General features: G+C 49.7%; 80 protein-coding genes and 1 pseudogene (1 of these 81 cut by a window edge). 53 read left to right on the plus strand and 28 right to left on the minus strand.

Annotated features, from left to right (window positions below; all coding sequences use genetic code 11):
- The 8 genes from ABGI61_RS12255 to ccoN form a co-directional block, all read right to left on the minus strand.
- Positions 1–435: the 5' portion of a sulfite exporter TauE/SafE family protein gene (locus ABGI61_RS12255; protein ID WP_347601470.1), read on the minus strand. It extends 249 nt beyond the left edge of the window; the window shows 435 of its 684 coding nt (coding positions 1–435); its start codon is at positions 433–435; the stop codon falls past the left edge of the window.
- Positions 432–614, minus strand: coding sequence for a cbb3-type cytochrome oxidase assembly protein CcoS (gene ccoS / locus ABGI61_RS12260; protein ID WP_347601472.1), 183 nt, complete (start codon positions 612–614; stop codon positions 432–434). The genes ABGI61_RS12255 and ccoS overlap by 4 nt, the downstream gene beginning before the upstream one ends.
- Positions 611–2,989 (minus strand): heavy metal translocating P-type ATPase, encoded by a 2,379-nt coding sequence (locus ABGI61_RS12265; RefSeq protein ID WP_347601474.1) that lies wholly within the window; start codon positions 2,987–2,989, stop codon positions 611–613. The genes ccoS and ABGI61_RS12265 overlap by 4 nt, the downstream gene beginning before the upstream one ends.
- Positions 2,990–2,997: 8 nt before the next feature.
- The gene (locus ABGI61_RS12270; protein WP_347601476.1) at positions 2,998–3,486 is read right to left on the minus strand and encodes a FixH family protein; all 489 of its coding nucleotides are present in this window, start codon (positions 3,484–3,486) and stop codon (positions 2,998–3,000) included.
- Positions 3,487–3,577: 91 nt separating this feature from the next.
- Complete coding sequence (gene ccoP / locus ABGI61_RS12275; protein WP_347601478.1) at positions 3,578–4,561, minus strand: cytochrome-c oxidase, cbb3-type subunit III; 984 nt, start codon at positions 4,559–4,561, stop codon at positions 3,578–3,580.
- Positions 4,554–4,733, minus strand: coding sequence for a cbb3-type cytochrome oxidase subunit 3 (locus ABGI61_RS12280; RefSeq protein ID WP_347601480.1), 180 nt, complete (start codon positions 4,731–4,733; stop codon positions 4,554–4,556). The genes ccoP and ABGI61_RS12280 overlap by 8 nt, the downstream gene beginning before the upstream one ends.
- A gap of 5 nt (positions 4,734–4,738) precedes the next feature.
- Complete coding sequence (gene ccoO / locus ABGI61_RS12285) at positions 4,739–5,350, minus strand: cytochrome-c oxidase, cbb3-type subunit II (protein WP_347601482.1); 612 nt, start codon at positions 5,348–5,350, stop codon at positions 4,739–4,741.
- Between the two features lie 10 nt (positions 5,351–5,360).
- Complete coding sequence (gene ccoN, locus ABGI61_RS12290; protein ID WP_347601484.1) at positions 5,361–6,788, minus strand: cytochrome-c oxidase, cbb3-type subunit I; 1,428 nt, start codon at positions 6,786–6,788, stop codon at positions 5,361–5,363.
- Between the two features lie 280 nt (positions 6,789–7,068).
- Between ccoN and ABGI61_RS12295 the strand changes: the two genes are divergently transcribed.
- Both ABGI61_RS12295 and ABGI61_RS12300 read left to right on the plus strand, forming a co-directional pair.
- On the plus strand, positions 7,069–7,455 hold the full coding sequence (locus tag ABGI61_RS12295) for a hypothetical protein (RefSeq protein ID WP_347601486.1): 387 nt from the start codon (positions 7,069–7,071) through the stop codon (positions 7,453–7,455).
- Positions 7,456–7,531: 76 nt separating this feature from the next.
- A complete protein-coding gene (locus tag ABGI61_RS12300) occupies positions 7,532–7,726 on the plus strand; it encodes a hypothetical protein (RefSeq protein ID WP_347601488.1) in 195 nt (64 codons plus the stop codon).
- An 8-nt stretch (positions 7,727–7,734) separates the two neighbouring features.
- Here the strand turns inward: ABGI61_RS12300 and ABGI61_RS12305 are convergent, their stop codons facing one another.
- Positions 7,735–8,574 carry a D-hexose-6-phosphate mutarotase gene (locus ABGI61_RS12305; protein WP_347601490.1) on the minus strand — a complete coding sequence of 280 codons (840 nt, stop codon included), beginning with the start codon at positions 8,572–8,574 and terminating at the stop codon, positions 7,735–7,737.
- Between the two features lie 228 nt (positions 8,575–8,802).
- Positions 8,803–9,813: a type I glyceraldehyde-3-phosphate dehydrogenase gene (gene gap / locus ABGI61_RS12310; protein WP_347601492.1), complete on the minus strand. Its 1,011-nt coding sequence runs from the start codon at positions 9,811–9,813 to the stop codon at positions 8,803–8,805.
- Positions 9,814–10,010: 197 nt separating this feature from the next.
- Between gap and malQ the strand changes: the two genes are divergently transcribed.
- The 12 genes from malQ to ABGI61_RS12370 all read left to right on the plus strand — a co-directional run bounded on the left by malQ (position 10,011) and on the right by ABGI61_RS12370 (position 24,303).
- Positions 10,011–12,194 (plus strand): 4-alpha-glucanotransferase, encoded by a 2,184-nt coding sequence (gene malQ, locus ABGI61_RS12315; protein ID WP_347601494.1) that lies wholly within the window; start codon positions 10,011–10,013, stop codon positions 12,192–12,194.
- A 92-nt stretch (positions 12,195–12,286) separates the two neighbouring features.
- The gene (gene glgB / locus ABGI61_RS12320) at positions 12,287–14,470 is read left to right on the plus strand and encodes a 1,4-alpha-glucan branching protein GlgB (protein ID WP_347601496.1); all 2,184 of its coding nucleotides are present in this window, start codon (positions 12,287–12,289) and stop codon (positions 14,468–14,470) included.
- A gap of 60 nt (positions 14,471–14,530) precedes the next feature.
- Positions 14,531–16,624, plus strand: a complete 2,094-nt coding sequence (gene glgX, locus ABGI61_RS12325; RefSeq protein ID WP_347601498.1) for a glycogen debranching protein GlgX — start codon at positions 14,531–14,533, stop codon at positions 16,622–16,624.
- A gap of 94 nt (positions 16,625–16,718) precedes the next feature.
- On the plus strand, positions 16,719–18,248 hold the full coding sequence (gene gnd, locus ABGI61_RS12330; RefSeq protein ID WP_347601500.1) for an NADP-dependent phosphogluconate dehydrogenase: 1,530 nt from the start codon (positions 16,719–16,721) through the stop codon (positions 18,246–18,248).
- The gene (gene purT / locus ABGI61_RS12335; RefSeq protein WP_347601502.1) at positions 18,245–19,435 is read left to right on the plus strand and encodes a formate-dependent phosphoribosylglycinamide formyltransferase; all 1,191 of its coding nucleotides are present in this window, start codon (positions 18,245–18,247) and stop codon (positions 19,433–19,435) included. Before gnd ends, purT begins: the two co-directional genes overlap by 4 nt.
- 120 nt (positions 19,436–19,555) lie before the next feature.
- Positions 19,556–19,945, plus strand: a complete 390-nt coding sequence (locus tag ABGI61_RS12340) for a DoxX-like family protein (RefSeq protein ID WP_347601504.1) — start codon at positions 19,556–19,558, stop codon at positions 19,943–19,945.
- The gene (fos, locus tag ABGI61_RS12345) at positions 19,930–20,334 is read left to right on the plus strand and encodes a fosfomycin resistance glutathione transferase (protein ID WP_347601506.1); all 405 of its coding nucleotides are present in this window, start codon (positions 19,930–19,932) and stop codon (positions 20,332–20,334) included. The genes ABGI61_RS12340 and fos overlap by 16 nt, the downstream gene beginning before the upstream one ends.
- Positions 20,335–20,389: 55 nt before the next feature.
- The gene (locus ABGI61_RS12350) at positions 20,390–21,175 is read left to right on the plus strand and encodes an alpha/beta fold hydrolase (RefSeq protein ID WP_347601508.1); all 786 of its coding nucleotides are present in this window, start codon (positions 20,390–20,392) and stop codon (positions 21,173–21,175) included.
- A 65-nt stretch (positions 21,176–21,240) separates the two neighbouring features.
- Entirely contained in the window at positions 21,241–22,050 is an 810-nt protein-coding gene (locus ABGI61_RS12355; protein ID WP_347601510.1) for an alpha/beta fold hydrolase, read from the plus strand.
- Between the two features lie 9 nt (positions 22,051–22,059).
- Positions 22,060–23,220, plus strand: coding sequence for a serine hydrolase domain-containing protein (locus ABGI61_RS12360; protein WP_347601512.1), 1,161 nt, complete (start codon positions 22,060–22,062; stop codon positions 23,218–23,220).
- A gap of 1 nt (position 23,221) precedes the next feature.
- Entirely contained in the window at positions 23,222–23,626 is a 405-nt protein-coding gene (locus tag ABGI61_RS12365) for a GFA family protein (protein ID WP_347601514.1), read from the plus strand.
- A gap of 149 nt (positions 23,627–23,775) precedes the next feature.
- Complete coding sequence (locus ABGI61_RS12370; RefSeq protein ID WP_347601516.1) at positions 23,776–24,303, plus strand: hypothetical protein; 528 nt, start codon at positions 23,776–23,778, stop codon at positions 24,301–24,303.
- A gap of 11 nt (positions 24,304–24,314) precedes the next feature.
- Here the strand turns inward: ABGI61_RS12370 and ABGI61_RS12375 are convergent, their stop codons facing one another.
- Positions 24,315–26,105 carry an alkaline phosphatase D family protein gene (locus ABGI61_RS12375; protein WP_347601518.1) on the minus strand — a complete coding sequence of 597 codons (1,791 nt, stop codon included), beginning with the start codon at positions 26,103–26,105 and terminating at the stop codon, positions 24,315–24,317.
- A 144-nt stretch (positions 26,106–26,249) separates the two neighbouring features.
- Here ABGI61_RS12375 and msrB point away from each other — a divergent pair, with 144 nt between their 5' ends.
- From msrB to ABGI61_RS12410, 7 genes are all read left to right on the plus strand, one after another.
- Positions 26,250–26,660, plus strand: a complete 411-nt coding sequence (gene msrB / locus ABGI61_RS12380; protein ID WP_347601520.1) for a peptide-methionine (R)-S-oxide reductase MsrB — start codon at positions 26,250–26,252, stop codon at positions 26,658–26,660.
- A gap of 125 nt (positions 26,661–26,785) precedes the next feature.
- Positions 26,786–28,237 carry a glyceraldehyde-3-phosphate dehydrogenase gene (locus ABGI61_RS12385; RefSeq protein WP_347601522.1) on the plus strand — a complete coding sequence of 484 codons (1,452 nt, stop codon included), beginning with the start codon at positions 26,786–26,788 and terminating at the stop codon, positions 28,235–28,237.
- A 142-nt stretch (positions 28,238–28,379) separates the two neighbouring features.
- Positions 28,380–29,507 (plus strand): M14 family metallopeptidase, encoded by a 1,128-nt coding sequence (locus ABGI61_RS12390; RefSeq protein WP_347601524.1) that lies wholly within the window; start codon positions 28,380–28,382, stop codon positions 29,505–29,507.
- 8 nt (positions 29,508–29,515) lie between these two features.
- Complete coding sequence (gene pbp4b, locus ABGI61_RS12395; RefSeq protein ID WP_347601526.1) at positions 29,516–31,177, plus strand: penicillin binding protein PBP4B; 1,662 nt, start codon at positions 29,516–29,518, stop codon at positions 31,175–31,177.
- A 36-nt stretch (positions 31,178–31,213) separates the two neighbouring features.
- A complete protein-coding gene (locus tag ABGI61_RS12400; protein ID WP_347601528.1) occupies positions 31,214–31,540 on the plus strand; it encodes a zinc ribbon domain-containing protein in 327 nt (108 codons plus the stop codon).
- The gene (locus ABGI61_RS12405; RefSeq protein WP_347601530.1) at positions 31,537–31,818 is read left to right on the plus strand and encodes a YeaC family protein; all 282 of its coding nucleotides are present in this window, start codon (positions 31,537–31,539) and stop codon (positions 31,816–31,818) included. The genes ABGI61_RS12400 and ABGI61_RS12405 overlap by 4 nt, the downstream gene beginning before the upstream one ends.
- Complete coding sequence (locus ABGI61_RS12410) at positions 31,808–34,519, plus strand: DUF349 domain-containing protein (RefSeq protein WP_347601532.1); 2,712 nt, start codon at positions 31,808–31,810, stop codon at positions 34,517–34,519. Before ABGI61_RS12405 ends, ABGI61_RS12410 begins: the two co-directional genes overlap by 11 nt.
- A gap of 36 nt (positions 34,520–34,555) precedes the next feature.
- On the opposite strand, the gene ansA is transcribed toward ABGI61_RS12410, so the two are convergent.
- Both ansA and sppA read right to left on the minus strand, forming a co-directional pair.
- Positions 34,556–35,572, minus strand: coding sequence for an asparaginase (gene ansA / locus ABGI61_RS12415; RefSeq protein WP_347601534.1), 1,017 nt, complete (start codon positions 35,570–35,572; stop codon positions 34,556–34,558).
- A gap of 64 nt (positions 35,573–35,636) precedes the next feature.
- Positions 35,637–37,517, minus strand: coding sequence for a signal peptide peptidase SppA (sppA, locus tag ABGI61_RS12420; protein WP_347601536.1), 1,881 nt, complete (start codon positions 37,515–37,517; stop codon positions 35,637–35,639).
- 209 nt (positions 37,518–37,726) lie between these two features.
- Here sppA and ABGI61_RS12425 point away from each other — a divergent pair, with 209 nt between their 5' ends.
- The 9 genes from ABGI61_RS12425 to ABGI61_RS12465 all read left to right on the plus strand — a co-directional run bounded on the left by ABGI61_RS12425 (position 37,727) and on the right by ABGI61_RS12465 (position 46,635).
- The gene (locus ABGI61_RS12425) at positions 37,727–39,745 is read left to right on the plus strand and encodes an oxidoreductase (RefSeq protein WP_347601538.1); all 2,019 of its coding nucleotides are present in this window, start codon (positions 37,727–37,729) and stop codon (positions 39,743–39,745) included.
- A gap of 250 nt (positions 39,746–39,995) precedes the next feature.
- A complete protein-coding gene (glgC, locus tag ABGI61_RS12430) occupies positions 39,996–41,231 on the plus strand; it encodes a glucose-1-phosphate adenylyltransferase (protein ID WP_347601540.1) in 1,236 nt (411 codons plus the stop codon).
- Positions 41,232–41,286: 55 nt separating this feature from the next.
- A complete protein-coding gene (locus tag ABGI61_RS12435; RefSeq protein WP_347601542.1) occupies positions 41,287–42,699 on the plus strand; it encodes a glycogen synthase in 1,413 nt (470 codons plus the stop codon).
- Positions 42,700–42,814: 115 nt separating this feature from the next.
- Positions 42,815–43,372, plus strand: a complete 558-nt coding sequence (locus tag ABGI61_RS12440; RefSeq protein ID WP_008221400.1) for an NAD(P)H nitroreductase — start codon at positions 42,815–42,817, stop codon at positions 43,370–43,372.
- A 271-nt stretch (positions 43,373–43,643) separates the two neighbouring features.
- Positions 43,644–44,270, plus strand: a complete 627-nt coding sequence (locus ABGI61_RS12445) for a hypothetical protein (protein WP_347601544.1) — start codon at positions 43,644–43,646, stop codon at positions 44,268–44,270.
- Between the two features lie 216 nt (positions 44,271–44,486).
- Positions 44,487–45,104, plus strand: a complete 618-nt coding sequence (locus ABGI61_RS12450; protein WP_347601546.1) for a hypothetical protein — start codon at positions 44,487–44,489, stop codon at positions 45,102–45,104.
- A 43-nt stretch (positions 45,105–45,147) separates the two neighbouring features.
- The gene (locus tag ABGI61_RS12455; RefSeq protein WP_347601548.1) at positions 45,148–45,444 is read left to right on the plus strand and encodes a hypothetical protein; all 297 of its coding nucleotides are present in this window, start codon (positions 45,148–45,150) and stop codon (positions 45,442–45,444) included.
- A 64-nt stretch (positions 45,445–45,508) separates the two neighbouring features.
- Positions 45,509–45,787, plus strand: a complete 279-nt coding sequence (locus tag ABGI61_RS12460) for a hypothetical protein (RefSeq protein ID WP_347601550.1) — start codon at positions 45,509–45,511, stop codon at positions 45,785–45,787.
- 302 nt (positions 45,788–46,089) lie between these two features.
- Positions 46,090–46,635: a hypothetical protein gene (locus ABGI61_RS12465; protein ID WP_347601552.1), complete on the plus strand. Its 546-nt coding sequence runs from the start codon at positions 46,090–46,092 to the stop codon at positions 46,633–46,635.
- Positions 46,636–47,006: 371 nt separating this feature from the next.
- Here ABGI61_RS12465 and ABGI61_RS12470 read toward each other — a convergent pair.
- The 3 genes and pseudogenes from ABGI61_RS12470 to ABGI61_RS12480 all read right to left on the minus strand — a co-directional run bounded on the left by ABGI61_RS12470 (position 47,007) and on the right by ABGI61_RS12480 (position 48,843).
- Positions 47,007–48,214, minus strand: a pseudogene (locus ABGI61_RS12470) (IS256 family transposase).
- Between the two features lie 91 nt (positions 48,215–48,305).
- Entirely contained in the window at positions 48,306–48,605 is a 300-nt protein-coding gene (locus ABGI61_RS12475) for a type II toxin-antitoxin system RelE family toxin (protein ID WP_347601554.1), read from the minus strand.
- Entirely contained in the window at positions 48,595–48,843 is a 249-nt protein-coding gene (locus ABGI61_RS12480; protein ID WP_347601556.1) for a type II toxin-antitoxin system Phd/YefM family antitoxin, read from the minus strand. The genes ABGI61_RS12475 and ABGI61_RS12480 overlap by 11 nt, the downstream gene beginning before the upstream one ends.
- A 323-nt stretch (positions 48,844–49,166) precedes the next feature.
- On the opposite strand from ABGI61_RS12480, the gene ABGI61_RS12485 reads away from it, so the two are divergent.
- Positions 49,167–49,436, plus strand: coding sequence for a type II toxin-antitoxin system RelB/DinJ family antitoxin (locus ABGI61_RS12485; protein ID WP_347601557.1), 270 nt, complete (start codon positions 49,167–49,169; stop codon positions 49,434–49,436).
- 1 nt (position 49,437) lies between these two features.
- Complete coding sequence (locus ABGI61_RS12490) at positions 49,438–49,707, plus strand: type II toxin-antitoxin system RelE/ParE family toxin (RefSeq protein WP_347601559.1); 270 nt, start codon at positions 49,438–49,440, stop codon at positions 49,705–49,707.
- A gap of 91 nt (positions 49,708–49,798) precedes the next feature.
- Here ABGI61_RS12490 and asnS read toward each other — a convergent pair whose 3' ends face one another.
- Positions 49,799–51,199, minus strand: a complete 1,401-nt coding sequence (gene asnS / locus ABGI61_RS12495; protein WP_008221402.1) for an asparagine--tRNA ligase — start codon at positions 51,197–51,199, stop codon at positions 49,799–49,801.
- Positions 51,200–51,301: 102 nt separating this feature from the next.
- Between asnS and ABGI61_RS12500 the strand changes: the two genes are divergently transcribed.
- The gene (locus tag ABGI61_RS12500; RefSeq protein ID WP_347601561.1) at positions 51,302–51,676 is read left to right on the plus strand and encodes a hypothetical protein; all 375 of its coding nucleotides are present in this window, start codon (positions 51,302–51,304) and stop codon (positions 51,674–51,676) included.
- Here the strand turns inward: ABGI61_RS12500 and bioA are convergent.
- The gene (bioA, locus tag ABGI61_RS12505) at positions 51,673–52,944 is read right to left on the minus strand and encodes an adenosylmethionine--8-amino-7-oxononanoate transaminase (protein ID WP_347601563.1); all 1,272 of its coding nucleotides are present in this window, start codon (positions 52,942–52,944) and stop codon (positions 51,673–51,675) included. The two genes, ABGI61_RS12500 and bioA, sit on opposite strands and share 4 nt — an antisense overlap.
- A 106-nt stretch (positions 52,945–53,050) precedes the next feature.
- Between bioA and bioB the strand changes: the two genes are divergently transcribed.
- The 4 genes from bioB to bioD are packed head-to-tail and all read left to right on the plus strand — an operon-like array spanning position 53,051 to position 56,719.
- Complete coding sequence (gene bioB, locus ABGI61_RS12510) at positions 53,051–54,091, plus strand: biotin synthase BioB (RefSeq protein WP_347601565.1); 1,041 nt, start codon at positions 53,051–53,053, stop codon at positions 54,089–54,091.
- Positions 54,092–54,094: 3 nt separating this feature from the next.
- Complete coding sequence (locus tag ABGI61_RS12515; protein WP_347601567.1) at positions 54,095–55,246, plus strand: aminotransferase class I/II-fold pyridoxal phosphate-dependent enzyme; 1,152 nt, start codon at positions 54,095–54,097, stop codon at positions 55,244–55,246.
- Positions 55,243–56,043 carry a malonyl-ACP O-methyltransferase BioC gene (bioC, locus tag ABGI61_RS12520; RefSeq protein WP_347601569.1) on the plus strand — a complete coding sequence of 267 codons (801 nt, stop codon included), beginning with the start codon at positions 55,243–55,245 and terminating at the stop codon, positions 56,041–56,043. The genes ABGI61_RS12515 and bioC overlap by 4 nt, the downstream gene beginning before the upstream one ends.
- Positions 56,033–56,719, plus strand: a complete 687-nt coding sequence (gene bioD / locus ABGI61_RS12525; RefSeq protein ID WP_347601571.1) for a dethiobiotin synthase — start codon at positions 56,033–56,035, stop codon at positions 56,717–56,719. The genes bioC and bioD overlap by 11 nt, the downstream gene beginning before the upstream one ends.
- Positions 56,720–56,835: 116 nt before the next feature.
- Here bioD and pepE read toward each other — a convergent pair whose 3' ends face one another.
- The gene (gene pepE / locus ABGI61_RS12530) at positions 56,836–57,537 is read right to left on the minus strand and encodes a dipeptidase PepE (RefSeq protein WP_347601573.1); all 702 of its coding nucleotides are present in this window, start codon (positions 57,535–57,537) and stop codon (positions 56,836–56,838) included.
- A gap of 124 nt (positions 57,538–57,661) precedes the next feature.
- On the opposite strand from pepE, the gene htpX reads away from it, so the two are divergent.
- The 3 genes from htpX to ABGI61_RS12545 all read left to right on the plus strand — a co-directional run bounded on the left by htpX (position 57,662) and on the right by ABGI61_RS12545 (position 60,164).
- Positions 57,662–58,528, plus strand: a complete 867-nt coding sequence (gene htpX / locus ABGI61_RS12535; RefSeq protein ID WP_347601575.1) for a protease HtpX — start codon at positions 57,662–57,664, stop codon at positions 58,526–58,528.
- A gap of 181 nt (positions 58,529–58,709) precedes the next feature.
- Positions 58,710–59,840 (plus strand): pyridoxal-phosphate-dependent aminotransferase family protein, encoded by a 1,131-nt coding sequence (locus ABGI61_RS12540; protein ID WP_347601577.1) that lies wholly within the window; start codon positions 58,710–58,712, stop codon positions 59,838–59,840.
- Positions 59,841–59,915: 75 nt separating this feature from the next.
- On the plus strand, positions 59,916–60,164 hold the full coding sequence (locus ABGI61_RS12545; protein WP_347601579.1) for a TIGR02647 family protein: 249 nt from the start codon (positions 59,916–59,918) through the stop codon (positions 60,162–60,164).
- Here the strand turns inward: ABGI61_RS12545 and ABGI61_RS12550 are convergent.
- The 4 genes from ABGI61_RS12550 to ABGI61_RS12565 form a co-directional block, all read right to left on the minus strand.
- A complete protein-coding gene (locus tag ABGI61_RS12550; RefSeq protein ID WP_347601581.1) occupies positions 60,129–62,078 on the minus strand; it encodes a transglutaminase TgpA family protein in 1,950 nt (649 codons plus the stop codon). The genes ABGI61_RS12545 and ABGI61_RS12550 overlap by 36 nt on opposite strands.
- Positions 62,072–63,034 carry a DUF58 domain-containing protein gene (locus ABGI61_RS12555; protein WP_347601583.1) on the minus strand — a complete coding sequence of 321 codons (963 nt, stop codon included), beginning with the start codon at positions 63,032–63,034 and terminating at the stop codon, positions 62,072–62,074. The genes ABGI61_RS12550 and ABGI61_RS12555 overlap by 7 nt, the downstream gene beginning before the upstream one ends.
- A complete protein-coding gene (locus ABGI61_RS12560) occupies positions 63,022–63,930 on the minus strand; it encodes an AAA family ATPase (RefSeq protein ID WP_347601585.1) in 909 nt (302 codons plus the stop codon). The genes ABGI61_RS12555 and ABGI61_RS12560 overlap by 13 nt, the downstream gene beginning before the upstream one ends.
- Positions 63,931–64,064: 134 nt before the next feature.
- Positions 64,065–66,545 (minus strand): S8 family serine peptidase, encoded by a 2,481-nt coding sequence (locus ABGI61_RS12565; RefSeq protein ID WP_347601586.1) that lies wholly within the window; start codon positions 66,543–66,545, stop codon positions 64,065–64,067.
- A gap of 286 nt (positions 66,546–66,831) precedes the next feature.
- Here ABGI61_RS12565 and ABGI61_RS12570 point away from each other — a divergent pair, with 286 nt between their 5' ends.
- The 5 genes from ABGI61_RS12570 to ABGI61_RS12590 all read left to right on the plus strand — a co-directional run bounded on the left by ABGI61_RS12570 (position 66,832) and on the right by ABGI61_RS12590 (position 70,346).
- Entirely contained in the window at positions 66,832–67,233 is a 402-nt protein-coding gene (locus ABGI61_RS12570; protein ID WP_347601588.1) for a curlin subunit CsgB, read from the plus strand.
- Positions 67,234–67,254: 21 nt separating this feature from the next.
- Positions 67,255–68,733: a hypothetical protein gene (locus tag ABGI61_RS12575; protein WP_347601590.1), complete on the plus strand. Its 1,479-nt coding sequence runs from the start codon at positions 67,255–67,257 to the stop codon at positions 68,731–68,733.
- Positions 68,734–68,803: 70 nt separating this feature from the next.
- Complete coding sequence (locus ABGI61_RS12580) at positions 68,804–69,163, plus strand: curli production assembly/transport protein CsgE (protein ID WP_347601592.1); 360 nt, start codon at positions 68,804–68,806, stop codon at positions 69,161–69,163.
- A 14-nt stretch (positions 69,164–69,177) separates the two neighbouring features.
- Positions 69,178–69,561, plus strand: a complete 384-nt coding sequence (locus tag ABGI61_RS12585; RefSeq protein ID WP_347601594.1) for a curli assembly protein CsgF — start codon at positions 69,178–69,180, stop codon at positions 69,559–69,561.
- A complete protein-coding gene (locus ABGI61_RS12590) occupies positions 69,561–70,346 on the plus strand; it encodes a CsgG/HfaB family protein (RefSeq protein ID WP_347601596.1) in 786 nt (261 codons plus the stop codon). The genes ABGI61_RS12585 and ABGI61_RS12590 overlap by 1 nt, the downstream gene beginning before the upstream one ends.
- Here the strand turns inward: ABGI61_RS12590 and ABGI61_RS12595 are convergent.
- Positions 70,313–70,990 carry a response regulator transcription factor gene (locus ABGI61_RS12595; RefSeq protein ID WP_347601598.1) on the minus strand — a complete coding sequence of 226 codons (678 nt, stop codon included), beginning with the start codon at positions 70,988–70,990 and terminating at the stop codon, positions 70,313–70,315. The two genes, ABGI61_RS12590 and ABGI61_RS12595, sit on opposite strands and share 34 nt — an antisense overlap.
- Positions 70,991–71,123: 133 nt before the next feature.
- Between ABGI61_RS12595 and ABGI61_RS12600 the strand changes: the two genes are divergently transcribed.
- Positions 71,124–71,600, plus strand: coding sequence for a low molecular weight protein-tyrosine-phosphatase (locus tag ABGI61_RS12600; protein ID WP_347601600.1), 477 nt, complete (start codon positions 71,124–71,126; stop codon positions 71,598–71,600).
- A 139-nt stretch (positions 71,601–71,739) separates the two neighbouring features.
- Complete coding sequence (locus ABGI61_RS12605) at positions 71,740–73,089, plus strand: class II 3-deoxy-7-phosphoheptulonate synthase (RefSeq protein WP_440590600.1); 1,350 nt, start codon at positions 71,740–71,742, stop codon at positions 73,087–73,089.
- A 107-nt stretch (positions 73,090–73,196) separates the two neighbouring features.
- Here ABGI61_RS12605 and ppsR read toward each other — a convergent pair whose 3' ends face one another.
- Positions 73,197–74,006: a posphoenolpyruvate synthetase regulatory kinase/phosphorylase PpsR gene (gene ppsR, locus ABGI61_RS12610; protein ID WP_347601602.1), complete on the minus strand. Its 810-nt coding sequence runs from the start codon at positions 74,004–74,006 to the stop codon at positions 73,197–73,199.
- 137 nt (positions 74,007–74,143) lie between these two features.
- Between ppsR and ppsA the strand changes: the two genes are divergently transcribed.
- Complete coding sequence (ppsA, locus tag ABGI61_RS12615) at positions 74,144–76,522, plus strand: phosphoenolpyruvate synthase (RefSeq protein ID WP_347601604.1); 2,379 nt, start codon at positions 74,144–74,146, stop codon at positions 76,520–76,522.
- A 38-nt stretch (positions 76,523–76,560) separates the two neighbouring features.
- Here ppsA and ABGI61_RS12620 read toward each other — a convergent pair whose 3' ends face one another.
- Positions 76,561–77,496 carry a carbohydrate kinase family protein gene (locus ABGI61_RS12620; protein WP_347601606.1) on the minus strand — a complete coding sequence of 312 codons (936 nt, stop codon included), beginning with the start codon at positions 77,494–77,496 and terminating at the stop codon, positions 76,561–76,563.
- Positions 77,497–77,600: 104 nt separating this feature from the next.
- Here ABGI61_RS12620 and ABGI61_RS12625 point away from each other — a divergent pair, with 104 nt between their 5' ends.
- On the plus strand, positions 77,601–78,620 hold the full coding sequence (locus ABGI61_RS12625; RefSeq protein ID WP_347601608.1) for a LacI family DNA-binding transcriptional regulator: 1,020 nt from the start codon (positions 77,601–77,603) through the stop codon (positions 78,618–78,620).
- A 17-nt stretch (positions 78,621–78,637) separates the two neighbouring features.
- Here the strand turns inward: ABGI61_RS12625 and gtfA are convergent, their stop codons facing one another.
- Positions 78,638–80,125, minus strand: coding sequence for a sucrose phosphorylase (gtfA, locus tag ABGI61_RS12630; protein WP_347601609.1), 1,488 nt, complete (start codon positions 80,123–80,125; stop codon positions 78,638–78,640).
- Positions 80,126–80,302: 177 nt separating this feature from the next.
- On the opposite strand from gtfA, the gene ABGI61_RS12635 reads away from it, so the two are divergent.
- Positions 80,303–81,556 (plus strand): MFS transporter, encoded by a 1,254-nt coding sequence (locus ABGI61_RS12635; protein WP_347601611.1) that lies wholly within the window; start codon positions 80,303–80,305, stop codon positions 81,554–81,556.
- 127 nt (positions 81,557–81,683) lie between these two features.
- A complete protein-coding gene (locus ABGI61_RS12640; protein ID WP_347601613.1) occupies positions 81,684–84,128 on the plus strand; it encodes a TonB-dependent receptor domain-containing protein in 2,445 nt (814 codons plus the stop codon).
- Positions 84,129–84,178: 50 nt separating this feature from the next.
- Here the strand turns inward: ABGI61_RS12640 and ABGI61_RS12645 are convergent, their stop codons facing one another.
- Entirely contained in the window at positions 84,179–85,645 is a 1,467-nt protein-coding gene (locus ABGI61_RS12645; RefSeq protein WP_347601615.1) for a protein adenylyltransferase SelO, read from the minus strand.
- A 236-nt stretch (positions 85,646–85,881) separates the two neighbouring features.
- Here ABGI61_RS12645 and ABGI61_RS12650 point away from each other — a divergent pair, with 236 nt between their 5' ends.
- Complete coding sequence (locus tag ABGI61_RS12650; protein WP_347601617.1) at positions 85,882–86,982, plus strand: sugar ABC transporter substrate-binding protein; 1,101 nt, start codon at positions 85,882–85,884, stop codon at positions 86,980–86,982.
- The gene (locus ABGI61_RS12655) at positions 86,979–88,895 is read left to right on the plus strand and encodes an ATP-binding protein (protein WP_347601619.1); all 1,917 of its coding nucleotides are present in this window, start codon (positions 86,979–86,981) and stop codon (positions 88,893–88,895) included. Before ABGI61_RS12650 ends, ABGI61_RS12655 begins: the two co-directional genes overlap by 4 nt.
- Positions 88,896–89,070: the final 175 nt, after the last annotated feature.

Here is an 89,070-nt window from a genome sequence, read left to right on the forward strand (position 1 = left end):
GCCCCAGCAAATACCATAAGCATAAGCTTTGGCGGCAGAGTTAAGCGGTAATAACTGCTTAGCAATGGGTTGAACGCGGCGCCACACCGTTTGGCCGAGCCGCTCCAGTAACAGTAAACCAAACCAGATCCGGCTGATGTAAAGTGCCATCATCAACAGCAGTAAACCGGCCAGTAGGCGTAGCCACAGCAGTGATGCGCCGCTTAATTGCATAGCGCTGACACCAAAATAACCTACCAGGGCACCGAACAGGCTATAGGTAGTTAACCGGCCCAGGCTTAACAACAGCTGCAAAGCCAATTTACGTTTTGCTGAAGCTGCCGGCATGGTCAGTTGCAGCGCACTGGCAATACCACCACACATCACTAAGCAATGGCTGCTGCCAATCAGGCCAATAAGCAGTGCCGACAACAGATCGGCTGTCAGGTTTGTCATAAGGGAGGTTTATCGCTATCGCTATTGCGCTTGGGGGTATTTTGCTCATCAAACAAAATACTGAACCCCTCTTTGTCCAAATCGTCGAACTGCCGTGAACGCACCGCCCAAAAGAAGATGGCAAGGCCAATCAGTACAAACAAAATGGCGATGGGGATCAGCACATAAATTATACTCATTTTTTCAGTAACCTTAGTGAGTTAGATACGACCAGTAAGGAGCTGAACGACATGCCTAGCACCGCAATATAAGGTGAGACGAAACCTGCTACCGCCAGCGGGATAATCAGCAGATTATAGCCAACCGACCAGCGTAAATTTTGTTTAATGACTTGTTTAGCCGTTAGGCTGCCTTGTAATAAGTCGTGTAGCAGCGTGATATTAGGTTGCAGTAATACCACATCAGCCTGATTTTTCGATAAATCACTGCCGCTATCTAATGTTACTGAGACATGCGCCGCATGAAACGCCGGGCTGTCGTTGATACCATCGCCCAACATCATCACTTTATGGCCGCCTTCAACTAGGCGAGTTATTTCAGCCACTTTTTGCTCAGGGCTGCAGCCTTTTATCATCTGATCGAACTGAAGTTGCTGTTGCAGCGCATCGGCCTGGCTTGAACTGTCACCGGTTAACATCATTAACTGATAACCCTGCCGGCGCAGCTTTGTCAGTAGCTCCGGTACTTCCGGGCGTAGCGCGTCTTGCAGGCTTACTGCCGCAATAGGCTGCTCGTCGATGGTCAGATACACCATAGCGTCGCTTTGCAACAAGCCACAAAAAGCAGCACTGCCGACTTTAACCTGTTTATCCTGATAGCGCGCACTGATGCCGCCACCGACGGTAATACTAACTTCCTCAAGCGGCAGTTTCTGCGCAAGGTAACCGCTAAATGCGCGGCTTATCGGGTGCTCGGAATAGGCTTCAAGATTAGCGATCAGGTTCAGTGCCTTTGCTTCGCTCAGGGTATCGGTCAATAACCGGCAATTGCTGACAGAGAAACGCCCCTCGGTTAGAGTGCCGGTTTTATCAAATACGACAATACTAAGTTCAGGCAACAGATCCAGCGCGGCAGAGTTTTTAATTAACACGCCGCGGCGGTTCAAACTGGCCAGGGCACAGGTAACAGCCGTGGGGGCGGCCAGGCTAAGGGCACAAGGGCAGGTGGCCACCAGCACAGATAACGTTACCCAAAAGGCGCGGTCGGCATCGAGCCAGAAATACCATAGCAGAAAGGTCGCAGCAGCGATGAGCAGCAGGCGTTCGACAAAATAGCGCGCCAGTTTATCGGTTTTCTCCAGCACGGCGGGTTTTTGGCTCAGCGTACGTTGCTGCAGCTGAATAATCTGGCCAAGCATGGAATTATCAAGGGCGTTGGTTACTTTAACTTGCAACAGACCATCATGGTTTACTGTGCCAGCCAGCACGTTATCGCCAACAGTTTTGGCAATGGGTCGGTATTCGCCGGTTAACATCGACTCGTCTGTCGAGCTGCTGCCCAATAAAACTTCACCATCCGCTGCCAGGGTTTCACCGGGTTTTACCAGAATCATATCGCCCGGCCGCAAGCGCTTGGCAGACACTGTTTCATGCTGCTGGCCTTTTAGCAAGGTGGCACTTACTGGCATAATTTTAAGCAGATTGCTGGTGGCATCACGCGCTCTGGCACGGGCGCGGTACTCAAAAAACTTACCCAGCTGCAATAAGAAGGTAAACATGCAGACCGATTCAAAATAGACTTCACCGGTATTAAAAGCCGTGGCATAGGCGGAGGCAAAAAAGGTGTAGTAAATAGCCAGGCTGACCGGCACATCCATGTTCATTTGTCGGGCTTTAATGCCACGCCAGGCACTTTTTACAAAGGGCAGGGCCGCATACAGCACCACCGGCAGTGTCAGCAGCATGCTGATCCAGCGCAAGTAACCCTGATGCGATGCCTCTATGCCAGTGTAATCACCAAAATACAACGCGACCGCCAGCATCATCACCTGCATGGTCATAATGCCAGAAACAGCCAGCCGCTTTAAAAAACGGCTTAGTTCTGCTTTATAGTGCTGCTCTTCCTGGTCGGCAACAAAAGGGCTGGCCTGATAACCAATGTCGGCTAGCTTTTGTAAAATACCGCTAAGTGGTTCTTGTCGCGCGTCCCAACTTAAATGACAACGCTGTGTGGTTGAATTGACATTAACCTTGTGTACGCTGGGTAACTGCCGCAATTGTTTTTCGATAAGCCAGGCGCATGCCGCGCAGCTGATACCACTGATCGAGAGTTCGATTTCGGTTAGATCCCCGAGCTTACGGCTGACATCTGATAGCACATCGGCGGCATCAAATTGGCTCAGTTCCGCTTTTAACTGTTCAGGCAGGGCCTTAGCTTTGCTGGCCGGCTCTGTACGAAACCGATAATAATCGTCCAGGTTACTGGAAATGATGGTGTCGGCTACTGCTTGACAACCGGCACAACAAAAAGCGCGCTGCTGGCCGTCAAACATCAGGCTGAAATTAAAACCCGCTGGCACGGGTTCATGACAGTGAAAACAGCGCGTGTCGCTCACATTTGGCCTTAATGGTAACCCAGTTTAATTTCAGCCGTGGCGGGCAGTTCCAGTGTGGCGCGTAGTTTCCAGTCTTTAGAGGCATCAGACACCACCAACTGCCATTTGCCGGTAGGGGTAATCGGCAAGTCGGCGACATACAATAACTCTCCACTGCGCTGGGCATCCAGGGCAAAATCGCGCTCGGCCAGTGTCGGGTGATAAAAATCCAGATGTACAGCACCGTCCAGTACGGTATTTTCCGCAAAACGCACTACGGCACGGTTACCTGCTACTAATACATGAGCATCGAGGTTACGCAGCGCGGCCTCGCGGTATTTCGCCAGCTGCATATTAATAGCGCGGCCGGCTTTATAATAATCGTCCACCACTAAATCAGGTGAGTGCTGCTGCATAACCACTATGGTATGCACAGCCTTTAGCGCTGTGATGACGGGTATGGCGATTAAGATCCAAGGCCATAACTGTTTGTACCAGGGTTTTGTATCTTGCTGCATTAACACCTCAACTAGCGCGGCACACCGGGCCGGTATTATATAGCAATAAGCCCCAAAGAAAGGGGCTTATTTTATCGTTTACTAACGCCTGTTACTGTGCCGTTGTGGTCGGCTCAGGATGGGCTAAACGGTATACGTAGGCTGTCAAAATATGGACTTTGTCTTTACCCAGTGTTTGCTCGAATGCCGGCATCACACCGTAACGGCCCTTAGTTAAGGTTTCTTCAACCGCCGCAGCAGAGCCACCGTATAACCAGACGTTGTCTGTCAGGTTAGGGGCACCAAACGGCAGATTGTGCGCCAGGCTACCTTTGCCGTCAGCACCGTGACAAGCGGCACATAAGGCAAACTTGGCTTTACCCGCTTCGGCTTCGCGCTCGTTAACACTACGACCTGACAGGCTAAGTACATAAGCGGTCATTTCTTTTACGCCTTGCTCACCCAGTGCATCAATCCAACCCGGCATCGCCGCTTTGCGGCCATATAACAGGGTTTCTTTGATTTTATCCGGCGAGCCACCATATAACCAATCGTTATCCGTCAGGTTAGGGAAGCCCTGCTGGCCACGCGCATCTGAGCCATGGCATAGTGCACAGTTTTGTAAAAACAGACGCTGACCAATTTTAATTGCTTCATCATCGTAAGCCAGATCTAACACATCGCGCTGGGCAAACTGCTGGAATACCGGGCCGTACACTTCATCCGCTTTAAACACTTCACGGTCTAGCTGCACATTCAGGCCTTCAGCTTTGGCCTTTTCTACCGCCAGGCGTGACTCTTCCAGCGACTTTATGCCCTGATTCGAGCTGGTCCAGCCCAAAAAGCCCTGCCATTTACCTAAGCCAGGGTAGGCGGCCAGGTAATATACTGACCATACCAGCGTTAGCACGAACAGGTAGGTCCACCAGCGTGGCAAGGGGTTATTGATCTCTTCTATACCGTCCACTTCATGGCCGGTAGTTGAGTCTTCAGGAACACCAACATGGTTCGTCAGGTTCCATTTCAGTAACAGCGCACAACCGATAAGCACCGGCAGCGTTAACACTATGATCCAAGCACTCCAAAAGTTACTCATGACCAGACTCCTGTTTATTTTTTTGTGGTGCCTTTTGTTCGTCGTCGAAGACCAGGTTTGCCGCCTGGTCAAAATCTGCCTTACGTTTTTTGCTGTAAGCCCAGATAACAAAGGCAACAAAGGCGACGAACAAAATCACGGTAAAAATACTGTGTATTGTTGAATATTCCATGAGCATTACTTCAGGTGCGTGCCCAGTGACTGCAAATAAGCAATCAAGGCCTGCATTTCTGTTTTACCCTGTACTGCAGCGGCTGCACCGGCGATATCTTCGTCGGTATAGGGCACGCCATAGCCCTGTAACACAGACATTTTCTTCGCAGTATGTTTGCCGTCTAACAGGTTTTTATCCAACCAGGGGTAAGCCGGCATATTCGATTGTGGCACCACTGAGCGCGGATCCATCAGGTGAGCATAATGCCAGTCATCGCTGTAGCGCTGACCAACACGGGCCAAATCAGGGCCGGTACGTTTTGAGCCCCACAGGAAAGGGTGGTCCCAAACGCTTTCACCGGCAACCGAGTAGTGGCCATAGCGCTCTACTTCGGCCCGGAACGGGCGCACCATCTGGCTATGGCAGCCAACACAGCCTTCGCGGATGTAGATATCACGGCCTTCCAGCTGCAATGCAGTGTAAGGCACCATGCCATCTACCGGCTGCGTGGTTTCGTCCATAAACATCAGCGGGGTAATTTGTACCAGAGTACCGAAACTAATCGCGACGATAGTTAAAACACCCAGAAGACCAACGCTTCTCTCTATTTTGTCATGATGATTTTTATTCGACATGATTTACCTCTTACGCTGCTGCTGGTACAGGTTGTAATGATTCATCTTTAGCACGCACCGTCTTGTACACGTTGTATGCCATCAGCAACATACCGGCGACCACAAAGACACCACCGATAAAGCGCATCAGATAGAACGGCATTGAGGCTTCTAAGCTTTGTACAAAGCTATAGGTTAGGGTGCCGTCGGTGTTTACTGCGCGCCACATCATGCCCTGGGTAATACCTGAGATCCACATAGCTACGATATACAGCACCACGCCGATAGTGTGTAGCCAGAAGTGGGTATTAATCAGCGAAATGCTGTACATGCGACCCTGGTTATATAACACCGGGATCAGGTGGTAGATAGCGCCGATAGAGATCATGGCAACCCAACCTAAAGCACCAGAGTGCACGTGACCAATGGTCCAGTCGGTGTAGTGCGACAGCGCATTAACCGATTTAATTGCCATCATCGGGCCTTCAAAGGTAGACATACCGTAGAACGACAGCGATACAATCAGGAAGCGCAAGATAGGGTCAGTTTTCAGTTTATGCCAGGCACCTGACAGCGTCATAATACCGTTAATCATGCCGCCCCAGCTTGGCACAAACAGCACCACAGACATCACCATACCTAACGACTGAGTCCAGTCAGGCAGCGCAGTGTAGTGCAGGTGGTGTGGGCCAGCCCAGATGTAAAGTGCAATCAGTGCCCAGAAGTGCACGATAGATAAGCGGTATGAATAGACCGGACGACCAGCTTGTTTTGGTACGAAGTAGTACATCATACCCAGGAAACCGGCGGTTAACAGGAAGCCTACTGCGTTATGGCCGTACCACCATTGCACCATAGCATCAACGGCACCGGCGTAAATAGAGTATGACTTAAAGGCGCTTACCGGCACCGCCATACTATTCACAATGTGCAGTGCTGCCACGGTGATAATAAAACCACCTAAGAACCAGTTGGCGACGTAGATATGGCTGGTTTTACGCTTAACGATAGTGCCAAAAAACACTATGGCGTAAGACACCCACACTAAGGTAATTAATATATCAATTGGCCATTCCAGCTCGGCGTATTCTTTTGAGCTGGTTAAACCCATTGGCAGCGTGATGACCGCAGCCACAATGACCGCCTGCCAGCCCCAAAAGGTAAACATGGCCAGTTTTTCTGCAAATAAACGTACCTGACAGGTGCGCTGTACGATGTAGTAACTGGTAGCGAACAAGGCGCTGGTACCAAAAGCGAAAATCACCGCGTTGGTATGTAAAGGACGAAGGCGACTATAAGTTAGCCACGGCGTTTCAAAGTTTAACGCTGGCCAATATAACTGGGCCGCTATTAACACGCCCACCGCCATGCCGATAATCCCCCAAAAAACGGTGGTTAAGGCAAAGAGGCGGACAACGCGATAGTTGTAGTCAACATTTAACGTATTGGTCTGGCTCATGTTGAGTTCCGCTGCAGTTTGTGCTGGTTACTGATACAGGTTGCTTGCACAACCATTCTTGTTATAGGCAGATTTACGCACCCAAAATAGACGGTGTTTTGTCTACCAATTTGGGGCCGCATATTAAGGGTTTTACCCCTGAAAAGATAGGTAAAAGCGCCCGTTTTATGATTTAGAACAAAGTCGTTGCTCACTAAATAACCAAGTGTAGCCGTTGTTTGAAGCTTTTCATTAAAACCGCGTACAATAACCACTTTATTGCACAAAAGGCTGACCCCAATTGCGATTTTACCCGTTGTTATTGCTGCTGTTAACCCTGAGTGCCTGTTCTCCTGATCGCGCGGTGTCAACCAATAGCACCATTGTGTACCAAGATGGACCAATAACAGTGCAACTAAGCCCGGCAGACGCACCGGTCGAAACGCCACTTAAACTAACAGTAGTTGCTGATGATATCAGTGCGGTATCAGGCAGTATCACCGGTGTATCGATGTATATGGGCCGGATCCCACTTCGGTTCAATAAAATAGCTGAGGGCTTTGCAGCCGATTTTTTACTGGGGGCCTGCGCGGACCCCAAAATGTTATGGCAGCTTGAGATCGAGCTCCTTTATCGCGATGGAAAAAAACACACCGTAAAACAGCAGTTTCACTCCAGTTGGCGCTAAAAGGGTAAATTTTTGCTTGAGATCTGCTTAAAAAATGGCCAGTATCAGGCGGCAAAATTAAACCGGAGTAAGCGCCATGACCAGCGAATTTGTCCGTAATATTCACCTGGCCACCGCCCAGCGCATGAAAGAGCAGGGCGTTGATTTATCAGGCATTGTTGAACATTTTGAAAATGTGTTCATGCCAATCGACGAACTGCCCCAACTGCTGGGGCAACTGGGTTACCCGCAGCAGGATTTGAAGCAGTTTTTAAAAGGCACGGAAGGCTGAAACTAACGCTAAATCAGTTTTAGCTGTTGGCAAACAGACAAGGCGCTGGCGTCAGTGGTTAGCCTGGCGGTTTCAACACAGACAAACTGCCGGTAACCCTCAGCTGGCATATCAGACATTTTGCTACTTTTAGCTTGCCAGGGGTTCCACACCACGGTGGCATCATGACCCGCCTGGTTAATGCTAAGTGCGCCCAGTGCACTGTCTAACCGCAGCTGATTGGCGCTTTGCGGGTAAATACGATCGACCTCAGCGTTAATTTTTAGCGCCGTTTCAGCGTCATTAACAAGGCTATTGCTGACCTTGTCCTGATAAACGCCGGGCAGTGGCCGCACTACAGCGGAATCAACAGTACCCACTTTGAAATAGCTGTGCAGTGCCGCTTGCTGTGCTATTTGGCTGTTGCAACTAAGCGATAGGCTTAGGCTGTCGTTCAGCGTAACGCTCAGCATTAGCCGTACCGTGCCGCTATGATGCGGTAAGTCGTTAAGCTCCAGCTGTAAATTGACACTGACACCATTGCTGCTGATCTGCTGCGACACCAGTTGCCATAAACGGTTACGCACTAAACCATGGTTGGGCAGGGCGATATTATCGGGGTTGAAGGCTGCGGTTACCGGCCCAAACCATGGCCAGCAAATAGGCACGCCGCCGCGAATGGCATTGCCGTTATGCCAGCTGGCCTTTGGCGATAGCCACAGCACTTCATGCTCAGGGCTGGGCTGATATGACAATAGCTGGGCGCCATATAATGAAATGACCGCCGTTGCGTTGCCGTGCCGCAGGCTGATGCAGGGTAAATCGGTTAAATGGGCAAAACCGGTGACTAATGTTATTGCTTCAGTCAATCCTAAGCGCTCCAGACAGTTGTTGATGCTAACTATATCAGCTGTGGAGCAGGTGTTCTTTCGTAACAGCGGCATGGATGCCGCGCAGGCTGAGACAGCACAGGGATGTGCTGTTGAAGGCGGTGAAGAAAGAATTTCCTGCTCTGCAGCGTTACTGCCGATGTTAGTTAACAAGTATTGGTTAATAAAAAAGCCAGCATAAAGCTGGCTGTGTGCTGACGCAATGGTTTACGCGTGCTTCATAAACTCCACGGTGTTATCCAGCATGCGGTTGCTAAAGCCCCACTCGTTGTCGTACCAGCTCATTACTTTCACTAAACGGCCATTCACCCGGGTTTCGGTGGCGTCAAAAATTGACGATTTCGGGTTGTGGTTAAAATCGACTGACACCAGCGGTAAGTCATTTACTGCCAACACTTCGGCCATAGCACCGCCGGCACAAGCTTTACGCACTATTTCGTTTACTTCATCAATAGAGGTATTGCGACCGGCAATAAAGGTTAAATCGACCAGTGACACGTTTAAGGTAGGCACCCGAACAGCCAGGCCGTCAAATTTACCCACCAGCTCTGGCACTACTAAACCTACAGCGGCGGCGGCTCCGGTTTTGGTTGGGATCATCGACATTGCAGCAGCCCGGGCGCGGCGCACGTCAGTGTGGTACACATCACTTAAGCGCTGATCGTTAGTGTAAGCGTGAATAGTGGTCATCAGACCTGATTCAATACCCAGGATGTCGTTTAATGGCTTGGCAATAGGCGCCAGACAGTTAGTGGTGCACGAAGCATTAGAAATAATATTCATTTGCGGCGTTAAAATATGGTGGTTTACGCCGTACACTACAGTGGCATCGACATCTTTAGCGGGGGCACTGATAATGACTTTTTTCGCACCGGCTGCAAGGTGAGCGCCGGCCGATTTACGATCGGTAAACAGGCCGGTACACTCCAGTACCACATCAATATTTAATTGCTGCCACGGCAGGTTAGCCGGGTTACGCTCGCTTAAGGTTAAAATTTCATCCTGATTAACGTAAATGGCTTTGTCGTTGTGCTCAACGTTCGCAGCGAAGATGCCATGCGCCGTATCGTATTTCAGTAAATGAGCATTAATTGCGGCATCGCCCAGATCATTAATAGCGACCACTTTAATGTCATACTGTTTACTACTTTCGTACAGCGCTCGCAGCACATTACGGCCGATACGGCCAAAACCGTTAATTGCAACACGAATTGTCATGATAACCCCGTTAAACTTGCTAAAGTGAAAGTGGATGAATTGTTATGTAGTAAAATTACATTAATTTGCCGCTTTTTCAAGTTTTAGTCGGCGGTAAACCGACAAAAATGTAATTTAATGACACAAATTGACAATGACATTAGTATCGAGGCGGCCTAGAATGGGCGTTAGCCTTCTGATCAGACTGAGGATTTACCATGGACGCCAGCTTAAGGGCTGAACTTATCGCATTTTGCGGCATTGAAACCGAATTTAATGATGCCTGGGGTAAGCCCACAACCGTCAGTGAGGCCGATCAAGTACAGTTGTTAGCGGCGCAAGGGTTCGCCATTGATGACGATGATACCGCCCGCAGCCAATTGCTGGCCCGCCAGCTTGATTACTGGCAGCGTATATTGCCTTGTGTATCAGTGCAGCGTGCCGATGAGCCGCAATACCTGACACTGCATGTCACATTAGCGCAGGCCAATACGCTTGTTGCACTTAATTTACAATGCGAAGATGGCAGCAGCGTCAGTGTTGAGCTGACGCCCGTCGAGGGTGAACTGGTGCAAGTCGTGGTGCTGGACGAGGTAGAATATCACCAGTACCAGCATGCACTGCCTCAGCAGTTAACGCCGGGGTATCACCAGGTTGCGCTGGCAGATGGTAGCGTAACGCAACAGCTTATTATTACGCCAGGCCAATGTTATCAGCCGCCGGCGTTTAGCAAGCAAAAACAGTGGGGAATAGCGCTGCAGCTATATGCACTGCGCTCGACGCGTAACTGGGGTATCGGCGATTTTACCGATTTGCAGCACACGCTGACCTATCTGGCTAAGTTAGGCGCCGACTTTGTTGGCTTAAATCCCATTCATGCGCTGTATCCGGCTATGCCAGAAAATGCCAGCCCTTACAGCCCATCATCACGGCGCTTTTTAGATATCCGCTACATTGACGTAACCGCTATGCCAGGCTTTAACCAGTGCGCGCGCAGCCAAAAGCTGGTTCAAGCGCCGGCCTTTGTTACTGCACTTGCTGAGCAGCGCAGCAAAGATTTTGTTGATTACGAAGGCGTGATGCGGCTGAAACTGCCGGTAATGAAAAGCCTGTACCAGTGGTTTACCGAGCAGGCTGATAAAGAAACCAAGCAGCTGCAAAAGGCCTTTAAGCAATTTAAACAGCAAGCCGGCGACAGCTTAATGCAACTGGCGTTGTATGATGCGTTACATGCCTTTTTATATCAGCAGGATAACCAATACTGGGGTTGGCCGGTATGGCCTGAAGAATATCGAGACCCTGAGTCAAAGCAGGTTAAGCAATTTGCCAGGCAGCAAAAAGCCGAGCTGGATTTTTACTGCTACTTGCAGTTTATCGCTCAGCAGCAACTGGCTCAGGCGCAGCAAGTAGCCAAAGACGCCGGCATGTGTTTGGGCCTGTACCGCGATTTAGCGGTGGGTGTCAGCGAAGCTTCTACCGAGATCTGGGCCAACCCCGAACTGTATTGCCGTGAGGCCAGTATAGGTGCGCCGCCTGATCCGCTGGGGCCTGCCGGACAAAACTGGGGCTTGCCGCCGATGTACCCATACCAGCTGTACAAACAAGCCTATCAGCCTTTTATTGAGCTGCTGCGTGCCAATATGCAGCATGCCGGCGCCTTGCGTATCGACCATGTAATGGCACTGTTGCGTCTGTGGTGGGTGCCCAAAACCGCAGCCAATGCTGGTGGTGGCGCCTATGTATATTATCCGATTATGGATTTACTCGGCATTCTGGCACTGGAAAGTCAGCGTCAGCAGGCGGTGATCATTGGGGAAGACTTAGGCACAGTACCCGACGGTATCCGCGAGCTGCTACAGGACTATGGCGTGTACTCTTATCGGGTGTTTTTCTTTGAAACCGCCGCTGATGGTGGTTACATTTCACCGGCGCATTATCCGCGTCAGGCCATGGCAACGCTGACCACTCATGATTTGCCGACATTAATTGGTTTTTGGCACTGTGAGGACTTGCGCCTGGGTAAAGATTTAGGCTTGTATCCGGATGAGCAACAGTTGCAACAATTGTACGCTCAGCGCCATGCCAATAAGCAGCGCATTCTCGACTCGCTGCACGGCCATCAGGTGCTGCCGGCCGATTACAGCCGCAGCACTGAGCATCTGGGCATGGACCGCACGCTAAACTTTGCCCTGCAGCGCCACCTGGCTGCCGGCAATAGCCAGTTATTGTGCCTGCAACTGGAAGATGCGTTGGAAATGACCCAACCGGTGAATGTGCCCGGCACCAGTAACGAATATCCAAACTGGCGGCGTAAGTTAAGCCAGCCGCTGGAGCAGTGGCGTGATAACCCGGAGATTGCCGGACTGTTTAGCCAAATTAGTGAAAAGCGGCGCCAAGCATAAAAAGGCGTTGGCGTATTTCGCCATCGCCAAGCCTGCCTGAGCTGGTAAGGTAAGTTGATAAGGCCTGTGAGCAAAATGAGAAGGGATACAAGATGAACCTAACACTGTTAGAACAGGTACAATGTGCCGAACCCTTTGCCGTTTTAGGTTGGCAAAGAATAAAGCCGGACAGCGCGGTCGGTTTAGTGTTACGGGTGTATTTACCCCAGGCCACTCAGGTAACAGCTATAGCGGCAACAAGCGGTAAACCGCTGGGTGAGCTTACGGCTGTGCCCGGTTGTAGCGGTGTGTTTGAGCTGGTACTGGCAAAAAAGCGCAAAGCGGAAGCTTATTATTTGCTGGTGCAAAGCGGCAGTTATCAATACCAGCTGATTGACCCTTATCAGTTTACTGATGAGGCCTATTATGCCGTGCATTATGTCACTCACCAGCCGGAAAACCTGTATCGCCAGCTTGGTGCTCAGCTTATCCGCCTGCCATTTGGCAAAAGCAGCATTAACGCCACCCGTTTTGCCGTTTATGCCCCTAGTGCCAGCAGTGTCAGCCTAATTGGCGATATGAACAGCTGGGATGGCCGGGTACACCCGATGCAGCGCACACACTGTGGCCATTGGGTACTGGTGGTGCCACAAGTGGCCGCCGGTGTGCGTTATAAATTTGAGATCAAAGATAAAAATGGTCATTTACTGCCACATAAAGCTGATCCGATGGCGTTTTATGCTGAGCAGTATCCTTCGCACGCTTCACTGGTGTATGACCACAACCATTACCAATGGCAGGACAGTGCCTGGCGTAACCGAAAAGCGGCCGATCCGCTGCAAAGCCCAATCAGTATTTACGAGCTGCAGGCCGGCAGCTGGCGACGCAGTGCCGATAACCAGCCACTGAGTTACCGCGAGCTGGCATCAGAGCTTATTCCTTATGTGCTGGATATGGGCTACAGCCATATTGAACTGTTGCCGGTAATGGAGCATCCGTTTGACGGCTCCTGGGGCTATCAGCCGCTGGGCTTATTTGCGCCCACCTCGCGCCTGGGCAACCCGGATGATTTTAAATACTTTGTCGATAAGTGCCATCAGGCGGGCATCGGCGTGATTTTAGATTGGGTGCCGGCGCATTTCCCTGAAGACGGCCATGGCTTAGCCCGCTTTGATGGTAGCCATTTGTATGAATATGAGGATCCGCGCCGAGGCTGGCACCCGGACTGGAACTCCTGCATTTACGACTACGGTAAAGATTATGTGCGCCAATTTCTGGTGGCCAGCGCGCTTTACTGGCTGGAACATTTTCATATCGACGGCCTGCGCGTTGATGCAGTGGCGTCGATGTTGTACTGGGATTATTCGCGTAACGAAGGTGAGTGGATCCCCAATATCGATGGCGGCAACCATAACTACGAAGCCATCAGCTTTTTCCGCTGGTTTAACCGTGAGGTCTATAGCAAATTTCCCAATGCGATGACCATTGCTGAAGAGTCGACGTCATTTCCTATGGTGTCGCGCCCGGTTGATATAGGTGGGCTTGGCTTTGGTTTTAAATGGAATATGGGCTGGATGAACGACAGCTTGCGCTATATGAGTAAAGATCCGGCTTACCGGCGCTACCATCACAACGATTTGACCTTTTCTATGGTGTACGCCTACAACGAAAACTTTATTTTGCCGTTGTCGCACGATGAAGTGGTACATGGCAAAGGCAGCTTGCTGAACAAAATGCCGGGTGACGAATGGCAGCAAGCGGCTAACCTGCGGGCTTATTATGCTTTTATGTTTGCGCATCCGGGTAAAAAGCTGAATTTTATGGGCAACGAGTTTGCCCAGGGCCGCGAGTGGAACCATACCCAAAGCCTGGACTGGCATTTGCTGGATTACGACAAACACCGCGGCATGCAGCAACTGCTGCGCGACTTAAACCAGACGTACCGCCGCTGCCCACCACTGTATCAGCTGGATTATCAGCAAGACGGCTTTCGCTGGCTGGATCATCAGGATGCCGATCACAGCACCTTAAGTTTTCTGCGCCGTGACGCCAGTGGCGATGCGATATACGTGGTGTGTAATTTTACCCCTTTGCCGCGCAGCAATTTTTTACTCGGCGTTGAGCAAAGCGGCGACTATGAGGTTATCCTCAATACCGACAGTGAATATTATTGGGGCAGCAATTACAGCGTTGGCACCGCTCTGAGTAGTATCAGCGGCAGTTATCAAGGCCTGGCACAGCATCTTTGCCTGCAGTTGCCACCGCTGGCCACGCTGTATCTGCGTAAAAAACGCTAACAGCAGTAAGATAAACAGGTCGCAGTAATAAGTTACAAGTAACGTGGGGCATTACACCTTATGGCACAGCACATTCCGCTGTTAAAGCTATCTTATGGCCACAGTGCGCCGCTTGGCGCAAGCTGGGTAGCGGCTGGTGCTGACGACAGCATTAACCAACACAAAGATGAACAGACAGCAGGTCATTGGAATTTCGCCGTTTATGCGCCAGAGGCCACGGCGCTGACATTGTGCTTGTTTCAAAGCGATACGGAGGAGCTACTGGCCGAAATTGCCTTTAGCGCCCGCACCGGCGATATCTGGCATTTAGCCGTAACCGGCATTGCGCCGGGCACCTTGTACGCGTTTAAAGCCGATGGGCCAAAGCAGCCTGACCAGGGCTTGCTGTTTGATAACGAGCGTATTTTGCTTGACCCTTATGTAAAACAGCTTAATCGCAGCATCAGCTTTAACGAGCGCTTATATAGCACAAAAAGCCATTTTATGCTGGCTAAGGGTGTGTTAAGCCAGCATGAATTTGATTGGCAGGGCAGTGTAAAACCGCATATCGCGCGGGAAAAAACTGTTATCTACGAAGCGCATGTCAAAGGCATGACCATGCTCCACCCTGAGGTGCCTGAGCATCTGCGCGGCACTTATCTTGGTTTGTGTCATCCGGCGATTATTCTGCATTTACAGCAGCTGGGCATTACTAGCCTGCAGTTGTTGCCGGTGGCGGCCTTTATGAGCGAGCCCCGGCTGAACAAGCTGCAACTGACTAATTACTGGGGCTATAACCCGGTAAGTTTTTTTGCCCCTGAACCGCGCTATCAATATCAGGATGCCCTGACAGAGTTTAAAACACTGGTGCGTACTTATCATCAGGCCGGTATTGAAGTCATTTTAGATGTGGTGTTTAACCACGCTGCAGAGGGCGGTGATGATGGTCCACTGCTGAGTTTTCGTGGCCTGGCGAACCGCCATTATTACCTGTTTGAGAGCCATGCCGACATTACCGATTTTAGCCAAAGCTGCAATTATACCGGCTGTGGCAATACCTTAAACCTGGCTCAGCCGATGGTGCAAAAGCTGGTGATGGATGCACTGCGTTATTGGGCCACCGAGATGCAGGTTGATGGATTTCGCTTTGATTTAGCCACCACACTGGCGCGTGAACACAAAAGGTTTAACCCTTATGCCGCATTTTTTCAGATCATCGCGCAAGATCCGGTGTTAAGCCAGCTTAAGCTGATTGCCGAGCCATGGGATGTCGGCCCGATGGGCTATCAGTTGGGGCAGTTTCCGCCGCAGTGGTCAGAGCTAAACGATAAGTGCCGCGATACCTTTCGCGCCTTCTGGCGCGGTGATAGAGGCGTATTGCCAGAGTTTACGACGAGGCTGTTAGGTTCGCGTGATATCTTTCAAAAACACCACAAACCGGCCTGCTGCAGCGTGAATTATTTAACCTACCATGACGGCTTTACGCTGCAGGATCTGGTGAGTTATCAGGATAAACACAACTGGTTAAATGGCGAAGAAAACCGTGATGGCCACAGCCATAACTTAAGTTGTAACCACGGGGTAGAGGGCACAACGAAAGATAAAGCCATTATCGCCAGCCGTTATTTGCATAAGCGCAATCTGGTCGCCACCTTGTTGCTAAGCCAGGGCATGATCCACTGGCTGGGCGGCGATGAGTTAAGCCACAGCCAGCGTGGTAATAACAACGCCTATTGTCAGGATAACGACATCAGCTGGCTCGACTGGCATCTGGATAGCGATGAGCAGGACTTTTTCGACTTTGTCTGTCAGATGCTGGCGTTTCGGCGCCAATACAGCTGTTTACAGCAGTTGTCCTTACTGGACGATAATTACCAGCTACATGGCGAAAAACATCAAATCTGTTGGTATTTGCCCGATGGCAGCGAAAAGCAGCAGCACGACTGGCACGACCCCGAGCGTTCAGCCTGTATCTTTCAAATTACCAATAAACACAGCAATGCCAGTTTATTGTGCATTATGAACGCCTCCAGCGACGCCTTGGCGGTGAGTTTACCCAAACGCCCCTGGCAGCCGCTGTTTGATACCAGTGTGAATAAAGGTATAGCGTCTACGTCTAAAGAAAAACAGCAGCAGTACCAGCAAAATGCCAATAGTATCTCGGTCTGGCTGTAGGTTTATCAGCTGTGTTTTTGTATAATGCGCGCCGTTCAGACGTGCCGGCTGGCAGCTTGGCACGTACTTGTGAAAAATAATAAAGGAATGTCAGATGACAGACACAGCTGCACTTTGCGATATCGGCTTTGTTGGCGCCGGTGTAATGGGCAAAAACCTTATTCTGAACCTGGCTGACAACGGCTACCGCGTGGCAGCGTTCGACCTTGATCACCAAAAACTGGAAGCCGTGCTGGCGCAGGATAAAGCCGAGCGTGGTGACAAGCCGGCCCGGGTGATCGCCTGCAGCTCTTACACTGAATTATTGTCGCGCCTGTCAGCGCCGCATTTAATTGTATTATCGGTACCGGCCGGTAAGCCGGTAGATGATGTCTGTCATAAGTTGATTGATGCCGGTATTCAAGCCGACGACATTATTGTCGATACCGGAAACAGCCTGTGGACTGACACTGTAGCACGGGAAAAAGACTACGAAGGCAAGTTTATTTTCTTTTCTACGGCGGTATCGGGCGGTGAAGTCGGCGCCCGTTTTGGTCCCTCGCTAATGCCAAGTGGCGACCCTTATGCCTGGACCCGTATTAAACCCTTATGGCAGGCCATCGCCGCCAAGGTAGATCCCGCTACCGGCAAGCCGATAGAGCGCTTTGAACCGGGTAACCCGGTGACCGAAGGCGAACCTTGTGCGGCCTACATTGGCCCCAGCGGCTCTGGTCACTATGTCAAAATGGTGCACAACGGCATTGAATACGCCGATATGCAGCTAATTTGCGAAGCCTATCAGGTGATGCGTGACATTCTGGGCATGACAGCAGCTGAAATTGCCAGTGTATTTACCGACTGGAATAACGGCAAGCTGCACAGTTACTTAATGGACATCAGTGCCCAGGTATTGGCCACTAAAGACTCTGAAACCGGCTTGCCGCTGGTGGATGTGATTATGGATAAAGCCGGCCAAAAAGGCACCGGTCTGTGGACAGCCGTTAGCAGTTTGCAGTTGGGTAGCCCATCGCCGACCATTGCCGAGGCCGTATATGCCCGTTCTTTATCTGCGCTTAAGCACGAACGGGTAAAAGCCGCTACTGTACTGGCCGGCCCTGCACAAAACCTGATTTCGCCAGAGCAGAAAGCCGAGATTATTCAGGCGCTGCACGATGCGCTGTATTGCGCCAAGATCTGTGTCTACGCTCAGGGTTTTCATTTGATGAAAACCGCCGCCGACGAGCATGGCTGGCAGCTTAATTTTGCTGAGATTGCCAAAATTTGGCGTGCCGGCTGTATTATCCGTGCGGTGTTTTTACAGTCAATTACCGAAGCGTACGAGCGCAACGACGAGCTGGAAAACCTGCTGCTGGACCCGTTCTTTGCCAAACAAATTTCGGTGTACCAGCAAAACTGGCGTAAGGCCGTTGCCAACGCGACCTTAGCCGGCATTCCGGTAGCCGCGCTAAGCTCCGCCCTGAGTTATTACGACTCGTACCGCACCGCGGTGCTTCCCGCCAATTTATTACAGGGCCAACGCGACTTTTTTGGTGCCCATACCTTTGAGCGTACCGATAAAGCTAAAGGCAAAATGTTCCACGTTGACTGGAGCAACCCAGAGCGGCCAATGGTGAAAATAAAATGATTAAAACCACAATAGGCACCCCGGGCGCGGCCAGCACCACCAAAGTGCTGTTACTTGGCGCAGGCGAGCTTGGTAAAGAGCTGTGTATCGAATTAAAACGCTACGGCTGTGAAGTGATAGCAGTAGACCGTTACCCTAATGCACCGGCCATGCAGGTAGCCGACAAGGCCGTGGTTATGTCGATGCTGGATAATGCAGCACTGCGCCAACTGGTAATAAGCGAAAAGCCGGCACTGATTGTGCCCGAGCTGGAAGCTATTGCCACCTCAGTGCTGATTGAACTTGAAGATTGCGGTTTTAACGTGGTGCCAAGTGCCAAAGCCGTTAACCTGACGATGAACCGCGAAGGCATTCGCCGCCTGGCAGCTGAAGAGCTAAAGCTTGCGACCTCGCCTTATGTGTTTGCCAACGATAAAGACAGCTTTGTCGCTGCGGTGCAGCAAATTGGCTATCCCTGTGTGGTAAAACCGATAATGTCCTCCAGCGGCAAAGGCCAGAGCGTGCTGCGCACTGATGCCGACCTTGACGCCGCCTGGTTGTATGCGCAGGAAGGCGGCCGCGCCGGTAAGGGCAGGGTTATTGTCGAGGGCTTTATCGACTTTGACTACGAAATTACTTTACTTACGGTAAATTCGCTGTCCGGTATTCAATATTGTGCGCCTATCGGCCATCGCCAGGAAAAAGGTGATTATCGCGAAAGCTGGCAGCCGCAGCAGATGAGTGAACAAGCTCTGGCCAAGGCGAAACACTATGCCAAAGCAGTAGTTGAGGCCTTGGGTGGTCGCGGGTTATTCGGCGTAGAGCTTTTTATCAAAGGCGATGCGGTGTACTTCTCTGAAGTGTCGCCCAGGCCACACGATACCGGCATGGTCACGCTGATTTCACAGCAACTAAGTGAATTTGCCCTGCATGCGCGCGCTATTCTGGGCTTGCCCATTCCACAAATTAAACAATATGGCCCGGCCGCCTCAGCGGTGTTGTTAGTGCCAGGCCACAGTGCTGATATCCAGTATCATGGCATAGCTGAAGCCTTAGTCGAGCCGGATACCGAACTGCGTATATTCGGCAAACCCGAAGTGCAGGGCGAGCGGCGCATGGGCGTAGCACTGGCACTTAGTGACAGTGTCGAAGCCGCGACAGAAAAAGCGCTTAACGTGATTAGCAAATTAACCGTAATGCTTAATTAGCGGTATTAAAGCAAAACCACCTACGGGTGGTTTTTTAATAACTTAAATTGTAAATAAGTTGTTTGTTTTGACGCTGAATTACACTAGTATCGGCGCGAAAAAACTAATCGGTAAACTGAAATGGAAGGCAGGCGTTTGCAAATAGTACAGCTGGCGCGCTATGTGATAGGACTAACCTGGATTTATCACGGCATTTTCCCCAAGTTGCTGCAAATTGCGCCGCTGGAGCAGGCCATGACCGGCAGCCTGGGCTTCTCCGACGACATTACTTTTTATCTTGTGAAAATAGCTGGTGTGGCCGAGGTGATTTTTGGCTTAGTGTTTATCTGTTATTACCGGCAAAAAACGGTACTGCTGCTGAACATTATTGGCCTAACCGGCTTGTTGCTGTTTGCGGCCATCATGGCACCTTTTGTATTGCTTGAAGCCTTTAACCCAATAACCACCAACGTGCCATTAATTGTATTAGGTTATTACTTGTTAAAGGAGAGTACATGCTGCAAGGACTAAACCATATCACTATCGCGGTAAGCGATTTAGATCGTTCGCTGGCGTTTTACACTGAGTTGCTTGGCATGAAGGCTCATGTGCGTTGGGATGCCGGAGCTTATCTTAGTCTTGGAGATGTGTGGTTTTGCTTGTCGTGTGATGCCCCCAAGCCAAGCCTTGATTACTCTCATCTTGCTTTAGATATTGCCGAACACGATTTTGCCGTATTTGTTACAAAATTGCGCGAAGCAGGTATAGACGAATGGAAGCAGAACCGTAGTGAAGGGCAATCAGTTTATTTTCTTGATCCAGACGGCCATAAACTGGAAGCCCATTGCGGCAGCCTGCAAACGCGCTTAGAAGAATTGAAGCACAAGCCGTATTCAGGCTTAGTATGGTTGTCAGAATGATTTTCCGGAGAGTAGATTGATTTCTAAATTAAAGTTGTACGCGGTTTGCTGCTTTATGTTTTCCACTTTTGTGTCTGCGCAGGGCATTAGCTTTGTCAATGTCGATAATACTAAACTCGAATATGTTGATATCGGCGCGGGAGATTACACCTTAGTGGTGGAGTCAGGCGTAGGGATGGGGCTTGGTTACTGGCAGCCATTGTTAGCAGAGTTGGCAAAGCTCAATGTCAGAACCATTGTTTATTCCAGAGCGGGCAACGGTCAGTCGGACAGTGCAGATGATATCTCGCTTGCAGCGTCTAATCGCCGTCTTTATCAGCTACTAACAATGCTAAAAGCGGACAAGAGCAAACTGATCTTGCTAGGTCATTCTTTTGGTGCTTTTCATGCCCGTACTTTTGCTGCTGGCCACCCTGAGAAGGTTGCCGGTATAGTATTGCTTGATCCGAGTCATGAAGGTTTTCAAAACGCACTTAGTGCGTTAGATAAAGATTGGGCGGCCAAAGATAATGCCCACTTAAACAAGATGCTGCAACAGCAAAGGGAGTGGCAAATTCTGCAACAGCTTTATCAGCAAAATACCCTAGCTGATGGCGATATCACTCAAGTGTTACCGCTTGTGTTGGTAACGTCATCGCAACTAAATGAAAGTGACTGGTGGATTGGCCATAGCCCGCAAGGCAAAAAAGTTTGGCGGCAATTACATGCTTCCTTGATTAATAAAAACCCAAACGCTGTGCATTTCGTTACCGATAAAACCGGCCATAATGTGCCGTTAGACAACAACGCATTAATGCTTAAAGCAATCGATACATTATTGTTCATGCTAAGTGTGGGTTAGATCGTTAATTTTGCGCCGAAATGCCTAAATCAGAATTGTTTTTACATTGTTTTTCAGGAGCTATTTTGAAATTTTCACTCTTTGCCTGTATGGCACTGTGTTTCAGCCTGTCTGCTGCTCCAAGCCAATTTATTAAGGTTAATGAATTCGAACTGGAATATGAAATTGCCGGTAACGGTAAGCATACTGTATTGCTGGAAGCCGGCGGCAGCTCGCCAATGACCGATTGGGATCCGGTGTTTAACCAGATCGCACAGCAGGCGACTGTTATTCGTTACTCCCGTGTTGGCAACGGCAAATCAACGCAGATAAAACGCCATTTTACCTCACGAGATTATGCCGATTATGCCAGTGAACTGCTGGACAAGCTTAATATCACCACGCCGGTAATTTATATTGCGCACTCATACGGTGGTAGTGTGGCGCGGGATTTTGCGGCCGCTTATCCGGATAAAATTAAAGCGCTGCTGATGTTGGATCCATCCTCCGAACATGATGTTGATATATTGCGTGCTATTGACCTTGAGCAAGCTAATAAAGAAATTGCCTCGATAAAGCTTGATGATATGAAAAACGGCATGTCGAATCAGTATCTGGATTTTTGGAGCAAAAGGCCTTTGCCTGACTACCCGCAAGTTAAAGACATGCCGGTAACAGTAATTGCCTCGGTTAGGACCATGGCTAACCCGCCAAACCTGTTTTTTACCGATAAAGGCCGCGAACTTTGGGGCCTGCACTGGCAAAGCTGGACCGGGGCATTTCCGCAAGGGCGGGCGGTGTTAACCGATAAAAGCGGCCATTTTGTCCAATTTGATGAGCCACAGCTGGTTTTGACAGAGCTTAAAAAACTAATCAGCCTGTTAGATAAATATTAAGGGCAAGAGATGAAATTAAATAGCAACCTGCTATCAAGCACACTAAAACGAAATTTAAGCTTGTCGATGTTTGTTATTACGTTTTTTTTATCACATACCGCCACTGCCGAGCCTGAACAACACATTGTTGTGCAAAATCTGCAAGCCTGGCATCAGCGGGCTATTGCCGGTGGTTTTGATGGGCAGGTCTTGGTAATGCAGGCTGGCAAGCCGTTGTTACGCCATGCTTATGGAATGGCAGATTATGAGGCAAATAAGGCTTTTAGCACTGACACCGTGTTTGACATTGGCTCTATTACCAAACAATTTACCGCCGCTGCCATATTAAAGCTGCAAGAGCAGGGCAAGCTGCAACTTGTCGACACACTTGTGCGTTTTTTTCCTGAAGCCCCAGCAGACAAGCAGTCGATTAGTTTACATCAGTTACTTACGCACAGCTCTGGCCTGGTAAACAATTTATCCGGTGGCGATTACAGTAAAGTCAGCCGTAACACTTTTATCAGGCGCTTGTTTGAATCACCACTTGAGGCGTCACCCGGCAGCAGTTTTTCCTATTCCAATGCCGGTTACGCCTTACTGGGGTTAGTTATTGAACGGGCCTCCGGCCAAAGCTATGAGCAGTATGTACAACAGCATTTGTTGCAGCCTGCCGGCTTGCGAGCTACCGGCTATACAGTGCCGGACTGGCAAGCCTTGCCGATAGCGACAGGTTATGAATTAAAACGCGATAGTTTTTGGCTTGGCAAGGCGGATGGTAGTAGCGAGCGCTGGGGCACGCCATTGGAAAAGTCGTGGGATAAAGATGGACCCTGGTGGAACCTACATGCTAATGGCGGCTTTTTATCGACTATCGGCGATCTCACACGTTGGCACCAAGCATTACAAACTGAATCGGTGCTTACGAAAGCGTCAACCGCATTACTGTTTAGACCACATGTCGCTACGACTCGCGCTGGAACCTATTATGGTTATGGCTGGATAACAGAACCTGCAGGGGAACATGGTAAAGTGGTGCGCCATGGTGGCAGTAACGGCATCTTTAGTACGGACTTGCGTTATTACTCTGACAGCCAATTGCTGATTATTTTTATGACCAACAATGATAGCCGGTTTTTTCCGGACTATCGGGACACCTTACTGGCTTCAGTATTCACAATTACAAAGGAATAGTATGTATCAGGGAGCTTGTTTATGCGGCGCTGTTGAAGTTGAAATTCACGGCTCGATTAGCAGTATTATTCATTGTCACTGCTCGTTGTGCCGCAAATCCAGCGGTACAGCATTTGCTACTAATGGCTTTGTACAGCGGGCAGACTTTAAATTGGTGAAAGGCGAGGCCGAGCTAAGCCAATTTGCCTTTAAACCTGGGCGTTTGCGGCATTTTTGCCGGCACTGCGGCTCACCCGTGTATAGCAGTAATGCGCAGGACCCAAGCCGTGTGCGGCTACGTCTGGGTATTTTAACCACGGATATTAGCGAACGGCCTATGTCACACAATTTTTATAGCAGTAAAGCGAATTGGGAAGATCTCGATGTTGCTTTGCCGCGTTATGATAGTTTCGAACCCGGTCGTTAAGTTGTGCTGCACCCTTGTTACTACTATCACCAGATAAAATAGCTGTTATTTAACGCAATTTATTGAATTCATATTTGTAAACAACTATAACTAAACTTGCACTGCGTGTTTATGCTGTTGCTGTAACATAATGATGTCACGGAGAGAGTATGTTGTTTCGAAGGATATGTTTGGTCAGTACCTGTCTGTTTACTACCTTGCTTGTCAGTGCCAGTGTGTTGGCGAAACCTTTGGTAGACTTTTCGGCCGAGCAGAATAAACTCTGCTGGAAGATGATAGAGCAAAAAAACACCGGCCATTGCAAACTGCATTTTAACCGCTTAGATGGTAAAAGCTTTGCTTATCCGTCACGCGATGAAATCTCCCGTGCCTTTAGCCGCTATTTCAGTTCGCGCACTGAGTTTCCCACTTCGTTTCAGCAGATGGAATATGCGCTGCAGTTTTTTAACTACAGCCTGGAGCGCTATCCGGTGCGTGACAGTTTGAACTATATCCGCAGTAATGACGGTACTACGCAGCTCAGTATGACCATTTTAACCTCCGCCACTGGTGGCTACAGTTTTATTCTTGCTGATAGCGACGCGCACTTTCGCCAGGTAGTCGATGCGCTGCAAAACCCTAAGCCACGTCCTGCAACGCATTATTATCGCAATATTGCCAGGCTATTTGCCGAATAGCCTGGCAGGCGTTAGCCTAAACTCAGGCGCGGCGCAGCATTAGGCAGCCATTCTACCAGTGCGGTTTGTTGCCGCTGGGGCAATAGCTGGCCTTGTGCGGCGCTGATATCATCGACAAATAGCCACTGACAATCCAGCTGCTCCCGGCTGATGTTTAACAGCATAAAGCCGCGGTCATACACATTGGCATACTGCAAACCCGGCACCAGTTGCACCAAGGCGGTTTCTGCAGCGACTGCAGCGTCGCGGTCCGGCAGGTTAATATATTGCTCAAGACCCGGCGAGGTGACTGATGCGGTAGCAAGCTCAACTGCTACAGGCGTACCATCAGCTAAATCGATATGATTTGCCCAGGCATTGTGGGTGTCGCCAGCCAGCACCACCAGCTTTTTCCCCAGGTTACTTACGTGTTGCAAAATTTGCTCGCGCTCTGCAGGGTAGCCATCCCAGGCATCCAGGTTGTATGGGATCGCCGGCAGTTGCAATAAAGCAATAACCTCTGGTGTCAGTCGTGCCTGATTTGCCTGTAAATATGCCAGTTGCTCCGCCGTCAAGCTGGCATCGCCAGCCTGTGCGCGGGCAGCCAGCTGTGCCAGGGTAGCAAGCTCGGCGTAGGCGCTGATACTGAGCTGTTGGGTGGCTATTGCTGCAGGTAGCAACATGCGGCCCATTAGTACCTGTTGTCCCAACAACTGCCAACGTGCGTCCGACTGGTTTAGCTTGTCTAGCAACCAGGTTAACTGTTCGCTGCCCAGCAAGGTGCGGCCTTGTTGCATTAAATCGCTGCTAAAAGCCGTACTGTCTAACTGACCGCTGGTTGCGTCTATATAATTTGCGTAATCAAGCTGTTGGTCGCGGCCTATTACACGGGTGTCCAGCATCATTAAATTGACCAGATCACCAAATTCAAACTGGCGATAAATACTCAGCTCGTCATTAGGTGCAACCGGTCTTATTGGCATCCACTCAAAATAGGCTTTGAGGGCAGCTTGTTTACGCTCGCCAAAATCGCCTTCGTCTGCCTGATGATTTTCGGCGCCATCGCGCCAAGTATCATTAGTTATTTCATGGTCATCCCATACGGCAATAAAGGACGCTGTGGCATGTAGTTGTTGTAGCGCCGGGTCGCTGCGGTACTGGGCATAACGTTGGCGGTAGTCAGACAGGTTGATAATTTCTGTCGCAGGTTCAGATAGCCGGCCAAGGGTTGCGGCATTTTCGCTGGCATAGCCATCAGTACCATATTCATAAATGTAGTCGCCCAGATGGATAACCGCATCTAGATCGGCCACCTCGGCAGCCTTGGCATAAACATGAAAATAGCCTGCCGGGTAGTTCGAGCAGGAAAACACTGCCAGTTTTATGCTATTAACGCCGGCGTTGGGCAATGTTTTTGCCCGGCCTGTTGCAGAGACCACATTGCCGGCAAAGAAGCGGTAGTAATACACTGTGCCGGCGTTTAGCTCGCGCACATCAATTTTCACGGTAAAATCACTGGCAGCACTGGTATCAGTATTACCACTGCGAATAATGTTGTTAAAGGCGGCGTCCTCTGCCAGTTGCCATCTTATTGGCACTGAAGGGGCATCAGCCGTTACTCTGGTCCACAATATCAGTGCATCTGCTGCTGGATCACCGCTGGCAACGCCATGTAAAAACTGTACCTGATAGGGCAGTGGCTTTGATTCAGAGTTATCACTACTGCAACCAAGCAGACTGGTAGAAATCACAGCGGTACCGAAGCCAGCAGCAGAAGCTTTTAAAAAGTCTCGGCGGGTGAGCGGGCGATTTAATGAGGTCATTATTATTCTCCTGGTTAGACCAGTGCAGTGAAGCAAAATTAAGTGACAATAATGTGAACCATTAATTAAACATGGTTCAGTCCGTTAATAAAGTTTCACTGAGCGGGTCGCAAGAGATCGCCGTATAATAACTGGAGTAACGTAATGCCACGAAAAGGAGCAACACAAGTGAAACTGACCGAGCAGCAGTGGCGTGAGCGCCTGAGTGACGAGCAGTACCGGGTTACCCGGTTAAAAGGTACCGAATACCCGTTTAGCGGCGAACTGTTGCATAACGAGCAGGCCGGCAGTTACCACTGCATTTGTTGTGGTGAAATGCTGTTTAGCTCAGAGACGAAATTTGATGCTGGCTGTGGCTGGCCCAGTTTTTATCAGGCGCTTGAGGGCAAGGTAAATTACCAGCGCGATACCAGCCATGGCATGATCCGCACCGAAATTCTCTGTGCTAACTGTGATGCCCACTTAGGCCATGTGTTCGAAGATGGCCCGGCGCCGACCGGCCAGCGCTACTGTGTTAATTCCGTTTCGCTAAGCTTCAAAGGTGACGGCGAATAAAAAATCTGTAACTGTTGTCGTAGCCTTTCAACTTCTATTACAATACGCGCCGGCAAAGCAGCAGCGGCGCAGACCGTGCTTTGGCTACCCTATTAATTCATCTTACTGAAGTAAAAGGCCGACACATGACCCTATCGCACGCAGAACAGTATCAAAAGAGCTGGCAGGAACGCCAGGAATATGCCGAAAACATGCAGCCTATTATCGGCCGCCTGTACCGTAATAAAGGCATTGAAGTGGTGGTGTATGGCCGTCCGCTGGTCAATGCGACGACTATCGACATTATAAAAGCGCATAAAAGCGTAGAACGCTTTGAAGGCCAAAAGCTGCGCCTGCGTGAGAGCTTTCCGGTATTAGAAGCCATCAGCAAAATGAATTTGGCACCGGGCCGGGTAGATATTGGTAAGCTGGCCTATGGTTTTATCTACAAAAATGCTGCTAACGGTACCGAGCTGGAGCAGTATTTAGCCCGTGAACTGGCGGAAATTTTGGATCATGAAGATCAGGTTAAACCAGTAGATGTAGTGCTGTACGGTTTTGGTCGTATCGGCCGTTTGTTAGCCCGTTTAATGTTAGAGCGCTCTGGCCCCAGCACTAAGCTGCGCCTGCGCGCTATCGTAGTGCGCGGCGGCAAAAAAGGTGACTTAGAAAAACGCGCCAGCCTGCTGCGCCGCGACTCTATCCATGGCCCCTTTAACGGCAGCATTACCGTAGACGAAGAAAACCAGGGCATTAAAGCGAACGGCACCTTTATTAAAGTGATTTATGCCAATTCGCCAGAGCTGGTAGATTATACCCAGTATGGTATTACTGACGCCCTGGTGGTGGACAACACCGGTATCTGGAAAGACGACAAAGAGCTGAGCATTCACTTTAAGAGTAAAGGTGCGGCCAAAGTATTACTGACTGCCCCGGCAAAAGGTGAAGTGCCAAACATCGTTTACGGTGTTAACCAGCACATGATTTTACCGGAGCACAAGATTGTCTCTGCTGCCAGCTGTACCACCAATGCCATTACGCCGGTATTAAAGGCACTGGAAGACGAGTACGGCATTCGTAACGGCCACGTAGAAACCGTGCACTCTTACACTAACGATCAGAACCTGATTGATAACTTCCACAGTGCTGAGCGCCGTGGCCGTGCAGCGCCGCTGAACATGGTATTAACCTCAACGGGCGCGGCCAGCGCGGTTGCCAAAGCTTTACCGCAGTTAAAAGGTAAGTTAACCGGAAATGCGATCCGTGTACCGACGCCAAATGTGTCTATGGCAATTTTGTCACTGAACTTAAACCGCGAAACCAGCCGTGATGAGCTAAATGCCTTTTTACAGCGCACCTCGCTGTTCTCTGAGCTGCAGGATCAAATCGACTTTACCGCTTCTACCGAAATTGTATCGTCTGACTTAGTTGGCTCACGTTATGCCGGTGTGGTGGACTCACAGGCCACTATCGTCGATGGTGATCGCTGTGTGTTGTACGTGTGGTATGACAACGAGTTCGGTTACAGCACCCAGGTTATCCGGGTAATGAACGACATGGCCGGCATTAAGTACCCAACCCTGCCGGTAGCGCGTTAACCTGTGCCTTTATCGAAAAGCCGCTTAATAGCGGCTTTTTCTTTGTGCTTAACCTGTTAGAATCTAACCCATCTTTTCGCCGCCGCGTTTTTTGTAGCGCTGGCATATTGGCGGCGTTGTTCAACCAAACATGGATTACATTATGAAAATCACCAGCAATTTTGACAGTGGTAATATTGAAGTATTAAGTGCCGACAGCCCGGACAATATCCAGCTGGCTATTCGCAAAGACAATCAGTCAGACTTTTTTCAGTGGTTTCATTTTCGTTTAAGTACTGAGCATGCACAGGAGCATACACTGACCATTACCAACGCTGGCCAGTCTGCCTATCCGGATGGCTGGAAAGACTATCAGGCAGTAGCCTCGTATGACCGGCAAACCTGGTTCCGGGTTGATACTGAGTATGACGGTAAAGCCCTGACTATTAAACACTTCCCTGAAGCGGAATCTGTGTACTTTGCTTATTTTGCGCCGTACAGCTATGAGCGTCATATGGATTTACTGCATCAGGCGCAATGCGATTACAACTGCCAGTTGGTTGAGCTTGGCGAAACCTTAGACGGGCGCGATATGAGCTTGTTAGTCGTAGGCGAGCCGGAAGAGGGTAAAAAGAAAATCTGGATCACCGCACGTCAGCATCCGGGCGAAAGCATGGCTGAATGGCTGGTGGAAGGCTTGCTGGATCGCCTGCTGGATGAAGATGACGGCGTTGCCCGCGCATTGCTGGAAAAAGCGGTATTTTACATTGTGCCGAATATGAACCCGGATGGTTCAGTACGTGGCCATTTACGCACCAATGCCGCTGGCATGAACTTAAACCGTGAATGGTTAAACCCATCAATGGAAAAAAGCCCCGAGGTATATCTGGTACGGCAGAAGATGCTGGAAACCGGCGTTGACTTGTTCCTTGATATGCACGGTGATGAGAACCTGCCGTATAACTTTGTCGCCGGTACTGAAGGTGTACCGTCATACAATGCCCGCATCAAAGGCCTGGAAGACTTGTTTAAACAAACCTTACTCAGTGTAACACCAGAGTTTCAAACTGAGTTTGGTTACGATTTAGATGAGCCGGGTAAAGCCAATATGACTATTGCTACCGCCTGGGTCGGCGAGCAGTTTAATTGTTTAGCCTACACGGTAGAAATGCCGTTTAAAGATAACGCTAACTTGCCAGATGCGGCCTATGGCTGGTCAGATGTACGTTCAATGAAGCTAGGTCAGGATATGCTGCCGGCTATTTTAGCGGTGGTTGATAAGCTGCGGTAAGCTCAACCATGCTTAAGCTTATCCGGCGAATTATTCTGGTGGGGGCGCTTTGCACGCTCGCCGGCTGTGCCGCCCTGAGTCAGTGGCTGGCAGTGTCACCGCTGCCGGTCAGTAGTCTGAGCGAGGCACAGCGCACTGCGCTGGATAACTACAGCAATCTTGGGCAACGCGATCTGCGCTGGCCTAATCTGCAAAGCCAAAGGGCGCTGGTAAATAACCGCACCAGCTTTTTGTCCTATCAAGGGCAGGGCAGTGTGCTGGTTGCGCTTGGCAATACGACGCAATTTAGCCTGACTATCAATGGCCAGTTGGTGCGAGTCCGGCCTGACGCTAGCCTTGGACAGTACCTTGAGCTGGATATCAGTAAGCTGACGAAAAACGGCTTAAACCAACTGGCACTCACAGACATACAGCCTTTAGGCGCCCAGCTTCGGCTGGTGCTGCCGTTCCCACAGCTTAGTCGCACTACGCCAGAGGCGGCAGGCTTTTCCAGCGACGAGCTTGAACAGCTGGATGCGATGATAAATCGTGATGTTGAGAGAGGCTTTCCCGGCGCTGTGCTGTTAATTATTAAAGATGGCAATATCGTTAAACACAGTGCCTATGGTTATGCTAACCGTTACGCGCAAGATGGTAGCGCGCTTGCGCATCCTGAGCCTATGCAAACCGATACGGTGTTCGATCTGGCGTCAAACAGCAAAATGTACGCAACTAACTTTGCGCTAATGCAGTTGGTTAGCCGCGGTCAGCTGGATATCAATGCGCCGGTATCGCAGTATCTGCATGAATACCAAGGCGAGGGCCGTGAGCAGCGCCTGGTTAGTGATTTGCTGTATCACAATGCCGGCTACCCGCCAGAAGTGCATTTTCACCGACCGGATAACCGCCACGGCCCGGCGTTTTACTCTACCGATCGTCAGTTGAGCATGCAGCTGATAGCCACCCAGGTGCCGTTTGAACGCGAGCGCGGCGGCAAGGCGGTATACAGCGATATCGACTATATGCTGCTGGGCCTGATTATTGAGCGCATTACCGGCATGACGCAGGATCAGTATCTGCGCGAAACGCTATACCAGCCAATGGGGCTACGCTACACCGGCTTTAACCCGCTGCGCCACGGTATCCGCGCAGAGCAAATTGCCGCCACCGAGCTTGACGGCAATAGCCGTGCTGGCCGGGTGCTGTTCCCGGCAGATAAGCGGGCAGTGGTGCGCGGTGAGGTACATGATGAAAAAGCCCGTTATGCTTTTGACGGCGTAGCCGGCCATGCCGGACTGTTTTCCACTGCAGAAGAAACGGCAAAGTTGGCACTCTTAGCGCTGCACGGTGGTTATGATTTAACACGGGTGTTTGATGATAAGGTGCTGCAGCAGTTTGTCCGGCCGTCAGTATTTGACCATACCGTCGGACTGGGCTGGCGCACGGCCAGCGGCGGTGATCTTAACTGGCATTTTGGCCCCTATGCCAGCCAGTATGCGTTTGGCCATACCGGCTGGACCGGAACCGCCACCCTAATTGACCCGTATTACAATCTGGTGGTGGTGCTGTTAACCAATAAAAAGCACAGCCCTATCTTTGAGCAGGCCGGCGGCTATTATTTTGCCGGCGATAAATTTGAAACTGGTATGTATGGCAGCATCATGAGTAAAATATATCATGCAATGCAGTAGGCAGCCCAGGGCTGCCCTAAATAAGGCTTAAGTAATATGGCAATCATTTCCTGCCCGTTCTGCGGGCAAAAAATTTCTGATAAAAGCCCCAGTTGCAGTAAGTGCAACGGCGATATTGCCGGTTTAACGCCGCAAAAACGGGAAGCGCTGGCGCGGGATAAAGCACTGGATCAGGCGCAAAGCCTGGTTAATCACTCTATGTTTGCCTTGCTGTTGTTTTTAGCCGGCTTTGGTCTGATGTACTGGTGGGACCCAGAAACCGGCAGCCCGCAGCAGTATATTGCCGGCGGCGCAATCGGCCTTGGTTTTTGCTGGTACATTATCAGCCGGGCCCGCATTATGTTATTGAGAAGGCGTAAATGAACTTTAACGCGTTAGTACAGGCGATGACGCCTGAAACCTATGAAAAGCTGTCGGACGCCGTGGCCACCGGACGTTGGGCTGACGGTAACCCCCTCAGCGAAGCGCAGCGTGAGCAAAGCCTGCAGCTGGTGATGGCGTATCAGGCGCAGGTATTAAAGTCTGAAGAGCTGTTTACCATAGGCGCTGATGGCCAGATGATCCAAAAAACCAAAGCCGAACTGAAAAAGCAGTTCGAGGCAGAGCAGTCTATAGCAAGGTTCGCGCACGATGATCTTTAAACGTTTTTTTAAACCCAAATGGCAACATGCCGACGCCGCAGTGCGACAACAGGCTATTGCCGAGTTAAACCGTGACGAGCAGGCACATAAATCAGTGCTGCACGAGCTGGCTTTTAACGATGGCGCCGAAGCCGTGCGTAAAGCTGCACTGTTAAAGCTGAATGATTTTTCGCTATGGTGGCAGGCCAGTAAGCATGACAGCGCCGAGAGGCTGCAGCAACTGGCGGAGCAAACCCTGGTGCAGCAACTGCTGGATAACCAGGTCGAGCCAAAATTAAAGCAGCAGTTTATTGCCCAGTGCAACCGCAGCAGCATTTTAGAGCAGCTGGCGCAAACTGAAACCGACAGTGAGCTAAAATTCAGTCTGTTACAACGGCTAAATAAGTCTGAGCTGAATATTAAAGCACTGCAGGATGCGGTGCTGTCAACGGCGCAAAAACTGCAACTGTTGGCGCCAATAAACGATGAGAAAACGCTGGAAAAATTAAGCAAACAGCTAACCGGCGAATTGCAGTTAGCGGTTGAGCAAAAGCTGCAGCAGCAGGCAGAGGCAAAACAAAAGCCGCAGCAACTGCGTAAACAGCTAACATTGCTGCTGGCAAAGCTTAATGCACTGCGCGATCGCGCCAAACTGAATGAATTGCCGGCGCAGTTTGACGACTATAAGCTGCAGTGGCAGCAGTTAGATGCTGAGCTAATTTGTTTAGGCGCTGAAGCCGACGAGTACCGTGCTAAATACAGCAAAATTTGTCAGCAAACCGAGCAGTGGTTGGCGCCCAGGCTTGATGAGCTTGCCAAAACGCAGGCGCTTGAGGCGGCAAAAGCTGCCCAGCACCAAGCGCAGCAGCAGCTGAGCGCTGAGCTTGATAGTGTTGAACAGCAGTTACAACAAGCGTTACTGGCGGCGGACATTACCGCTGCGCAGCAGCTGGAAACAGCTCTTGGCGCCATTCAAAGCCGCCTTAACCAGAGTGATGTCAGTGATAAAACCGCTTTACAACGCCGGCTGACACAACTTGGCGGACAACTATCGCAGCTGCCCAAATTGGCCGAGCAGCTTGCGCAGTTAACCCGTATCGTCGCCGACTGGGCAGCGTTACCAACGCCATCCGATTTAGCCGCTTATCAGGCCACTTTGCAGCAATTACAGCAGCTGCAACAAAGCTGGCGCCAGCACAGTAAAGCCTTGGCTATCGCTGTGCCCGACAGCTTGAAACAGGCGCAGGCCGATTTAGCTAAGCATTGGCAGCAGCTACAGAAGCAATTTGAAGGCCAGAGCGAGAAGGCGCTACGCCAGTGCCGCAGTAAACTGGCGCAGTACCGCCGCTTACACGGCGCCGGTAAATTTAATGCGCTATTTGGCTTATTCAAAGGCATTGAGCAGGAGCATCAGCAGTTAAGCACAGCACAGCAGGCGCAGCTTGCGAAAGACTACGAATTTGCCCGCGACACTCAGGCCGAGCTTACCGATTTACAACATTATATTGCCACACCGCGTAAACAAGCACTGCTGGCAGAAATACAGCAGTTGCCCACCAGCATTGCTGATAATGAGGTACATCAGCGCGCCGAGCAGGTAAAGTTGGCCCGCGCCAGCTGGAATAGCTTAGGCCGGGCAGAGCCAGAGTTGGACGCTGAACTAAACGCAGCCTTTGATGCTGCCTGCGAGCAGGCGTTTTCGCCTTGTCGGGCGTATTTTGCCAGGCTGGATGCAGAGCGCGCCAAACATCGTGAACAACGTGAAGCCATTATTGCGCAGGCACAGCAGTTGGCGTCAGTTCAATTGGACAGCAAGGCGCTGCAACAGCAGCTGAGCCAGTTAAAGCAAGCCTGGCAGCAGGCAGGTGCAGTCGATAAACAACAATTTACGCTACTTAACCAGGCCTTTAACCAGGCGCTGAAACCACTTAGCCAGCAGCTGGACAGTCTGTGGCAGCAAGGTGCAGCAGCGCGTCAACAACTGATCGATAAAGCGACAGCCGCTTTAAGCCTGACTGAGCCAAACCAAACGGCCAGGGTGCTTAAAGAGTGCCAGCAGCAATGGAAAACGCTGCCCGCCGCTGGCCGTAAGCAGGATCAGGCGCTGTGGCAGCAGTTTCGGCAGTTGTGTGATGGCTTTTTTAATGCCCGCTCAGCACAGTTTGAACAACAAAAGCAGGCCGAGCAGGATGAGTTGCAGCACTACGAGTCAGCACTGTCTGCTGTGTTAGTATCGCTGGAAAGCGCCGCCAGTGCCGTAGAGTTTGACCAACTGCAACAACAATTACAGCAGATGTCGCCACAGGGTGTTGCCAGCCAGCAGGCGGTCAGGCAAGTGCTGGCAAAATTGCAGTTAAAGCGTCAGCAGTGGCAAAACACCGAGCAACAGCAGGGTTTACAGCTGATGTTTGAACAGTTGTCCGATCCCACTTTAAGCGCCGATGCCTTACCCGCCGGCTACCGTGAGTGCTTTGGCGCCGGGCGTGAGCAGCAGTTTAGCCGTGAGCAACTGACCATAGCGCTGGAAATCATCTGTGATAAGCCTTCGGTAGATACCCGCGCCGAGCTGCGCCAGCAGGTTCAGTTAATGCTGTTATCGGATAAGCATAATCAGGGCAGTACGCTGGATAAACACAGTTTGCTCAAGCGGTGGCTGGATTATGGTGCAGTGAAGGCGGCAGAGCAGGGCTTACTGGCCAGAGTGAAAGCCCTGTTTATCTGATAACGAGGTTATTATTGTTAGCAAACTGACTGCGGTTTAGTCCGCAGTCAGCTCACCACGCAGGTTTTGCTGCATTTGCCGGCGTATTTCATCGCTGGTTAAGTCTTTACTTAGCAAATAATGCAGTTTGGTCAACGCCGCTTCTAAGGTCATATCGTAGCCACTTATCACGCCAGCCTGTGCTAAGGCATTGCCGGTGGCGTAGCCCTGCATATTCACTTTGCCTTTAAAGCATTGGGTACAGTTAACGATAATAAGACCGTTTTGGCTGGCCTCGCGCAAGATCTGCAGCAGCTCTGGCCGCTGCGGCGCATTACCGACACCAAAAGATTTAATGATCAACGCCCTTACCGGTGCTGTGGTCATATTTTTAATCACATCGGTGCTAATGCCCGGGTATAAGGTCACCACACTGATTGGCTGTGGAATAACGTTGGCAAGCGTAAGCGGGGCGGCAAGCGTAGTTTGGCTTAATTTGCCGGCTACTAAATTAATATGAATACCGGCCTCGATCAGTGGCGGGAAATTGGGTGAAGCAAAGGCATTAAAACCGCTGGCATCAGCCTTAGTCGCGCGGTTACCACGAAACAGTTGGTTGTTAAAAAACAACGCCACTTCGGCAATAGGGTAATTTGCTGCCAGATACAGTGCATTTAACAGGTTAACCTGACCATCAGAGCGCAGCTGCGCCAGCGGAATTTGCGAGCCGGTAATAATCACCGGCTTTTGCAGGTTCTCCAGCATAAAGGACAGTGCTGAGGCAGTATACGCCATCGTATCGGTGCCATGCAGCACAACAAAACCGTCGTAGTTATCGTATTGCTGCTGAATATCTTCGGCGATATGGCGCCAGTGCTCGGGCGTCATATCGGACGAGTCAATCACCGGGTGGTATTCGTGAATATCAAATTCTGGCATTTCCGCGCGGTAAAACTCCGGCATCCGTTTTACCGTATCGGTTAAAAAGCCCGGCACGGGCACATAGCCCTGCGGAGAGTGTTGCATACCAATGGTGCCGCCGGTGTAGGCGACATAAATGCGTTTTCTGCTCATGACAACGTAACCTAAAAAAATGCCCGGTATTAGCCGGGCATTGTAGAGGGTTTTAGCGCAACTGTCAGTCGATGCTGCAGCTGACGCAGTACGAGTAAACACCGTTTGGATCGTTAAACTGATTTAACAATACAAAGTCTTGTTTTAACTGTTTGGTCAGTTGTTGCAGCAGTTTTTGCTCAGCGCTCACGCCAGCCTGTGGTATCCAGCCCTGGGCTTTGGCTTCACCCAGCAAGTCTTTAATCATCTGCTCACTAGGGCTTAATTCTTGCTGCACCACTTTGACGTCATACATGGTTAAACCGGCTTTAGCGGCGGCGGCTTTTACCGCATCATCCAGTGTGCCCAGTTTATCGACCAAGCCAAGCTCTAGCGCTTTACGGCCCGTCCAAACGCGGCCCTGTGCTACCTTGTCTACGTCGGCATTAGACATATTACGGTTTTCACCCACCATAGTTAAAAACTCGGTATAGCCACGCTCGATTAACAGCTGGAACACATCTTTAGCGTTATCGTCCAGGCCTTTAAACAGCGGTAAACCGGCCGAGAAACCAGCAAGCTCAGTGGTGCCAACACCATCGACGTTTAAGCCCAGGGTGGCAAAAGCGTCTTCTGCGGTGTGCAGCAAGCCAAAGATACCGATAGAGCCAGTGATCGTAGTAGGCGCTGCCCAGATCTCATTGGCTGGCGCCGCAATCCAGTAACCGCCAGATGCCGCTACTGCGCCCATAGAGGCAATAACCGGCTTGCCTGCTTCACGCAATAAGCGAATTTCCTGACCAATCACTTCTGAGGCATAAGCACTGCCGCCAGGGCTGTCGATACGCAGTACTACGGCTTTAATTTTATCGTCATGGCGTGCTTTACGCAGCAGGGCCGCGGTAGAGTCACCGCCGATAGTGCCGGCTTTGGCTGTGCCATCAACAATAACGCCACGGGCAACAATCACACCGACCTTATCGGTAAGCGGATTGTCAAACTGCTGAGCCGGGATAACCAGTTTAGCGTAGTCTGCAAAAGTGACGTGGTTATAGGTGTGATCGTCGTTTTCACCTACTACCGCAATCAGGTCACGGCGAAAGGCTTCGCGGGTTTTAATGGCATCAACCAGACCAGCGTTCACGGCGTACTGGCTTAAATCACCCTCAGCGGCGGTAAGTTTTTCCAATAGCGCAGCAAAGGTTTCATCGAAGTTATCGACGGCAAAACCACGACGTTCAGCCACCTGCGCTTTGTAGTCGCCCCACAGCTCAGTTAACCAGGCACTGTTGGCTTCTTTTGCTTCAGGTGACATATCGTTGCGCAAAAACGGCTCTACTGCAGATTTATAAGTACCAACACGGAATACATGGGTGTTAATTTTCAGTTTTTCTAACGCATTTTTGTAATACATCGGGTAGCTGCCATAGCCTTCCAGCAGTACTGCTCCCATTGGCGTTAAGCTAATCTCATCAGCATAGCTGGCCAGGAAATACTGGTTTTGGCCGTAAAAACCACCATAGGCATACACTTTTTTGCCAGCGGCTTTAAAGCCTGCAATGGCATCACCAATGCGCTGCAGTTTATCCAGCGAGCCACGGCCCAGTGCGGATAAATCCAGCACCATCGCCTGAATACGGTTGTCGGTGGTGGCTTTGCTAATCACAGTAACCACATCGGATACCAGCACTTCCGGCGCTTCTTCTTCAGCGCCAAGGCTTTCGTTAATCGCGGTAGCAATAGGATCGGTCCAGCGCTTTTCCTCTACCAAATCACCCGTCAGGTTAAGCACCAGTGCGGCTGTCGGGGGCACTTCTACTTTATCATCACCGCTAAAAATAGACGCGACAACAACACCAACGACTAAAATAAACAGCAGATTAAGGATAAGCGAGCGAAAGCCGCGGTAGACGCGAGCTATAGCACTGAATAACCGGCGAATAGGGCCAGATTTTTTGTCCGTCATGTAAGCATCCTGTATTAACAAACTATTTTTACTTAGGGTTATGCTAAACAATTTGCTGTCAAAGACTAAATGGAATTTGTAAGTAAATGTGTAACACTTTAAGCCAGCCAGATTTTCGACGAATAAAGCGGCTTGCACCTTTGCTTGCTATCGTTTGGCAAAGCGGCTAAAGTCTGCAGCAAACAACAGGTACGACCAGAGAGGCAGAAGTGGCATACCAAAAACTATTACAACCACTGGATCTGGGGTTCACCCAGCTGAAAAACCGCGTCATTATGGGCTCTATGCACACGGGCCTTGAAGAAGAAAAGCAAGGCTTTGCCAAATTAGCCGCCTTTTATGCAGAGCGCGCTAAAGGGGGCGTCGGCCTTATTATCACCGGCGGCATTAGCCCGAACTTTCGTGGCAACCTGGTGCCTTTTGGTAGCCAGCTAAGCTTTTGGTGGCAGGTGGGCAAACATAAGCAGGTAACGCAATCGGTGCACCAGCATGGCGCGAAGATTTGCTTACAACTACTGCATGCCGGCCGCTATGGTTATCACCCGTTTAATGTGGCACCAAGTAACATTAAATCGCCGATAACACCGTTTAAACCCTCACAAATGAGTGCCCGTCAGGTACGCGGCACCATCAAAGATTTTGCTCATGCGGCTAAGCTGGCGAAAAAAGCCGGTTATGATGGTGTGGAAGTGATGGGCTCTGAAGGCTACTTAATTAACCAGTTTATTTGTGCCCGCACTAATCAGCGCAACGATGAATGGGGCGGCAGCTTTGAAAACCGTAGCCGCTTCGCGCTGGAAACGGTAAAAGCAGTGCGCGAGGCCTGCGGTGAAGATTTTATAATTATCTACCGCCTGTCGATGCTTGATCTGGTTGAAGACGGTAATAGTTACGATGAGGTGGTCGCACTGGCCAAAGGCATCAGTGACGCTGGCGCAACCCTTATCAACACCGGCATTGGCTGGCACGAAGCACGGGTGCCTACCATTGGTACCATGGTGCCACGCGCCGCTTTTAGCTGGATCACGGCACGTATTAAGCAGGAAGTGACTATACCGGTAGTGGCGACCAACCGTATTAACGACCCGCAGGTGGCGGAAGATATTATTGCCAACGGCCAGGCCGATATGGTGTGTATGGCGCGGCCATTTTTGGCTGATGCCGACTTTGTCAACAAAGCAGCGGCCAACAAAGCCGATGAAATTAATACCTGCATAGCCTGTAATCAGGCTTGTCTGGACCATGTGTTCCAAAACAAACGCGCAAGTTGCTTGGTTAACCCGCGTGCTTGCTACGAGACGGAGCTTAATTTTAACCCGGCAACCAGCCGTAAAAAAATTGCTGTGGTCGGCGCCGGCCCGGCTGGCTTGGCGTTTAGTGTGTATGCCGCGCAGCGCGGCCATGAAGTGCATTTGTTTGACAAGTCGCACCAGATTGGCGGCCAGTTTAATTACGCCAAGCAAATTCCGGGGAAAGAAGAGTTTCATGAAACCCTGCGCTACTTTGGCCGCATGCTGGAGCTGCACGCCGTGAAGCTGCATTTGAATTCGCTGCAAACCGTCGAGTCGCTAACCGCCGGCGGTTTTGATGAAGTAGTGCTGGCCAGCGGTATAGTGCCACGTGATATTGGCCTCCCGGGCAGTGATCATCCCAAGGTACTGAGTTACTTAGATGTGCTGCGCGATCATAAAGCTGTGGGCAAGCATGTTGCTATTATCGGTGCGGGCGGTATCGGTTTTGATGTGGCCGAATATTTAACTGAGCCTCACTCACTGACACTGCAACCTGATGCCTGGCTGAAAGATTGGGGCATCGACAAGCAATATCATGCGCGTGGTGCGTTATTGCCGGATGAGGCCACGCCACCGGCCGAGCGTAAGGTGTATTTGTTGCAGCGTAAAACCAGCAAAGTGGGCGCAGGCTTAGGTAAAACCACCGGCTGGATCCACCGTGCATCGCTGAAGAAAAAAGGCGTCGAGATGATTGCCGGTGTTAATTACCTCAAAGTCGACGATAACGGCCTGTGGGTAGAAATTGGCGGTGAAGAGCGCTGCCTGAATGTTGATAACGTGATTATCTGCGCCGGGCAGGAGCCACTGCGTGAGCTGCAGGCAGGCCTGACGGAGCAGGGTATTAAAACCCACTTAATTGGCGGTGCCGATGTGGCCGCGGAGCTGGACGCTAAACGGGCTATTCGTCAGGGGGCTGAACTGGCCGCGTCCATTTAACGGGCTATGAATTGCCCGTACTAAAGCGGGGCGCCATATTGGCGCGCTCATTACACAAAGGCACCAAAATGGTGCTTTTGTCATTTCTGTGTCATGCCAGTGCCATATCTGGCCTCTAAGCTGTTGCCTTGCCAGCACATAAATTAGCCGCTATTCAGGTATTTACTGCCAAAGGCTGCTATTCTGGTATCAGCTTTGCACTCAATTCATTCATATCAGTGTAATTATCAAAGCCAACAGGGAGTTTTATATGTCCGGTGTATTAACCATGATACTGGCAGGTGGTGAAGGCACGCGTTTAGCGCCGCTGACTGGCATCAGGGCGAAACCTGCGGTACCTTTCGGTGGTAACTATCGCATTATCGACTTTGTGTTAAACAACTTTGTTAACTCGGATCTACTGCAAATCTTTGTTATTACGCAGTTTAAATCCCACTCGCTGATGAAGCACCTAAGCCGCGCCTGGCGGGTGTCTGGCTTAACCAACCGCTTTATTGACCCTATACCAGCGCAAATGCAAACCGGTAAACACTGGTATTTAGGCACCGCAGATGCCATTTACCAGAACCTGCATTTAATTCATGGCCTGGACCCGGAGCACGTTTGTGTGTTTGGCGGCGACCATATTTATAAAATGGATGTACGCGACATGCTGAACTACCACCGGCAAAATAATGCCCGTTTAACCGTGGCGGCCATACCGGTGCCGGTAGAACAGGCGCATGAGTTTGGCGTTATTGAGGTTGATGCGCGCGGAAAAATGATTGGCTTTGAAGAAAAACCGAAAAGTAACCCCAAAACCATTCCCGGCCGGCCAGATTATGTGCTGGCGTCGATGGGCAACTATATTTTTGAAGCCAAAACTCTGGTAGATGTATTGGAAGACGACGCCAAACAAGTTGATTCCAAACATGATTTTGGCCACAACATTATTCCGGCGCTGTATCCATCGGGCGATGTGTACGTGTACGATTTTTCCTCCAATACCATTCGCGGTGAAAACGAGCGCAGTGCCGGTTACTGGCGTGATGTAGGCACCTTAGACTCTTACTATCAGGCTAATATGGATCTGATCGCAGTAGAGCCGCCGTTTGACTTGTATAACCGCTACTGGCCACTACGTGGCTATACACCGCCGGTGCCGCCGGCCAAGTTTGTGCACGACGAAACTAACCGCACCGGTCAGGCCATAAGTTCTATGGTAGCGTCGGGCTGTATTGTCAGTGGCGCCATTGTGTATCAGTCTATCCTGGGGTTTAACGTGCATGTGCACAGTCACAGCTACATTGAAAAATGCGTGCTGATGGGCAATAACGACATTGGCCGAGGTTGTCGCATTCGCCGCGCCATTATCGATAAAGACGTTAAAATTGCCCCCGGTACCGTAATAGGCGAAGATCCGGTATTAGATAAACAGCGTTTTCATGTCTCGGCCAGCGGTGTAGTCGTCATCCCCAAAGGCGCCAAAATTGGTTTTGATGAATGATGCCGATAAATAACGCATTAAAAGTCAAGGCATTGATTAGTAAAAGGTTAAGTTAGTGCATATCGTCTTTATTTGCAGTGAATACGAGGGCTTAATAAAAACTGGCGGCCTGGCCGATGCTTGCCGTGGTTTAGCACAGGCGTTACTGGCAGACGGCCATCAGGTCACGGTAATACTGCCCTGTTACCAGCCGCTGTATGCGCTACGTAGCGGTGTTTTTAGCAGTGTCTATACCGATCTGGCTGGCCGCCAGTTTGGCTGTGCGGTGCATGAAATTAAACAGGGTGGTGTCAATATTGCCCTGATTGAGCACGATGATTTTTTCAAACGTGAACGGCCCTACGACGATGGCGAGCATGGTTACACGGATAACCCGCTGCGCTTTGCGTTTTTTTGCAAAGCGGCGCTGCAATGGCTACTGCAAAGCGATAAGCCAGTTGATGTTATTCACGGTCACGACTGGCAAAGTGCCGCGGCAGCCTATTACTTAAAGCAGCATTTTAACCAATCAGCGCTGGCTGCGGTGCCTTTTGTCTTTAGTATTCACAATGGCGCTTATCAGGAGCGCTGTGCTGCGCATTGGCGAAGTGAGCTGGCGATTGAGCCAGCGCGAAGCGATGAGCTGAATTTTTTAGCCACCGCGCTACATTATGCCGACAAAATTAATACCGTAAGCCAGGGCTACCGTGACGAGCTGATGCAAGAGCCTATGGCAACCGGCTTAAGCGCTTTGTACCAGCAGCGCGCGGCCGATTTTGCCGGTATTTTAAACGGCTGTGATTACCAGCTGTGGGACCCGTCCAGCGATACGCATTTAGCGGCGAATTATAGCGCTTCAAAGCTCAGCGGCAAGCGTGTCTGCCAGCAAACCATACGTGATGAGCTGGGGCTTGGCGCAAGTAAAGCACCGCTTTTTGTTGGCGTAAGCCGTTTAACCGGGCAAAAAGGTTATGACTATCTGGTGCCGGCACTGAGCCGCTTTTTGGCGCAGTCTGCTGCGCAGGTCATTATTATGGGCACCGGCGAGCAGCGTTATGTCAGTGCGTTACAGCAACTGGCACAGCAATACCCACAGCAATGCCGTTTTGTTGAGGGTTTTAGTGATGCCGTGGCGCACAGGCTTGAAGCCGCCGGCGACTTCTTTTTAATGCCTTCGTTGTTTGAGCCCTGCGGGTTAAACCAGCTTTACAGTTTACGCTACGGCACTGTGCCGCTAGTGCGCCTTACCGGCGGCTTAAAAGACACGGTAAAACCCTGGCCGGGGCGAGGTGCTACCGGCATTGGCTTTACCGAGCCGGATATTGCCGCCACTTTAGCCGCACTTAACCAGGCCGAACTACTGTATAGCAAAGTCGATAGCTACCGGCGGGTGCAGCAAAATGGCATGGTACAAAACTTTAGCTGGCAACACGCCGCCAGCCAGTATCTGGCGCTGTACCAGCAGGCGCTTTGGCAAAACGTGCATTAAAAAAGCGCAAATTGGTTGAAAGGGCGGCAGGCGCGCGTTACCTTGCCATAATCTGATGTAAAGATTACTGTTAATTTGCTAGGCTGCGCGCAGCTAACACCATCGGGGTTTTTTTATGGATGCATTAACTTTACTTCACAGCCGTTATTCGTCAGCCCGTTTAACCGAGCCCGCCCCGGCAGGCGAAGCGCTGGACAACATCAAACGCGCCGCGTTGCAGGTGCCAGACCACGGCAATTTGCGCCCCTGGCGTTTTATTATTGCCGAAGGTCGTCAGGCGCTGTGTCGCCTGGGTGATATTTTTGCAGAAGCGGCCGTGGAAGACGATCCGGCCATTTCCAACGAACTGCTAGAGCGTGCCCGGCAGCTGCCACTGCGTGCGCCTATGGTGATTGTCTGTATCGCCAAGGCGGTAGAGCATGCCAAAGTGCCATTAATTGAGCAGCAACACTCCGCCGCCTGCGCCATATTAGCCATGCAGCAAGCCGCTTTTGCCCAAGGCTTTGGCGGCATCTGGCGCACCGGCGCCTATGCCCAGTTAGATTTTGTTAAACAAGCGCTGGAGCTGGGTGAAGACGACGAAATTGTCGGCTTTTTATACCTGGGCACACCAAGCGGCGAACCAGCCAAACGCCATACACCCGAGCCTGCCGAGTATTTTTCTTACCTGTAAGCTGCTTTAAGCCAAATAAACAGCCGGGCGTTAATCACAACGCTCGGCCTTTTATCGCCTGCTAAATCATATGCTCTCCCGCACAACTACACAGTTTTATTTGTCAATACCGCCAAAACAGCAGATAAATTCCATTTACACGGCACATATACATGTTGCGCATGCGAAATACTTTAGCTAAGTTAACTACTTACAGCGGAGGGGCGCAGATATATTATGTACGCTCGTTTTTCCCGAGCGTGCATGCTTAAAAATAAAATAGGAGTAAACATTGAAAAAGGTGTTTTGGATTATTTATGCCGTTCTGTACATCGCTGTAATGCTACTAAGTACATACTATTGGCTATCAATTAATAAGTTTTCTATCTCAAATATGCTTGGCTCTGTTTTTTCAATAATTTACCTGATTGGTTTGTTTGGTTATATTTTTGAAAAGCGAGTATGGACGGCAACCATCTGGCGAAGGTTTTTCTACTTCATTTGTTTTGGAACAGTACTCATTTTGGCAATCGGAGCTTTTTCCACTGCGGGACACGGTTTAATAGATTCGATCTTTGGAACAGTTTTTTCTACCCCACTAATTTTTGCTTTATATCAGTACAGTAAGGGTGATCAGAGCTTTTGGATTAATGCTGAAGAAAATGCTAAAGGCAATATTATCAGTGTTTTAATGGAAAAAACTCCAGCGCTGGAAATAGAAAAACAGGTTGGACTGGCAAGAGCAAAAGTTAAGATTACGAAATATTGTAACCAGTACACTGTGCATATCACCAGAATGACCGTTGATAAAGAGGAATCGTTCAAAAATACGTTCTCAAATCCCGGGCAGTTAGCACTTTTCATTGAACAATATACCTTTATCAACGTTGATGATTTTGAGAGTAAGTATGCAGAGTAAAATAGGGAAGATAAAAATTAGAATTCTGAAAGTTTATTTTTAAATTTTATCTAACCTTAATCATTCAAAATTAGAAATAAAATGAAAAAATGTAGTTTGCTAGCCTCGGCTCTGAAGTGAAGTTTAGTTCCAGCCAAGATAGAAGAACAACAATAGACATATTTGATTGAAAAAGAGCAAAACCTCGTTCTGTTAAGAAATTCGTTTTGGAGCTAAATGTTGGACTCTAAGATAATGGAGCGGCTTGATGAAGCCAAAAAAGCTCAAGAGATGATTAGAAAATCATTTGTTGAAAGAAAGTTTGATAGTGATTTTATTGAAAAAATTAACTCTCTGGTTATAGATACTGTGCATATTGATCAGGCGGCACTTGCCGAATTCGGCTGGTCATCTATTTATACTGAAGATAATGACGGTTATTTAGATTCCGAGATTGATCTGTTAATAGAATGGTTCAAGAAAAAATCAATAAACTCAATATTCGTTACTTCTCCTGAACGCGTAAAGAACTGCGAAAAAGATCAAGTATTGGTGATGGAGCTGTGCGTACCAACTTCAGAAATACTTATGGAAGTGCAGGATGGAGGTTGGATGTTTAGTGAGCTCTCTGAACTTGCTTCCCAACGAGTGCCTGATTGGCGCTCTGATCTATATTTTTCCGAGCCTCTTACCTTTCTTATTTTAGCGGAGCACGGTGCTTACGGGACCACGACAATATGTGGGCCTGAAGAATTGATAAATTTAATTAAAACGAAGACTACTCATGGGGAGTTCGAATGGCATTTTGGTGTAGTTCCCAAAACTAACAAAGGTGCTGCTTTTCCAAAAACTTAGCTGAATAAACGGGGCCAGATAAAAATTAGTAGCAGAGGAATAGATGGAGCCTAATGTAAACGACAAAATCGATGGATGGGAGATTTCGTTACAGAGAAATATTCATATGTATTACCATGCGTTATCGGTGAAGAACGATAAACTAAGATTCAGCATCGATTGTGAAGATCTGCCTATGCCAGAAAAGACTATTGGGATTTGGCTTTACGACTCAGCAATTCCAGAAACGATGATTGGCGAGTTGCAGAAAGTTTTGCTCAAGTGGGCAGGGAAATATGACCTAAATTTCCAGATTTACACGAGTAAAGATGAATTTGTTACCAGTAAACAAGGCACATAATAAGCAGCAACAGTAACAGGCAAGACCTGCTGATACCTGGTGATTTAGGAATTAAGAAAACAAAATGTCAGGTGCTAAAACCATGTTTATACCAGAATTCGTGAATGACGAGCGGGGCGAGTATATTCTTATCGCGAATCACAGCCTTGAAAATGCTGAAGCAATCGAGATGAGTATTGCTTACAACCGCGGTCGTATCGCTTTTGGGGCTTCACAAGTGCCTTCGTACTTACAAAGTTGTCGCCTCATTTATGACATACGTGGGCAAGTGGTATCCAACAATGTGATCGAGCAAATTCGTCAGGCTCTTGGTCAAGTCTGTATTTTAGAGTTCAAAAGCTGATGGGGATTCAAGCGGTAGTTAAAACGGCAAGTTCTAAGCATGTTGAATCAGTTTTCGGCGCGGCTTTTGCACAAATTGAGCTGTTCCCCCTCGAGAGTGATTACTTTGGAGTCTCCATTCCAACAAAACTCGTTGATACTCTTGGTGAGCAAACTGTCCTCGACAAACTCGCAACCCTTGAGCACTATGAACTTTGGTCGGGTTCTTGGCGTAAGCCAAAATCAAAGTGGCGGTTATGGTGAATACCTCAGGGTCAGAAGACCTTATCCCAACGTTTTCAATCTTTGAGTTAGAGTTCACTCATGAAATGTAGTAACTGTAACAAATTCATTAAAGAATCGTCTGTTATTGATGACGTTGAACATTTTGTATGTCCTGAATGTGGTGACGTTATTGAAATAGACTTGAACCCAAAAAAACTAAGATTGGATATTCTCCATCGGAAGGGCAGTGATAACAGCCATGAAAGCTATTCATCAGATTTCATTGTCAATGAATCATCTTTGTTGGATATCTTATCCAAGAGTCAAGGTGGACATGCTGATTATCTAGGTTGTTTTGCACGTGGCTGGGATAAGCTTAATGAGCATAGTAAAAGACAACTTTTGCTTTTAGAAGCTCCGGAAATGGAGAGTGGAAGAAGGTTGATCTATGTATGCCCGGAATGCGCAGATGTTGGATGTGGTGCGTACGGCTGTAAAATCAGGAAGGAAGGTGGTTTTTATATTTGGGAAAGCTTTGCCTACGAGAATGGCAACGAAGAACCTCAGGTTATAGTCGGAGTTGGTCCATTTCGGTTTGAGATTTCAGAGTATGAAGAGGTTATTGACCGTGCCGATAAACTCTGACAAGTTAATAAATTTGTGCCTTCGCCGCCGGTTTTTGAAGCGCTATGGAAACATCCTCTAAAGAACAGCAGAATTATGTTTAAACTAAAACTTATTGCTTCAGCAATTAGCATCGTGGGTTTACTGGTTTTCGGGTTTTACGCCAACGAAGCCCGAAAGGAAGTGTATTATCTTTGCGGCAATTTTAGTAAAGGCACTGCCTACTCAAGTGTGATACGGCAATTAAACACGGTTAATTTGTCGGAATACAAAGTGAAAAACCTGCAGCAGGGGAAGCGCGTTATTCACAGGAGCGCACTGCATTTTCACTTGCTTAGCTGCGATATAGAATTTAACCGGCAGAGGGTGTTCAATATTCTGTGTCAGCCTGGTCACAGGTCAATATGAGCGTCTAAGCGCCCCTCGAAGTGTATCGACAGCTGTGACAGCGTCAGATTCCAGTTTTGTACTGGGTGCGTCCAACGCTCAGATGCCTGCAAGATACCGGCATAAAGCAGCTTAAGCAAACTGTTTTCATTGGCGAATCCGCCCTTGGTTTTGGTCAGTTTACGGAACTGGCGATGCACGGCTTCCACGGCATTCGTCGTGTAGATAGCCGTTCTGACGTAGTCCGGGTATTTAAAGTAGGCTGATAGCGTTTGCCATTTATTACGCCAGGATTTAATCACCACCGGGTACTTTTCTCCCCCCATTTCGTCTCCAGCTCGTCCAGTGCCGATTCGGCAGCGTTTAACGTGGTGGCTTTGTACACGCACTTTAAATCGGCCATAAAGGCTTTCTGGTTCTTGCTGGCCACGTACTTAAGCGAGTTGCGGATTTGGTGAATGATGCAGTGCTGTATTTCAGTCCTGGGGTAAATACTCTCAATCGCTTCAGGGAAGCCCTTGAGGCCATCAACACAGGCTATCAGGATGTCTTTCACGCCACGATTGTGCAGGTATGTCAGTACGCTTAGCCAGTGATGCGCGCCTTCGTGTTCAGACAGATACAGGCCCAGTAATTCCTTTTTACCTTCGACGTTTACTGCCAGGATAGTGTACACAGCTTTGCTGATGTAGCGGCCATTTTCTTTGATTTTATAGTGGATAGCATCGAGCCAGACGATAGGATAAATCGGGTCTAATTCGCGCTCACGCCAGGCCTGCAGCTCAGGTAACAATTTGTCGGTTACCGCATTAAGGGTGCCGTTAGAGATACTGATACCATACATTTCTTCGATGTGCGCCCGGATGTCCTGATAGCTGGTGCCAAGGGCAAACAAGCCGATGATTTTACGCTCCAGCTCGTCGGTTAGCTGGGTCTGGTGCTTTTTGACAATTTGCGGCTCAAAGCTACCGGCACGGTCTCTCGGGGTATTCAATTCAAAGCTGCCGGCGGTGCTTTTCATGGTTTTGGCAGAGCTGCCGTTCTTGCGGTTAGGCGCCTCACCTTGCTCAAGGTGCTGCTCTAACTCGGCCTGCATCGCCGCTTCAGTCAGTTGTTTAATTAACGGCGTTAAGATACCGTCTTTACCGGACAAGCCTTTGCCATCACGTAATGCCTGAATGGCCGCCTGCATATCGAAAGTTGGGTTGGTCATGTGTCATCTCATTTTTTCTTAGTTTAATGAAATGACACAGAATTTTGAACACTACCAACCGGCAAGACAAGGTAGTGTCTGTCTCATATGGTTAAACCGGGTCAATTTTTAAGCGGGAAAGTGCCAGTTCATAAACTTTGTTTTTATCTCTTTCGCCAACGGCAACTACCGTAACGGTGACAATATTGTCCGATACCGCATACACCAGCCTGTAGCCCAGTTGGCGCAGTTTAATTTTGTACAGGTCTTTACCGCCACTTACCGCCGCAGAGGGTATGCGGGAGTTATCAAGTCTTTTTATAAGTTGCTTCTTAAAAAGCTGCTGAATGTTGGGCGCTAATTTTTGCCATTCCTTCAGCGCGCTCTTTTTGAAGGCCAGCTTATAAGTCATCTATTGAAACCGGAATGCTTTCTTCATCCGCTCGGGCGTTTGCGATGGCTAATAGGTCTTTGTCGTCAATAAGGTCGAGCATCGCTTCAAATGCCTTGGCCGGCACGCAATAGAAAGCAGGTTCATTGCGGTTTAATACCGCTATAGGCATACCCAGCCCACTGGCAACAACTTTCATCGGGTTTGCCTTTAACTCGGAAATACTGGCGGCGACATTGGCGAAAATTTGGCTTGTCATAAGGGCACCTCATAGTTACAAGACCTGATAATAGGTCGCTAAAATGGTCTTGTAAAGAAGTGTTCTTGTAAAGGGCAGTAAAACTGTAGCCGCTAAACTTGATGCTCTGCGCCAAACATTGGGTTAACCGAGGGGCATTTATGACAGAGCACAAGGCAACTTTAACAGGGAGAAGTTCGGGGGGCCGATCCAATTGTTAAGAAAAACAGAATGGAGCCTTCCGTAATCCGCACCGGCACAGAGCTGACTATCCCAGTTTGTTGTGCGAAAGCTGCACTTTGTACTACAATGTCAAACATTGCAATACGCTCTGGAGGGTGCTTATGAAAAGCGAGATGCTCAGTACACGCATTGATCATGACACTAAAGTCGCTTTTACCAATATCTGTGATGAAGTTGGCTTAAGCCCATCTCAGGCGCTTAAACTGTTTGCCCGAGCCGTGATTAACCACGGTGGAATTCCATTTGAGCTAAAAGCTCGTCAGCCAAATGAGACAACGGCTGCAGCTATTAAAGAGCTTGCTGAAGGCAAAGGCCATCGCAGCCAGTCTGTAGATAACCTGCTGAGCGAGTTGACTGAAGGCGTAGTGTGAAATGCTCACGCTGGAATATTCCACTCAGTTTAAAAAAGACTTTAAAAAGATTGCCAAGATGCCCATTCCCGACATAGTGGAAGTGGGCAATATCATCTCTAAGTTGCAGCGAGGCGAGACGTTACCAGCAAAAAATGTCGATCACTCACTGACTGGCAACTGGTTGGGTTTTCGTGATTGTCATATTAAGCCAGATCTAGTTCTTATCTACAGAGTTGCCAATGGGATCTTACAACTTGCCCGAATTGGCTCGCACAGCGAAGTATTCTAGCTGAGAAAGAGGAACTTTTTGTTCGCGTTATTATACTTGGTTGGCAATAAAAAAGGCGCTGATTAAAGCGCCTTTTCTGTGTCTAATGCTATTAGAACTCGGCATTACCCGGTGTGCGCGGGAAGGCGATAACATCGCGGATATTACCGATACCGGTAACGTACGACACCAAACGCTCAAAACCTAAACCAAAACCGGCGTGCGGCACTGTGCCGTAGCGGCGCAGGTCGCGGTACCAGCCGTAGGCTTCTTTATCCAGACCCATTTCGTCCAGGCGCTTATCAAAGGCTTCTAAGCGCTCTTCACGCTGGCTGCCGCCGATAATTTCACCAATGCCGGGCGCTAATACGTCCATCGCCGCTACTGTTTTACCATCGTCATTTAAGCGCATGTAAAAGGCTTTAATGTCTTTAGGGTAGTTTTGCATGATAATTGGCGCGCCTACGTGCTCTTCGGCCAGGTAGCGCTCGTGCTCAGACTGTAAATCGACACCCCATTCCACCGGGTATTCAAACTTCTTACCGCAGGTTTTCAGAATTTCGATGGCGTCTGTGTAGTCCATCCGCACAAAGCTGGAATCGACCAGTTGCTGTAAACGGGTCACGGCGGTAGGATCGATACGCTCGGCGAAAAACGCCATATCGTCTGCGCGCTCGGTTAATACCGCTTTACAGACGTATTTCAGCATGTCTTCCGCCAGCTGGGCGATGTCTTTTAGTTCAGCAAAGGCCACTTCCGGCTCTATCATCCAAAACTCGGCCAAGTGGCGGCTGGTGTTAGAGTTTTCTGCGCGAAAGGTTGGGCCAAAGGTGTAAATTTTTGACATGGCGCAGGCGTAAGTTTCGCCGTTTAACTGGCCGGATACGGTTAAAAAGGTTTCTTTACCGAAAAAGTCCTGGCTGTAATCCACTTTGCCTTTGTCGGTGCGTGGCAGGTTTTCCATGTCCAGTGTGCTAACGCGGAACATCTCGCCGGCGCCTTCAGCGTCTGAGCCGGTAATAATAGGCGTGCTGATCCAGTAATAACCCTGCTCGTGGAAGAAGCGGTGCACGGCCTGAGCTAAACAGTGACGCACCCGGGTAACGGCGCCCATAATGTTGGTGCGTGGGCGCAGGTGGGCGTGTTCACGCAAGTATTCCATACTGTGGCGTTTGGGCGCCATAGGGTAGGTGTCCGGGTTTTCTACCCAGCCCAATACCTCAACACTGGTGGCTTGCAGTTCAAACGCCTGGCCCTGGCCTTCAGAGCGTGCGATAGTGCCGGTTACGGCCACCGAGCAGGAAGTGGTTAAACGCTTTACTTCAGACTCGTAATTATTCAGCTCTGCTGGCGCGACCGCCTGCACAGCGTCGAAGCAGCTGCCATCATGAATAGCTAAAAAGGAAATGCCGGCTTTTGAATCGCGGCGGGTGCGGATCCAGCCTTTAACGGTGACAGTGTCACCAACGGCATAGCGACCTGCTAATACATCTTTAATAACGGCGTGCGTCATGCAACAAACTCCAGAGGGTGTAAACTTTAGACAACTGCGTAAAGCCTGTAATGATACTGCGGCAAACGCACAACACAAGTAAAACTTAGCCAGGTAAATAAATTGACCGACAACAGCAAAAAAGCCGAAAAGTTTGAGAGGCGGCAGGGGCCAGATTGGATCTGCCGCGCCTTTGGCTGGCTGGCCATTAGCGGCTGGTTATTGTTTTTGCTGGCGATGATTATTGCCCATTACGCCCGCCCCGAGATGGACACCGGCCTGGTGCGCTATTGGGGCATTGAGATCCGTAGTGAATGGCACCCTTTACTTACCCTTTGTCTGCAATACTTTTTACTGGCTTCTGCCATCAGTAGTGGCTTAAGTTTGCTGCTAAACCGGCTACGGCTGCGCCGGCGCACCGACCATCTGCACTTTAATATTGTGCTTTTGCTATTAAGCTGCATTAGCCTGTTGCTGTATTTGTTCTGGTATGTTTAAACGCCAACCACCTCACGCATCGCGAGGGTGAGCTTAGTTAACTGAGCCGGGCTGATAATAAAAGGCGGCATCACGTAAATCAGGTTATTAAAGGGACGGATCCAAACTCCAAGCTCAACAAACTGCTGCTGTAAAGCGGCGACATTTACCTTGTCATGCATTTCCAGCACGCCAATAGCGCCTAACACCCGTACCTCTTTTACTTGTGGCGATTGAGCACAAGGCGCAAGCTCCACTTTTAATTGGCGCTCTATCGCTGGCACCTGCTGCTGCCAGTCGCCCTGGGCGATAAGACTTAAGCTGGCACTGGCCACGGCGCAGGCCAAAGGGTTGGCCATAAAAGTCGGGCCGTGCATAAGGCCACCGGCGGCGCTTTGACTGATGCCCCGGGCTACCTCATCGCTGCATAAAGTAGCAGCTAAGGTAATATAGCCGCCGCTTAGTGCTTTGCCCACGCACATAATATCCGGTGTTACACCGGCATGTTCACAGGCAAACAGCTTGCCGCTACGGCCAAAGCCGGTGGCAATCTCATCAGCAATCAGCAGTACTTGATACTTATCGCACAAGGCGCGGGCGCGGCACAAATACTCAGGGTGATAAAAGCGCATACCGCCATAGCCTTGCACTATTGGCTCTAAAATTAGCGCGGCAATTTCATGGTGTTTCTCTGCCAACAGCTGCTGCAGTGGGGCAATATCCTGTGGCAAAAACTCGCCGTCAAAACGGCTTAATGGCGCCGGTAAAAAGAAGTGCTGGGGTAACAGGCTGGCAAACATATCGTGCATGCCATCGACCGGATCGCACACCGCCATGGCAGCAAACGTATCGCCATGGTAGCCCTTGCGCAGGCTAATCAGCTTTTGTTTTTGTGGTGTTGCGCTGGCCAGCCAGTATTGCAGGGCCATTTTTATCGCCACTTCTACCGCGATAGAGCCACTATCGGCTAAAAAAACTTTGGTTAACTTGCTTGGCACCATACTCAGCAGCTGCTGACACAATTGCACTGCCGGCGCATGGGTAATGCCGCCAAACATCACATGCGCCATTCTACCCAGTTGCTCGGTTACTGCAGTGTTAAGTACAGGGTGGTTATAGCCGTGCACGGCCGACCACCAGGAGGCTGTGCCATCAATCAGACGCTGACCATTTTCCAGCACCAGCTCGCAGCCTTCTGCTGCCACCACCGGATACACCGGCAGCGGGTTTAGCATAGAAGTGTAGGGGTGCCAGATATGCGCGCGATCAAATGTCAAATTAATGCTCATTATTTAACCTGTAGTAAAGTTTTTCTGCTGGTCTGCGTTGACAAGGCCTAAGTGGCGGTTAGACTAGCCGAAAATACTTATTAGCTCAATTTGATCAGGGATATTTATGCAGGCTGTTGTCCGCCACGATTGGACCTTAGCGCAGGTTAACGCGCTGTACGCACTGCCATTTAATGACTTGCTGTTTCAGGCGCAAACGGTGCACCGTCAACACTTTAAACCCAATGAAGTGCAGGTAAGCACCTTATTGTCGATTAAAACCGGCGCCTGCGCCGAAGACTGCAAGTACTGCCCGCAAAGCGGCCACTATAACACCGGCCTGGAACGCGAACGGCTGATGGAAGTTGAGAAGGTACTCACCCAGGCCAAAGCTGCCAAAGACAAAGGCGCCAGCCGGTTTTGTATGGGCGCCGCCTGGACCAACCCGAAGCAGCGCGATATGCCCTACATTATTGAAATGGTGCGTGGCGTAAAAGCCATGGGGCTGGAAACCTGCATGACGTTGGGTATGCTTGATGGCGAGCAGGCGAAAACCCTGGCCGATGCAGGCCTGGATTACTACAACCATAACCTGGATACCTCACCGGAGTTTTACGGTGAAATTATTACCACCCGCACCTATCAGGATCGTTTAGACACCCTAAACCATGTGCGCGATGCCGGCATGAAAGTATGTTGCGGTGGCATTTTAGGCATGGGCGAAAGTGCTAATGACCGCTCAGCACTGCTGATGCAGCTGGCTAATTTACCAGAGCACCCAGAAAGTGTGCCAATAAACATGCTGGTAAAGGTAGCGGGCACGCCGTTGGAAAACGTCGATGACTTAGACGCGTTCGAGTTTATCCGCACTATAGCCGTGGCGCGTATTATGTTGCCCAAAAGCCATGTACGTTTATCTGCTGGTCGTAGCCGTATGAACGAGCAAATGCAGGCGCTGTGTTTCTTTGCCGGCGCGAACTCGATTTTCTACGGCGATAAGCTGCTGACTACCGATAACCCGGAGGCTAATGCCGATATGCAGCTATTTGCCAAACTGGGCATTACGCCAGAGCAGCGCCATGATGTGTCGGACGAAGCCCATCAATTGGCACTGGCCGATGCGATAAAAGAGCAGGCTAACCCGCCGTTATTTCATGCAGCGCAGTAAACAATGACTCAGACAAGGCTGGCGCAAATGCGCCAGGCACTGGCTGAGCGAGAGGGCAGTCAACTACTGCGCCGCAGCGTGATTATTGAGCAGTACAATGGCCGGGTGCTGCACGTAGCGGGTAATAGTTACCTGAATTTCTCAGGTAATGACTATCTGGGTTTGGCCACTGATCCTGAAGTGCTTAACGCCTATGCCGAAGGCGCTGCCACTTATGGTGCCGGTAGCAGCGGCTCGCCGTTGGTTACCGGGCTGCATCAGGTGCATCAGCAGCTTAGCGACACTTTGTGCGACTGGTTGGGCTTTGAGCAGGTGTTGCTATTTTCTTCCGGATTCGCCGCCAACCAAACGATGTTACAAACGCTGGCGCAGAAGGGCGATACGCTGTTACTGGATAAACTTAGCCATGCTTCGTTGATAGACGGTGCTTTGCACAGCGATGCGCAGCTAAAACGCTTTGCGCACAATGATTTATCGGCCTTGCACGCTTGCCTTATCGATGTCAGCCAGCCGCTGGTGGTGACAGAGGGCGTGTTCAGTATGGACGGTGACAGTCCGGATCTGAACGCCATGCTGGACCTGTGCCGGCAATATCAGGCGCCGCTTCTGCTGGACGACGCGCATGGTTTAGGCGTTTGTGGGCCTGAAGGTAAAGGCACCGCTGCGGCGCAGGGTATTTTTAGCAGCGATTTGTTTTGCACTATGGCCAATTTTGGCAAGGCGCTGGGCGTAGGCGGCGCCTTTGTCGGCGGCAGTAAAACCGTAGTCGACTATTTAGCCCAATTTGGCCGGCATTATATTTACAGTACGGCGCTATCACCGGCGCTTTGTGCCGCGGTGATTAAAAGTATTGCACTTTGCCGCAGCCAAAGTTGGCGGCGGGACAAACTACAGAGCAATATTGCGCGCTTTCGTGCTTTGGCGGCCGATTTACCGCTGTTAGCGTCACAGAGTGCTATTCAGGGCCTGGTGCTGGGCGACAGCGCTCGGGCGCTTAATATGAGTGCGCAGTTAAAACAGGCCGGTATTTGGCTAAGTGCAATACGCCCGCCGACGGTGCCAAAAGGTAGTGCGCGGCTGCGTATTACGCTAAGTGCGCAGCATACCGAGCAGGATCTCCAGTTATTAGTGCAGCAATTAAGGCAGTTAGTATGAGTGCTGTAATGCAACGACCAGACAGCAACAGCCGTTTTCGGCAACAAGTCGCCAACAGTTTTAGTGCGGCGTCAACCCACTATATGCGAGGCGCCCGTTTACAGCAGCAGGTCGCGTTGGATGCACTGGCAAAACTATCTAAAGTCGCGCAGGGCCATTTGCTTGATCTGGGCTGCGGGCCGGGCTGGTTGCATCCACGCTTTACTGAGTATTGCCGGGCTTTTACCGCAGTAGATTTTAGTGCTGGTATGCTGGCGCAAGCAGCCAAAGCGGGGCTGGCCAGGCAGTATTTGCAGGCTGATGCCCAGCAGCTGCCACTGGCCGATAATAGTTTCGATACCGTGTTCTCCAGCCTGATGCTGCAGTGGTGTAGTAACCCCTCGGCGGTATTTGCTGAAGTTAGCCGGGTGCTTAAGCCAGGCGGTACGGCCGTTATTACCACGCTGGTCGACGGCACCTTAACCGAACTGGCGCAGGCCTTTGCCAGTTTGGATAACTACCCGCATATTAGCCGGTTTTTAAGCGTTGATAGTATTCAGCAAGCGGCCAATGTAGCACCGGCGCTTAACTGGCAGTTTGAGCTGCGCCGTTATCCGCTGTATTACCCCGATGTGCAAAGCCTGGCCCGTGAGCTTAAGCTTTTGGGGGCTAATCAGGTTGCTGGCCGTCGCACTGGCTTAACCGGCAAAGGCTACTGGCAGCAACTGGCTCTGGCCTATGAGGTGCACCGTACTGTGCCAGGCTTACCGGCCAGTTATCAGGTGCTGACGCTAAGCGGAGTAAAACATGCCGGCTAAAACCCTATTTATTACCGCTACTGATACCGACGCTGGTAAAAGCTATATCAGTGCCATGCTGCTGCAGGGCTGCAAAGCGCTAAATGTGACTGCTATCGGCGTAAAGCCAATAGCGGCGGGCGCTGACGCGCAGGGCTTTAATGGTGACGCGTTACTGCTGCAGCAGCGCTCTGGTATCGCGTTACCTTATGAAGTAGTAAATCCTATCTGTTATCAGGCACCGGTAGCGCCTCATTTGGCGGCGGTTAACGAGCAAAAGCCAATTGACGAAGTGGTCTTAACCAAGGCACTGCAACACTGGCAGAGCTTAAAGGCCGAGGAGCTGTTGATAGAAGGCGCCGGTGGCTGGTTATTGCCATTATCGGCTAAGCGCTATCTGGCCGATTGGGTAGCAGAGCAGCAACTGCCAGTGCTGTTGGTGGTAGGTATGAAACTGGGCTGTCTAAACCATGCCATGCTGACGGTGCGCGAAATTGAGCGCAGCGGCTGTAAGCTAGTTGGCTGGGTAGCTAACTGTATTGATCCGGATATGTTGCTGCTACAGCAGAATATCGCTGATTTGCGCCAGCGCATCAGTGCGCCTTGCCTGGCGGTGGTGCCTTATGCAGCCGAGCCGGAGCGGTATCAGCAGCTAGCGCAGGATATGGCGACCCGCCTGCTGAATATCAGAGGTTAGAACACCCGATCAGTCGACACGGAGTGTCTGAACGGACGCGCAAGCGGTAGCGAGTTGCTGTGGCGAGCTTATCGGGTGTTGTAACCGGCGTTATTGCTAAGCGGACAACGATATCGCTATGTTAGAAACTCAGATAAATCTGCATGCTCTGCCAACGGCGTTTTATTACCAGTCTGAAACAGATAACCGCCTTTGTTGCCAAGTAATGTCAGTTTACCGTCGTCGTGCTTAAGCGCACTGCCCTCAGGCAGGGCAATAATCGGTGTGGCCGGGTGTAACTGCATAAACTCGGCCAGGCGCATATCGCGGGTTTCACCATGAAAGCCCTCCGGCTTATAGTCGCTGTAATGCGGGTTTAACTGCAGTGGTAGCAGGTTTAGCGCGTTAAACGAAGCGGGCTCAATTATCGGCATATCATTGGTGGTGCGAATACTGGCGCCGGCGATGTTTGAACCGGCACTCCAGCCCAAATAGGGCACACCTTCGGTTACGCGTTTTCCAATAAGTTGCACAATATCCTGTTGATATAACTGATAAAGCAGGTGAAAGGTGTTGCCGCCGCCAACCACTATTGCTTTGGCGTCTATTACTGCCTGGCGCGCATTACTATGCTGATGAATACTGGTTACTGTTATACCCAGCGGCAACAGTGCTTGTTGCACCATAGCCTGATAGGCGTCGTATTCGATGCTGACACCGGCGTAAGGAATAAACAGCAGTTCATCAATACCGCTAAGGTGACTGGCAATCCAGTTCATGTACGGCGCCAGATAGTCGCTGTTGTCGGCGCGGGAGCTGCTAAGAAGTAATAACTGCATGTGATACCTCGGGAGCGTAGACATTAATAGTTACAAATAATGATTGCTAATGGTGGCACTGTTGATTGAAAACAAGCTCTAAGGCCATATATTAGCGGGTAGTAAGTCATCAGAGGTAGCTGTTATGAAGAGAGTGTTGTTGTTTTTAGCCACTAACCTGGCGGTGATATTGGTATTAAGCATAGTGCTTAATATCGTTTTTAGCTTTTTAGGTGTCGATCGCAGCAGCATTGGTGGCCTACTGGTGTTTGCCGCCGTGTTTGGTTTTGGCGGCTCTTTTATCTCCTTAGCGATGTCTAAGTGGATGGCAAAGCGCTCTACAGGTGCGGTTGTGATTGAACAGCCTCGTAATGCGACCGAACAGTGGCTGGTTGCTACTGTAGCGCGCCAGGCTAAAGCGGCTGGCATTGGTATGCCGGAAGTGGCTATTTATGACTCACCCGAGATGAACGCCTTTGCTACCGGTATGAACCGTAATGATGCCTTAGTGGCCGTAAGTACGGGTTTGCTGCGCAATATGCGTGAGGATGAGGTAGAGGCAGTGCTGGCGCACGAAGTGTCCCATATTGCCAATGGTGACATGGTTACCCTGACACTTATTCAGGGCGTGGTAAACACCTTTGTGATTTTCCTGGCGCGTTTAGTAGCCGGTATGCTGAACAACAACGGCAACAACAACCAGGGCGGTGGTTTAGCTTATTTCGCTACGGTAATTGTGCTGGAGCTGGTGTTTGGTGTGCTGGCCAGCATTATTGTGATGTGGTTCTCACGGCAGCGTGAATACCGCGCCGATGCCGGTGCCGCTAAGCTGGAAGGTAACCCGAATAAAATGATTGCGGCGTTAGAGCGGTTAAAGCATAACCACGAGAGCCGGCTGGAAGGCAGCATGATGGCCTTTGGTATTGCCGGTGGTGGCAAAAAGTCTGAACTGTTTTTAAGCCACCCGCCACTGGAAAAGCGTATTGCTGCACTGCGTAGCCGTCAGTTCTAACCCCTGGCAAAACTGACGGCAAAATGGGGGCAGAGTTCTCTGACCCCATTTTTTTATCTTATTTTCTGTTCTCTACACGTTGTTCGACTATTAATCTTTTGAATAATGGCAATAGCCGACGCAAGCTGGTATCGCCCGCTAGTTTTGCTATGGTAAGGCAAATTTGACAGTGGGAGTTGTTATGTTAGCTGCACCAAAAATTGACGCCTTTTTACCACCGCGACGCATTTTAATGGGCCCGGGTCCTTCAGATGTGCACCCACAAGTTCTGGCGGCGCAGGCCAGGCCAACCGTTGGCCACTTAGACCCGTTGTTTATTGGCATGATGGATGAGCTTAAGCAGCTGCTGCAGTATGCTTTTCAAACCCGCAACGAGATGACGCTGGCGGTATCGGCGCCGGGCAGTGCCGGCATGGAAACCTGCTTTGTTAACCTGCTTGAGCCGGGTGATACTGTTATTGTGTGCCGTAATGGCGTTTTTGGTGAGCGCATGCGGCAAAATGTTGAGCGCTGCGGCGCTATCGCTATTACGGTGGATAATGCCTGGGGGGAGCCGGTAAACCCACAGCAGGTTGAAGCGGCGTTAAAAGCCAACCCGCAGGCTAAGTATCTGGCCTTTGTGCATGCGGAAACCTCAACCGGTGCTTTGTCAGATGCTAAAACCTTATGTGCGCTGGCGCAGCAATATGGTTGCTTATCCATTGTTGATGCAGTCACTTCGCTGGGTGGCGTAGAACTTCGCGTTGATGATTGGGGTATAGATGCCATTTATTCGGGCAGTCAGAAATGTCTATCCTGTGTGCCGGGGTTATCGCCAGTGTCGTTCTCAGCAAAAGCGGTAGAGCGGATTAAAGCGCGCAAACAGCCGGTACAAAGCTGGTTTTTAGATCAAAGCCTGGTAATGAGTTACTGGAGCGGCGGCGCTAAGCGCAGTTACCATCATACGGCACCGGTGAATGCACTGTATGCGCTGCATGAATCACTGCGGCTGTTAGCGGATGAAGGGCTGGAACAAAGCTGGCAGCGGCATAAAGATATGCACCAGCTACTCAAGCAGGGCCTGACCGAGCTTGGGCTTAAATTTGTGGTAGCCGAACCTTACCGCCTGCCACAGCTAAACAGTGTGTATATTCCGGCTGGTGTGGATGATGCTGCTGTACGCAAACAGCTACTGGAGCAATACAACCTGGAAATTGGTGCTGGCTTAGGTGAGCTCACCGGTAAAGCCTGGCGCATCGGCCTGATGGGCTGTGCGGCGCGGCGCGAAAACGTGGCGCTGTGCTTAAAAGCGCTGCAAACGGTGTTAGGTTAAACATAGCGGTGCTATTGGCTTTTTACGCGCTTAGCGCTATGTTCAGTACAACGTTATAAAAAGGAGTAACTGTGTATGCCAATATCACCGCAATTGAATGCTGAGATCCGGGTACTGACGTTGTTTAATCTCGACAGTGCCATGGAGGGAATCAAAGTGCATAAGTCGGCTGATGCAGACACACTGGCTGCTATCAGCCGGTTATATGAAAAGGGTCTGGTGACCCAACAGGACGGTGGTTACCTGACCGATTTAGGCATTCACTGTGCCGAGCATTTGCAAATTGCGCTACGTATTCTGGGCGCTGAAACGCAACCTTCGTAAGGTATTACGGTGTTGTTTTAGCTGTTGTTTCAGCACAGATAACGCCGCTGTATCATCATTAAACAGCGCTAGCTCGTAGTGCATTATTAGCGTTAACAACAGCTCACGCTGCGCGGGCTGTTGCTGCTGGGCCAGCGCACGTAAAAATTCTGACAAGGGTTGCTCAACAGGTTTGTGTTGCAACACACCAGACAGCACCTTGCTTAACAGGCGATAAGCCTGTGGCTGAGTGGGGCGTTCACGGCGTTGCCACCATAGCAGAGCGACAACTAACAAGGCTAATACCGTAATAAGTGCCAGCCCATAGGCAAAACGCTGCAGATTTTGTCTGAGCTGTTGCCATAAGTCTCGCTGGTTCGTATCGTTAAAACCCAATACCCATACCGACCAGTAGTAATCCAGGTGCATCAACTGCTGCCTTAGGTTGTTAAGTAAGGCGTTGCGTTGCCAGGGCGAGGTCAGCAGCTGACGTTGCTCGGCAGATAAGGCATCATCCAGACTGGATAAAATGCGCTGTGGTGCGACGGCAGCGGTTGGATCAAACTGTTGCCAGCGGCCCTGATCGGCATATTCTACCCAGGCATGGGCCTCACGCTGGCGCACGGCCAGATAACCCTGCTCCGGATGCCAGTCGCCGCCCTGATAACCGCCAACTACACGGGCGGGAACACCTGCAGCGCGCAGCAGCAATGCGGTTGCAGAAGCGTAATGGCTGCAAAAGCCGGTACGGCTATCAAATAGAAATTGATCAACACTGTTTGCGCCAAGCAGCGGCGGGGTCAAGCTGTAAAAATACGGCTGCTGGCGAAAATGGCTGGCGATGGCGTCAACCAATGCTGGTACTTGCGGGTGTTGCGCTTTAAGCTGGCGGCCAAATGCCAGTGTTTGTTCATTGCCGGCAGGAATATGCAGGTTAAGCTGTTGTTCCTGCTCCGACAGTATCGTCACTGGCTGTAATTGGCTACTAAGCTGATAACTTAGGCGCTGGCTTACCGGTTTGGTGGAGAGCACCAGGCCAGAGGGCGCAATATTGACATTCGCACTGCTTTGTAGTGGGCTGGCCAGGGCAAATAAACTGCGCTGCTGGCTAGCCTCGGCAATAATGCGGTAGTTTATCACTGTAGCGCCAGGTGAGCCGACTTGGCTAACGTTGCGATAATTACTGCTGGTACGCAGCGAATTTTCCTGCCAGCGTCGGCCATCAAAATCCTCATATAAACGGGCGCGCCAGTACAATAATTGCCGCTCTGGTACACCGTTTTCAAATTCAACACGAAATGCTAGGCTATCGTCTTGCACTAACTGCTCGATACTGCCCGGATCTAAGGTATCGTTTAAGCCGGTACTGGCGACCTTGGCGGTGGGGATCTGCCAAAACGGTGGTAAACGCGGAAAGAGTAAAAACATCGCCAGCCAAAGGGGCAGGATAATCAAGGTTGCACGCCCTATATTGGCTGGTTTAAGTGTGCTACCTGCCGGGGCGAACAACAGATAATGGCTGTATATGTTGGCGAACAGGACGGCCATAATAACCAGCGCCACCAGCATATTCTGATGCAGAATAAAGCAGCAACCGATAAGAAAATAATGCACCCATACCAGTTGCCTTGCTTCAAACAGCTGTCGCAATGCCAGTAAACGTAACATGGCGGCCAGCAACAGAATTTGCAGCATAAAGTTCAGCACACCGGCTTGCTTTAGGTTAAACAGCAGTGCCACTGCAACGCCGGCGCCAATGAAATTGACGGCTTTAAGGCTGAGGCTGGTGTTGGCGTAAACCAGGGTGGTAAAACGTGTTAGCAACAGGGCAGCGAAGAGCAAACTTACCCACAGCACAAAGGCTTCTTGTAACAACAGCATAAATGCCAGTTGTAGCCCAAGCCAGATCATCATTAAGCGTTTTTGTTTTAGCATACTGCCAGCGCCTGTAAACAGCGTTGTAATTGTGCCGGTCCTTTGGCTTGCGCTATGGTTAACGCCGGTAATTTAAGCCCGTAGCTGGCACCGCTTTGCTCCAACGTCAGTAAATCGCGACTGGCCTGGCGTAAGGCGCGCTCCAGTGCATCGCCCGATACGGCCGGCACCACCACCCAATCGCTCTGGAGTTGAGGCGGCGGCGTGTGTTGTTGCCTGACAACCGGTGTTGCCGGGTCGCGCGCTAAGCGTTTCCAAACCAGGTGGCGAATACTGTCACCCTGTCTGTAGTTTGAGAGGGTATCATCACTGACTTGCTGGCGGGCAGTGGTTTGGTCCTGCTCTGGCATGATGCCGGCAGCCGGGCTATGCTGCGCAGGTGCCGGATATACCCAGTAATGCTGCGCCAGTGCAACATAACTAAAGGCCTGCCATAAGCCAAACGGATATTGGCTGCTGACTTTGATTCTGGGTAGGCTAAATTTGCCGCGTTTGCCGGCAAAAATATTCAGTGTAATGGCCGATGTACAGTGCTGACTCACTAGCTGATGCTGCTGACCGATAAATTGCAGCCTTAACATCTGGTGGCGCTTGTCGTCATGATCTGCGGCTACCAGCTGCAGGTTAAGGCCAATGTCTTGTTCACTGAAGCCTTCACCCGGCGCTAAACTGCGTAGTGTAAGCCCGCTCAAATTTTGGTAACACAGCACTATGGACAATAAGAACAGGCTGAGCAACAAATAGCTTAACAGCAAGATCAGGTTGTTCTGATAATTGGTACCCAGCAGGTAAAGCAGTACAATCAAGCCAAAGAACCACCAGCCATAGCGGGTTGGCAAGATAAAAATCAGCTTTTGTACTAAGGTAACGCTGGGCACTGCGGGCTGGCGTTTGTCCAGATAACGGCTTAGCAGACGCCAGTATAGCGGATACAGCGCTTTGGTTATAACTGACATGGCGTTTGTTGCAGTAGTACCTGACTTAAGCGGCTATCCTGTGCTGATGAAGCAGGGTCCAGCCGGTGCTCGGCAACATAAGGAAATACCTGTTGCACATCGGCGGCGCTAACATAACTGCGCTCTTCCAACAGGGCGAAGGCTTTTGCCGCCCGCAAAATGGCTTTAGAGGCACGCGGCGATAACGGTAGCATATCGCTTCGGTGGCGGCTGTTATTCACCAGTGCTAACAGATAATCCAGCAGCGCGTCAGAGGCATGCACCTGCGGCACCTGTTGTTGCAGCGCACGCAACTGCTCGGTGTTTAGCTGCTCGGTTAATAGTGTCAGCCTGGATTGATTGTTATCGTGTTTTAGTAGTTGATGCTCAGCCTGATGGTCAGGAAAACCCAGCGACAGCCGGAACATAAAGCGGTCTAATTGCGACTCGGGCAGCGGTGAGGTGCCAGCGTGAAACAACGGGTTTTGCGTGGCAATAACAAAAAATGGCTTGGGCAGCGGGCGGGTTTCACCGTCAATCGATACCTGTTTTTCTTCCATTGCTTCAAGTAGCGCGCTTTGTGTTTTCGGGCTGGCGCGGTTAATTTCATCCGCCAGCAACACCTGGCTAAATACCGGACCAGGCTGAAAATGAAATTGTTGTGAACGGGTATCATAAATGTTCATGCCGACTAAATCGCCCGGCAGTAAGTCATTGGTAAATTGCACCCGGCGATAGCTCAGGCCAAGGCTATTGGCCAGCGCGTGTGCCAAGGTGGTTTTACCCATGCCGGGTAGGTCTTCCAGCAGTAAATGCCCCTCAGCCAATAAACAACATAGCGCCAGGCGGATTTGCTTCGGCTTACCCAAAATAACCTGATTCAGGCTTTGCTCTAAGTGATGTAACTGTGTTAACACCGGCACTCCTTACTGCGTGGCGATTGACCGTGCTTATCTGTTGTTAGAAAAGGCTTAATAGTAACTGCGCTTGGCAGAACTGCAACCATAAAAAAAGGCGGCCTGCGCCGCCTTTGGATTAACGTCAGCCGTGATTAAAAGTTCACTACCAAATCTGCGGAGCAGGCATCGCTACCTGTTACACAAATTTTATAGCTTACAGATACGGCCTGAGAGGTAAAGCGATCACGATAGCGACCAGTATTATCAACGGTATCGACCAGGTTACCATCACGGTAGATATCTACCATATCGGCACTGCCGGTGAAGCGCAGGTCAACAATAGTTGAACCGGTGCGGGTGCGTACAGAGCGTTGCAGGCTTAACTGCAGATCAGTATTCGCTTCGCTTACCGTTACTGTTTTGCTGATGGTGTTGCTCAGACCGGTAGCATCGGTTGCCGTCAGGCTAACATTGTAAGTACCAGAGGCGGCATAGCTATGGCTTGGGTTGGCGTCGGCTGAGCCGTTACCGTCACCAAAATCCCAGCTCAGGCTGCTGATATCATCGTCAGCGTCAGTGGACAGATCAGTAAAGTTTACTGTCAGGCCAGAGGCGACGAAGCTGAAGTCAGCTACGGGCGCTACCGGAACCGGCGATGTGTCGTCGTCCGATAAAGCAGTAAGCGTCAGATCCCAGCTGTTCAGCGTGCCGGTATCCAGGCCTGCATTGTCTGACACCAGTAAGGTCCAGTCGCCCTGCATTTGTTCGCTGTTAAACGCATCGGTTTGCCAGCTTTGTACCAAATCATCGGCACTGCCACCGCTGAGGTTGTGAAGTGTATGCTCGGTACCTGCTGGTGAGCGCAGTTTTACAATCAGATCGCCTTGCCAGGTATGGGTAATATTAACGCCTACGTTAGTGCCAAATACCACACCGTTTTGCGGCACGTTGATAACGCTGCTGATGCCTTCAGCATTGTTGTCTGGAATCGCAACTGGCGTGCTGTTGCTATAGTCGTAATCATTAAGCCCTTGCGGTAGCACACTTAAACTGGCGTTTACTGATTTAACCAGCTCACCGGTTGCGGCATCGGTGCCGGTGATGGTGAACTGGTAGTTGCCCCAGGGCGTGTCAGCACTGGTTGGCGCGCTGAGCGTCAGTGTTTGGCCAGGTTGCGCGGTTGACGCCGATAAACTGACGCCCTCTAATGCTGGCTGTGTACTTAAGCTAAGTTCAACATCGCCCATCCAGTCAGCAATGTTACCAACATCAAGTGTGTATTGGGCAGTTTCGCCGGCAGTAATTTGCTGGTTACGCGGCGTTAGTGACAGTTTAAACGATGGTGTTGGGTCAGCTTCAGCCAGGGCATTAACCAGATTTAACCGCTTACCTGATACAGTTTTACCTTCCAACGCGGCTAAGGTATCACCTGAGTCCATTAAAATGGCCTTCATTTCCAGCGGGCTTAAATCCGGGTTAATCGACCATAGTAAGGCTGCAGCTCCAGCAACATGAGGCGATGCCATAGAGGTGCCAGAGTACGATGCATAGCCACCACCCGGAATGGTAGACAAAATTGCAGAGCCAGGGGCACCTAAGTCAACCGAGGTTAGACCATAGTTTGAAAAGCCTGACATGGCATCATTACGATCGGTCGAGGCGACAGAAACGATCACATCCAGATCATAGGCTGCCGGATACATTGGCGCTGAATCGGCATTACCACCGTCATTACCGGATGCGGCAATGAACAAAATACCAGCATCACCGCCAGACTGAATGGCGGCGCGCAGGGTTTCAGAGTAGCCACCACCACCCCAGGAGTTGTTGGTAGCTTTGATATCAACACCGTGATTCAGTTTTAAATCGGTGAAGTAGTTGATACATTCAATAGCGCCTGCAGTGCTGCCGCCCGTTGGGCCAAGGAACTGACAGGGAAGTAGCGTTACATTCCAGTTAACGCCAACCACACCAACGCCGTTGTCGCCCGAGGCACCGATAGTACCTGCAACATGGGTACCGTGGCTGTCGCTGTCCATGGGATCTTGTTCAGCGTTTAAAGTGGAATAGCCATAAGTACTGCCGGGCAGGTTGCCGGGGTTTACCCAGCGGTTGGCGATCAGATCCGGATGGTTGTAGTCCATACCGGTATCAATAACACCGATAATAATGTCCTGACTGCCGGTAGTGATATCCCAGGCTTCTACCGCTTTGATATCCGCGCCAGCGGTACCGCCGCTTTGACCTGTGTTTTGTAAGCCCCAAAGCTCACCAAAACGCGGATCGTTCGGCGTTGCTAAAGCCTTCAACGGAAAGTCAGGCTCGGCAACTTCAACAGCAGCATGCGCGGCGAGCTTTTTAATTAGCCGGTCACGGTCAACGCCTTTGGGTACCTGAACTTTAACAATGCGACCATCCGCAACATAACGCATCTTCATATCGCGGCCCTGAGCATCCAACTGACGCAAGCTGGCACCATTACGTTTAATCACATCGACCCGCTCTTGTTTTGATACACCTGGTTTAAACATTACCAGTATCGAGTCTTGTGCTGCACTGCCAGTGTTAGCCAGCGCTGTGCCTGAGAGCAGGGCGGTTGCAATCGCCGCTGCCAGCATAGTCTTTTTATTCATAACTGTTCCCATATTAAATAATTGTTAATTATATGCTTATTATTTAGCACAATTATGGATAGCACGATTCCGCTTACTGATTAAACTAAATTGTAAAAATAAGACTTTGTTACTAGCTTATTTGGTATCATATTTGTTAATGGATGGGCGTAAAGTGTTGATTATTAAAATTTCCCTTCGCAGGTGCGCATTATCCTGAATTATGTAAAATAGTTGTTTATTACTATTGATAGTTTTTGTTACTGCTTTAGCCTAGGTTTTCGCTACAACAGTAAAGGAAGTTCAGGTGAAAAAACGTATTGCGTATTGTTACGGCGGCCTACTAGCTTTGCTCTCTGCAAGTGTTTGGGCTGATGTATCGTTGCAATTTACTACCTTGTTAGAGCGGCATGCGCTGGCTAATGGTGTCGATATTACCCAGTTGGGTGATTTGAACGTTGCTGATGTTACACAGTCTGGTCAGGGGCATTATGCGGTGTTATTGCAACAAGGCGTACTTAATCAGCTGAGTTTAACTCAGAGTGGTTTTGCCAATCAGGCAGAGGTAAGTCAATTTGGTAACGGCAATAGCGCGCAAATTATCCAAAACGGCAGTAACAACCTTATCCAACTGCAGCAATGGGGTAATCGTCAGTTCACAATAGAACAAAGTGGCGTAGGTGCCGAAATCTCAGTAATTCAATACTAATAATAAGTTAGGGAGAATGTTATGAAGTTACAATTTCCACGTAAGCATATGCTTGGCCTTGCTATTGCCCTGATCGTCAGTGGCCCGGCCCTGGCAGAAGGTAACGAAGTTATCATTAATCAAACGTCAGTGTCTGCTGCAGAAGGTAACCTGGCTGAAGTTAGCCAAAGCGGCGAGATCAATCTTGCTGTTGTGGAGCAAAACGGTGCGGTTAATAACGCCTCTGTGACTCAGGATGGTGTCTGGTTAGAGAGCTATAACTTCGTTAATGGTAATGATAACCAGACGCGCATTGAACAAGCTGCCGACTGGCACATTGCTTATGTTGACATCAGCGGTGACGATAACACGGCGACTGTGGCACAGGATGGTTTTTATAACACAGCTGAAATGATCGTGAGCGGTGACACTAACGACGCTGTAGTTGTGCAATCAGGCGAAATCAACGAAGCCATAATCAGCCTGGCCGGTAACATGAACCTGGCTGAGATGGAGCAAAGCGGTAACGGTAACTGGGCTAATGCGGGTTTTGCCGGTAACGACAATAGCCTGTTTAGCATACAACAGGGTGACAACAACGAAGCCGGCATGTTTAATCTGGCGGGTGACCGTAACAGTTTCGAATCTGAACAGTTTGGCAATGCCAACGTGGGTGGCGTAGTTGGCTTAAATGGCGACAACAACAGTTTCTTTGTGTTGCAAGAAGGTGATGCTAACGCCTTTATCGCTTTCGATGTGGCCGGTAGCGATAACCTGGTAGATGTGATGCAGCTGGGTAACGCTAACGAATTTATTCTTGACCCACTGTCAGGCGATCAAAACCTGGTATTGGTTGAACAGCGTGGCGACGCCAATAGCGTAACAGCACCAATTGGTTTAACCGGCAATGACAACCAGATTGATGTATTACAGCGTGGTAACGGCAATAGCACAGTATTTGCCACCGCAGGTGACGGCCACAATGTTGAAGTTCGCCAGATTGGCGACAATAACAGCAGCGAAATGGTGCTTGCCGGTGCAAATAACCGTGGCACTATCTACAGCCGTGGCGATAATAACCTCACTGCAATCGGTGTTCTTGGCGCAGGCAACACAGCAGATGTGCAACAGTTTGGTGATGATAACTTTGCCTTAGTTGATGTACAGGGTGACAGCAATGATCTGTATGTGGACCAGTCAGGCAATGCTAACGAAGTGCTATTGACTAGCGAAACCGTCGTTGAAAATACCGTTGTTAGCATTGAGCAAAACGGCGATATCAACCTGGTTGACATGCTGATCGCTGGCAATGCCAACAGTATCGACATTTTACAAAGCGGCAGCGGTAACTGGGTTGCCGGCGATAACGGTTACTTTGCGGTGTCTGGCAATAATGGCATGTTAACTGTTACACAACAGGGCAGTGACAACCTGGTGCTGGGGAGTCAGGCCGGTGAAGGTAACATGATGTCCATCACACAGGTAGGTGATTTCAACACCGCCATAGTGTCGCAGAACTAACGGTAGACACAGGGCGGCGCATGCCGCCCTTATCACAACTATGAAGTATTTTGTCAGTTGGTTTTATTGCATGTTGCTGGCATTTAGCCCGATGGCGACAGTCGCCGATGATATAGAGCTCGGTGGGCTGGTGCTTGACCGAACCATATCCCGCTTTGGTAAAGACTTTTCATTCTATTACACGGGTTACTGGCGTGATATGCCAGGCACCGAAGGTGTGTCAGTAGTGATCTACGAGCAGGTATACCCACAAGCCGGCACTGTGCTTTGGATAGAAATGAACCAGCAAAAAATATACCAGACCTATTTTGGCCGCCGCTATAACGATGTGAAACAAATGGCGGAGCAGGCGGTACTTGCCAGTATTAATGAGCTGGCGAATATTCAAACCGAAAAAATGTTGGGTGAACCAACGCAAGAATTGCAGTAAAAGGATAACAAAGGATGAGAGTAATAATGCCTCTGCTACTGTGCTTTGTCGGCACCGCTGGTGCAACAGAGCTGGTGTATACGCCGATTAACCCCAGTTTTGGTGGCAACCCGTTAAATGGTAATTTTTTGCTACAAAAAGCTCAGAGTCAAAACAGCCATAAAGCCGATTCAGTAGGTTTATCTTTTGTTGATAAATTTCAGGATGCATTAGAGCGGAACATTATTAACTCGCTGACCCGACGCATTGCCGATGGTGAATTAGTCGACGGGGTGTATAACACCGGCGAGTTTTTGGTTGAGGTTAGCAGCGGTACCGATGGCAGTGTCATTGTTAATATTACCAACCTTGAAAGTGGTGAAATTACCATTATCACCATACCGGCAATAGGAGGTTGATGATGAGAGCTCTGGTTGCCACTACCATACTGCTGCTTAGCGGATGCTCATTAATACCTAAGCCTGAGATTAATATAACGCCCGCCAGCATTGATGCCCCCAGCACAGTAATGCAGCAATTACGCCAGCAGGGTCAACCACGTAGTTTGATTCCGGTATCGGTGTATGCTTTTCGCGATCAAACAGGGCAGTATAAACCTCAGGCCAATGTCTCCAGCTTCTCTACTGCGGTAACTCAGGGGGCGACCTCGATGTTGACGCAGATCTTGTTGGATAGCGGCTGGTTTGCGCCGCTTGAACGTGAAGGGCTGCAAAATTTGCTGACTGAGCGTAAAATTCACGGTTCGAACAAAAAGTCGGCCGAGTTACCGCCGTTAAAAGAAGCGCGGCTGCTGTTTGAAGGCGGCATTATTGGTTATGAAACCAATTTAACTACCGGTGGCATAGGGGCTGAATATTTCGGTATCGGGGCCTCTGAGTTGTACCGCGAAGATCAGGTGAGTGTGTATTTAAGGGCGATAGATGTGCACAGCGGTCAGGTACTGTTGTCGGTGTCCAGCAATAAGAAGGTCTTTTCACAAGAGTTAAGAGCTGGTTTGTTCCGCTATGTATCATTAAATCGCCTGGCAGAGGCCGAGGGAGGGTATTCAACCAATGAACCGGTGCAATACTGTGTGAAACAGGCGATGGAAGCGGCGGTAGTGGCCTTGGTAGAGCAAGGGTTACAGCGTGGTTTCTGGCGTTTGGACGATCAGTTAAGCCTGAACCCAACAACCGGTTCCTGACGTTGTGGCTGCTGCAACCAGCGCAGCAGCTCCACTCTGTTTCTTGATTGCGTCTTTCTGAATATGGTAGACAAATGCGCCTTAACGGTATGGGCGCTGATATGTAGCTTTTCGGCAATTTCTTTGTTTCGGGCACCTTCAGCAACCAGCTGAATAATGCGCTTTTCTTGTTTGGTCAGTAAATTGTTTTCGGGTGTCACTATGGCGGCGGGGCGGTTCGCAGCTTGCTGTGCTAAAAACTGATCAACCACGGCCGACATTACCGGTCGGGCGTAGTAAAGTTCGCCGTCCATCATGGTTTTGAGCGCTGTCATGACCCGATCCAGCTGTTCATCACGATAAATAACGCCACGGATCCCGGCGTGTATTGCCTGCATTGGGTCAATTAAGCTGCGCTCTGCCTGAAACAAAAACAATGAGCAGCGTTGTAGCATATAATGCAGTTCAGCTGAGGGCCCTTTTTTACTGAAATCTGCACTGCTATATGGGCACGCAATTAATACATCCGGGCGGTAGTTGCCGGCACACAACAACTTAACTTTGCTGCTTTGTTCTACCTTTATACCAACCGATTGCGCTAACAAGGTAAGATTATGCAAAGACTCATGCTCACTTACCACAATAAGCCGGCTAAACTTTTCCATTACTTCTACTCCTGCGCACAACCTGTACTGATACTCCCTGACTCACTTATACTGTACCGGCTGTACTTTTAATGCAACCATTTAACCTATTGTTTAAAGCGTGCTAGCATATTTTCCGCATTAAGCGTAGGAGATGGCTGCTGTGAAAATTCTGTTTGTGTGTTTGGGTAATATTTGTCGCTCGCCTACTGCGCACGCGGTCATGCGGCAAAAAGTGCGTCATCTGACACGTTGGCAGATTGAGTCTGCCGGCACAAGTGCTTCCCATCGGGGTGAGAAGCCCGATGCGCGAAGCCGGCGTGAGGGCGAAGCACGTGGCTACACCTTTGAGGGCATTTTTTCCCGCCCGGTAAAAGACACCGACTTTGCTGATTATGATGTATTGTTGGCAATGGATGAAGCTAACCTAGCTGAGTTACAACGGCGTTGCCCGCCAGAGCATCAGCATAAACTTGCGTTGTTTTTGCGTTTTCATCCTGATTATCCCTCGTTATCAGAAGTGCCTGATCCTTATTACGGCGGCAGGGGCGGATTCACTCTGGTGCTTGACTTGATAGAGCAGGGCTGCGACGCCATTTTGCAGCAGTTAAATCGCGATAACGCGAGTTGAAATGCTGCTTTTATAAGCAATTGATGTCGTAGTCGTGTCATCGGCGTAAATTGTCATAAATTATGCCAAAGTCGGCATTGAATTTACGTCCAGAAGTCTATAACTTGCTGGCTAGGTATTTAGACAAAGGACAAGCATCGTGACCACCTGGACGCCCCAAAGCTGGCGCAGCCTGCCGATCCAACAGCAACCCAGCTATCAGGATCAGGCTTTATTAAAAACTGTCGAGCAACAATTACACAAATATCCGCCACTGGTGTTTGCCCAGGAAACGCGTGATTTGTTTACTCAGTTGGGTAATGTCGCTAACGGCAATGGCTTTTTACTACAAGGTGGCGATTGCGCCGAAAGTTTCAACGATTTTAATGCACCAAAAATTCGTGACACTTTCAAAGTGTTGTTGCAAATGGCCGTGGTACTGACCTTTGCCGGTGGTTTGCCTGTGGTAAAAGTGGCGCGCATGGCGGGCCAGTACGCGAAACCCCGCTCCAGTGATTTAGAAACTATAAATGGCGTGTCGCTGCCAAGTTATCGTGGCGATATTGTTAACAGCTTCGAGTTTACCGACGCTGCGCGTCAGCCAGATCCAAACCGTCTAACAACAGCCTATCATCATTCAGCCGCAACACTGAATCTGCTTAGGGCTTTTGCACAGGGCGGTTTAGCCGATTTACACCAGGTGAGTAAATGGAATCTGGGCTTTGTTGAGTCTAACCCGTTAAAAGACCGCTATCAGGATGTCGCACAGCGCATCCAAGAAGCATTGCGCTTTATGGAAATTTGCGGCATTACCGCACAAAATTCGCCGTCGATTCGTGAAACGCAGTTATTCACCTCGCATGAGGCGCTGCTACTGAACTATGAAGAGGCCTTAACGCGGCGCGATTCACTTACCGGTGATTGGTACGACTGCTCTGCCCATATGGTATGGATAGGCGAGCGTACCCGGCAGCTGGACCATGCCCATATTGAGTTTTTCCGCGGTATTCACAATCCAGTCGGCGTAAAAATTGGTCCGGGTATGCAACCAGATGACTTGATTAAGCTGATTGATGCACTAAACCCGAACAATGTGCCGGGCCGTTTAACGCTTATAACCCGTATGGGGGCAGACAAGCTGGCCGATAAGCTGCCGGCACTTGTTCGGCGGGTACAACAGGAAGGTCGTAAAGTGGTGTGGAGCTCGGACCCTATGCACGGCAATACGGTTAAAGCCAGCAACGACTATAAAACCCGCGACTTTGAAGCCATTTTACGCGAGATCCGTAACTTTTTTGCTGTGCACAAAGCAGAGGGGAGCCACGCCGGCGGTATTCATCTTGAGATGACAGGCGAACATGTTACCGAGTGTACCGGCGGCGCTTATGGTTTAAGTGAGCATGACTTGGGTAAACGCTATTTTACCCAGTGCGACCCACGCTTAAATGCCGATCAGGTATTAGAGCTGGCGTTCTTAATTGCCGATACGCTGCGTAGTGCGAAAAAATAACGACAGTCTGTGTTAAGTAATAAGAGCTAAGTGTTGAGTGCTTAATGTTGAGTGTTCAATAGTAACGGACCGGCGGCTGTAACACACTCGCCGGTTTTTTCTGTCTGCTAGTATTTATGACGCTTTAAGCCGGTTTTAGCGATAATTTTCGCCGAGATCTCTTCTATCGATAAGTGAGTAGAGTTTAAGAACGGGATTTGTTCACGCTGATAGAGTTTTTCTACCTCAGCGAGCTCCAGCTGACACTGCCGCAATGAGGCATAACGGCTGTTGGCACGGCGCTGCTCTCTAATTTGGCTCAGCCGCTCGGGCGTAATGGTTAAACCAAACAGCTTGGCTTTATTGCGTTTTAACACCTCAGGTAACCGTAGCTGCTCCATATCTTCTTCTACAAACGGATAATTGGCCGCTTTAATGCCGTACTGCAGTGCCAGATATAAACTGGTAGGCGTTTTGCCCGAGCGGCTGACGCCGATCAGAATAATATCGGCCTGATCGTAGTTTTTCAGGTTAGAGCCATCGTCATTAGCCAACGCGAAATTCACTGCATCGATACGAAAATCGTAGGTTTTTTCATGAATACTGTGCGTGCGATGTGTCTTTGGTACGGGGGCAACACCCAGCTCGCGCTGGATCGGTTCGACAAAGGTATTTAAAAAGTCGTAACAGATGCCATCGCTGCTATTAATTATTTGCCGCAAAGTGTCATCAACAAAGGTTTGAAAGATTAACGGCCGTTGTCCCGTTGTTTTATAACGATCGTTAATTCTTTGTTTTACTTGCTCTGCCATATCGGCAGTCTCAACAAATGGGATGGTAACGTGTTCAAATTGTGCGGGAAAAAGCGTTAATAGTGCATGGCCAAAAACCTCTGCTGTGATAGCGGTGCCGTCTGAAATATAGAATGCCGTTCGCACGTTTACTCCGTTTTGTTGTTATAAAATTACATTGAAAATTAAGGTTTTAATTCACGTGGTCGCCAGTGTAAAATTGCGGCGCCTTGTAATGCTAGCTGTAAGCTTACACGCCATACGACAAAAATTGGAGACGAACTGTGCAAGAATTTGTGATTTGGTATGAAAACCTGGGGATGCACGATGTAAACCGCGTTGGCGGGAAAAATGCTTCATTAGGCGAAATGATCAGTAATCTGGCCAATGCCGGTGTGCAGGTTCCGGGTGGTTTTGCCACTACGGCCTTTGCCTTTAACCAATTTCTTGAACAAAGCGGCGTCAACGAGCGGATTTATCAGCTACTGGACGGCCTGGATGTTGACGATGTTAACGCTTTGGCTAAAGCCGGTGCACAAATCCGTCAATGGGTTATCGATACACCGTTCCAACCCGAATTAGAACAAGCCATTCGTGAGGCGTACCAAAAGCTGCACCCAGATGCGGCACAAGATGTCTCTTTCGCCGTGCGCTCATCAGCCACTGCCGAAGATATGCCGGATGCCTCTTTTGCCGGTCAGCAGGAAACTTTCCTGAATGTGCGTGGTTATGATGCCGTTATCGTTGCTATCAAACATGTATTCGCGTCTTTATTTAACGACAGGGCTATCTCTTACCGCGTGCACCAGGGCTACGATCATCGCGGTGTCGCCTTATCTGCCGGCGTGCAGAAAATGGTGCGTTCAGACTTGGCCTCGTCTGGCGTTATGTTCAGTATCGACACGGAATCCGGTTTTGAGGATGTCGTGTTTATCACCTCATCTTACGGCTTAGGCGAAATGGTCGTGCAAGGCGCGGTAAACCCGGATGAGTTCTATGTACATAAACCTACGCTAGCAGCAGGCCGCCCGGCTGTGGTTAAGCGTAATTTAGGCAGCAAGAAAGTTGAGATGGTGTACTCAGGTGAACAGGGGCACGGCAAGCAGGTGAAAGTGGTCGATATTACCGCTGAGCGTAGCCGCCAATTTTCATTGACTGATGGCGAAGTTGAAGAGCTAGCTAAGCAAGCCGTTATTATCGCCAAACATTACGGCCGGCCGATGGATATTGAATGGGCCAAAGATGGCAATGATGGCAAGCTGTATATCGTACAGGCGCGGCCAGAAACGGTGAAAAGCCGTGAAGACAGCAACAGCATGGAGCGTTTCCAGTTACAGGGTAAAGCCGCTGTACTGGTCGAAGGCCGTGCTATCGGTCAGCGTATTGGTACCGGTACGGCAAAAGTACTGAGCGGTATCGAGCAAATGGATCAAATTCAGCCTGGTGATGTACTGGTTACCGATATGACCGATCCGGACTGGGAGCCGATTATGAAGCGCGCTTCAGCCATTGTGACCAATCGTGGCGGCCGTACTTGTCATGCTGCCATTATTGCCCGCGAATTAGGCATTCCGGCGGTTGTTGGCTGCGGTGATGCCACCAGTAAAATTAAAACCGGCCAGGTCGTTACCGTGTCATGTGCCGAAGGTGATACCGGTTTTATTTATGATGGCAAACTGGACTACAAAGTGGTGAGCAGCCGCGTCGATCAGATGCCAAAGCTTGATTTAAAAATCATGATGAACGTGGGTAACCCAGAGCGCGCCTTTTCGTTTGCTAAGTTACCGCACGCGGGTATTGGTTTAGCCCGGCTTGAGTTTATTATCAACCGCATGATTGGCGTTCACCCTAAAGCCTTATTGAATTTTGATGCACAAACGCCGGAGTTAAAGGCGACTATCAGCGAGATGATCGCTGGTTATGACAATCCGGTTGAGTTCTACATCGCCAAACTGACCGAAGGCATTGCCACCTTAGCCTGTGCTTTTGCCCCGCAGAAAGTCATCGTGCGGATGTCAGATTTTAAATCGAATGAATACGCTAATCTGGTTGGTGGCCGTCAGTACGAACCACACGAAGAAAACCCGATGATCGGCTTCCGTGGTGCATCACGTTATATATCGAAAGATTTCCGTGATTGCTTTGCCTTAGAAGTGGAAGCATTAAAGCGCGTGCGCAACGTGATGGGCTTTACCAATGTTGAAGTGATGATCCCATTTGTGCGCACACTGGAAGAAGCCAGCAGCGTTATTGATTTATTAGCAGAGCATGGCCTGAAACGTGGCGAAAATGGCCTGCGTGTGATCATGATGTGTGAGCTGCCATCTAATGCACTCTTAGCAGAAGAGTTCTTGGAGTACTTTGATGGTTTCTCCATCGGCTCTAACGATTTAACTCAGTTAACCCTGGGGCTGGATCGTGACAGCGGCTTAATCGCACATCTATTCGATGAGCGCAACCCCGCCATTTACAAGCTGCTGGAAATGGCGATTAAAACCTGTAAAGCCAAAGGTAAATACATCGGGATCTGCGGGCAGGGGCCTTCAGATCATGAAGACTTTGCCGCCTGGTTAATGCAACAGGGCATCGATAGCGTATCGCTTAACCCGGATACGGTACTGGAAACCTGGCTGTACCTGGCCGAGAAATACGGCAAAAACTAACAGGTTAAAAACACCCCGCTTTAGCGGGGTGTTTTTTCTTAACTCAGTTTTGCCAAAGCGAAGTCGAGTTCATCACGTGTCGGCGGGTTACAGCCTTTAGTTGCGATATTCAAGCTTGCCGCCAGCATACCCCGTTTAAGGCAATAGGTTAACGTTTCAGATGAGACACCTGTAGCCGCAGGTAAACCCAGTTTAATTATCGATACCAGTAAGTTAGCCCAGAAGGTATCACCGGCACCGACAGTATCGACAAAAGGCGTTGCAGTAATAACAGGCAGACAAATTTGATGCTGTTGCCAAAACAGGGTGGCACCTTTATCGCCTTCAGTTAACGCCAACATAGCATCAGGTGCGCTGCGCCGCACCAAAGCGACAGATTCGAGCAGGTCTTCACTTTCACATAGTAGCGCGAGATCCTCATCACTGGCTTTTATATAATCGCTTTGCTTAATTATTTGCTGTACAAAATCGCGATAAGCCTCGACATTAGTTACAGCATTTAGTCTTACGTTGATATCCAGCGCAATACGTATACCTCTGGCTTTTGCCGCACCGACCACCTGAGCAATACGTGGTGCGTCTTCACTTTCTAATGCCAGCGAACCCAAATGCAATACTTTGCAATCGGTTGGCAAGGCGGCAATTTGTGTTTCGGCACTGATATCTCTATCAGCTATACCGGTGCGATATAAACTGTATTGCGGTTGTAACTGCGCATCCATCGATACCATCGCCAGCGAACTGGGACAGGAGCTAAAGTACTGTAAACCGTAGCTAGCGCCATTTTGTTTAAGATAAGCTGCAAACTGCTGGCCAAACGCATCTTGTGATAATGGTGATATATAGCTTACGTTAAGTTGCTGCCTTGCTGCGGCGATAGCAACGTTAAACGGCGAGCCGCCCAGGCAGGGGCGATACAAGCCATTGTGCTCTGGCAGCATATCAACAACGTTTTCTCCAATAACCGCAAGCATAGTAGTTTCCTGTCGCAATGAGCTGTGTAAAGATAGCATTTGGCAATAGCGTTAAAATCATATAACTTAATCAATTAAGAAGAAAGCCTGAAGTGACTGGAACGATGAGTAAATTAACGCTGAAAAGTGTTGCTAAAACCCTTGGCGTGTCAACTGCGACGATTTCCAATGCGTTTAACCGGCCGGATCAGCTGTCGGTTGCGCTGCGGGAAAAGATACTTAGTGCCTGTGCTGAATTGGGATATTTTGGTCCGAATAAAGCGGCGCAATCGTTACGTACCGGCAGCTCTGGCATTGTTGCGGTTATTTTGTCTGACTCGCTGGAATATATGGTCAGCGACCCGGTGGCCAGTCAGTTTTTGCAAGGTGTCACCCGCGAGTTAGAGCGGCATAAACTGCATTTGTTATTGTTCTCCGGCAGTAGTGCCAACCTGGATGCGATCAGCGATTTTGTTGATGGCTTTATCTGCTACGGTGCACCGCGAAATCTGGCATTGATAAAACAGCTGGCACAAAGCCCGAAACGCGTGTTAACGGTCGACTTCGATCTTCCTGGTCGCCCATCAGTAAACATAGATAACGAGCAGGCGGCTTATCAAAGCGCAAAAGCGGTTATCAATAAAGATGATACGGTGGCAGTACTGGGGTTAAGGCTGATTGACGCCACTGATACCCGACCGGTATTAGATGCACCGCTGTGGGATAATCAAAGCTCTATTGCCCACCGTCGGTTAGATGGCTACCTGCGTGCTATGGGCGAGTGTGATCTCAGGTTGCGACCTGATTATCTATGGCATATTCCTGAGAGCAATCAGCAATTCGCGCAGTACGCTGCCAGGTCGGTGTTAGCACTTAACCCCAGGCCAACAGTGCTGCTGTGTATGAGTGATTTAATTGCACTTAGTGCGATGCGCGAAGCGCTTCAACTGGGCATTGCCATTCCAGAGCAACTTAAGGTGGTTGGTTTTGATGGCATTGACGAGACATTACGTTATCACCCGACATTAAGCAGCGTATGGCAGTTTAGTGATGTCAAAGGCGAGGCTGCGGTTAGGGCGTTTTTATCTGCGGATAACAGCCCCCAGCTATTGCCGTATCAGCTCAAGCTGGGGGAGAGCAGTTAAAATAGCTGCTGAAAGGCTTACGCCAGCAGGCTATTAAGCAGTATATGCTCAGGCGCAGCACCTTCATTTTGCCAGCTTAAGGTTGCGGTCAGGTTACTAAGTGCCAGCGTTAAACTGGCCGTGTGGCCCCGATGTTGCCAGCTTAGTTGATAACTGCCATCTGTCAGCGATTGGCTAAAGCTGCCATTGAACGCCTGCATAGAACGGCGTAGCTTAATCAGATTAAGCAAGGCTTTTACTACAGGCTTTTGTAAAGCGACATTAATGGTATCTTGGTTGAAATAGGGGCGGTTAATGTCTCGCCCGACGCCGGTACGTTGTAATAACGTCACATCATTCTCTGCCGCCAATAAGCCACCGTAGTAAATCTGACTGATCCCCGGGCAAAATAGTTGTATTGCCCGCGCCAGTAGATAATGGCTGTCGTCTTGGCCCAATGCATCGTAAAAACTGCAGTTTACCTGATATAAGTCAACGTTGTTGGCGGCATTGCCGGTGGCAAGTTTGGAACTACCTTTGCTGTTCTGATGAATTTTTTCCACCAAAGCATCTAGTTCTGGATCGGTTAACAGCCCGGGCTCGCCATTATGATCGGCGGCATCAACAATACCTATGCCGTCATGGGTATCCAATACGGTGATACAATTGCGCGGCGCTATATCGAGCCAGGTTTTCAGGGCCTGCGCATTACGGCTAAAGAGGGTATGCAGTACCAGAGGTGGCAGGGCAAAGTCGTATACCATGTCACAGCGTTTGGCGATTTCAATTTGTGTTTTGTGGTAACCATGGATCTCAACTAAGCACGTCATGCCGCGGGCTCTGGCTTGCTCAGATAACTGGGCGATGAAGTCAAAGGTTTCAGGTAGCATAAAGCAATTGGTGCCAGCTTTTTTAATGGCATAACCCGCCGCATCCAACCGGATATATTTCACACCATGATCGGTAAAGCGTTGCAATATCGCCTGCAAATAGGCTTCGCCCGGTTCAGATTTAACATCGATATCAATCTGGTTCGCCGTAAAGGTGGTCCAAAATGGCACAATTTGGCCGTTTGCTAATGTAATATCGGTAAAACATGGCGTAGGGCGAGGCCGGTAAATCGCGCTTATATCTGTAGTATCTGGCTTGGCACCAAACACTTTATCGCGTGTTAAAAACAGCGGCCAGTATGCGGAAGAAGCGCCATGTTGCAGCACGTCGAGAAATTGTGGTGATTGCGCCGACATATGGTTAACAATCATGTCAGCCATGATCGGATAGTCTTTTGCTAACGCTTCGATATCCAGCCAGCTACCTAAACGAATATCCACTGCAGTATGGTCGTTGGGGTCGAATCCGGCATCTTCACCGTCTATCGGCGGGTAAAAGGGTAATAAATGCACGCCGTCGAACAACTCAGCAAGCTGGCCGTTCATTAGTCTGTGTAAATCTGTTATTTTTCCACCACTTAGCCTGTCAACATAAGTGATTAACTGGATCTGATTGGTGTTTATTGCATTGGTCATTGCCGGCATCCTGAAAAAAATATTTGCATCTTAAACGATTAAGATATAGCTTTAAGCCAACGCACAACTTTGTCAAGCCCCGGCACAATAATAACAGGGCAAATTTTCAAAGCGGTGTCACAACGTGTGTTAACCAGCCGGTGCGCTTACACCGGTTAGCCACAAACGGGGAACAAAATGCTTACTACCAAAAGTAGTGTTTCGGCTGTCGGGGCAGTTGAAACGAACGATTCGGCAGTACGGTTACAGCGTCAGGTACGCTGGATGACCTACTTGATGTTTTTTGTCTTCGCTATGACGACCGATGCCGTAGGCGTGATTATTCCGCAGGTGATGGAACAGTATCAGCTTACGATGTTTCAGGCTAGCGCCTTTCATTACGTGCCTATGGTCGCGATTGGCTTTGCCGGATTGTTACTTGGGCGCCTGGCGGATAAGTTAGGCCGCAAGACGCTAATTATTACCGGCCTGAGTCTTTATGCCGCTGCCTGTTATAGTTTTATTGCCGGCGATAGTGCGATGTTTTTTATCCTGCTGATGGGTATTTGCGGCCTGGCGATAGGGATGTTTAAAACGGCCGCGTTGGCGCTTATAGGCGATATTAGCGCGGATAGCGTTAGCCATACCCGCACCATGAACAAAGTAGAGGGGTTCTTTGCCCTCGGCGCGATTGCAGGCCCGGCCCTTGTCACGTTAATGATTGCTGCTTCAATACATTGGAAACAACTGTATTTAGTGGCAGGGCTGCTGTGTACCGTATTAGTGATTATGGCGGCACGATTGCCTTATCCACCCTACAAAGCATCCGTCACACAGATCACACTTGGTCAGTCACTTGGGTTACTCAAAGATCGTTATGCGCTTGGTTTTTCGCTGGCGATAGCGCTATACGTTGCCTGTGAAGTGGCAATATTCGTCTGGTTGCCGACCTTACTGGCAGGCTATGACGGTAGTTTTGGCTTTGTTGCCATGCATGCTATTACAATATTTTTTATTCTGCGTGCAGCAGGCAGGTTTTTGGCCGGAATCATTTTACAGCGTTTTTGCTGGAGCAGCGTAATGGTGTTGTTTACCGCTGCAATTTTCTTCTGCTTTTTATTCAGTATGCTTGGCGGAAAAGACACTGCATTGTGGTTAATGCCGCTGTCTGGGCTGTTTATGTCGATGATTTATCCAACGTTAAATTCCAAAGGCATAAGCTGCTTCCCCCGTCAGCAACATGGCGCGGTAGCAGGGCTAATCCTTGCTTTTACCGCGCTTTCTGCGGCGTTGGCGCCGGCCCTGATGGCGATAATTGGCGATATGGCAGCTAATGTCAGTGCCGGATTTTATCTGGCAACCGGATTTTCAGCGCTGCTAGCGGCGGCCATGCTTTATAACTGGCTGGCACAGCCAGCAAAGCAACGCTTAGCACAGCAACATACCGATTAAATTTGTATAAGTGATAAGTCGTTAAGTTTTAACTGTAATTTATCGCCTTAAGACTTAAACGATTAAGTTTGTAATTAAATTAGCTATCCAACAAAAGAGATAGCAAAATCAACACGGGAGCTAGACGATGAAACAACATAATAAACCGGCGTATCTGGCATTAGCGGTTAGCCTGGCGCTAAACAGTGCCTATGCACAAGAACAAGCAGCAGACGCAAATGCTATGCAAAACAATGCAAGTGCTGAAGCACAGTCAGAGGCTGCTGAAAACAGCTCTGGTTTAGGCTTTGAGCGTATCGTAGTCACAGGTGCGGTATCACGTAATCAAACCGTGATGCAATCCAGTGTGTCTGTCAGCAGCTTAACGCCAGCCGATATTGAAATTGCTACGCCACGCAGCACCGCTGAGATTTTCCGTATGTTACCAGGGGTGCGCAGTGAGTCGACCGGTGGTGAAGGTAATGCCAATATCGCGGTACGCGGTTTACCGGTTGCATCAGGCGGGGCAAAGTTTTTAGCCTTACAAGAAGATGGCTTACCTGTGCTGCAATTTGGCGACATCGCCTTTGGTAATGCCGATATCTTTTTGCGTGCTGATGCGACCTTATCGCGCTTAGACGTGATCCGTGGTGGCTCTGCCAGCACCGCGGCCAGTAACTCACCTGGCGGTATTATTAATTTTGTCAGTAAAACCGGTGAAGCGGGTGGTGGTAGCCTTGCCTTTACCTCAGGTTTAAATTACGACAGTTTTCGCACCGATTTCGAATATGGTGGTGACTTAAATAGCGATACCCGTTTTCACGTTGGCGGTTTTGTGCGCCAAGGCGAGGGTGTGCGTGATCCAGGTTACCAGGGTGAGACCGGCTATCAGTTAAAAGCTAACCTGACCCGTGAATTTAACAGCGGCTATGTCCGTTTGTACGTAAAGCACTTAAATGATAAAGCCGCCAGCTATATGCCAATGCCAATGCTGGCAGACGGCAGCTCGGTGGAGGGCTTTGATGCCCAGCGTGATACGTTGCAGTCAGCCTATTTAACCCAGACCGTACGGCTAAATGGTGATAATCAGATATCACGTGGTGATGTGCGTGATGGCATGAACCCTGAAGTCAATAGCGTTGGCGTTGAAGCGGTATTTGATTTAGCAGAAGGCTGGACACTGGAAAACCGTTTTCGCATCAGTGATGTCAGCGGTAATTTTAATACCCTGTTTCCGGCAGAAGTTGGCAGCACGCAGCAAATTGCTGACAGTATTGCCGGCAGTGGTGCCACTGTGAGTTACGCAGTGGGGCCTAACGCAGGGAGTGCTTATAACGGTGCTAATGCCATACGCATTCACACCTTTGATGTTGAGATCAATGATTTTGGCTCCATCGTCAATGATCTGAAGTTATCCCGCCGTTTTGGCGACGTCGATGTTAATGTCGGTTACTACGTTGCTGATCAGAACATCAGTATGTCCTGGTTATGGAACAGTTACTTTATGGCGTTAAAAGGCGATAACGCTGAACTGTTAAACGTTAACGCGCAGGATGGTACAGCGTTTTCTGAGCAGGGATTATTAGCCTACGGTGTCCCTTTCTGGGGCAACTGCTGCCAGCGCAACTATGACACCAGCTACAGCATTAAAGCACCTTATGCCGGCGTAAGCTGGGCCTATGACAAGTTATCGCTTGATGCCAGCATTCGCCGTGACATAGGTTCAGCAGACGGCACTTACGCCGGTGCAGCACAAGCATCGCGCGATATGAACAACGATGGCCTTATCGGTCAGGTAGAACAAAGTGTTTCCGGCATCGATATCGCCAATCCAAGCCTGGTTAATTACAGCTGGGGCTACAACTCATATTCTGTCGGTGCAAATTACCAGTTTGATAAGGACTGGGCGGTATTTGCCCGCATTAGTAAAGGCGGCCGCGCTAATGCCGATCGCTTGCTGTTTGGTAAAGTTAACGCCGATGGTAGCGTGGCAAAACAAGATGCGGTAGATGAAGTCACACAATACGAATTTGGTAGCAAAAGCCGTCATGGCAACTTAAACCTGTTCGCTACGGCATTTTTCGCCGAAACAGAAGAGCAGAACTTTGAAGCAACCAGCCAGCGTTTCTTTGATCGCGTATACAAAGCGCAAGGTGTTGAACTGGAAAGCAGCTATCGTTTGGGCGATCTGGAATTGCGTGGTTCTGTGACGTTAACCGACGCTGAGATCAGTAAAGATGCGTTAAGCCCAGAGCTGGAAGGTAATACACCTCGCCGTCAGGCCGATATGTTGTACAGTGTAATGGCACGTTACTATCTGGATAAGGCGCAGCTGGGCTTAAGTGTTATTGGTACCAGTGATGCTTATGCGCAGGATAATAACGATCTGAAATTCAGCGGTTATGCTCAGGTGAATGCGTTTGCAAGTTACGAGTTAGCCGAGAATTTACAGTTATCTTTCAACATCAACAACCTGTTCGATGAGGTTGGCTTAACGGAAGCAGAAGAGGGCTCGGTGCCAGCAAATGGCATCATCCGCGCCCGAACCATCAACGGCCGCACCGCGTCAGTGGGCTTGCGTTATCAGTTCTGATTAAATTTAACATCAGATAAAGAAAACCCCGCATAAGCGGGGTTTTTGCTTTATGTGCCACAAAAAGTGTTGCTGATACACTGCTCCGCTGTGGGGGGCAGTGCCAGATCAGCGTTGGAATCATGCACGGTAAACGGGGTTTTCAGTGCGTTGTGCAAGCGATGAAACAAGGTTAAGTCACCCTCGTTTGTTGCAAGTTCAATTGCGCGGGCTATCTGATGGTTACGCGGAATAAGCGCGGGGTTCACGCCATCCATCAAAGACTGAATATCGCCTGTGGTTAGATGTTGTTCAGCCAAACGAGCATGCCAACGTGCTGCCCACTGCAGCCAGGCGGCTTTGTCGCTAAATAAAGATGCCGCGCCTTGATGAGTGTCAGCAACGGACTGGCTTAATAAACGAAACGCCAGCGTAAAGTCGGCACTGTTTTTTACCATTAAGTTTAGGTAATCGCGGATCAACGGCTCGTCGGCTGCAGTTGCGTCACTGATACCAAGCTTTTTGCCTATAAGCGCACGAAATTCAGTTTCATTTATAAGGTTAAACTGTTGCAGCGCCGCTGTTGCCAACTCAACGCTTTGCTCGGTGTTATCGCTTATCAGCGGCAGCAGGCTTTCGGCAAAGCGCGCCAAATTCCAGCTGGCCATTTTCGGCTGATTACCCCAGGCATAACGGCCATTACGGTCGATAAAACTGTAAACTTGCGCCGGATTAAAACTATCCATAAAGGCGCATGGGCCGTAATCAATGGTCTCACCAGCGACACTCATATTGTCGGTGTTCATTACGCCGTGAATAAATCCAATACTCATCCATTTAGCAATCAATTTCGCCTGAGCAGCAACCACGGCTTGTAACAACGCCAGATAAGGCGAATCTGAGACGGCGCAAGCAGGATAGTGGCGTGCAATAACGTAATCAGCAAAGGTTTTTAGCTGCTCTTTTCCTGCGTTAGCCGCTAAGTATTGGAAACTACCGATGCGAATATGGCTTTTGGCAATCCGGGTAATTACTGCGCCAGGCTCTGCCGTTTCGCGCTGCACCCAATCACCGGTTAATACGGCAGCAAGGGCGCGTGTCGTCGGCACGCCGAGTGCATGCATGGCTTCACTCACCAGATACTCTCTCAGCACCGGGCCAAGCGGCGCCCGGCCATCACCACGACGGGAAAAGGGGGTTTGACCGGCACCTTTAAGCTGCAGATCAAATAGCTGACCGTTTATGTCTTGAAGCTCGGCTAACAGCAAAGCCCGACCATCGCCTAATTGCGGTACAAAATGGCCAAATTGATGGCCGGCATAGGCATGTGCCAACGGCTTAGTCCAGTCGGGCAAGTTATTGCCGCTGAATAATCCAACACCTGCATCGGTACCCCAGAATGCCTCTGGCAGACGCAGTTGTGCAGCAAGCTCAGGGTTAAACGCCAGCCACTGTGGTGCCGTTACGGCGGTTGGCTGACAAGGCAGCGAAAAAGGTGAGCCCAAAGCAGCAAGCGTATGGTGTACAGCAAATGGCATATCAGCATATTCCGTGTGTTATTCGGCTTCAGTGTACCCACAGAGACGGTTTGCTACCAGAGCAGCTTGTTATGATACGGCAACTGATGACGTAATTAGTTGATTACACTATAGTGTAATCAACACTTTGCTGTTTTAGCTTTTAGCCGGAGCTGTCTTTGCGCGCTTTTTTATTTTGTTGCATCTTACTAATATCAGCTGGAGCGACTGCGGCCACTCAGCTGAATGTCTGGCACATGTTAAAAGAAATGGACAACGATTTTAGCCTGTTGGCAACGCAATTTTCCGCACAGCACGCTGAGATCGACGTTTCAGTGCAGCTGCTGCCGAATGAAGAGCTAAAGGCTGCGGTTATACGTGCTAAAGATCAAGCCGTTGCTCCTGACATCATTATTATCTCATCAGATAATCTGGGTTATGCACCGCTGATGCACTTATCTGAAGTGCCGACAGCGTTGCAGGACGCCCAATTGGCTGAACCAACCTTACACGCTTTGCAATTTAGGCAAAAAACCTATGCCATCCCTTTATTTGCAGGTAATCACTTATTGTTTTTATACAACAAACAGTGGGTTAAACAGCCGGTAACGCAATGGCAGCAGTTGTTTGAGGCGCACAGTCATTTGGCGGCAAAGGGCGTCAGTACGCTGGCGCTAAATTATCTGGAGCCATATTGGTTCGCGTTGTTTGCCGATTTATTCGGCGCCAGTTTAGTGCAAGATGACCAAGTTGCACTGAACAATGGTTCAATGGCTAAGGCACTGGAGTTTTATCAACAACTGGTGACTTCCGGAGTGGCGCAGGCTGACTGCGGTTATCAATGTGTTTCCGAGGCGTTTTATCAGGGGCAGTATGCTTATGCTATCAACGGGACCTGGGCGCTGGCAGACGCTAAAGCCCGTTTGGGTGACAAACTTGGCGTAGCCATTTTTCCAACCTGGCAAGACCAAAGCATAAAGCCGCATGCATCCTACATAGTGATGATATTTCCGCACAAGGCGCTAGAGGGGCCTAAGGCCGGGCAAATAAAGGAGTTTGTTAAGTATTTTAGTCTGCCAGAAAACCTGCAGCGTCTTGCCGCTAAACATTATCTTATACCTTACTATCAGCTGACGGATGAGGTGGCGCTCGCGGCAGATCCACTGTATCAACAAGTTTTAGCACAACATCAACTGAGCCAGTTAATGCCGGCGACTGAGGCAATGGTGTCGGTATGGAATGCCATGCAAAAGGGTTTGTTGCTGCACAAGGCGGGGACCTTAACGGCAACCGAGGCCGCTGCTTTTATGCAAAAGGTGGCATTGCGTGATCAGCAGCTACTGGCGACCGGCAAATGAGTAAAGCGCGGTTCTCTTTTAAACAGTTGTTGATTACCCAGTTTGTGCTCGGCGCTATGATCCCTACCTTGTTACTGAGCAGTTTACTGATCGCGGCTTTTCGCGATATTCAAACTGAGGAGCAAATTGAAAAGCAAGCAGCGCAAACGCAAAGTGCCGTCTTGCAACTGGAATTTGAGTTAGAAAAACTCTCATTACAATTACAACAATTGGCAAAAGACTCTAATGTGGCATTGGCGGCCAGTTCCGGCGTGTTTGCACCGGATGCACGCAATAATATGCTTAGTGTGGCCCAGCAACATCCGCTAGCCAGTGGGCTTTTACTGTTGGATAGCAAATATTGGGTCGCTGAGGCAATACCTATCAGTGCCATGGTGCTGCCTATTTCGCCGCTGCAGCCGGAGTTGACAAAGTTATACCAGGCCGATTATACCGCCGTGAATACGACCGTTTTACTCGAGGCTGACCAGTTCAGCGAACTGTTACTACCTGCGCAAAACCGGCCCGGATCCTCACATTGGCTGGTGATGTTTTTGCCATTAAAGTTAGCCGATTCAACCGGTATAGATCCGCGCAGTAAACTCAGTGGCGCCCTGGTAGCGTTAATTTCAGTAGAACAGTTAAACACCAGATTACAGCAATATTTACCCGATGCCCGGCTATTGAATATCTATTGGCAGCAGCAAGCCCTATTGTCTGATGTTGCGCCGTTGGATGACAGTGTGGTTACCCGTACCTCGTTAACCATACCTGCCACTGATGTCAGCCTTAACGTAGTTGTTGCATCCAGCCGGCAACAGGCACTGCAACCCATAACGGAGCTGACGTATCGTTTTGTCCAGATCACCTTATTGTTTCTGGTTATCCTGCTTGTTACCGGTTGGCTTTTTGTGCGCCGTGAAATACGCCCCTTGGCACAGCTGAGTGATCTTGTTGCCGGTTACGCTAAAGGCGAGTTAACACAGCCGGTGCAACATTTTCCGTATACAGAATTTGACAGTATCGCATCAGTGCTACAAAACATGGCACAAACACTCAGCGAACATCAACATTCGCTTGAAGCCAAAGTGACGCAGCGTACGGCAGAGTTACAACGTGCTGTGGCTGATCTTCATCAAACAAATACAACCCTTATCAAAACACAGCAACAGCTGATAGAAGCGGAAAAATCGTCGCAAATTGGCATTTTAGTCGCGGGAGTAGCGCGCGAGATTACTGCACCGGTGAGCAGCAGTATGCAGGCAGTAAGCGCGCTGGACATTCAGCATACACAGATTATTGCTGCAGTAAGACAAAGTACGCTAAAGCGCTCTGAGTTAGAGCAATACCTGCGTTTTACTGCCGATACCATTGAGCAACTCGGTCTGCAGTTAAAACGCGCCCAAGAGTTGCTACAAAGCTTTAACGCTATGGCGGTTGACCAATCCCGTGAGCAAAAGCGTAATTTTAACTTGTATGATTATCTGCATGATATGGTGCTTAACTTACGTTACGAGCTCGGCCAATATCAGGTTAAAACCGACATCATTGGCGATAAGGTGATGGTTGTCCAAAGCTATCCGGGGAGTTTTAGCCGCATCCTGACCAATTTAATCCTTAACTCGCTTGAGCATGGTTTTAACCGGCAGCAAAAGCATCATATCAGTATCAGTTACCAGGTTCTGGAAAATGGCCTGTTGGAACTTCGTTATCAGGACGACGGCGCGGGTATGACAGCCGAGGTAATGCAGCGCATGTACGAGCCATTTTTTACCACAGCGCAGCAAGAAGGGGGCAGTGGTTTGGGGTTAAGTATTGTGCATAGCCTGGTAACGCAACAGTTAAAAGGCACGATAAATTGCAATAGTACACCCGGTAACGGTTGTACTTTTATTCTCACCTTGCCAGTTAGAGTGGTGATTAAACCGCGATAGGTGAGTGCAATCTTTCAGGCATAAGTGTGAAGAGCGAACCGACGACCTTCGGGTTGTTGAAGTTTAGGCACAAAAAAACCGACGTATAAGTCGGCCTTTAAGTTGGTTGCGGGAGCCGGATTTGAACCGACGACCTTCGGGTTATGAGCCCGACGAGCTACCAGGCTGCTCCATC

This window comes from Rheinheimera fenheensis, assembly GCF_039871805.1.
GTDB classification, from domain to species: domain Bacteria; phylum Pseudomonadota; class Gammaproteobacteria; order Enterobacterales; family Alteromonadaceae; genus Alishewanella; species Alishewanella fenheensis.

Excerpts from the sequence above, each read along its gene's own strand:
- ABGI61_RS12450 (WP_347601546.1), top strand. The coding sequence starts at position 44,487 with ATGTTGGACTCTAAGATAATGGAGCGGCTTGATGAAGCCAAAAAAGCT.
- glgB (WP_347601496.1), top strand. The coding sequence starts at position 12,287 with ATGAACCTAACACTGTTAGAACAGGTACAATGTGCCGAACCCTTTGCC.
- ABGI61_RS12405 (WP_347601530.1), top strand. The coding sequence starts at position 31,537 with ATGAACTTTAACGCGTTAGTACAGGCGATGACGCCTGAAACCTATGAA.
- ABGI61_RS12620 (WP_347601606.1), bottom strand. The coding sequence starts at position 77,496 with ATGCTTGCGGTTATTGGAGAAAACGTTGTTGATATGCTGCCAGAGCAC.
- pbp4b (WP_347601526.1), top strand. The coding sequence starts at position 29,516 with ATGCTTAAGCTTATCCGGCGAATTATTCTGGTGGGGGCGCTTTGCACG.
- ABGI61_RS12565 (WP_347601586.1), bottom strand. The coding sequence starts at position 66,545 with ATGAATAAAAAGACTATGCTGGCAGCGGCGATTGCAACCGCCCTGCTC.
- gtfA (WP_347601609.1), bottom strand. The coding sequence starts at position 80,125 with ATGACCAATGCAATAAACACCAATCAGATCCAGTTAATCACTTATGTT.
- ABGI61_RS12365 (WP_347601514.1), top strand. The coding sequence starts at position 23,222 with ATGTATCAGGGAGCTTGTTTATGCGGCGCTGTTGAAGTTGAAATTCAC.
- bioA (WP_347601563.1), bottom strand. The coding sequence starts at position 52,944 with ATGAGCATTAATTTGACATTTGATCGCGCGCATATCTGGCACCCCTAC.
- malQ (WP_347601494.1), top strand. The coding sequence starts at position 10,011 with ATGGACGCCAGCTTAAGGGCTGAACTTATCGCATTTTGCGGCATTGAA.
- ABGI61_RS12455 (WP_347601548.1), top strand. The coding sequence starts at position 45,148 with ATGGAGCCTAATGTAAACGACAAAATCGATGGATGGGAGATTTCGTTA.
- ABGI61_RS12300 (WP_347601488.1), top strand. The coding sequence starts at position 7,532 with ATGACCAGCGAATTTGTCCGTAATATTCACCTGGCCACCGCCCAGCGC.
- bioB (WP_347601565.1), top strand. The coding sequence starts at position 53,051 with ATGCAGGCTGTTGTCCGCCACGATTGGACCTTAGCGCAGGTTAACGCG.
- ABGI61_RS12515 (WP_347601567.1), top strand. The coding sequence starts at position 54,095 with ATGACTCAGACAAGGCTGGCGCAAATGCGCCAGGCACTGGCTGAGCGA.
- ABGI61_RS12550 (WP_347601581.1), bottom strand. The coding sequence starts at position 62,078 with ATGCTAAAACAAAAACGCTTAATGATGATCTGGCTTGGGCTACAACTG.
- ccoN (WP_347601484.1), bottom strand. The coding sequence starts at position 6,788 with ATGAGCCAGACCAATACGTTAAATGTTGACTACAACTATCGCGTTGTC.
- ABGI61_RS12360 (WP_347601512.1), top strand. The coding sequence starts at position 22,060 with ATGAAATTAAATAGCAACCTGCTATCAAGCACACTAAAACGAAATTTA.
- ABGI61_RS12410 (WP_347601532.1), top strand. The coding sequence starts at position 31,808 with ATGATCTTTAAACGTTTTTTTAAACCCAAATGGCAACATGCCGACGCC.
- ABGI61_RS12580 (WP_347601592.1), top strand. The coding sequence starts at position 68,804 with ATGTTGCTGGCATTTAGCCCGATGGCGACAGTCGCCGATGATATAGAG.
- ABGI61_RS12490 (WP_347601559.1), top strand. The coding sequence starts at position 49,438 with ATGCTCACGCTGGAATATTCCACTCAGTTTAAAAAAGACTTTAAAAAG.
- ABGI61_RS12465 (WP_347601552.1), top strand. The coding sequence starts at position 46,090 with ATGAAATGTAGTAACTGTAACAAATTCATTAAAGAATCGTCTGTTATT.
- ccoS (WP_347601472.1), bottom strand. The coding sequence starts at position 614 with ATGAGTATAATTTATGTGCTGATCCCCATCGCCATTTTGTTTGTACTG.
- glgC (WP_347601540.1), top strand. The coding sequence starts at position 39,996 with ATGTCCGGTGTATTAACCATGATACTGGCAGGTGGTGAAGGCACGCGT.
- htpX (WP_347601575.1), top strand. The coding sequence starts at position 57,662 with ATGAAGAGAGTGTTGTTGTTTTTAGCCACTAACCTGGCGGTGATATTG.
- ABGI61_RS12350 (WP_347601508.1), top strand. The coding sequence starts at position 20,390 with ATGTTTTCCACTTTTGTGTCTGCGCAGGGCATTAGCTTTGTCAATGTC.
- ABGI61_RS12600 (WP_347601600.1), top strand. The coding sequence starts at position 71,124 with ATGGCTGCTGTGAAAATTCTGTTTGTGTGTTTGGGTAATATTTGTCGC.
- fos (WP_347601506.1), top strand. The coding sequence starts at position 19,930 with ATGCTGCAAGGACTAAACCATATCACTATCGCGGTAAGCGATTTAGAT.
- ABGI61_RS12270 (WP_347601476.1), bottom strand. The coding sequence starts at position 3,486 with ATGCAGCAAGATACAAAACCCTGGTACAAACAGTTATGGCCTTGGATC.
- ABGI61_RS12475 (WP_347601554.1), bottom strand. The coding sequence starts at position 48,605 with ATGACTTATAAGCTGGCCTTCAAAAAGAGCGCGCTGAAGGAATGGCAA.
- gap (WP_347601492.1), bottom strand. The coding sequence starts at position 9,813 with ATGACAATTCGTGTTGCAATTAACGGTTTTGGCCGTATCGGCCGTAAT.
- sppA (WP_347601536.1), bottom strand. The coding sequence starts at position 37,517 with ATGACGGACAAAAAATCTGGCCCTATTCGCCGGTTATTCAGTGCTATA.
- ABGI61_RS12375 (WP_347601518.1), bottom strand. The coding sequence starts at position 26,105 with ATGACCTCATTAAATCGCCCGCTCACCCGCCGAGACTTTTTAAAAGCT.
- gnd (WP_347601500.1), top strand. The coding sequence starts at position 16,719 with ATGACAGACACAGCTGCACTTTGCGATATCGGCTTTGTTGGCGCCGGT.
- msrB (WP_347601520.1), top strand. The coding sequence starts at position 26,250 with ATGCCACGAAAAGGAGCAACACAAGTGAAACTGACCGAGCAGCAGTGG.
- ABGI61_RS12590 (WP_347601596.1), top strand. The coding sequence starts at position 69,561 with ATGATGAGAGCTCTGGTTGCCACTACCATACTGCTGCTTAGCGGATGC.
- ABGI61_RS12545 (WP_347601579.1), top strand. The coding sequence starts at position 59,916 with ATGCCAATATCACCGCAATTGAATGCTGAGATCCGGGTACTGACGTTG.
- ABGI61_RS12370 (WP_347601516.1), top strand. The coding sequence starts at position 23,776 with ATGTTGTTTCGAAGGATATGTTTGGTCAGTACCTGTCTGTTTACTACC.
- pepE (WP_347601573.1), bottom strand. The coding sequence starts at position 57,537 with ATGCAGTTATTACTTCTTAGCAGCTCCCGCGCCGACAACAGCGACTAT.
- ABGI61_RS12650 (WP_347601617.1), top strand. The coding sequence starts at position 85,882 with ATGTTAAAAGAAATGGACAACGATTTTAGCCTGTTGGCAACGCAATTT.
- ABGI61_RS12625 (WP_347601608.1), top strand. The coding sequence starts at position 77,601 with ATGAGTAAATTAACGCTGAAAAGTGTTGCTAAAACCCTTGGCGTGTCA.
- ABGI61_RS12655 (WP_347601619.1), top strand. The coding sequence starts at position 86,979 with ATGAGTAAAGCGCGGTTCTCTTTTAAACAGTTGTTGATTACCCAGTTT.
- ABGI61_RS12485 (WP_347601557.1), top strand. The coding sequence starts at position 49,167 with ATGAAAAGCGAGATGCTCAGTACACGCATTGATCATGACACTAAAGTC.
- ABGI61_RS12460 (WP_347601550.1), top strand. The coding sequence starts at position 45,509 with ATGTCAGGTGCTAAAACCATGTTTATACCAGAATTCGTGAATGACGAG.
- ABGI61_RS12540 (WP_347601577.1), top strand. The coding sequence starts at position 58,710 with ATGTTAGCTGCACCAAAAATTGACGCCTTTTTACCACCGCGACGCATT.
- ABGI61_RS12640 (WP_347601613.1), top strand. The coding sequence starts at position 81,684 with ATGAAACAACATAATAAACCGGCGTATCTGGCATTAGCGGTTAGCCTG.
- ABGI61_RS12400 (WP_347601528.1), top strand. The coding sequence starts at position 31,214 with ATGGCAATCATTTCCTGCCCGTTCTGCGGGCAAAAAATTTCTGATAAA.
- ABGI61_RS12575 (WP_347601590.1), top strand. The coding sequence starts at position 67,255 with ATGAAGTTACAATTTCCACGTAAGCATATGCTTGGCCTTGCTATTGCC.
- ABGI61_RS12635 (WP_347601611.1), top strand. The coding sequence starts at position 80,303 with ATGCTTACTACCAAAAGTAGTGTTTCGGCTGTCGGGGCAGTTGAAACG.
- ccoP (WP_347601478.1), bottom strand. The coding sequence starts at position 4,561 with ATGAGTAACTTTTGGAGTGCTTGGATCATAGTGTTAACGCTGCCGGTG.
- asnS (WP_008221402.1), bottom strand. The coding sequence starts at position 51,199 with ATGACGCACGCCGTTATTAAAGATGTATTAGCAGGTCGCTATGCCGTT.
- ABGI61_RS12385 (WP_347601522.1), top strand. The coding sequence starts at position 26,786 with ATGACCCTATCGCACGCAGAACAGTATCAAAAGAGCTGGCAGGAACGC.
- ABGI61_RS12595 (WP_347601598.1), bottom strand. The coding sequence starts at position 70,990 with ATGGAAAAGTTTAGCCGGCTTATTGTGGTAAGTGAGCATGAGTCTTTG.
- purT (WP_347601502.1), top strand. The coding sequence starts at position 18,245 with ATGATTAAAACCACAATAGGCACCCCGGGCGCGGCCAGCACCACCAAA.
- ABGI61_RS12480 (WP_347601556.1), bottom strand. The coding sequence starts at position 48,843 with ATGACAAGCCAAATTTTCGCCAATGTCGCCGCCAGTATTTCCGAGTTA.
- ccoO (WP_347601482.1), bottom strand. The coding sequence starts at position 5,350 with ATGTCGAATAAAAATCATCATGACAAAATAGAGAGAAGCGTTGGTCTT.
- ansA (WP_347601534.1), bottom strand. The coding sequence starts at position 35,572 with ATGAGCAGAAAACGCATTTATGTCGCCTACACCGGCGGCACCATTGGT.
- bioD (WP_347601571.1), top strand. The coding sequence starts at position 56,033 with ATGCCGGCTAAAACCCTATTTATTACCGCTACTGATACCGACGCTGGT.
- ABGI61_RS12440 (WP_008221400.1), top strand. The coding sequence starts at position 42,815 with ATGGATGCATTAACTTTACTTCACAGCCGTTATTCGTCAGCCCGTTTA.
- bioC (WP_347601569.1), top strand. The coding sequence starts at position 55,243 with ATGAGTGCTGTAATGCAACGACCAGACAGCAACAGCCGTTTTCGGCAA.
- ABGI61_RS12280 (WP_347601480.1), bottom strand. The coding sequence starts at position 4,733 with ATGGAATATTCAACAATACACAGTATTTTTACCGTGATTTTGTTCGTC.
- ABGI61_RS12390 (WP_347601524.1), top strand. The coding sequence starts at position 28,380 with ATGAAAATCACCAGCAATTTTGACAGTGGTAATATTGAAGTATTAAGT.
- glgX (WP_347601498.1), top strand. The coding sequence starts at position 14,531 with ATGGCACAGCACATTCCGCTGTTAAAGCTATCTTATGGCCACAGTGCG.
- ABGI61_RS12340 (WP_347601504.1), top strand. The coding sequence starts at position 19,556 with ATGGAAGGCAGGCGTTTGCAAATAGTACAGCTGGCGCGCTATGTGATA.
- ABGI61_RS12555 (WP_347601583.1), bottom strand. The coding sequence starts at position 63,034 with ATGTCAGTTATAACCAAAGCGCTGTATCCGCTATACTGGCGTCTGCTA.
- ABGI61_RS12585 (WP_347601594.1), top strand. The coding sequence starts at position 69,178 with ATGAGAGTAATAATGCCTCTGCTACTGTGCTTTGTCGGCACCGCTGGT.
- ABGI61_RS12645 (WP_347601615.1), bottom strand. The coding sequence starts at position 85,645 with ATGCCATTTGCTGTACACCATACGCTTGCTGCTTTGGGCTCACCTTTT.